The organism is Mesorhizobium sp. M0317 (genome assembly GCF_040321555.1).
Taxonomy (GTDB): domain Bacteria; phylum Pseudomonadota; class Alphaproteobacteria; order Rhizobiales; family Rhizobiaceae; genus Mesorhizobium.
In genome coordinates this window covers 1-82719 of sequence record NZ_JAMYRV010000031.1, presented here as the reverse complement: position 1 = coordinate 82719, position 82719 = coordinate 1, and the positions used below count along the sequence as shown (strand labels likewise).

Below are 82719 nucleotides of genomic sequence, written 5' to 3'. Positions count from 1 at the left end.
ATTTCGGGCTCGGCGATCGAGGCCGCATTCATTGGCGCATCGTTGCCAACTGCCGGTTCCGTGGGCTCCGCCTGCCTGACGGTCCGGGCCGGCGCGTCCTGCACGGCCACCTGCGCGTCTGCCTTGGGTTGGCTGGCAGCGTTGACCGAAGCAGTCTCGACCGGCTGCGAGGCGACGATCGGCGCTGTATCGTTGCTTGCGACCTCGACCGGGTCGGCGAAGAAGGCCTTGCCGAGTTGCAGGCCGGCAAGCGCCAGCATGATCGCGACCGCTCCCATCAGTATCGGCTTGCGCCGCGCCTTGAGCAGGTCGCCGATACGAAGCGCCTTGACCGGGCCCTTCATGGTGGACTGGCGTTTCAGCGCGTCGGCCTCGGCGGCCGCAGCCTGCGCCGCGCGCCTGGCAGCGGCAATGAAGTCGGATTTCGATGCATCGCCGGAGTTTTGGCGCACCGGTGGGCCACGGTCGTCGCGTACGCGCTTCATGATGGCGTTGAGGTCGGGCGCGCCGGAGCCCGGCTCCAACGGTCGGTTGGCGAGCTTCGGATCGAGCGGCTCGTCGAGATCGACGCTCGGCATGTCGACATTGGGCCCCGAGCCGGCAAGCGGCGGCATGTCAGCCGGCTTCTTGCCCCTGAAGGCGCGCGCCAATCCACCGAACAGCGACGTCTTGGCCGTGGCTTCGCCTTTCTCGGCAATCCTGTCGGAACCGAGCGCTGCCTGGGCAGCGGCCGCGGCAGCCTCGGCTGGCGAGCGCCGCACGGGTTCGCTGCCCATGACCGGGTCGCTACGCGTACCCGGGTCGGCGCGCATATCCGGCTCGCTGCGCATGATGGCGGCGGCGCGGCCGTCGAGATCGGCCATGTCTCCGGTCAGCGGCAGCGGCTGGTCGATATCCATCGACGGCGCGTCCTGCACCGAAATCTTGGAGGCGCGTGCATCGCGGGCCCGCCGCGCCGGCTCGGCCTGGGCATCCAGAAGCTCGCTCACCGCCTCGGCCGGTTCGCTGGTCTCCAGCGAGCCCAGACGATCGACGATCTTGAGCAACGTGTCGTGGATAGCCTCGAATGTCCGTGAATTGCGCTCGTCCGAACGGCGCGTCAGCGCTTCCAGCGTCTTCAGATCCTGGGCAAGGCCGGTAACGGCCGCGGTGTTGGCGTTGGAATCTGCCAGCGAGCGCACGGCGCTCTCGGCCGCTTCGCGTGCCGCGCCCATGATGGATTCGCGGGTTCCAGCCAGCGACTTCTCGATTTCGTTGAGACGCGGGCTGATGTCCTCGAATTCCGGCAGCGGCGTGCCGGGCTTCGACAGGTGAGCCGACAGGCCGGAGACCTGCGCCTCGAGGCTGCGGATCAGTGCCGGATCGATGCCGGCGACCTGCGCGGCCGACGATTCCAGCCGGCTTGAAATGTCTTCGAGCCGGCTTTCCAGGCCGCGGATCGCCGCCTCGTTGGCAGGATCGGGAATGCGCGTCTCCATGCGTTGGGCGAGTGCGGTGAAGCGTGCGTCGATGGCGTCCATGATGCCGGCGCTGTCAGCCTGCGGCTGACGCTGGTCCAGCCGGTCGGCAACCTCGTCCAGCCGCCGCTCGAGATCGCGAAACAGCATGTTGCCCTGTTCGATGGCGTCGCCCTGCCGGCGTTCCATCATGCCCGACAGCACGTCGAAGCGCTGTTCCAGACCCTGGAAGATATAGTCGGCGTCGGGCATGGCCGGGGCGCGGTCGATCTTGTCGGCGATCATCGCGATCTGCTTGCCGAGGCGCTCCATCGCCTGTTCCGGCAGATTGGCGCGGCCGGCAAGCTCGTCGACCCTGTTCGACAGCGTGCTGAGACGGTCGAGAACCTCGCCGCTCGGACGAACCTGCACGACTTCCTCGATCTGCTGCGCCAGCGAGGCGATCCGCTTCTCGATGCGCTCGAACGGTTCGGGGTCGAAGGAATTGGCCTGTGCGGCGACGGTCGAGGCGACGATGGCGCGCGAAATCTCATGGAGCCGTTCGTCGATCAAGCCAAGCGTGTCGCCGCCGCGGTTGCTCTGCTGGCTGACGAAATGATCGACGGCGCCGGCAAGCGTGCGGACCTTTTCTTCCATCGAGCGCAGCGACAGCGATTCCGGCAGATTGTGGACCGCATTGCTGATCTGTTCGAGCCGGTCGGTCAGGGCCGAAAATCCGGGGCCGTCGGCGCGGTTGCGCTGGTCGGCGTCGACACGGTCCTCGAACGCGCTCCAGCGGCGGTCGAAATCGTCCCAGCGGCGGTCGACCTTCAGCACGCTTTCCTCGCGCGCCAATGTGTCGAGCGCCGTCTTTACCTGCTCGAGCTCGAGCCGCAGCATGTTGACGCTTCGGTCGTCGCTCTTCTCGGCCAGCGTCTGGATGGCGCCGGACAGCCGCTCGAATTCGACGCCGAGTTCGGCGCTGCCCTTGCCGGGCAAGCCGCCTGCCTGACCACCCGATTGGTTGCTCGCCTGGAAGGCCCGTTCGATGTCCTTGCGCAACGCGGCGAATTCGCGCTGCAGGCCGGCCGTCATCTGATGGCGCAGTTCCTCGCGCAGGCCACGCAATTCGCCGGCGATCTTGCCGACCACGGCGACGCTGTCTTCCTGGCCGCGCACGCGGTCGATGTCGCGGGCGATCGCCTGATAGTTCTGGTCGAAGCCGGCCGGCGCCGCGCCTTTCGGCCGCGGCGTGGGCTGCGGGTCCTCGTACCAGCGCGGCGGGGCGTAGGGCTGGGCGCTTGCGTAGCGCGGCTCCGGGGCGGGCCGGCGCGGATCGAAGCGCTCGGCGGCGTCCTCGCGCTTGCGCTCCAGCCGCTGCTCCAGCGTTTCCAGCGAGCGGTTCAATTCATCGAGCGTGGTGTTCGGCCTGCGCGGCCTGCCGGCGTTGAGTGTATCGAGATAGGACCGCTTGCTGTTCATCGATGCGTCCGTTTTTCAGAATGGCCGGCTTGCTGCCAGTTTCCCAAGTCCTTGTCGGGAACGAAGGCGGCCGCGCGGCACTGCTGCGGCGGAAGACGAGCTTCCCGGGCCAGGCCCGCTCTCCGAAAAACCGTGAAAAATTCGCTACAGGATAAACACGGGTGACCGACATCCGCACATTTCACCCATCGTGGTAAACAAGGTGTTAACCAAGCTTAAGAAGTTACGGCATTGCTGAAATACAGACGGTGCCTGTTCGGACCCGGCGCCGGGGGTGCGGCATAAGGTTTCGCAATCCCAGAACGCCCTTGCGTCATGCGGCGGCTAACGATATAGAATTGACGTAAACGTAAGAGGGGCGCCGTTCGTGCCTTTTGCGATGAATTAGTTGAAACCACGACTGGAAGCATGCCCCCGCTTCCACTCAGGCGTTGCAAGGTCCGAGACCGCGATGCCACGACAGGGGAAAGCCAGTGACTATGAAACTTGTTTCGCCCGGCGAAGCCGCGGCCAACACCAACAATATGTCTGCCGAAGCCAGTGAGGAGCTCGTGCGCATCGGCGAGATGGCCAAGAAATACGGCGTGACGCTGCGCACGCTGCGTTTCTATGAAGACAAGGGCCTGCTCAATCCAAAGCGCGATGGGGCGACGCGGCTATACACGCGTCGCGACAAGGCGCGGCTGAAGCTGATCCTGCTCGGCCGCAAGGTCGGGTTCTCGCTACGCGACGTCAAGCAGATGATGGATCTCTACGATCCGACGGGATCCAACACCAAGCAGCTGCGGCTGGCTCTCGACAAGTCGGAGAAGCAGCTTGCCCGCCTGCAGAAGCAGCGCGCGCTGATCGACGACGCCATCAACGAGTTGAGCGGCTCGATGTCGGCCGTGCGCCAGATGCTGTCCGAGCGTTCGACCCCGGCCAGCGCCGTCAGCTGATTTTGCTCCGCAGCTCCCGGCGAAAGCTTTGAACTTAAGAGCCGCGCGGCCGCCCGCGCGGCTCTTTTTGTTTGACCCCCCTCGCTTTGCACAAAGCCATGCACCGCTCGTGCCGATAGGCTGGCATAGGTAAATTTTGTCCCGGCGACAAAATTGACGTTTACGCAAACGTCAATTTTTGCTATCCCGCTTTCAACATTGGCCCGCATGCCGCCCCAACCTCATGTTTCGGGGCCCGATCTCGCGGCCAAGACCCGCATGGTGGAGGAAACACATGCCGATCTACAGGGCGCCGGTCCAGGACACGCTGTTCGTGCTCAACGAGGTGCTGGGTTATCAGCGCTACTCTAACCTTCCCGGATTTGCCGACGCGACGCCCGACGTTGTCGAGGCGATCCTCGCCGAAGGCGCCAAGCTTGCCGAAAACGTTATGCATCCTCTGAACCGCGTCGGTGACATCGAAGGCTGCGTGCGCCATGAGGACGGCTCGGTGATTACGCCGAAGGGCTTCAAGGAAGCCTACGACCAGTATCGCGAAGGCGGCTGGATGGGACTGGCGGCGCCCGTCGAGTTCGGCGGCCAGGGGCTGCCCTATGCCGTGCACACCGCGGTTGCCGAATACATGGTTTCGGCCAACATGGCGCTGATGATGTATCCCGGCCTGACTCAAGGCGCTATTGCTGCGATCATCACACACGGCACCGACGAGCAGAAGGCGACATGGCTGCCGAAGCTGGTCGAGGGGTCCTGGACCGGTACCATGAACCTGACCGAGCCGCATTGCGGCACCGATCTCGGCCTGCTGCGCACCAAGGCGGTGCCGAACGGCAACGGCACCTACAAGATCTCAGGCCAGAAGATCTTCATCTCGGCCGGCGAGCACGACATGTCGGAAAACATCGTCCATCTCGTGTTGGCCCGCATCGAAGGCGCGCCGGCAGGCGTGAAGGGCATCTCGCTGTTCATCGTGCCAAAGCTGAAGCTCGATGCCTCGGGCAATCCGGGCGAGAAGAACACGCTCTCCTGCGGGTCGATCGAGGAGAAGATGGGCATACACGGCAATTCGACTTGCGTCATGAATTATGACGAGGCCGAAGGCACGCTGCTCGGTGAGGCCAATGGCGGCCTGAAGGCGATGTTCACGATGATGAACGAAGCCCGGCTCGGCGTCGGCCTGCAGGGCCTGTCGCTGTCCGAGGTCGCCTACCAGAACGCGGTCTCCTACGCCAAGGACCGGCTGCAGGGCCGCTCGCTGTCTGGCGCCAAGGCGCCGGACAGACAAGCCGATCCGATCATCGTCCATCCCGACATCCGCCGCTCGCTGATGACCATGAAGGCCTTCAATGAGGCCGGCCGCGCGCTGGCGCTGTGGACGGCGATCAAGTCCGACATCGCCCACCGCTCCGCCGACGACAAGGATCGCCAGGCGGCCGACGACTATACCGGCCTGCTGACGCCGGTGATCAAGGGCGTGCTCACCGACAAGGGTTTTGACCATGCCGTCATGGCGCAGCAGGTGTTCGGGGGCCACGGCTACATCGAAGAGCACGGCATGAGCCAGTTCGTGCGCGATGCCCGCATCGCCATGATCTATGAAGGCGCCAACGGCATCCAGGCGCTCGACCTCGTCGGCCGCAAGCTTGGGCTGAATGGCGGCCGCGCCGTGCAGGCCTTCTTCAAGGACGTCGGCGAGTTCTGCGAGGAGAACCGCGCCGACGAGAAGCTGGCGCCTTTCACCAAGGCGCTGAAGAAGGGCCTCAACGATCTGCAGGCGGCGACCATGTGGCTGGTGCAGAACGGCATGGCCAAGCCCGACAATGCCGGCGCCGCGTCGACCGATTACATGCATCTCTTCGGCCTGGTCGCGCTGGGCTATATGTGGGCGCAGATGGCCAAGGCCGCGCTCGGCAAGACCGGGGCCAATGGCTCCCAATCTGTCCACGAAAATGGGGCTTTTTACGATAACAAGGTGGTGACGGCGCGCTTCTTCATGGAGCGGATCATGCCCGAGACATCGGCACATCTCGCCCGCATTTCCAGTGGTGCGGACACGCTAATGGCGCTGCCTGCGGAAGCGTTCTAGAAATGGCTGGCGTCCCCCTCCCCCTTGAGGGGAGGGTGGCCCGAAGGGCCGGGAGGGGTCCTTGCGTGCAGTGCGCCGGCTGGTGGGCGCTTTGGTAGGAGATGATCGCAATGCCCCAAACCCGCGTCAATTCCGAAGATAAGGTCGAGCACGTCATCGGCGACCCCACCCGACCGCTTCGCGGCCACCCTCCCCTCGAGGGGGAGGGGGACGTTGGCGCGGGAGAAACGGCATGACAAATCCAGCCGAAGTGCTCTCCTTGCCGAAGCCCGCCTGGGCGGCGGACGAGGTCGGCATGCTCTACGACATGGCGCACCGCTTCATGTCGGAAGAGATCGCGCCGCGCTACGACGAGTTCGAGAAGAACGAGATGGTCGACCGCGAGAGCTGGCGCAAGGCGGGTGCCGCCGGCCTGCTCTGCGCCTCTATGCCGGAGGAATATGGCGGCTCCGGCGGCACCTTCGCGCATGAGAGCGCCATCATCGAGGCGATCGGCCATGTCGGCGTCGACGGTTTCGGCATCGGCCTGCACAATGCGATCGTTGCCCCTTACATACTTCATTACGGCTCCGAGGAGCAGAAGAAGAAATGGCTGCCGAAGCTGGCAACCGGCGAACTGATCGGCGCCATCGCCATGACCGAGCCGGGCGCCGGCTCCGACCTGCAAGGCGTCAAGACGCGGGCCGAGAAGGACGGCAACCAGTACAAGATCAACGGTTCCAAGACCTTCATAACCAACGGCCAGCTGGCCAATTTCATCATCGTCGTCACCAAGACCGATCCGGCCAAAGGCGCCAAGGGCACCTCGCTGATCGTCGTCGAGACCGACCAGGCCGAAGGCTTCGAACGCGGCCGCAACCTCGACAAGATCGGCCTGAAGGCCAACGACACGTCGGAGCTGTTCTTCAATGATATGCGCGTGCCGACCTCGAACCTGCTTGGCCACGAAGAGGGACAGGGCTTCATCCAGCTGATGCAGCAATTGCCGCAGGAGCGCCTGCAGATCGGCACCGGCGCCATCGCCATGATCGAGCGCGCGCTTGCTCTGACCATCGACTACGTCAAGGACCGCAAGGCCTTCGGCAAAGCGATCATCGAGTTCCAGAACACCCAGTTCAAGCTCGCCGAACTGAAGACCGAGGCGACCATCGGCCGGGTCTTCTACAATGATTGCGTCACCCGCCACATCAATGGCGGCCTCGATCCGGTGACGGCGTCGATGGCGAAATACTGGCTCTCGGACCTGCAGGGAAAAGTCGTCGACGAATGCCTTCAATTGCATGGCGGCTATGGCTACATGAATGAGTATCCGATCGCCCGCATGTTCCGCGACGCCCGCGTCCAGCGCATCTACGGCGGCACCAACGAGATCATGAAATTGCTGATCGGCCGCTCTCTCTGAGAGCCACGACCGGCAAAGCAAGGAGCAAGAAAAATGACCGAAGCTTATGTCTATGACGCCGTGCGCACACCGCGCGGCAAGGGCAAGAAGGATGGCTCGCTGCACGAGGTGCCGGCGGTGCGGCTTGCGGCCAGGACGCTTGAAGCGCTGCGCGACCGCAACGGGCTCGACACCGCAAACATCGACGACATCATCTTCGGCTGCGTGGACCCAGTGGGCGAGGCCGGCTCGGTCATTCCGCGTGCCGCCGCCTTCGAGGCCGGCTACGACAACAAGGCGCCGGGCATGCAGATCTCGCGCTTCTGCGCCTCAGGCCTCGACGCCATCAATTTCGGCGCCGCCAAGATCGCTCAAGGCGCCGACGAGATCGTCATTGCAGGCGGCGTGGAATCGATGTCGCGCGTCGGCATGGGCGCCTCGGGCGGCGCCTGGTTCATGGACCCGTCCGTCGGCCTGCCCGGCTGGTTCGTGCCGCAAGGCATATCGGCCGATTTGATCGCCACCAAATATGGTTTTTCGCGCGACGACGTCGATGCCTATGCGGTCGAGAGCCAGAAGCGCGCCGGCAAGGCCTGGGCCGATGGCCGTTTCAAGAACTCCGTCATACCGATCAAGGACCAGAACGGCCTCACCATCCTCGATCATGACGAGCATATGCGGCCGTCGACCGACATGCAGTCGCTGGCCTCGCTCAACCCGTCCTTCGTCATGCCTGGCGAAATGGGCGGCTTCGACGCGGTCGCCGTGCAGAAGCACCCTGAGGTGGAAGAGGTCAACCACGTCCACCATGCCGGCAACTCGTCCGGCATCGTCGATGGTGCGGCCGCCGTACTGCTCGGCTCGAAGAAGGCCGGCAAGACGATGGGCCTGAAGCCACGCGCCCGCATCCGCGCCTTTGCCAACATCGGCTCCGAGCCGGTGCTGATGCTTACCGGTCCGGTCGACGTCACCGAGAAGCTTCTGAAGCGCGCCAAGATGAAGCTGTCGGATATCGACCTGTTCGAGCTCAACGAGGCCTTCGCCTCAGTGGTGCTGCGCTACATGCAGGCATTCGAAATCCCGCACGACAAGATCAACGTCAATGGCGGCGCTATCGCCATGGGCCATCCGCTCGGCGCCACCGGCGCGATGATCCTGGGCACGGTGCTGGACGAGCTCGAGCGCCGCGATTTGAACACCGCTCTGGTGACGCTCTGCATCGGCGCCGGCATGGGCACCGCAACGATTATCGAACGCGTCTGATTTTCGGCCGGAAGGAGAGAGACATGACTTATACAAACTTCACGGTCGACACCGACGCAGACGGCATCGCGCTGGTCACCTGGAACATGCCGGACCGCTCGATGAACGTCTTCACCGAAGAGGTGATGAACGAGCTCGAGAAGATCATCGACCAGGTGGTGGCCGACGCCGCCATCAAGGGCGCGGTGATCACCTCGGGAAAGGACAGCTTCTCCGGCGGCGCCGACCTGACCATGCTGCAGAAGATGCTGGCCGTATTTGCCAAGGAGAAGACCAAGGACCCGGAGAAGGCGGCACAGCTTTTGTTCGACAATGCCGGCCGCATGGGTGGCTTGTGGCGCAAGCTCGAAACGTCGGGCAAGCCTTGGGTCTCGGCGATCAACGGCACCTGCATGGGTGGCGCGTTCGAGCTGTCGCTGGCCTGTCATGGCCGCGTTGCCGCTGACTCCGAAAAGGTCAAGATGGCCTTGCCGGAAGTCAAGGTCGGCATCTTCCCCGGCGCCGGTGGCACTCAACGCGTGCCGCGCCTGACCGACCAGCAGCAGGCGTTGCAGATGCTGACCACCGGCCAGACGCTGTCGCCGCAGAAAGCCAAGGCGATGGGGCTGATCCACGAGATCGCCGAACCCGGCAAGCTGATCGAGACCGCCAAGGCGATGATCAGGAACGGCCTGAAAGCCGTCCAGCCCTGGGACGAGAAGGGCTTCAAGCTGCCTGGCGGCCAAATCTATACGCCGGCCGGCTTCAATCTGTGGCCGCCGGCCATCGCCATCCTGCGCCGCGAGACCTACGGCAATTATCCGGCCGCCGCGGCGATCCTGAAATGCGTCTATGAAGGCCTGCTGGTGCCGTTCGACACCGGTCTGCGGATCGAACAGCGCTATTTCACCGAAATCATGCAGTCCAAGGAAGCAGCAGCGATGATCCGCTCGCTGTTCGTCTCGCTGCAGGAGCTCAACAAGGGCGCCCGCCGTCCGGCCGGCGTGCCGGAGACCAAGTTCAAGAAGATCGGTATTCTCGGCGCCGGCTTCATGGGTGCCGGCATCGCCTTTGTCACCGCCAAGGCCGGCATCCCGGTCGTCCTGCTCGACCGCGACATGGCGTCGGCCGAAAAGGGCAAGGCGCATTCCGACAGCCTGATCTCCGATCAGGTCAAGAAGGGCCGCGCCAAGCCCGAGGAGAAGGACAGACTTCTGTCGCTGATCACGCCGACGGCCGACTATGCCGATCTCGCCGGCTGCGATCTGGTGGTCGAGGCGGTGTTCGAGGATTCGGCCGTCAAGAAGACTGCCACCGAGCAGGCCGAAGCCGTGCTGAAATCGTCAGCGGTCTTCGCCTCCAACACCTCGACCATCCCGATCACTGCACTGGCCAAGAATTCGGCGCGGCCGAAGAATTTCGTCGGCATCCACTTCTTCTCGCCGGTCGACAAGATGATGCTGGTCGAGATCATCCTGGGCAAGAAGACCGGCGACAAGGCGCTGGCCACCGCGATCGATTTCGTGCGCGCCATCAAGAAGACGCCGATCGTCGTCAACGACACGCGCGGCTTCTACGTCAACCGCTGCGTGCTGCGCTACATGTCGGAAGCCTACAAGATGCTGATCGAAGGCGTTCCGGCGCCGATGATCGAGAACGCCGCCAAGGCCGCCGGCATGCCGGTCGGCCCGCTGGCGCTGACCGACGAGACGGCGATCGACCTTGCCCAGAAGATCATGAAGCAGACCATCAGGGACCTCGGAGACAAGTCTGTCGACCCCAGGCAGATGGCGCTGATCAACACGCTGGTCGACACCCATGGCCGCTTCGGCCGCAAGAACGGCAAGGGTTTTTACGACTATCCGGCCAAGCCTGCCAAGAAGAAGCTGTGGCCGGGCCTGAAGGATCTCTATCCGCAGCTGGAGGCCGAGGAGGTCGACTATGAGGAACTGCAGCAGCGCCTGCTGGTAACCATTGCGCTGGAAGCGGCCCGGGTGATGGAAGAGGGCATCGTCACCGATCCGCGCGAGGCCGATGTCGGCTCGATCCTCGCCTTCGGTTTCGCGCCATTCACCGGCGGCGCGCTGTCCTATATCGACGGCATCGGCGCCGGGGAGTTCGTCAGAATAGCCAAGGGCCTGCAGAAGAAATACGGCGCCGAGTTCAAGGCGCCCAAGCTGCTACTCGACCTGGCGGAGAAGGGCGAGACCTTCTACCAGCGCTTCGATCCCTATGCGAAAGGCGAAGTGCAGAAGGCCGCTTGAGCTAGCGCCCCATGTACGTCTGAGGGCGCCTTGCGCGCATGGCCACGGCAAGGCGCGCCGTGACCCTTACGCGGTCGGCAGCGAAAGTCGGCTGGCTTTTCGCTGCCTGCCGACATCGACTTCAACCTCCATCTCAACAACGCCCGCTACATGATGCTCGCCGACCTCGCGCATGACCCCGAAAATCGGAATCGATTTTCGGAAAGGATCATGCGCCAAATCAAAATGCTACAGCGTCCTTGGCGCGTCCAACAGTACGCTTGCCCGCTCCGTTCAACCGCGACCGCCGACCGAGGCCGAGCGGGTTTGCATGACCTCCCACCAGGGATTGCGCAGCCTGCCCAAGGCAGTTTGAGGCATCCATGACGACTTCGCCGCACGCAGCTTTTTGAGAGATCGGGCCGCGCGCCGGTGGACAATCGGATAACCGCGCGTTAGAAGGAAAAGGTATTTTTTCCTGTTTTGAGGAGAGCGAATTGCTCTCGCATGACCGAGTTTGGGCAGCCATCGACGCTCTCGCCGAGCGCTATTCGTTGTCGGCCTCCGGCCTGGCCCGGCGAGCCGGTCTGGACTCCACCGCTTTCAACAAGTCAAAGCGGCTGTCCTCGGATGGGCGGCCGCGCTGGCCCTCGACCGAATCGCTGGCCAAGATCATCGAGGCGACCGGCGCTTCGCTCGACGAATTCACCGGACTGGTCGAAGGCCGTGCCAAGACAGCTTCGGGCTCGTTGGCCCCGCAGCGTTCGGCGGTGCCGCTGCTCGGCTTTGCCCAGGCCGGCGCCGGCGGCTTCTTTGATGATTCCGGCTATCCCTCAGGCCAGGGCTGGGACCTTGTCGAGCTTCCGGCACGGGCGACCGAAACCTCCTATGCGTTGAAGGTGCAGGGCGATTCCATGCTGCCGCTCTACCGCAATGGCGATGTGCTGATCGTCGAGCCGGGGGCCGCTACCCGCAAGGGCGACCGCGTCGTCGTCAAGACCAATGCCGGCGAAGTCATGGCCAAGGTTCTGGACCGCCAGACGACGAAATCGATCGTGCTGATCTCGCTCAACCCCGACCACCCGGACCGCGACATCGCGATGCGCGATGTCGAATGGGTGGCGCGGATCGTCTGGGCAAGCCAGTAGGTCTCGCGGTGCGTCTGCTTCAAATCCTCATGGCCCTCCTGGCGATCCCGGTGATGGTCGCCATTGTCGTCGCCGGCGGTCGAGCGCTGCATCGCGACGGCCCCGCCATCACTGTCGACCAGATCGACCCGGAGACCGAGGCCGTGCCCGAGGAGCCGGCGACGTCGGAGATCCCCGAGGTCCAGCCCGTCAAGCCTCCGATGCACTCGCCTCAGGTGCATTCGAGGGCGATCGATCCCGAGGCCATCGCACCGCCGCCGCTGCCGGTAGAAGAACTTGAACGGGTTGAGCCACGCGAGCCGCTGAGCGACCTGGCGCTGGCCGGACCGCCCAAGCCGCGTGGGCGCAGAGCGGTCGACGACTGGGGAGGAACAAAACTGTTCCAGCCGGTCGCGGCCGCCGCCGGCCTGATCGAAGCCAATGGTTATTCCGTGACGGTCTCCGGCATCGACATCGTCAGGCAAGACGAGACCTGCACCGAGGGCGGCAAGTCCTGGGCTTGCGGTATCAGGGCGCGCACCGCGTTCCGGTCTTTCCTGCGCGGCCGGGCCGTTGCCTGCAAGGTGCCGCCGGAGGCCGACCGTGCGCTGATCGCCGCCGAATGCCGCATCGGCAAGCTGGATGTCGGCCAGTGGCTGGTCGAAAACGGCTGGGCGCGCGCCACGGCAGGCGGCCCCTATGTCGAAGCGGGCGACAAGGCGCGCGCCGCCAAGAAGGGCGTCTTCGGCGCCGCGCCCGATCTTGGCGGCCTGCCACCGGCGCCAACGCCGGTTGCGGCACCGACGGCGTCGCAACCGATCCTCGATGCCCCGGCGATGGACACGCCGCCGGCCGGGACGGAAATTACGCCGCCAGCTGACCAGCCAGCGCCCGCTCAATGAGCGCGCGGGTTTCGGCGATGCCGTAGAGGGCTGCGAACGAACCGAAGCGCGGTCCGCGTTCCTGGCCGATCAGCACCTGGTAGATCATCTGGAAGAAAGCGCCCGAGACACCAGGGCCGCCGTCCGGGCTCTTCTTCGAATGGTCCTGATAGCGTTCGATCTTGCGCGCCACGTTGAGCGAAGCGTTCTGGATCATTTCGCCGTCGGCGCCGGCCGGCAGGCCAGCAAGCGCGTTGCCAAGCGCTTCCAGCGCCACGCGTTCGACATCGTCGGCCGGCCGGAAGGTCTTCGTCGGCTTCACGAAATCGTCGAAGTAGCGGATGGCGAAACCGACCAGCTGGTCGAGTTCGGGATGCGTCGCCGGCGTCACGCCAGATGCATGGCGCGAGATGAAGCCCCACAGCACATCCTTGTTTTGCGCGTTGGAGGCGCTGACCAGGTTGAGCAGCAGCGAGAACGGCACCGGCATGTCGATGGAAGGCGGCTTGCCGTCATGCATGTGCCAGACCGGATTGCCCAGCCGCTCCTTCCAGTCCTGGCGCGGATAGGCGTTGAGGAAGGTGTAGTACTCGTCGACGGCGCGTGGGATGACGTCGAAATAGAGCTTTTTCGCCTGCCTTGGCCGCTGGTACATATAGAGGCCGAGGCTCTCGGTCGGCGCGTAGCGCAGCCATTCGTCGATGGTCAGCCCGTTGCCCTTCGACTTCGAGATCTTCTGGCCGTTCTCGTCGAGGAACAATTCGTAGACGAAATGCTCCGGCGCGCGTCCGCCGAGAATGTTGCAGATGCGGTCGTAGATCACCGCATTGGTCTGGTGGTCCTTGCCGAACATTTCGAAATCGACGCCGAGCGCTGCCCAGCGCATGCCGAAATCCGGCTTCCACTGCAGCTTGACCTTGCCGCCGGTCACCGAAAGCGTGGTCTCGGTGCCTTCATCGTCGAAGGTGATGGTGCCGGCCTTGGCGTCGACATGCTTCATCGGCACGTAGAGCACGCGCCCGCTCTTCGGCGAGATAGGCAGGAACGGGCTGTAGGTCGCCTGGCGCTCGGGTCCCAGTGTCGGCAGCATCACCGCCATGATCTGGTCGTAGCGCTCGGCTGCGCGCACAAGCATCGCATCGAAGCGGCCGGCCTTGTAGTACTGCGTCGCGCTGGCGAATTCGTAGTCGAAGCCGAACGTGTCGAGGAAGCGGCACAACATCGCGTTGTTGTGGTCGCCAAAGCTCGGATAGTCCCCGCCGAACGGATTGGGCACCGCCGACAGCGGCATATGCAGATAGGGCTCGAGGGCTGCGCGATCCGGCACATTGTCGGGGATTTTGCGCATGCCGTCCATATCGTCGGAGAAGCAGAGCAGCTTGGTCTTGACCTTGTTCCCGGTCAGCACGTGAAAGGCATGGCGCACCATCGAGGTGCGCGCGACCTCGCCGAACGTCCCGATATGCGGCAGGCCCGACGGGCCGTAGCCGGTCTCGAACAGGATGATCTCGGGAAAGTCGGCGCCTTTGTAGCGCTCGATAATCTTTTTGGCTTCCTCGAACGGCCAGGCCTTGCTTTCGGCGGCTGCCGCAAGCATTTCGGGGTTGAGATCGGCGATGTTTGATCCCGTCATGTCAAAGTTCCAGTCATGGCCGGCTTTCGCGGCTGGTAAGATTTTTCAACCGGGTCTCTAGGCGCGACAGGGCGGAGCGTCAACGATATCAGGCGTTTTCGTTGCGACGGCGCCGTAGCGTCCCTACCTTCGACCATCACTATCAAGGAGTTTTGAATGCCGTTGCCGTCCACCCATGAAGCCCTGATCTACCTGATGGTCATCACCTCGGCTTCCGATCGCGACATGACCGATATCGAACTGGCGCGCATCGGCGACGTCGTCCGCAGCTGGCCGGTGTTCGAGGATTTCAAGCAGGACAGGCTGATCGCCATTGCGCAGGACTGCCAGAAGATGCTGCATGAAAAGGATGGATTGGAAGGCGTGCTCGAGCGTGTCGCCGAGACTTTGCCCGAACGGCTGCACGACACCGCTTATGCCGTCGCCTTCGAAGTTGCCGCCGTCGATCTCGAAATGCGCATGGAGGAATTGCGGGTGCTGCAGTTGATCCGGCGTGAGCTCGATCTCGACACGCTGACCGCCGCGGCCATCGCGCGCGGGGCGAAGGCCCGCCTGCGCACGCTGACCTGATCCAGCCCGTAGAGGAAGCTGACCGGGGCCGGATCAGAAAAAGCTGGACCGAGAACCGGATCAGAAGAAACTGACCGGGAAATAGCGCAGGTAGAATTCGGCGAAGGTGCCTTTCACCGATATCTCCTGCAGCGCGTAGTCCATGGCTGCGGCCAGCGCTGGGTCGCTGGCCCGGGTGGCAATGGTCATGCCGGACCCCAGATATTCCGGCGCCAGGTAGGGTCCACCGGCGAAGCGGCAGCAACCGGCGGCGTCCGTGCCGCCCAGCCAGAAGGAAAAGCGCATGCCGTCGCCGAAGGCGGCATCGATCTTGGCGCTCTTCAAGTCGCTGTAGAGGTCTTCCGGCCGGTCGAAGCGGATGATCTGCACGGTGCCGAAATAATCGCGCAGCATCTTTTCATGCGCCGAGCCGGCCAGCACGCCGACCCGCTTCGAGCGCAATTTGTCGAGGATCGGCTCGGCGAAGGCCTTGGTCTTCGGCATGATGAAGCGCGCCGGAAACTGTAGATAGGAGCGCGAAAAGCTGTACTTCGCCCGCGTCTCCGGCGTGGCGGCGATGCCGGCGATGATCGCCTCGCCTTCGCCCTTCTGCAACGCGTCGTCGAGTTCGGCCCAGGGCAGCGCCTGGATCTGGCATTTGTCGGCGATGTCGAGTTCGGCGCAAATCGCCCGCGCCAGGTCGATGTGGAAGCCGGACAGTCGGCCCGTGCCGTCGAGAAAATTGAAGGGCGGGAAATCGGTTGTGGTGAGGAACCTGAGCCTCGGCAGCGCCGAAAGGTCCGGCTTCGGCAGCCGCTCCTTGGCATCCCAAAGCACCGGCACCTGCGGTTCCGCTGCCCGCACAGCGCCGGCAAACGGCTGCACTCCGATCAGCATCGACAGCAAGGCGATGGTTATCCAGCGTGATGTCACAAAAAACTCCGCCCGTCTTGGCCGTTGGCTTGTGATACGAAAACGGCGCAGGCACAATTGTTTTTGATTTCAAAGGGCAAATTTCGGGTTATGCTTTGGCGAGGTTGCAAATAGCCGCACAGAGTCGGCCTGGGGTTGGCGGTCGCTGGCGTTAGAAAAGCTAAGGATGTGGCTTTGCAATCCGGGGTTGATGGCTAAGTGCGGGGCAGGCACGTAGCATCGGTCTCAAGAGCGGTAGGCAACATGGGGTAGATGTTGCGATGGGTTATTTTGACCGGACACTTGAATATATTGACCGGGTGCAGCGTGCCGACACGTCGGCTGCGGTGTGCGAGCAGCTACTTAGTGTCACCTCGAATTTCGGATTGACGGCCCTGATAGCCGCAACGGTGCCGCAGCCCGGTACACCAAGCAGCCAGACGAAGGACCATGTGCTGCTCTGCGATTGGCCTAGCGAATGGCTGGAGCGTTACTTATCGCGCAACTACGTCGACCACGATCCGGTCGTCAGCCATTTGAAGCAGTTTCGGGCGCCATTCCAATGGCGCGATGCCGTTCAAAGCATGCCCGCCGACAAGAGCAGCGCCGAGGTAATGCGCGACGCCCGCCAGTTCAAGCTGCGTGACGGCCTCGCCTTCCCGCTGATCACGCTCGAAGGCCAGATCGCGCTGGTCTCGCTGGGCGGTGAGGCGGTCGAACTGTCCGAAGCCGAATTCGCAATGGTCTCGCTGGCCTCCACCTATGCCATCGGCCGCGCCATGCAGCTTCAAACGACGGCCGGCAAATCTATCGATCACATTGAATTGACGCCGCGCGAGCGCGAATGCCTGCAATGGGCGGCGGTCGGAAAATCCGAGTGGGAAATTTCGCAGATCCTCGGCATCTCGGAGCATACCTCTGAGAAACACCTTCTCAACGCCAAGAGCAAACTAGGCGCCGCCAACCGTGTGCAGGCAGTCGCCGAAGCAGTCAGGCACGGCTATATCAGCTAGGCCGGTTCTGGCGGCCCGAAATTTATGGCCGCATTGTTGGCGTCATATCTTCAGAAAAGACCGGCCCCTGTCGTCCTCTTGAGACGGCTAATGCTTTCTTAACGCCAAAAGCAGACTCGGCGTCGCCAACAGGGTGCACGCCATCGCGGAGGCGTTTAGACGCAGCTATATTAGCCATGTCGGCTGTGGCAGCCTGGAAATCCTTGCCAACACCTTCGCGCAATTTTTTCGGGAAAGCCCGGCCGTATCTTCCTCTTAAGCCCAGGAGACGGCTAATGCTATTTTCCCTTACCACTCAACAACTGATGGAACGTCCCGACCTATGGGAGGCCGTCCATCGCCTGCGTTACAAGGTCTTCGTCGATGAGATGCGGTGGACCGATCTCGATCGCCCGGACGGCCTCGAAATCGATCAATTCGACCATGATGAGGCCGAACACCACCTTGTCATACGCAATGGCGAGCTTGCAGGCTATCATCGGATGCTGCCGACCACACGGCCGCATCTCCTTAGCGATGTGATGCCGGAACTCTGCGAGGGAAAGCGCCCTTCGGGACCGAATGTCTGGGAGCTAACCCGTTACGCGGTGGCGCCAGGCTTTCGCGATGGCAAGCGCGGCGTGTCTACGGTCGGCACCGAACTGATCGCCGGCTTCGTCGAATGGGGCCTTGCTCGCAATGTCGATCAGGTCATTATCGAGGTCGAGCCGGTGTGGGTGCTGCGGACGCTGCAGTTGCACTTCCTGGCGACGCCGCTCGGTTACCAGCGCACCTATGGCAACCAGCAGGTCGTCGCCACACTGCTGACCTTCAACGAGCATACGCTGGATGTCGTGCGTTCGCGCCGCAACCATCACGCCCCGGTGTTGGCCAGGGGCACCCCCCACATGCTCGGCATGCGGCAGGCGTCGTGAGACTGTCTTCACCCGACGCGCTTTAATGCATGTCGCTCAAAGTGGCCCCGGTTTTGAGAGAACGACATGCATGAAACAAAGACCTAAAGCGCGTCGCGTGAATCCGTTCAAATGCGATGCGCTTTAGACAATGGCCACAGAGCCCACCTCCGTGTGGGGGTGGGCTCTGTAATTTCAGCCTCTGCCTATCGAGGCCAGTCTCTACTTCTCGAGAAACGACGGCCCTTCGCCGACGATCTTTTTGTCTTCCTTGCCGATGGCGTCGAGATCGCGCCCATCATAGGGCAGCGACAACAGGATGCGCCGCATGACGGCCAGCCGCGAGCGCCGCTTGTCATTGGCCCGCACGATGATCCAGGGCGCGAACTGCTTGTGCGTGCACTCGACCATCTGGTCGCGCGCCTTGGTGTAGTCGTCCCATTTGGTAATGCCGGCAATATCGATCGGCGAGAACTTCCAGTTCTTCAGCGGAGACCAGCGGCGGTCGTGAAACCGTTCGAGTTGGGTTTCGCGGCCGATGTTGAGCCAGAATTTGAAGAAATAGATGCCGTCGTTGGAGATCATCCGCTCGAAATGCGGCGTCTCGTCGAGGAATTTTGCATGCTGTTCCGGTGTGCAAAAGCCCATCACCGGCTCGACGCCGCCGCGGTTGTACCAGGACCGGTCGAAGGTGACGAATTCGCCCGATGTCGGGAAATGGGCGACGTAGCGCTGGTAGTACCATTGCCCGACTTCGGTTGGGGTCGGCTTGGTCAGCGCCACATTGCGCGCGGTTCGAGGATTGAGATACTGGCGCAGCACCGAGATGGTGCCGCCCTTGCCGGCGGCATCGCGCCCCTCGAACAGCGACATCACTCTGCTGCCGGTCGCCCGGAGCCAGGCCTGCGCCTTGACCAGTTCGATCTGCAGCCGCTCCAGCGTCTCGTCATACTCCTCGCTCTTCATTTTCTTGTCGTAGGGGTAGTCGCCTGCGGTCAGTTTGTGGTCCTCGATCCAGCTGGGAAGCTCAGGGTTTTCGATGTCGAACTCCCGCTCCTTGCCGTCCACCTTGATCTTCAGCGGCCCCTTTGCCGGCTCTGCGGCGGGACTTTCCTTGGCTTTTTTCATCGAGACGAACCTTTCCAGCTTGCGGACTCATGCTATGGGGGGCCTCAAACCCGGTCCAGCGGAAGTTTCGGCGGGACCGGCGCAGAAGCACGGAAAGCACGAATGGCTGACACCGGCGCAGAGCGGACAACCACGGGGCAGGCCGTCGCCGGCCGGCTGTGGAACAGCCGATGGCTGCTTGCCGCCGGTGCGATCGCCATCCTGGCCGTTTATGGGTTTGCCGGTATCTCCGCCTATGTCGTCCTGGCTGCGTTGACGGTGCTGCTGGCCGCCGCGCTTCTGCCAACCGGTGGCGCCAGCCGGTCCGCTGAGACCATTACCACGGTCGAGGCGAGCGGGCTGCAGCGGCTTTCCGGCGAATATCTTGCGGCTGCCGTTGCCGATCCGCTGATCATCTTCGACCGCACCGCCACCATCGTCCACGCCAATGCCGCCGCCTATGCCGCCTTTGGCGGCATCGCGCCCGGCCTGTCGCTGTCGCTGAAATTCCGCGCCCCGGAAATGCAGGCATTGCTGGACGGCGTACTGTCGGGAGCCGTCGCCTCCGATGCCGTCGACTACACCGAGAAGCTGCCGGTGGAACGCGCCTACCGGGTCAGCGTGTCCTCGGTCGGCCACGCCACCGATCTCTATGTGCTGGTATTCAAGGACCAGAGTGAGACGCGCCGCATCGACCGCATGCGCGCTGACTTCATAGCCAATGCCAGCCACGAGTTGCGCACCCCGCTTGCTTCGATCTCGGGCTTCATCGAGACGTTGCGCGGCCCGGCCCGCAACGATCCGGCGGCGCGCGAGCAGTTCCTGCAGATCATGCAGAACCAGACCGGCCGCATGGCGCGCCTCATCGACGATCTCCTGTCGCTGTCGAGGCTTGAAATGAAGCCTTACCTGAGGCCGGGAACCGAGGTCGATCTGCGCCAGACCATCGACAGCGTCATCGATTCACTAGGCCCGCTCGCCAGCGAGAACGGCGTCGTCATCGAACGCGACTACGCCGAGGGGCCGCTCGACGTGCCCGGAGACCGCGACGAGTTGTTCCAGGTGTTCGAGAATCTCTTGGAAAACGCCTGCAAATACGGCCAGCCTGGCGGACGCGTCACGGTGTCGATCGCGCGGGGCGAGGCCGGCCCGGAACCGGGCATCGATGTAACCATCAGGGACTACGGCCCGGGCATCCCGGAAGAGCACATACCGCGCATTACCGAGCGCTTCTATCGCGTCGACGTGGAGAGCAGCCGCACGCAGAAAGGCACCGGTCTTGGCCTGTCCATCGTCAAGCATATTCTGACGCGCCACAACGCCCGGCTTTCGATCAAGTCGGAGGTTGGCAAGGGCGCGGCGTTCACGGTCCATTTGCCGGCAGGCTGAGGCGGTACTATCTGCTAACTGCCTGTTTCTTCTTTCTGTCATCCGGCTAGCGTATCAGCACAGGGGTCGAGGAAACGACTCAAAAGGCCAAAGATTTAAGGAAGGCATTTCGCCCATGCAGTCCGTACACATTGTCAGCGCCTATGACGAAGAGCTGAAATACCTGGCGAAGCGCATCGCTGCGATGGGCGGCCATGCCGAGCGCATGGTCGAGCAGGCGATCCAGGCGCTGGTCAATGCCGATCCCGGCCTCGCCCAGAAGGTCATTCGTGACGACATCGTGCTTGACGATGGCCAGCGCGAAATCGACGACAAAGCCATCGTCATCATCGCCAAGCGCCAGCCCATGGCGACGGATCTGCGCGAGATCGTCGGCGCCATCCGCATTTCGGCCGACCTCGAACGGGTCGGTGACCTCGCCAAGAACGTCGCCAAGCGTGTGGTCAGCGTCATTGACGGCCGCCAGCCGACCAGCCTGTTTCGCGGCCTCGAGGCGCTTGCCGAACTCGCTTTGACCCAGCTCAAGGAAGTGCTCGACGTCTATGCCTCGCGCTCGGTCGAGAAAATAGACTTCGTTCGCGACCGCGACGACCAGATCGACGCCATGTACACCTCGCTGTTTCGCGAGCTTTTGACCTACATGATGGAAGATCCGCGCAACATCACGCCGTGCACGCATCTGCTGTTTTGCGCCAAGAACATCGAGCGCATCGGCGACCACGCCACCAACATTGCCGAGACGATCTACTACATCGTCACCGGCGAGCAGTTGCCGGCCGAGCGTCCCAAGGGCGACAAGACCGACAAGATTGCCTTTCCGGCGCTGCCGGTGAAGTGATCGCGCACCCCTCGAACGCTTAATCATATTGCGCTAAACTACCCGGATGTTAGCGTCTCGGTTCCTGGCCAAGGCCAGGCGCTCAGGAGGCTGCGATGGAATATGTCCGAGAGTTCAAGCCGGCGCCGGCATCGTCCGGCATCATCGCGTCGAGCGTCTACACCGCCGGCAAGCGCATCGCCGACATTCCGATCGAGGAAGCCGGTGAATGGGCCAAGAAGTCGGGCCATGTCGTCTGGATCGGGCTGCTCGAACCCGACCGCGAGCTTCTGCTGCGCGTCAAGGCGCAATTCCATTTGCATGAGCTGGCGATTGAAGACGCCGAACATCCGCACCAGCGGCCGAAGATCGAGCAATATGGCGATGCGCTGTTCATCGTTGCCCGCACTGCACAGCTGATCGACGGACGCGTCACCTTCGGCGAGACGCATCTGTTCGTCGGCTCAGGCTATATCGTCAGCGTCAGGCATGGTCCCTCGACCTCATACGCCGCCGTGCGCCAGCACTGGGAAAGCTGTCCGCACTCATTGGCCAAGGGCGAGGATTTCGTCCTCTACGCCATCCTCGACTTCATCGTCGACAACTACATGCCGGTGCTAGAGCAGATCGAGGACGAGGTCGAGGCGATCGAGGACAGGGTGCTGCTGAAGCCGATGACCGGTCCCGACATCGAGCGGCTCTATATGCTGCGCCGCGATCTGTTGCGCCTGCGCAATGCGGCGCTGCCGCTGGTCGAGGTCTGCCGCCGGCTGACCAGCGCCGAACTGCCGCAGATCCATACCGCAATGCATCCGCTGTTTCGCGATGTCACCGACCATATCCGCACCGTGCAGGAAAAGATCGACAGCCTGCGCGAGGTTCTGGCGTTCGCTTTCGAAGCCAGCCTGCTGGTCGGCCAGAGCCAGGAAACCGCGAACACCAAGAAGCTGGCCTCATGGGCGGCGATCCTGGCGGTGCCGACGGCGCTCGCCGGCATTTACGGCATGAATTTCGACGACATGCCGGAACTGAAGATGCAATACGGCTATCCCGTCGTATTGGTCTCGATCGCGCTGATCTGCTCGTTTTTGTATTGGCGATTTCGGAAGAGTGGGTGGCTGTGATGGTAGGCAGTAGGCAGTAGGCAGTAGGCAGTAGGCAGTAGGCAGTAGGCAGTAGGCAGTAGGCAGAATAAGGTGGCGCCTCACGAGCGCTACCCCATTCCCTACTGCCCAGTCCCCAATCCCTATTCCTAACTACCGGCTCCTGCGCCGCTCTGAAGCCGGCTGGAACGCCACCCTTGCGTGGTACTTGCAGTAAGGTCCGGTTTCAGCCGCCTCGTTGCCGCAGAAGTTGAAGTCTTCCGACAGCGGGTCGCCATTCGGCCATTTGCAGGTGCGCTCGGTGAGATCGGTGAGCTGCAGATGCCGCGAGATCGGCACGACGACGTTTTCGACCGGGCGGATGTAGTGGCGCGCCACTGGCTCGGCGTCGAACTGCGCCTGCAGCGCGTTCGCCCCGATCGACGTCGTGACATGGCGCTGCGTGGTTGCGGCGCGAGGCACCGATTTCTGGATCGAAGATCCCTGCGTTGTCTTCTTCTGACGCGCCGGCGTCGCGGTCGAGCGTCCGCGGCCCGACAGCTTCAGCCGGTGCACCTTGCCGATGACCGCGTTGCGGCTGACCCCGCCGAGTTGTGCGGCGATCTGGCTTGCGCTCAAGCCCTCCGACCACAGTTTCCTGAGAAGTTCGACCCGCTCGTCAGTCCAGTTCATGAGACCGCGCTCCTGCTAAGTGTGCGGCAGCCGGAATCCATTCCCGACCCGGCAATCTTTGCCGGGGCAGACACCACATATATTAGGTGATTAGGTCCGCCGCACGAAATCTAGTTATTTCCGGACTACAATTACCTCATGTGTTGACTCGGTGACAAGAGTCCCAGGTGCAACACGAATCGGTTTTTTAGGTTTTCCCCAACTTGCCCGGTCGCTTATGAGCCGGCGTCTCGTCGGGAGCTTGCCGCGCGCCTCTGCGCGACGTTTTCGTTGACTTCATGGCCGAAAAACACGATAAGCCGCAAAGGCCGCCGCTTTGGCGGCTTTTTTGATTTTTCCGGTACCGGAGACGCATATAATGAGCGGTTCGGCGCTTTACGAGACCTTTGCCCGCGCCCCTTTGGCCTTCGACCATGGCGAAGGCACCTGGCTGGTTACCGACAAGGGCGAGCGATATCTCGATTTCGCTGGCGGCATCGCGGTCAATTCGTTGGGCCACAGCCATCCGCATCTGGTCTCGGCGCTGACCGAACAGGCGGCCAAGCTCTGGCACGTCTCCAATCTCTACGAGATCCCGGGGCAGGCCCGGCTCGGCGAGCGGCTGGCTGACGCCACCTTCGCCGACAAGGTGTTCTTCACCAATTCCGGCGCCGAGGCGCTCGAATGCGCGATCAAGACGGCGCGGCGCTACCAGTTCGTCAAGGGCCATCCCGAGCGCTTCCGGGTCATTACCTTCGAAGGCGCCTTCCACGGCCGCACGCTGGCGACCATCGCCGCCGGCGGCCAGTACAAATATCTCGAAGGGTTCGGCCCCAAGGTCGAAGGCTTCGACCAGGTCGGCTTCGACGACATCGACGCCGCCGAGAAGGCGATCACACCAGAGACCGCCGCGATCCTGATCGAACCGGTACAGGGCGAGGGCGGCATCCGCCCGGTGCCGACGCAATCCTTGAAGCGGCTGCGGCAGCTCTGCGACCAGCATGGCCTGCTGCTGATCTTCGATGAGGTCCAGTGCGGTATCGGTCGCACCGGAAAGCTGTTCGCGCATGAATGGACCGGCGTGACGCCAGACATCATGGCGATTGCCAAGGGCATTGGCGGCGGCTTTCCGATGGGCGCGTGCCTCGCCACCGACGACGCTGTCGTCGGCATGACGGCAGGCGTGCATGGCACCACTTTCGGCGGCAATCCGCTGGCCATGGCGGTCGGCAACGCTGTGCTCGACGTCGTGCTGGAAGACGGCTTCCTCGAAGACGTCCAGCGCAAGGCATTGCTGATGAAGCAGGGCCTGGCGGCGGTCGCCGACGAATTTCCCGATGTCATCGAAGGCATCAGGGGCAGCGGCCTGATGCTTGGCCTGAAATGCGCCATGCCAAACACCAAGGTCAACATGGCGCTGCGCGACCAGCATCTGCTGGCGGTGCCGGCCGGCGACAACGTCATTCGTCTGCTGCCGCCGCTGACCGTCACCGACGCCGAGATCGGCGAAGCGCTCGATCGCATCCGCGCCGCTGCCAAGGGCCTGACCGACGCCATCGCCGCGGCCGCCGCGAAGTAATCCCGAGAACCATTCCCGATGAGCCTTCGCCATTTCACCGATCTTTCCGCCGTTTCCGAAGGCGATCTGCGCCTGATGCTGGACGATGCGGTGGTGCGCAAGGCGCGCCTCAAGGCCGGCGAACGGACCAAACCGCTCGAAGGCAAGGTGCTGGCCATGATCTTCGACAAGCCGTCGACGCGCACGCGCGTGTCCTTCGACGTCGGCATGCGACAGCTCGGCGGCGAGACCATCATGCTGACCGGGACCGAAATGCAGCTCGGCCGCTCCGAGACCATCGCCGACACCGCCAAGGTGCTGTCGCGCTATGTCGACGCCATCATGATCCGCACCACGTCGCATGAGCGGCTGCTCGAGCTGACCGAGAATGCCACGATTCCGGTCATCAACGGGCTGACCGACGACACTCATCCCTGTCAGCTGATGGCCGACATCATGACCTTCGAAGAGCATCGCGGTCCGGTTGCCGGCAAGACCATCGCCTGGACCGGCGACGGCAACAACGTGCTGCATTCGCTGCTCGAAGCTTCGGCGCGGTTCCGCTTCAACCTCAATGTCGCCGTGCCGGAAGGCAGCGAGCCGGCGCAAAAGCATATCGACTGGTCGAAGAGCAATGGCGGCAAGCTGCACTTCACCCGCTCGCCCGAGGAAGCCGTCGACCAAGCCGACTGCATCGTCACCGACTGCTGGGTGTCGATGGGCCAGGAACACCGCGCCCGCGGCCACAATGTCTTCTCGCCCTATCAGGTCAATGCGGCGCTGATGGCGAGGGCCAAGCCCGACGCCCTGTTCATGCACTGCCTGCCGGCGCATCGCGGCGAGGAAGTCACCGACGAGGTCATCGACGGTCCGCATTCGGTGGTCTTCGACGAAGCCGAGAACCGGCTCCACGCCCAGAAGGCGGTTTTGGCCTGGTGTCTGGGCGCTTGATCTCCAGGCGCTTGCTCTCAAAACGCTTGATCCGGGGCGGCGCGATGCCTATTTGCGCCCCATCACGCAAATCAAGCGCGTTTGGACGCATGCACCCCTCCGGGCCGCATGGCCGCGCCCTGGAGCTTTGTCATGTTGGAAACGCATCAAGTGACTGAACATCACCCCAAACTCGGCGAGTTCGGCTATGCCGGCGACGATCATGTCGTGCCCTTCGAGGTAGGCCCGCTCGACGTGCGCGGCCGCACCGTGCAGCTCGGGCCGATGCTCGACGCCATCCTCAACCGTCATGACTATCCCGAGCCGGTCGCCCGCCTGCTGGCGGAAGCCTGTGTGCTGACGGTGCTGCTCGGCACTTCGCTCAAATTTGAAGGCAAGTTCATCCTGCAGACCCGCACCGACGGGCCTGTCGACATGCTGGTCGCGGATTTCTCCACGCCCTCGGCATTGCGCGCCTATGCGCGCTTCGATGCCGACCGGCTGGAGGCCCTGGTGGCCGCAGGCCAGACCTCGCAGCAGACGCTGCTGGGCAGCGGCGTTTTGGCGCTGACCATCGACCAAGGCGCGCACACGCAGCGCTATCAGGGCATCGTCCAGCTCGACGGCGAGACGCTGGAAGACGCCGCGCGCACCTATTTCCGCCAGTCGGAGCAGATCCCGACCGACCTCCGGCTGTCGGTGGCCAAGCTGCTGACGCCCGGCCCCGGCGGTGCGCGCGAGCAGTGGCGCGCCGGCGGTATCCTGGCGCAGTTCCTGCCGCAGTCACCCGAGCGCATGCGCGTGCCCGACATTTCGGGCGGCGACGGCGATCCGCGTGACGTGACGCAGGAGCCGGCCGACAATTCGTGGCGCGAGCTGGTGGCGCTGCTCGGCACCATCGAGCCGACCGAGCTGATCGACCCGACCATCGGCGCCGAGCGGCTGCTCTACAGGCTGTTCCACGAACATGGCGTGCGCGTCTTCGGCGGCGTGCCGGTCGCCGACCAATGTTCCTGCTCAAGGGACAAGATACGCGGCATCCTCGAGGGGTTTTCCGCGCAGGAGATCAAGGACAGCACCGAAGATGGCGGCATCCACGTCGCCTGCGAGTTCTGCTCGAAGCAGTACGACTTCGACCCGGCGGAGTTTGCAGCTCAGTAGCATCTCTTCCTTCTCCCCGTTCACGGGGAGAAGGTGCCCGAAGGGCGGATGAGGGGCAGCGCGAACTTTGGTGAATGGCCGCGCATAGCCTACGTCATGTGCGTGGAAGATAACCTCATGAGTCCGGCGGCGCCCCTCATTGCACTGCCGGGCATTTCTCCCCGTATAGAGATGGGGAGAAAACCCTAATTCACCGTCCGCCGCGTCCCCGGCAGATCCAGCGAAAACGCGGGAATAGCGACGTCGAACGTCTCGCCCTTTTTGTTGCGCATGGTGTAGTGGCCGACCATGAAGCCGGAGGGCGTCGAGAGCGGGCAGCCTGACGTGTATTGATAGCTGTCGCCGGGATTGAGCTCAGGCTGGTCGCCGACCACGCCGGCGCCGCGCACTTCCTCGATCCGGCCGCTGCCGTCGGTGATGTGCCAGTAACGCGACATAAGCTGCACGAAATCGTCGGACTGGTTGTCGATCGTCACCTGGTAGCCCCAGACATAACGGTTCTCCGCCGGGTCCGAGCGGTCCTCCAGGTAGAACGGTCTGACCTGCACTTCGATGTTGCGCGTGACGGCGCGATACATGGGCTGCTCCGGTTGCGCGGCAAGGAACATTTTTCGCGCTATGCGGTTTGATACGCGCAGAGCGGCATGTCCTGCCAGCCTCAAAGCGGAGGTGCCGACAAACAATGTCATTTAAGTGACACATGACAGTGTTGGTGTGCGCAAACCTTGCCGGCGACTCAAGGCCCATCTGTCGACTGACAAAGCAGCCGCGAGCGGCCTTTCCGGAGTGACCAGATCTCATGGAACTAGCTCTCACAGCCGCCTTCGCTTCCTCCGCTTTGCTTCTTTCCAATCTCGCCAGCATCCTGCTTGCTTCGTCGAAACTGCAAGCGCGTCGCCTTATCCCTCCGCCGTCCGACGAGCAGCCACCGGTCTCGATCGTCGTGCCGTCGCGCGGCGTGGAGCCGTTCACACAAGAGACGCTGCAGCGAGCCTTCTCGCTCGACTGGCCGCGCTACGAACTGATCTTCTGCGTCGCTCACGCCGACGATCCCGTCGTCAAACTGATAAACAGGGCGATCGTCCTGTTTCCCAACGTGCCGGCCCGGCTGCTGATCGGCGACGACCGCGTCAGCAGCAACCCGAAGCTCAACAACTGCGTCAAGGGCTGGGAAGCGGCGCGCAATCATTGGGTTATTCTGGCGGATTCCAACGTGCTGATGCCTAGGGATTACGTCCAGCACCTGATGGCGGCCTGGCGGACCAATACCGGGCTTATCTGCTCGACGCCGATCGGCTCGCGGCCGGAAGGCTTCTGGGCCGAGGTCGAATGCGCGTTCCTCAACACGCTGCAGGCGCGCTGGCAATATGCCGGCGAGGCGCTTGGCCTCGGCTTTGCCCAGGGCAAGAGCATGCTGTGGAACAAGCCGATGCTCGATACCAATGGCGGTATCCGCGCGCTGGCCGCCGAGATCGCCGAGGATGCTGCTGCAACCAAGCTGGTCAACGGACTGGGCCTGCGCGTCAATCTCGTTGCCTCGCCTTTCGAGCAACCACTGGGGCAGCGCCGACTTGCCGACATCTGGTCGCGTCAGGCGCGCTGGGCGCGGTTGCGCCGCGTCACTTTCCCGCTGTTTTTCGCACCCGAGATCCTGACCGGCGTCGCCGTGCCGTTGGCGTTGGCGCTGGTGGCGGCAGCAAGTGCCGGCATCAGCCTGCCGGCCACGGTGTTGGCCGTGCTGACGGCGGCCTACATTCCCGAATGCGCGCTGGCCGCGGCCAAGGGCTGGCATCTGTCGCTGCGCATGATCCCGGCGATGATGGTCCGCGACATGATGCTTCCCGCCATCTGGGCGCGCGGCTGGCTGAGCGGCGCCGTCGATTGGCGCGGCAACACCATGATCATCGGCACCAAGGCAGCCGAGCTGGAAGAGGCTTCGTCGGGAGCGTGACGCCTCGCGGCCTACCCGGCTGCCTTCAGCGCCTGCGCAACGTCCTCCAGCAGATCGTCCGTATCCTCAAGACCGACCGACAGCCTGAGCGTTCCCGGCCCGATGCCAAGCTCGGCGCGAGCTTCGTCGCTGAGGTTCTTGTGCGTGGTGGTCCCCGGATGGGTGATCAGGCTCTTGGCGTCGCCGAGATTGTTGGAGATCAGCACGATGTCGAGCGCGTTCTGCAAGGCGAAGGCCGCCTGCTTGCCGCCCTTCACGTCGAGGCAGATCAGCGTCGATCCGCCCGTCATCTGCTTCTTGACGATGTCGGCCTGCGGGTGGTCGGCGCGGCCGGGATAGATGACGCGGGCGATTTCCGGCCGTCCTGCCAGGAAATCCGCGATCTTGGCCGCGCTTTCCGTCTGCTGGCGCACCCGAACCGGCAGCGTCTCCAGGCCCTTGAGCAGCGTCCAGGCGTTGAACGGCGACAGGCTCGGGCCGGTGTGGCGGAAATAGTCGTGCAAATTCTCGTCGATCCATTTCTTGTCCGACAGGATGATGCCGCCAAGACAGCGTCCCTGGCCGTCAATGTGCTTGGTCGCGGAGTAGACGACGATATGGGCGCCGAGCTGCAAGGGCTTCTGCTGCAAGGGCGTGGCAAAGACATTGTCGACGATCAGCCTGGCGCCGATCGAGGTGGCGAGCGCCGCCACCGCTGCGATGTCGACCACTTCCAGCGTCGGATTGGTCGGGCTTTCCAGGAAGAACAGTTTCGTGTTCGGCCGCACCGCCTTTTCCCAGTTGACGATGTCGGTGCCGTCGACCAGCGTTGCCTCGATGCCGTATTTCGGCGCCAGCGTCTCGACCACCCAGCGGCAGGAGCCGAACAGCGCGCGCGCCGCAACGATATGGTCGCCGGCCTTGGCGCTGCACAGCAGCGCTGCCGTCACCGCAGCCATGCCCGACGCCGTGGCGCGGGCATCTTCGGCACCCTCCAGCGCGCACATGCGCTTTTCGAACATGTCGACGGTAGGGTTGGCATAGCGCGAATAGATGAAGCCCGGCTCCTCGCCCTTGAAACGGGCTTCCGCGGCCTGCGCCGTTTCATAGACATAGCCCTGGGTGAGATACATCGCTTCCGACGTCTCGCCGAACTGGGAACGCAGTGTTCCCCCGTGCACGAGTGCGGTCTGAGGCTTCCAGTTACGCTTCTTGGTGCTCATCGCTTTTGTTCCAGACACAAAAAAACCGGCCGCGAAAGTCGCAACCGGTCCATATGGCCTTGCGGCCCGACGGTCCTTTAGCGACTTGTTTAACGTGGCTGCAAGCCGACCGGCCAAATCACCACGGGATAACGACCCTTTAGACCTCACCTGCGCTTGCGTCAATTGCCGGCTTCATTAAGAGGTTTGTACCAGGCAGGTTCCGCAATAATATCCAGCGGTTTTGCGGCAAGAACCTGCCACAAAGAGACCGACCTTGGAGCGGAGCCAGCCTTTTGCGGCAGACAGGCATTCTTCCCGATCAGGACATTTCCGCGCTGTTTCAGTCCGGCGCGCTGAAGTCGCCGCGCGCGCTCGATGTCGACCAGGTGCAGCCGGCGAGCCTCGATCTCAGGCTCGGCGAGAAGGCTTTTCGCGTGCGCGCCTCCTTCCTGCCGGGTCCCGATCATCTGGTGGCCGACAAGCTTCACCGGCTGAAATTGCACGAATTCAGTCTCGCCGGGGGCGCGGTGCTGGAAACCGGCTGCGTCTACATCGTGCCGCTGCTCGAAAGCCTGGCGCTGCCCGCAAACGTGTCGGCCTCGGCCAACCCGAAGAGCTCGACCGGCCGGCTCGACATCTTCACCCGGGTGATGACCGATCGCGGCCATGAGTTCGACAAGATCGCCCCCGGCTATCACGGGCCGCTTTATCTCGAAGTCAGTCCACGCACCTTCCCGATCGTCGTACGCGCCGGATCGAGGCTGTCGCAGATCCGCTTTCGCACCGGCAACGCGCTGTTGTCGGAGGCAGAGCTGAACGAATTGCACCGCGCCGAGATGCTGGTGGCGACCGAACCGCCCAACATCTCCGGCGGCGGCATTGCGCTGTCGATCGATCTCGACGGCGACCAGAACGGCCTGGTAGGCTACCGCGGCAAGCATCACACCGGCCTGGTCGATGTCGACAAGCGCGCCGCCCAGGATGCCGTCGATTTCTGGGAGCCGCTCTACAAGAGCGGCGCCGGCGAACTGGTGCTCGACCCGGACGAGTTCTACATCCTGGTCAGCCGGGAAGCCGTGCACGTGCCGCCGCTCTACGCCGCCGAGATGACGCCCTTCGATCCGCTGGTTGGCGAATTCCGTGTTCACTATGCCGGCTTCTTCGATCCGGGCTTCGGCCATTCGGCCTCAGGCGGCACCGGCAGCCGGGCGGTGCTCGAAGTGCGCAGCCACGAAGTGCCGTTCATCCTCGACCACGGCCAGATCGTCGGCCGGCTGGTCTACGAACACATGCTGAAGCGGCCGCAGGCGCTTTACGGCACCGATCTCGGCTCGAACTACCAGGCGCAAGGCCTCAAGCTCTCCAAGCATTTCCGCCCCGCCGGCTGAACCTTCGATCACCGTCAGGCAAAATACTTGCCTGCGCTGCCTCACCATGCTTGGCTGCCTTTCGGTGGCCGGCAAGAGAACGGCGCGCAAGGGGAACCAAAATGCAGATTTCAAGATGGATCATATCGGCAGCGAGCGCTGCCATGCTGGTGATATCGGCCGGCTCGCTGGCTGAGGCGCAGGAGAAATTGAAGATCGGCACCGAGGGCGCTTATCCGCCCTTCAACACCATCACCGCGGACGGCAAGATCGAGGGCTTCGACATCGACATTGCCAATGCGCTGTGTGCGCAGATGAAGGTCGAGTGCGAGATCGTCACCCAGGACTGGGACGGCATCATCCCGGCGCTGCAGGCGAAAAAGTTCGACGCCATCATCGCCTCGATGAGCATCACCGAGGAGCGCAAGAAACAGGTCGCCTTCACCAACAAATACTACACGACGCCGCTGGCGCTGGTGGCGCCCAAGGACAGCGACCTCACTTCCACCGAACCGGCAGCCCTTGCCGGCAAGACGGTGGGCGCGCAGGCCTCGACCACCCAGGCCGACTATGCGCAGGACGCCTATGGCAAGGCCGGCGCCGAGGCGAAACTCTACCCCACCCAGGAAGAGGCGATCACCGACTTGCAGAACGGCCGTCTCGACGCCGTCATCTCCGACAAATTCGTGCTGATGGACTGGCTGAAGAAGGCGAGCGACGGCTGCTGCAAGCTTGTCGGTGACGTCAAGGGCACCGAGACGCAAGCCGGCATCGCTGTCCGCCTGGAGGACACGGCACTTCGCGACAAGCTCAACGCGGCGATAGACGCCATCGTCGCCGACGGCACTTACAAGAAGATCCAGGCCAAGTATTTCGATTTCGATATCTATTGAGTCCCGTCCGCCGGCGTCAGCCGCGAAAGAGATACGATTTCGCGGCGCCAAGGCAGGCATGAAAATGGCCGATAAACAGCAGTTCGCCTGCGGCCAAACGTTTCCTGCCCCAAAAGCCTTCGGTCAGCTTGACCTCGTCGAGCGAAGCGTTTGAGCCGCGCTTCAACGGGAACAACTGCTTGTCGAGGCAACCGAGGACATGGGCCTTGGCGGAGTCGATGCCGCAGACCTTGCCATTGTTGTTCAGCCTGTCGCTGCGAAGCGCTGATGTCATGTGATCCGTGTTGCGCATCAGAAAGCTCACCTGGGCTTTCGAATAGCCGGTTGCTAGAAGACGGCTCGTCATCGCCAAACGGGCTTCACGATAGGACTTCGGGCTGCACTGGCCGGCGCTAAAGGCCACCGACGGTTGGGTCAGGAACAGCCACGCCCGTGAACACAATGACAAGCCGCATTCCGTTCATTTCCGGCTCCCAAATTGTGATGCTGCCTTAAAGCGCCTTCACCGCCACCTTAACCGGCTGCTCAATCTCCAGCGGGTTGCGCAGCGGCAGGCCGAAATCCGCGGCCTCGATCTCGAAAACGTCGCCGGCCTGAGTCTTGATGCCGTCGGCAAAGGACAGCGTCGCCGTGCCGAACATGTGCACATGCACGTCGCCCGGCTGGCGGAAGGCCGAATATTTGAAGTGATGATGTTCGAGATTGGCGATTGTGTGCGACATGTTCGCTTCGCCCGACAGGAACGGCTTTTCCCACAGCAAATTGCTGTCGCGATAGATTCGCGATGAGCCCCTGACGTCGGCCGGCAGGTCGCCGATCAGGATTTCCGGCCCGAACGAGGCGTTGCGCAGTTTGGAATGTGCCAGGAACAGATAGTTCACCCGCTCGGTAACATGATCGGAAAACTCGTTCGACAGCGTGAAGCCGACGCGGAACGGCGCGCCGTCGTCGCCGATGACATAGATGCCGGCGATTTCCGGCTCCTCGCCGGCGTCCTGCGCAAAGGCCGGCGACATCAGTGCGGCGCCCGGCGCCACCGCCATGGTGCCGTTGCCCTTGTAGAACCATTCCGGCTGCACGCCGGTCTGGCCCTTGGCCGGCTTGCCGCCTTCGAGCCCCATGCGGAACATCTTCATGGAATCGGTAAGCTGCTCCTCGCCGCCATCGCTGAGCTTCTTGTGCATGGAATCGCGCGTCGCCGCCGAGCCGAGATGGGTCAGGCCGGTGCCGGTCAGATGCAGATGCGCAGGATCGGGATGGTTGATCGGCGACTCCAGCCGGCCCTTCTTGTAGATGGCGTCGAGGTCTATCGCTTCACCGAACCCCTTGCGTTCGATCAGCGCGGCGAGGCCCGTTCCGGTGCGCGCGGCTTCCATGGCCAGCGAATAGACGCTGCGGGCGCCGTTGATGATCCTGGTCTTGCCGCCGCCATTGCGGGCGACGACGCGGATGGTCTCGGCGTCGTCGAGGATCTGGGAGATCAGCATGATTAAATCCTCTCTCATGTGCTTGGCCTTGGATGCCTCTTGGCAAACCTTGACCTGCGCGGCTCGGACCACGCCGCGCCACGGGTTGAACTCTTCGTCCGGATTGCGCTCGCGAGCTCCATCCTTCAGGGGGACTTCTTATGCCGACAACTTGCCGGCTGCGCCGCGATCGTATGCCTCCTGCTTGCCTCGCCTGAAGCTTGTCAGGCCTTGTTCTTGTTGTAGACGTCGAAGATCACGGCGCCGAGCAGCACCAGGCCTTTGACCACCTGCTGCCAGTCGACATTGACGCCCATGATCGACATGCCGTTGTTCATCACGCCCATGATGAAGCCGCCGACGACCGCCCCGATAACCTGGCCGACGCCGCCCATCGCCGAGGCGCCGCCGATGAACACTGCGGCGATGACATCGAGCTCCGAGCCGAGACCCGCCGCCGGCACCGCCTGGCCGAGACGAGCCGCGATGATCAGGCCGCCAAGCGCCGACAGCACGCCCATATTGATGAACACCATCAGCGTCAGCCGCTCGGTGTTGATGCCCGACAGCTGCGCCGCCTTGGGATTGCCGCCCATGGCGTAGATGCGCCTCCCGATGGTCATGCGCTTGGTGACGAAGACGAATAGCGTGATCAGCACGCCCATGACCAGCAGCACCACGGGCAGGCCGCGGTAGCTGGCAAACTCATAGACCAGGAACAGCGCCAGCGCGCTGGCGACCAGCGTCTTGACGACGAACAGGGTGAAGGGCTCGGCCTCATAACCATGGCGTTCTCGTTTGCGCCGGGTGCGGACCCCGAAATAGGCATAGGCGAGCACGGCGATCAGCCCCAGCACGACCGTCGTCATGTGCAGGGTCACGCCGCTGCCCATGATGGTCTTGCCGGCCGCGTTCACGACCGGCGGGACGAGCGTCAGTGGGCCGATCACATCCGGGATGAAGCCGGAGCTGAGCATCTTGAAGTCGTCGGGAAGCGGACCCACCGACGAGCCGCCGCCAAGCAAGGCCTGGCAAATGCCGCGGAAGATCAGCATGCCGGCCAGCGTGACGATGAAGCTCGGTATCCGGTGATAGGCGATCCAATACCCTTGCGCGGCGCCGATCAGGCCACCCGCGACCAGGCAGACGATCGAAACCACCAGCGGATTGCTCAGCGGTCCGAGTTGCCAGATGACCATCATGTTTGCCGCCAGCGCGCCGATGAAACCGGCGACCGATCCGACGCTGAGGTCGATATAGCCCGATACGATCACCAGCAGCATTCCCAGCGCCATCACGATGATGAAGGAGTTCTGCTGCACCAGATTGCTGAGGTTGACCGGCTTGAACAACGTCCCCGACGTGGTGAACTGGAAGAACAGCATGATGACGATCAGCGCTATGATCAGCCCGTATTCGCGCAAATTCGTCGCCAGCGCCGAGACGGCGATGCGCGGGCGCTGTTCGTCGGCGACGTTGCCCTGCGGGGCGGGGGCGCTTTCGGTGCTCATGCTGCTTTTCCTTCTCCCCGGACGATAGCGCGCATTATCTTTTCCTGGCTTGCTTCCGCCGCCGGCATTTCGCCCACCATGCGCCCTTCGTTCATGACGTAGATGCGGTCGGTAATCCCTAGCAATTCCGGCATTTCCGACGAGATGACCACGATCGCCTTACCCTCCGAGGCAAGGCGCGCGATGATCGTGTAGATTTCATACTTGGCGCCGACATCGATGCCGCGTGTCGGCTCGTCGAGGATCAGCACGTCAGGATCGGCAAACAGCCATTTCGACAGCACCACCTTCTGCTGGTTGCCGCCGGAAAGATTGCCGGTCATCTGATAGACGCTTGACGCACGGATATTGGTCTTCTTGCGATAGTCGTTGGCGACCGCAAGTTCGCGCATGTCGTCGATCACGCTGTGGCGCGACACGCCGTCGAGATTGGCCAGCGTAATGTTATGCTTGATATGATCGATGAGGTTCAGGCCGTAGGTCTTGCGGTCCTCGGTGACATAGGCGATGCCGTGTTGGACCGCCTTGCTTACCGAGGAGACATCGACCGGCTTGCCCTTGAGCAGCACTTCGCCGGTGATGCGGCGGCCATAGGAGCGGCCGAACAGGCTCATGGCGAATTCGGTGCGGCCGGCGCCCATCAGCCCGGCGATGCCGACCACCTCGCCCTTGCGCACATTGATGTCGATGCCCTTGATCACCTGCCGCTCGGCATGGAGCGGGTGATAGACCGACCAGTTTTTCACCTCGAACACGACTTCGCCGATCTTGGGCTCGCGCGGCGGATAGCGGTCGTCGAGCGAACGGCCGACCATCGAGGTGATGATGCGGTCTTCGGAGATATCCTTCTTGGCCAGTGTCTCGATGGTGCGCCCGTCACGGATGACGGTTACCTTGTCGGCGACCCGGTTGATCTCGTTGAGCTTGTGCGAGATCAGGATCGAGGTCATGCCTTGTCGCTTGAATTCGAGCAGAAGATCGAGCAGCGCCTGGCTGTCTTTCTCGCTGAGCGACGCGGTCGGCTCGTCGAGGATCAAAAGCTTGACGTCCTTGCTCAGCGCCTTGGCGATCTCGACCAGCTGCTGCTTGCCGACGCCGATATTGGTGATCAGTGTCTTGGGGTCCTCCTTGAGGCCCACCTTCTTCAACAGGGCAGCGGTGCGCGCCTCGTTGGCATCCCAGTCGATGACGCCGTATCGGGCGTTTTCGTTGCCGAGGAAGATATTCTCGGTGATCGACAGCATCGGCACCAGCGCTAGCTCCTGGTGGATGATGACGATGCCCTTGTGTTCGCTGTCATGGATACCTTTGAACTGGCATTCCTGACCCTGAAAAATGATCTGGCCGTCATATGTGCCGGCGGGATAGACGCCCGACAGAACCTTCATTAGCGTCGACTTGCCGGCGCCGTTCTCGCCAACCACGGCGTGGATCTCGCCTTCCTCGACGCTGAGGTTGACGTTCGACAGCGCCTTCACGCCGGGGAACGTCTTGGTGATGTCGCGCATCTCCAAAATCGTGGTCATCAGGGCAAGCTCCTCCTGTTGCATGTCGCTCAAAAGTGCTTGCGGTTTGAGACAACGACATGCACGGAAATAAAGTCCGGTAGAAACAATACCGGGGTCGCTTGTGAACGGAAAGGGGTCCTGCGTCGCGCAGGACCCCTGTCTTTATAAACGGATTACTTCAGTTCGTCGGCCTTGATGTAGCCGGAGTCGACGACCAGTGCCTGGTAGTTCGACTTGTCGACCTCATGCGGCGTCAAAAGGATCGAGGGAACGACCTTGACGTCGTTATTGTAGGTCTTCTCGTCGAGGCCGTCCGGCTTGCCGCCCGAGAGCACCTTGTCGACGAGTTCGACGGTGGCCTTGGCCAGTTCGCGGGTGTCCTTGAACACGGTCGAGTATTGCTCGCCCGTGATGATCAGCTTGACCGAAGCGGTCTCGGCGTCCTGGCCGGTCACGATCGGCCACGGCTGGGCGTCGGTACCGTAACCGACGGCGCGCAGCGAAGCGGTGATGCCGCGCGACAGGCCGTCATAGGGCGAAAGAACGCCATCGACGCGGCTGCCGTCCGAGTAGTTGGCCGACAGAAGGTTGTCCATGCGCGCCTGGGCGGTCGCGGCGAGCCAGCGCAGCGTGCCGACCTTGTCCATGCCGGTCTGACCGGACTTGATCTTGATCGAGCCGTCATCGATCAGCGGCTGCAGCACCGAGATTGCGCCGTTGTAGAAGAAGAAGGCGTTGTTGTCGTCCGGCGAGCCGCCGAACAGTTCGACGTTCCACGGCTTGGTGTTCGGGAAGCGCTCCTTGAGACCCTTGACCAGCGAGTTCGCCTGGATCACGCCGACGCCGAAATTGTCGAAGGTGGTGTAGTAATCGACATTGGCGGTCTTCTTGATCAGGCGGTCATAGGCGACGACGACGACGCCGGCGTCGGCGGCCTTCTGCAGCGCGTCCGAAAGGGTGGTGCCGTCGATCGAAGCGATGATCAGCGCCTTCGGGCCCTTGGTGATTTCGTTTTCCAGCTGGCTGAGCTGGTTGGGGATGTCGTCCTGCGCGTACTGCAGGTCGACCGTGTAGCCGAGAGCTTCGAGCTGGGACTTGACGGCATCGCCGTCATTGATCCAGCGCTGCGAGGTCTTGGTCGGCATCAGCACGCCGACAAGACCCTTGTCGGCTGCGTGCGCCGAGTAGGTCATGGCAGCGATGCCAAGGGCCGCGACGGCGGCCAGTGTCTTGATGATTTTCACGTAAAACTCTCCCTGGTTGATGGACGCGACACCTCGGGGCTTCGCGGGCCGCGCAGTCGGGCGGATGCGCCAAAGCGCCGCCGCCGTCATAATCGATCTCCGGTATCCTCCCAATCGGCCCTCAGTCTTGATTTAAATCGATACGATTTTGCTCGTCATCGACCGTCAAGTCTGAGGACGCGCGAAAGTGTGACCCTTTGCCATAACTGTCAAATGCGATCTTCGGTGGTTGCTATACCAAAACCGGTATATGACTAGACCGGGCTGGAACAGTGGCGGAAGCGGGAAAAGGCATGGCGGCTTTACGAGGTCCTCAGGGAATTTCAAGCGGTTACGATGAATTGCCGGGCGATGGCGAGACACTTCTGCGTAGCGGCTTGAGCCTGCGTCACATGCGCATGATCGCAGCACTCGACGATCACGGTCGGGTGAGTGCTGCCGCCCAGGTGATGAACATCTCGCAGCCGGCGGCCTCGCGCATGATTTCCGAGATGGAAGCGGTGCTCGAGGTGAAGCTCTGCGAAAGGCTGCCGCGCGGCATCACGCTCACCCCTTACGGCAAGGCGCTGGCCCGGCGCGCGCGCTCGATCCTGCTCGAAATGCGCGAGGCCGACCGCGAAATATCGGAGCTCAAGGCCGGCAAGGGCGGCTCGGTGTTCCTTGGCGCGGTGACGGCGCCGGCGATCGAACTGGCGGTCCCGGCGATCCGCGAGATACGCCGCCTCTATCCGCGCATCGAGATTACCATGCAGGTCGAGACGTCGAATGTGCTGGCGCGCGAACTGATCGCCACGCGCCATGATTTCATCATCGCCCGTGTTCCCGAAGACCTCAATCCGCGGCTGTTCGAATCCCGTGTCATCGGCGTCGAGAAGGCCTGCCTGATCGTGCGTCGCGGCCACCCGCTGAGCAATGGCCATCCTCTTAACAATGGGAGGGCGGTGCGGCTGGAGGACACCGCCGCCTTCGACTGGGTGTTCCAGTCGGGCGGGTCGCCGCTGCGCCAGGCGATGGAGAGCAATTTCCTGAACCGCAACATCGCCCTGCCGGACCGCATCCTCAACACCTCGTCGCTGCTGCTCACACTGGTCATGGTGGCGCAGTCCGACGCCATCGCCCCGGTGTCGATCCAGGTGGCAAAATTCATCCAGAACCCCGACGGTCTCGCCGGCGCCATCGATGTCGTCCAGACCGAGTTTGACATCGAGGTCCGCCCCTACAGCCTGATCACTGTGAAGAACCGCGTCCTGTCGCCGGCAGCCAAGATGCTGCACGATTTTATCTTGCGGGAAGTGGGATAGGAACTGGAGCGGGTAGAGGGAATCGAACCCTCGCGTTCAGCTTGGGAAGCTGACAAGCTACCATTACATCATACCCGCATTTGCCTCTCGATATCATGACGGGCGTGCTTCGGGCAATCGCCCTTGGACAGCTCTTCGGAAACGGCTGTTGGAAACCCCGACCGATTGCACCAGTCCGCCTGCCTTGATGCGGGCGCAGCAAGTGCGTATTCGTGGGTTTGTACCCCGAATCCGGGCACACCAATCTGGAGGCAGGCCCCTTGTCCACAGTGACGCGCTTTCTCGGTGACTCGCCCGTCAGGGTGATCGTCAAGCTGCTGGTCGTGTCGTTCCTGGTCGGCCTGGTCATGAATGCGTTCGGCTGGACGCCGATGGACGTCTTCTACCGCATCCAGGGTTTCTTCATCGATCTTTGGAACCTCGGCTTCAACGCGGTCTATCGCTTCTTGGGCTATATCCTGCTCGGCGCCGCGATCGTCGTGCCGGTGTTCATCCTGCTCAGGCTCGCGAACTACCGGAAGTGAAGCGGACCACGATCCCGAAAAGTGGAAACCGGTTTTCGGAAAAGATTGTGCTCAAACCAAAGGCCACTCAGGCAAAGTCCGACGCCACCTCGAACAGGATGGCGTGGCGCGCCGCGAGCGCTGCGACATCGGTTGAATAGCCGCCGCCGATGACACCGCAGACCGGGATGCCCAGCGCGCGGAAATGACCGATCACCATGGCGTCGCGGGCACGCACGCCGTCATCGCTGAGCGATAGCCGGCCGAGCCGGTCCTCGGCATGCACGTCGACACCGGCATTGTAGAAGACGATGTCCCAGTGCGCCTTGGCCGAGAGCTTCGGCAGGAGGACACCCAGCCGTTCGAGATAGGCGCCATCGCCGGTGCCGTCCGGCAGGGCAACGTCGAGATCGGAGGCAATCTTGCGCACCGGATAATTGCGCTCGCCATGCATGGAAAAGGTGAACGCGCGTGGCTCGTCTTTCAGGATGTCCGCGGTGCCGTCGCCCTGATGCACATCGAGATCGACGATCAGGATGTTTTTCACCGCGTCTTCGGCTAGCAGCACCAGCGAAGCGACGGCAACATCGTTGAAGGTGCAGAAGCCCGCGCCTTGCGCGCGCCGCGCATGGTGGCTGCCGCCGGCGCTGTTGCAGGCAATGCCATTGATAAGCGCCAGTCGCGCCGCCAGCACCGTGCCGCCGGCGGCGAGTTGCGCCCTGAGCGAAACGCGCAGTCCCACGGGAAAGCCGATCTCGCGCTCGATCTTTTCAGGCACTGAACACGTGATGACCTGGTCGACATAATCAGCCGCATGGGCGAGCTTCAGCCAGGAGGCCGGCGCCGGCTCGGGCATCCACAGCGTCCCGGCATGGATCAGGCCCCTGATATGCAAGGCCTGCATCAGCAGCGGATATTTGCTCATCGGAAAGCGATGATTGACGGCGAAGCCGGCATCGTAGTCGGGATGATGGACGATCTGCAGGGGCATGGCTAAAGCAATTCCAGGAAAAGTGTGCAGCGGTTTTCCCGGGAGAAGCGCGTAGCGCTTCCCTTTGGGAATTGCTTAAAACCAGTACTGGGATCCGGCGGGCTCGCGCCAGAAGAACATTTCGGTTGGCCGTCACGGCAAGAGTGATTGCGCGGTGGCGGGAAAATGGGGCACATCGGCTGTTCGATCAAGCCGCAACCAGCAAGGCAGCAATCCCCTGGACACGGGTGCAACCCCAGCCGACGCGAGACCCTTCGCCGTCACCAACCGTTCGGTGCTCGCCATCGCCGTGCCGATGACGCTCGCCTATCTGACGACGCCGCTGCTCGGCATCGTCGACACGGCGGTGGTCGGGCAGTTCGGCGATGCCGCCCTGCTCGGCGGCCTGGCGGCCGGGGCCCTGGTCTTCGACGTCGTCTTCAGCACCTTCAATTTCCTGCGCTCCGGCACCACCGGCCTCGTCGCCCAGGCGTTTGGGCGCGGCGACGAAACCGAGGAGCAGGCGGTGTTCTGGCGCGCCGTGCTGATCGCGGTCGCCGCCGGCATCGTGCTTGTCGGCCTTGCGCCGCTGATCGCCATCGCCGGCCAGAAATTCATCGGCGGCGAAGCGCGCGTCGGCGAGGCGATGGGCGTCTATATCCACATCAGAATGCTCGCCGCCCCCTTCACGCTGATCAACTACGCCATCCTCGGCTATGTCCTTGGACGCGGCGAGGGCGGGCTTGGGCTGATGCTGCAGGCGGTGCTCAACGGCATCAACATCGTGCTTTGCATCCTGCTCGGCCTGAAGCTTGGCTGGGGCGTCGCCGGCGTGGCCTGGGCGACCGTCACCGGCGAATGTCTGGCCATGCTGCTGGGTCTCGCCATCGTTGTCTGGCGGTTCCGGGCCGCACCCCGCCTGCCGCGGCATCGCCTGCTCGACATGCCCGCTTTCCTGCGCATGCTGTCGCTCAACCGCGATATCATGATCCGCTCGTTCTCGCTGCTCGCCGCTTTCGCGCTGTTCACCCGCCAGGGCGCGCAGTTCGGCACGCTGACGCTGGCCGCCAATGCCGTGCTGATGAACTTCTTTCTCGTCGCCGGCTATTTCCTCGACGGTTTTGCCACAGCCGCCGAGCAGTTGGCGGGACGCGCGATCGGCGCACGCGCCGAGACGGCGTTCCGCCGGGCGGTGCGTCTGACCTTGTTCTGGGGGTTCGGCCTCGCCGGAACCGCGACGCTGATCTTCTGGCTCGGCGGCGCCGGCCTGATTTCTTTGATCACCACGTCGCAGGACGTTCGTGCTGCTGCCGACATCTACCTGCCGTGGGCGGCACTGACACCGTTGAGCGGCGTGCTGGCCTTCCAGATGGACGGCGTCTTCATCGGCGCCACGTGGTCGCGCGACATGCGCAACATGATGCTGGTGTCGTTCCTGGCCTTCAGCGCCGCATTGTTCAGCTTGGCGCCGTCTCTCGGCAATCACGGCCTGTGGGCGGCGCTGCACGTTTTCCTGCTGGTGCGCGGCTTCAGCCTGCTGGCCATCCTGCGGCTCCGGTTGCGCACGGCGTTTTAGAGCGGCCTGGCAGCCCACTGATCGAGCCGGCTGTCGCGCAGTTCGCGCAATGATTTCAGCCGCTCCTTGTCGGCAAATCGCACCATCCCGGCAAGGATGCGCCCCGGCAGCGCCGGCCCGGCATAGATCATGCCGGTGTAGAGCTGGACGAGATCGGCGCCGGCGCGGATTTTCTCCAGCGCGTTCTCGGCCGAATCGACGCCGCCGACGCCGATAATGGCGCGCTCCGGCCCGAGCAATTTGCGCATCTTGGCCAGCACGATGGTCGAACGCTCGAACAGCGGTTTGCCGGAGAGCCCGCCGGTCTCGCTGGTGGCGCTACGCAATCCGGTTCGCGCCAGCGTCGTGTTGGAGACGATGACGCCGTCAATCTGCTTCTCGCTGACTTCGGCGGCGATGTCTTCAAGCTCGGCCTCGACCAGATCGGGCGCGATCTTGAGGAAGAGGGGCGGCTGCGCCGAAGCTGCTGCACGCACCGACATGACCCGAGACAACAGTTCGCCGAGCTGTTCGCGCGCCTGCATGGTGCGCAGGCCGGGCGTGTTGGGCGACGAGATGTTGACGGTGAGATAGCTGGCGTATTTCGCAAAACGGGAAACGCCCAACTCATAGTCACGGACACGATCGACGCTGTCCTTGTTGGCGCCGATGTTGACGCCGACAATGCCGCCGCGTCCCTGGCGCGCGGCAAGGCGTTTTTCCGCCGCCTCGTGGCCCTCATTGTTGAAGCCCAGGCGGTTGATCACCGCATCATCCTCAGTCAGCCGGAAAATGCGCGGCTTCGGATTGCCGGCCTGCGGCAGCGGCGTCACGGTGCCGACTTCGGCAAAGCCGAAGCCGAGGCCAAGCAGCGCGTCGGGCACCTCGGCGTTCTTGTCGTAGCCTGCGGCCATGCCGAGCGGATTGGGGAAGGCGATGCCACAGAGGCTGAGCTTCAACCTGTCGTCGCGCACCGTCCGCGCGCCGACCGGCAGACCGCATCGCAGCGCCGCGATCGACATGCCATGCGCCGTTTCCGGATCGAAGGTGAACAGCAGTTTCTGGCCGATGCGATCGAACACGATCATTCGGCCTCCAGCGCCGGGAATTGATGGGCGCCGTCGGCCCCGAGCGGCAGTGGCCGCACCCACAGCACGGCGCTCATATCGAGCACGCCATAGAGATGCGGGAACAGCGCGCCGCCCCGTGAGACCTCGTATTTCAGCGCGTCACCGAGCAGCGCCCCGTCGATGGCGATCAGCAGCAAATCCATCTGGCCGGCGAAATGCTTCGCCGCCGTCTCCCTGACCTGATCAGCGGTGGAGAAATGGATGAAGCCGTCGGCGATATCGATCGGAGCGCCGGTGAAACGGCCGTTTTTCTCGGCCTCGCGCCAAAGCGCTTCGGGCGCGATCTTGTAGATAATCTGAGACATGGTTGCGCTATAATCCGAACCGATCATGCGGGGAAGGGCAACTCGTCCGCATTTACGGCGCAAAGCTGTGATAGGTTGCGCATACTGGCTCGTGGAGGATGGAACATGCGTCTGCAGCACATACTGATCCCCGCCGCACTGGTCTCGCTGGTTGCGGCATCGGCCTGGTCCGAAGAGACCGACCGCTACCGGCTGGAAAAATCGGCCAACGGCTATGTCCGCATGGACACCCGGACCGGCGCCATGTCGATCTGCGAGGAGCGCTCCGGCCAGCTCGTCTGCAAGATGGCGGCCGACGAACGCGCCGCCTTCCAGGACGAGGTCGAGCGTTTGCAGGCCTCGATGAAGGCCATGGACGAACGCGTCGCCAGGTTGGAGAATTCGCTGTCGGCCCGTCTCGAGTCGAAATTGCCGAGCGAAGAGGATTTCGACAAGACGATGAGCTATATGGAGCGCATGCTGCGTGGCTTCATGGGCATCGTCAAGGAGATGGACAAGGATGACGGCGCCAATCTCAATTCGAAAAAGACCTGAACTGCCCGGCGGGGAAATGCCCCGTCCGGCCATTGCCGCTTGAAACAAAGCGCTTCGCCGCATAATCGTCCGGTCCCGTAAAAGCCGATAATCAATAAGGGATTTGGGGAGGAACATTTGCCGTCGGGCTACACCTTCGTCATTGCCGACGACCATCCGCTGTTCCGCGGCGCCTTGAAAGAGGCGCTTGCCGGCGTCGGCGATGTCGCCGCCATTCACGAGGCCGGCGATTTCGAAAGCGCCAAGGCGCTGGTCGTGGCCCATGAGGATGTCGACCTCGTGCTGCTCGATCTGTCGATGCCGGGCGCCAGCGGCCTGTCCGGCTTGATCGCGCTGCGCGGCATCCACCCGGCGGTGCCCCTTGTGGTGGTGTCGGCGCATGACGACCCGGTGACCATCCGGCGTGCGCTCGATCTCGGCGCATCCGGCTTCATCTCCAAATCGGCCAGCATGGAGGAAATCCGCAGCGCTGTGCAATCGGTGCTGGCAGGCGATATCGCCGCGCCCGTCGGCATCGACCTCGGCGTCGAGCGCGACCCCGAAATATCCGACCTGATCAAGCGGCTGCAGGCGCTGACGCCGCAGCAGACGCGTGTCCTCGGCATGCTGGCCGAAGGCCTGCTCAACAAGCAGATCGCCTACGAGCTCAGCGTCTCCGAAGCGACTGTAAAGGCGCATGTCTCGGCCATCCTGCAGAAACTCGGCGTCGACAGCCGCACCCAGGCGGTGATCCAGCTGTCCAAGATCGGCAGCGATCCGCTGCAGCCGGCGGGCTAAAGCTATTCCAGGGAAAGTGCGTAGCGCTTTCCCTTGGGAATTGCGTAAAACAAAAAGATAGAAACTCTACTCGGCCGCGGACGCCAGCGGCCTGACCCTTGCCATCATCGAACGCAGCACCGCCGGCTTCAGCGGCTTGTTGATCACCGGCACGTCGAGCGCGGCGGCAGCGGCACGGACCTCAGTGGAGCGGTCGGCGGTGACCAGCACGGCCGGCAGGTCGGAACCATGGATGTCACGCAGGCGGGCGATGATGTCGAGGCCGCTTCTGCCATCGAGATGATAGTCGGCAAGCACGATGTCGGGACGATCGGCCTTGGCGAAATCCTCCGAACCCGAAAACGTGCCGATGCTGCAGCCCCAGCCCTCGAGCAGAAGCCGCATGCCGTCGAGGATGCGGGCGTCGTTGTCGATGCACATGACGCGCAGGCCGGCCAGCGAATTCGCGGTGCGGGCAGGCGCCTTCGGCTCGACCTCGCGCCGCGGCGCCTCAACCGCCGCAACCGGCAGGATAACGGAAAAGCGCGTACCCTTGCCCGCGTTGGAAAAGATCTGGATCTCGAGCCGCAGCACCCGCGCGATGCGGTCGACGATGGACAGGCCAAGGCCGAGACCTTCGGCCTCGCGCACGCCTTCGTCCAGCCGGGTGAACTCGTTGAAGACCGTGTTCAGCTTGTCGCCGGCAATGCCGATACCAGTGTCGATCACCTGGATCTCGGCGAGTTCGCCGCGCCGTCGCACGCCGACCAGGATGCGGCCATGGGGGGTGTATTTGATGGCGTTGGAGACCAGGTTCTGGATCAACCGGCGCAGCAAGTTGCGGTCCGTCATCACGCCGAGCGACGAGGCCATGATCTTCAGATCGAGTTTCTTTTCGGCGGCGAGCGGCTGGAAGTCGTTGCCGATCTGGCGCAGCAGCCCGTCCAGGCGGAAGGCGCTGTCGTCTGGTTTCATCGCGCCGGCGTCGAGGCGGGAAATGTCGAGCACGGCGCCCAGGATCGTCTCGACCGACTCGAGCGAGGATTCGATGTTGATAGCAGCCTCCCCGGCCGGGCCCTTGCCGGCCTTTTCGATCAGCGACGAGCAGTAGAGACGGGCGGCGTTCAGCGGCTGCAGGATGTCGTGGCCGGCGGCGGCGAGGAAGCGCGTCTTGCCCAGATTGGCCTCCTCGGCCAGCATCTGCGCCTGCGCCAACTCCTCATTGACCCGGGTCAACTCCTCGTTGACCCTAGTCAGTTCGATGGTCCGCGTCTTGACCCGCTGCTCCAGCGATTCATTGGCCCGCTTCAGCGCCAAATCCTGTTCGACGCGTCCTGATATGTCGGCATAGGTGGCAACGATGCCACCGTCCGGCATCGGGTTGGAACGCAGTTCGAGGATTCGGCCACTGGTCGTCAACTCCATCTGCCATGGGCTGACGAAGCTGGTCAGCCGGTTGAGCATCGCCACGCGCTGGTCGGCCGGGATATCGCCGCGCTCGGCGAGGTGGCGCAGGATGCGGTCGAGCGAGACGCCGACCTGGCCCATCTCGTCGGGCAGGTCGAACAGCGCGCGATATTGTCTGTTCCAGCAGATCAGGCGGAAATCGCGGTCGAATACGGTGATGCCCTGCTCCATCTGGTCGAGCGCGATCTGCAGCAGGTCGCGATTGTGCTGCAGCGCTTCGGTGGCGTCGTCGAGCAGGCGAAAGGCGTCCTTGGACTCGCGGTCGTTGCGGCGAAACAGCAGCGACAGGATCAGCCGCGCCGAAGACGAGCCGACCGCGCTCGCCAGCAGCTGCTCGGAAAAGCGGATGACATCCATGCTGGCCTGCTCATTGCCGTGCAGCGAGACGCCAGTGCTCTTTTCGAAGGACTGGAAGGAGCGCTCGGTGCGCTCGACGCCGAGATAGCGCGAGATGGTGTCTTTCAGCACATTGACGGTGATGGCGGTGCGGAAGCGGCGCAGGCTGGGCATCGGGCCGGATTCGCGCGGCACGAAGATCGACGCCTGGATCCGCTCCAGCGGTACTGACGCGCGCGACAGCGAGCCGAGCACGAAGAACAGCGTGTTGACCGACAGGCTCCAGAGCACGCCGTGGTTCAACGGTTCGGCGACGGTGCCGAACAGAGCCTGCGGCCGCAGCGCCTCGAAACCGAACAACCCCTGCACGACGATGTCCGCGTCGGCTGCCGAGAGCGACGGCAAAAGCAGCGTATAGCCCCAGACGAGGATGCCGGCGACCATGCCAAGGGCCGCGCCGCGGCCATTGGCGCCGCGCCAGATCAGCCCGCCGATCAGCGCCGGCGCGAATTGGGCGATTGCCGCGAACGACATCAGGCCGATCGACGACAGCCGCGCCGAGTTGGTGCTTTCGCGGTAGTAGAGGAAGGCGATGAACAACAGGATGAAGATGGCGCCGCGCCGCACGTTGAGGATCAGCGTCGACCAATCCTCATTCTCAGAGGTCGTGGTCTTGAGCAGGCGGCGCACGAACAGCGGGATGACGAGGTCGTTGGAGATCATGATCGACAGCGCCACGCTTTCGACGATCACCATGGCGGTCGCCGCCGACAGCCCACCGATGAAGGCGGCCATGGCGAGGAAGTCATGGCCGCCGAACAAGGGCAGCGCCAGCACATAGAGGTCACTGGTGGTTTTGGCGCCGACCAGCGCCAGGCCGGCGAAGGCGATCGGCAGCACGAACAGGTTTATCGCCACGAGATAGAGCGGAAACACCCAGGTCGCGGTGCGCAGTTCGGCCTCGCCGCGGTTCTCGACGATGGTGACGTAGAACTGGCGCGGCAGCATGATGATGGCAAAGCCGCTCAGGCAAGTCAGCACCAGCCAGGTGGCGAGCGAGGTGTTGTAGCCCATGGCTTGCCGCACCTGGCTGTTTTCGGCCAGCTTGTCGATCATGTCGCCCGGGCCACCGAAGATCAGGAAGGTGACCATCAGGCCGATCGCCAGGAAGGCGGCGAGCTTGACCACGGTTTCGACCGCCACCGCCAGCACCAGCCCGTCCTGGTGCTCGGTGGCGTCGGCATGGCGGGTGCCGAACAGCACCGCAAACAGCGCCAAGAGCATGGCCACCACCAGCGAGATGTCGCTGACGAAGGGATCGAAGGAGGGCGGCGATCCCGTATAATGCTCGACCATCAGGCCGACCGAACCGGAGATCGCCTTCAATTGCAGTGCGATATAGGGCACCGCGCCGATGGTGGCGATCAGCGTGGCGATCGCCGAGACGGCAAAGCTCTTGCCGTAGCGCGCGCCGAGGAAGTCGGCGATCGAGGTGATCTTCTCGCTCTTGGCCAGCCGCACGATGCGATTGAGCAGCGGAAAGCCGAACACGAACACCAGCACCGGCCCGGTGTAGATGCCCAAAAATTCGAGGCCGCGCTCGGAGGACAGGCCGACCGAGCCGAAAAAGGTCCAGGAGGTGCAGTAGATGGCGAGGCTGAGTGCATAGATGAAGGGCCGGGCGTGGCCGGGTCCCGACGCCGTCGACCGCCGGTCGCCAAGGCTAGCGATGGCGAACAGCAGCGTCACATAGGCGACGGCAATGATGACGATGAACCAGCCCTGCACGGCCCGAAAATCCTCCTCGGCCAGCTTTCACCCCGGCCTGCCCAGAGGCAATCACAGCTCTAAGGTCAAGTCCATCGCGGCTTTCGGCGCATGGCCGCGACGCCGCCCTGTCGAACCGTGACCTAAGGTAAGGAGAAAGCGGTGTTTTCCAGCTTTTGCTTCTGTTGCAACCGCAGGTTTTTGTTATGGTGCGCACGGGCCGACGCCGGAGGGACGGCGGCAGCGCGGTCCGTCATGACAAGGAGGGTCGAATGCTGAAAGAATTCCAGGAATTCATTTCCAAAGGAAATGTGATGGACCTTGCGGTCGGCGTCATCATCGGCGCGGCCTTCAGCAAGATCGTCGATTCTCTTGTCAATGACATCATCATGCCTTTCATCGGCGCACTTGGTGGCGTCGACTTTTCCAACTACTTCATAGGCCTCTCATCAACAGTGCATTCGACCAATCTTGCCGACGCGCGTAAGGAAGGCGCGGTGTTCGCCTACGGCAATTTTATCACCGTGGCGCTGAATTTCGTCATCCTGGCTTTCATCATCTTCCTTATGGTCAAGGCCGTGAACAACATGCGCAAGCGGCTCGAGCGCGAGAAGCCGGCCGCACCTGCGGCTCCGCCGCCGGCTGACGTCGCACTGCTCACCGAAATTCGCGATCTCCTCGCCAGGAAATAGACAAGGCCAGATTTCTGGACCAAAACCCCGGTCGTTCGCGGCCGGGGTTTTCTGTTGCCGCATCTGCTAAGAGCATCCGCCAATGCATGTCGCCCATAAGTGCGCAGCGGTTCTGGATAATGACATGCATCAAAGCAGACATCAAAACGGACCTGTTCATGACCCTGATCGATAGCTTGCGCGCCGAAGCGGTGGCCGCCCCCGAAAGCGGCATTGTCGCCGTCGTCAATTACGGCCGTACGCGCGAGGGCATGATCCCGCTCTGGGCCGGTGAAGGCGATTTGCCGACGCCTGCCTTCATTTCGGAAGCCGCCGCCAAGGGGCTCGCCAATGGCGAGACATTCTATACCTGGCAGAAAGGCATTCCGGAGCTGAGGCAAGCGCTTTCTCGCTACTATGCCAGGCATTTCGGCAAGAGCTTCGCCGAAGAGGAATTCATCGCCACCGGTTCCGGCATGCATGCCATTCAGTTGGCATTAGCCGCGGTCGCCGGCAGCGGCGACGAGGTGGTCTATCTCTCCCCGGCCTGGCCGAATTTCGCCGCCGCCGCCGGTATTTCCGGCGCTACCCCGGTTGCGGTCACGCTCGACCAGTCGGGCAATGGCTGGTCCTGCGATGTCGACAAGATTGCGGCTGCGGTGACGCCGCGCACCAAGGCGCTGTTCGTCAACACGCCATCGAACCCCACCGGCTGGACGGCCGATAAGGAAACGCTGCAGGCGATCCTGAATCTCGCCCGCCAAAAGGGCCTGTGGATCATCGCCGACGAGATCTATTCGCTGTTCCACTACGGCCACGGCCGTGCGCCGTCCTTCCTCGACATTTCGACCGCGGAAGACCGCATCCTGTTCGTCAACTCCTTTTCCAAGAACTGGGCGATGACCGGCTGGCGCGTCGGCTGGATCAAGACCCATCCCGAGCTGCAGCAGGTGTTCGAGAACCTGATCCAGTATTCGACCTCAGGCGTCGCCCAGTTCATGCAGCGCGGCGCCGTCGCGGCGCTGGACCACGGTGATGCGTTCATCGTCGAACAGGTTGAGCGGGCGCGAAAGGCGCGCGACCTGGTCTGCGATATTCTAGGCGCAACCGGCAAAGCGCGCTTCACCGTGCCGCAAGGCGCGTTCTATTTGTTTTTCACGGTCGACGGCATCACCGATCCGCGCCGGGCTGCTTTCGACATCGTCGACAAGGCCAATGTCGGCCTGGCGCCGGGCACCGCCTTCGGCCCTGGCGGAGAGGCGTTTTTGCGCCTGTGCTTCCACCGCCGCCTCGACCAGCTCGAGGAAGCGGCACACCGGCTGGCGGGATGGATGAGGACGGTTTGAGGTTAAATGGGCGGCGGCTTCAGCCGCCCGACTTCGGCACCAGCAGCGGCACAATCCGGTCGCTCTTGGTGACAGTGGGCCGCCCTGCGGAGCCATAGGGAATGCCCAGCGCATCCCATGTCTCGACCAGCGCGTCCTGAAGTCCCGCAATCAGCGCATCGGTATGGAACGGCGTCGGCGTGATGCGCAGCCGCTCGGTGCCGCGCGGCACGGTCGGATAGTTGATCGGCTGGATGTAGATGCCGTGCACGCCGAGCAGACGGTCGCTGGCCATCTTGCAGAGTTCGGGGTCACCGACCAGCACCGGCACGATATGCGTCGGCGATTCCATCACCGGCAGGCCGGCTGCAGAAAGAACCTCCTTGGTCCGCGATGCCTGCTGTTGCTGCGCATCGCGCTCGGCTTGCGAGCGCTTGAGGTGACGGATGGACGTGGTGGCGGCGGCGGCGATCGCCGGCGGCAGCGCCGTGGTGAAGATGAAGCCCGGAGCATAGGAGCGCACCGCGTCGATGACGGCGCTGTTGCCGGCGATATAGCCGCCCAGCGTGCCGAACGCCTTGGCCAGCGTGCCTTCGATGATGTCGATACGGTCGGCCAGCCCCTCGCGCTCGGTGATGCCGCCGCCGCGCGGTCCGTACATGCCGACGGCATGGACCTCGTCAATATAGGTCATCGCGTTGTAGCGTTCGGCCAGTTCGACGATCTGCTTGATCGGCGCGATGTCGCCATCCATCGAATAGACGCTCTCGAACACGATCAGCTTGGCGCGTTCGCGGCCCGCCACCTGCAGCAGGCTTTCGAGATGCGCGACGTCGTTGTGGCGGAAAATCTTCTTTTCGGCGCCCGAGCGCCGTACGCCTTCGATCATCGAGGCATGGTTCAACTCGTCCGAAATGATCAGGCAATTGGGCAAAAGCCGCGCAATGGTCGAGATCGAGGCCTCGTTGGAGACGAAGCCGGAGGTGAAGACCAGCGCCGCTTCCTTGTCGTGCAGGTCGGCCAGTTCCAGCTCGAGCTCGACGAGCGGGTTCGAGGTGCCGGAAATGTTGCGGGTGCCGCCGGCGCCCGAACCCATCTTGCCGGCTGCATTCTGGAACGCGGCAATGACATCGGGGTTCTGGCCCATGCCGAGATAGTCGTTGGAGCACCAGACGGTGATTTCCTCGGCGCGGCCGTTTGAACGCCAGATGGCGCGCGGAAACTTGCCGACAATGCGCTCGAGATCGGCGAAAACCCGGTAGCGCCGCTCGGCGTGGAGCTGGTCGATCGCTTCCTCGAAGAACCGCTGATAGTTCATGTCGCCTTCCCAGTTTTGCGCGGGATCATAATCGTTGGGCCATTCGTCGTCCACCGGGCCGTTTTGGTCAAAATGCCACGCCCCAAGCCTGTTCCTAACGATGCCAGATCGTGGCCTATTCCCTTGATGTGGATCAATTTTGTTTCCGTACGATGCCACAGGCCGGTGAGACTGTTACGGATTTAACATTCAGGCGTTTCTAATGGCCTTGCCGCAGGCTTTCCAGTAAGGCGGTGATTGAGACAGTTTCCGATAAATCATGAGTAAAAGAGGACGCGGATGACGGTTTTGGTAACGGGCGGCGCCGGCTATATCGGCAGCCACATGGTCTGGGAACTGCTGGATGCCGGCGAGAGCGTCGTCGTTCTCGACCGCCTTTCCACGGGCTTCGAATGGGCGGTAGCGCCGGAAGCCAAGCTTGTCGTCGGCGATGTCGCCGATAGGGAATTGGTCGGCCAGATCATCCGGGATAACAAGGTCGACGCGATCATCCACTTCGCCGGTTCCATCGTGGTGCCGGAATCGGTTGCCGATCCGCTCGCCTATTACGAGAACAACACCTCCAAGACCCGCACGCTGATCGAAACCGCCGTGCGCGAGGGCGTGCCGCATTTCATCTTCTCCTCGACCGCCGCCGTCTATGGCGGCGCCGGCCTGGAGCCGGTGCGCGAGGATGCCCGCCTGGCGCCGGAATCGCCCTACGGCCTGTCCAAGCTGATGAGCGAATGGATGCTGCGCGATGCAGCGCTTGCGCATCCCTTGCGGTACACGGCGCTGCGCTACTTCAACGTCGCCGGCGCCGATCCCAGGGGCCGGACGGGGCAGTCGACGCCTGGCGCCACGCATCTGATCAAGGTCGCCTGCGAGACCGCGCTCGGCAAACGCCCCTTCATGCAGGTGTTCGGCACCGATTATCCGACGCCGGACGGCACCTGCATGCGCGATTATATCCATGTCAGCGACCTGGCTGCGGCGCACCGGCTGGCGCTGCAGCGGCTGCGCGCCGGCGGCGGCAGCCTCGTCGCCAATTGCGGCTACAGCCACGGCTATTCGGTGCTCGAGGTCATCGACAGCGTGCGGCGCGCCTTCGGCCGGGATTTCGAGGTCAAGATGGGCGACCGGCGCCCCGGCGACGCCGCCGCCGTGGTTGCCAATTCGGACCTTGCACGCGCCGAACTCGGCTGGACCCCGCAACGCGACGACCTCGACCAGATCGTCGCCGATGCACTCGCCTGGGAGCGTATCCTCACCGGCAAGAACTCCGCGCGGGGCTGAGCCGGGCACTTCCGAGGGCTCGCAAGGCGCGCGGCGAAGCGCTATTGAAGCAATGGCGGTGCGGCGTGGAGGCGCTGTGCCGCGAAGAGGGGGTGGCATGAAGATAACGGTGCTTGGAGCCGGCGTTGTCGGTACCGCGGCCGCCTATTATCTGGCCGCCGACGGCCATGAGGTCACCGTGATCGAGCGCCATCCGGCGCCGGCGCGCGGCACCAGCCAGTCCAATGCCGGTCTGGTGTCGCCGGGCGACGCCACCGCCTGGGCCTCGCCGGCGGCGCTGAAGACCTTCCTGCGCGCTCTCTGGAACCATGATCTCGGCATCAAGGTCAGGCTGCGCTTCGATCCTTATTTCCTCGCCTGGAGCCTGCGTTTCCTGCGCCAGTGCACCGTGGCCCGGCTGCGCGCCAACAGCCAGGTCAAACTGCGCCTGGCGCTCTATTCGCGCGACTGCATCAACGCGCTCTCCGACGCCACCGGCATCCACTATGACGAGCGCAAGAAGGGCATTCTTTATTTCTTCCGCTCGCAGCACAGTCTCGACACCGGCACCGACAACTACCAGTTTCTGGCAAAGCATGGCCTGCCGATCGAGATCGTCGGCCGCGACCGGCTGGTCGAACTTGAGCCCGGGCTCGCCGGAGTGAAGGAAAAGATCGCCGGCGGCGTTTATTCGCCAATCGACCAGACCGGCGATTCCAGGATATTCGTCGATGGGCTGGCCGCCTATGCCGCCGAAAAGCTCGGCGTCAGATTCCTGTTCGACACCACGGTCGAGGGGCTCGACATAGAGGGCGACTGGGTGCGTGCGGTCATGACGTCGGCCGGCCCGGTGACGGGCGACGCCGTCGTCATCGCCATGGGCCCCGAGAGCGGCCTGATCGGCCGCCGCTACGGTATCGACCTGCCCGTCTATCCGGTTAAAGGCTATAGCGCGACCATCCCGCTGGAGGACGAGAGCAAGGGACCGACCATGGGCGGCGCCGACGAGGACCGGCTGGTTGGTTACTCCAGGCTCGGAAACCGCCTGCGCATGTCCTCGACAGCCGAGTTCACCGGCTTCGACCGCAGCTTCAAGCCCAGCGACTTCAAGTCTATGCTGAGCACCGGCAAAGACCTTTTCCCTGGCGCTTTCGACGAGAAGAAGGCGCTGTTGTGGGCAGGTCTGCGGCCGATGATGCCCAACTCGGTGCCGGTCATCGGCAAGGCGAAATACAAGAACCTTTACCTCGACACCGGCCACGGCCATGTCGGCTGGACCATGGCCTGCGGCTCGGGCAAGTTCCTGGCCGACCTCGTCGCCGGCCGCAAGCCGGAGATCGACCCGCAAGGGCTGGTCTACGGGAACTGAGGGAGCTCTAGTCGTCGTGTTGGCATCGAGTCCATTCGCCGTGCACCCATTCGGCAAGCCATCCGCGCTCAAGCTGGCCAATCTGTGCCAAGTTTTCCTGCCTGGAGGTCAAATGGCCGAGACCGATAACTTCGAAATCTCCACAGTCCGCGGGATGATCATGTTCGCCGCAGGTCAGTTGCCACTCACCATCGAAATGATGAACGACCAGCGTCACCGGCCTCTCCGATCGAAAGACGTGCCCACATACAATTGCTCTGGTTTCCAACATTGAGGCCGTCACTGCGCAAAGTTTGACAAATATCGTACGACGATCTGGAAGATGCATCTGGCTGACAGATTCTACAAACCCTGAGTGACGAAATGTCGGGACCGCAAGTCGCTATCGACCTTGGCCGCATCGAGCGCAACGCCCGCACCATCGTCGAGCGCTGCGCGCTGTCCGGCATCAAGGTGTTCGGAGTTACGAAGGGCACATGCGGCATGCCGCAAGTGGCGCGGGCCATGCTGCGCGGCGGTGTTGCCGGCATCGCGGAATCGCGCTTCGAAAACATCCGCCGGCTGCGCGACAGCGGCATCAATGCGCCGGTCATGCTGCTGCGCAGCCCGCCCATGGCGCGCGTAGAGGAGGTCGTGCGCACCGTCGACATCAGCCTGCAGTCGGAACTGACCACCATCCGCGAGATATCGCGCATTGCCGAGCGCATGGGCCGCGTCCACGATATCATGCTGATGATCGATCTCGGCGATCTCCGCGAAGGCATCTGGCCAAGCGACCTGATCCCCACCGTCGAGCAGATCCTACAATTCAAGGGCGTGCGCATCGCCGGCATCGGCACCAATCTCGGCTGCTTCGGCGCCATAATGCCGACGCCGGAGAACCTTGGCCAACTCGTCGCCCATGCCTACAAAACCGAGCGCCTGTCCGGCAAAAGCCTCGACTTCATTTCCGGCGGCGCCTCGTCATCGCTGACGCTGCTGCTCGAAGGCAAGCTGCCGCCCGGCATCAACAATCTGCGCGTGGGCGAGGCGATCCTGCAAGGCGGTGTCGAAACCTTTCGCGACGTGCCGTGGCCCGAACTCGAACCCGATGCCTGCCGGCTGACCAGCGACATCATCGAGGTCAAACTCAAGCCTTCGCGGCCGATCGGCACATCCGGCTACGACGCCTTCGGCAACCAGCCGGTCTTCGCCGACGAGGGCGACCGGCTGCGCGCCATCGCCAATATAGGCCGCGAGGACGTGCTGGTCGAAGGGCTGACGCCGATCGCCAAGGGGGTGAGGGTGCTCGGCGCTTCCAGCGACCATCTGCTGCTCGATGTGCAGGATGCCGATCCGCGACCTACCGTCGGCGACCGTGTCGCCTTCCGCATGAATTATGGCGCCATGCTTCTGGCGATGACCTCGGAATATGTCGAGAAGGCGCCGATGCACGACGTCGCGGATTTCTCCGGCCGCAAGATGGTGTCGATCTCGGCCGAACCGGAAGCCGGCGGGATTATCGCCCGCGAGGGAACCGGCGCGCGTCTGGAGGCGATGAATTTCGACGTGGTCGAACTCGCCGACGTCGAGCGGCCGCCCTCGGGCTTGATCCGGCTCGCTGCCGGCGCCGATCGCCGTATCGCCCACAAGGCGCTGACCGCAACGGCGCGCGCCACGCATTCCTTCGGCCTGATCTGGATCGATTCCCTCGCCGCCCTGATGCCCGAGGACGAGGAGGCCGAAGACATGCCTGAAGTCTCGGTGCTGGCCCGCGCGCTCGGTCTCGATCACAAGCCCGGCGCGCTGCAGCCGCAGCTGTCGCCGGAAAATATCGTCATCGTGGGCCTGCGCCATGCCGATCCGGCGGAGGCAAGGGTGCTCAAGGATTCGCGTGTCTCGGCCTTCACCATGACCGACATCGACGCCATGGGCATGCGCGACCTCATGCATGAGGCGATCCGCATCGCGACGTCGGGCACGCAGGGCTTTCACGTCAGCTATTCGCCGACGGCGACCGAATTTACCGGCTGGGCTGCGGGCTCGGGCGGGCTGACGGTGCGCGAGACGCATCAGGCAATGGAGGCGATCTCGCTGTCCGGCGGTCTGCTGTCGATGGATGTTTCCGGGCTGACCGCCGGTCTGGAGCCGCGGATCGGCGCCGACGCCGTCAACTTCGTCATGTCGGCCTTTGGGAAGCGGATTTTGTGATCAGCCTTGCGCGTCGACTGCCGCGCGCCACGCGGTGACATAGGCCGCCCAGACCGGGTCGGTCTGCGGCTCAATTCTTTCGCCCTTGCCGTGCGTCACTGGCTGATCGGATGCGAGCAGTGCCGCGCCGATGCTGGTGCCGGTGGCCGCCTCGGAGGCGATGACGATGCGCGCGGTCGCTGCCGCCAGCATGCCGACAAAGAGCCGGTTGCGAGCAAACGGTCCTTCCACGGTGGTCGGGCCGTCGGCGCCGATCAGCTCGAGGCAGGTCGCCGTCATCAGTGCCAGATAGAAGGAAATGGCGGCGAACCGCTCGCCTTTGCTGATGCCCTCGGCACCAAGCCATGCCGCGGCATGGTGCGGGAACGGACCTGATCCCTGCTGGGTAGAAGGCAAAAGCAGCATCTTTTTTGTCAGAACGGCCAGCACCTCGCTGCCGCTGCAGTCCTGCGGCTTGTCCTTGGTCAGCTGGGAAAACTCGCGGCCACCCATGAACCGCGCCGAGGGGACGGGAGCGCCAAGCGCGCTGACATTGACCAGCGTGTCGCGCGCAGCATCGAGCGCAATCTCTCTGCCGCCGACCGCCATCGATACCACCCAGGTGCCGGTCGAGACGACCGAGAAGGGCGGCTCGTCGGACAGAAGATGCGGCAATAGGGAGGCGTTGGAATCGTGCAGGCCACAGAATACCGGGGTCTGCGGATCGAGCCCGGTGCGCGCGGCAAGCGCCGGCAGGATCGGGCCGAGCTGGTCCCTGGCCGGCCGCACCGGCGCCATCAGCCTGCGCCAATCCAGCCTGTCGACCATCGAGGAAAAGTCCGCCTCCCAAGGGCTCCACAGATCGGTGTGGCAGCCGAGCGAGGTCACCTCGTTGGCGGCAACGCCGGTCAGGCGCAGCGCCCAGTATTGCGGATACATCAGCATCGCGGCGGCCCTGGCGAATTCGGTGGGAAAACGCTTCTCAAGCCAGAAGAATTGCGCACCGAGATTGAGGCCGAGCGGCAGGCGCGGCGTCCCAGTCTCAATGAAGGGCGGACGGATCGCACTATACTCTGTAGCCAGCCTGTCGGGGCCGTCGAACTCATAGTCGAGGACAGGCAGCACCAGATCGCCCGCCGCGTCGACCAGCACGCCGGTCGCACCATGCGTGGTGATCGAAATCGCTTCGATACGCTGTTCGCGGTTGAGGCTGGCAAGGCTGTTGAGGATGAACCTCCACAGCGACTCGACATCGTGATGCGGGTAGGGCGCTTGCCGCAGCGGCGCGTTCGCCATGCGGCGCAACCCCACTTCGCTCAACGTGACGAGATCGACCAGCGCGACCTTGGCGTTGGTCTTGCCGACGTCGATGACGGCGATATGGCGCAGCCCACTCATGCCAAATGGAACATTGTTTCCAGGGGGATGGCCACCGGTTGGTTGTCCGGCCTGGTCTCCATGATGTCGGCCATGTGCGCCCACCAGCGCTGCATCACCGGGTGCTTCGGCAGGTCGGCCATGCCATGGTCGTCGCGCCGCCACAGCACGCCGAACAGGATGTTGGTGTCTTCATCGAGATGGATCGAATAATCGGCGACGCCGGCCTCTCTCAGCAGCGCCACCAGCGACGGCCAGATCTCATCGTGGCGCTTTTTGTACTCGGCTTTCATGCCGGGTTTGAGCTGCATCTTGAAGGCGTATTTCTCAGGCATCAGCTGTTACCACGCAGCTGTCGCCAGACGATCGGCAGCGCGATGACGAAGATCAAGAGCAGGCCGATGAAGATCGACATGACGATGCCGGGCACGTTGAGCAGGCCGAGGCCGAAGGTCACCAGCCCCATGATAAAGGCGGCGAGCACGACGCCAACAATGCTGCCGGAGCCACCCAGAATGCTGACGCCGCCCAGCACCACCATGGTGATGACCTCAAGCTCGTAACCCTGCGCGATGGACGGTCGCGTCGAGCCGAGCCGCGAGGTGATCAGCACCGAGGCGATGCCGGCCATCAGCCCGGTCAGGCAAAACAGGATGAATTTGATGCGGCCGACGCGAACGCCGGAAAACTGTGCCGCGACCGGATTGTTGCCGATGGCAAAGACACGGCGGCCGAAGCTGGTGCGATGCAGCAGGAACCAGTAGGCGACGGCCGCGAGGAGGAAGAGCACCAGTTCGAACGACACCACCCACCAGACGTAACCCTGGCCGAAGAAGGCGAAGCTCTCGGGATAGCCCTTGTAGGCCTGGTCACCGAGGATGATGAAGGCAATGCCGCGAAACAGGCTCATCGTGCCGATGGTAACGACGATGGACGGCAGGCCGAGCCTCGTCACCAACAGCCCGTTGAAGGCGCCGCAACCGAGCCCGACGACGATGCCGATAGCCACCAGCACCGGCGTGTCGGCGCCGGCCTGTACCGCCATGCCCATCATGGTCGAGGCGAGCGCGATGATGGCGGCGACCGACAGGTCGATCTCGCCCGAAATGATCAGCAGCGCCATCGCGAAGGCGATCAGGCCTTTCTCGGTGAAATTGAAAGTCAGATCCGACAGGGAGTAGGCGTCGAGGAAATAGGGCGAGGCGAAACTGTTGATGGCGAAGATGGCGACCGCCACGACGACCAGCAGCGCCTCCCAGGAAAAGATCGCCGAGGAGAGCGGCTTGTCGAGCCGGTCGGGAATGTGGCGCGGGGCGGGGGTGTCGGTCATGCCGCTTCCGCTTTCCTCAGGATAATCCGCCCCTGCTGACGTTCGCCACGCGCGTTGAGCACGACGGCCAGGATGATGGCGCTGCCTGAAATCGCCATCTGCCAGAAGGGCGAGATGTTGATGACGGGCAGCGCGTTGGAAATGATGCCGAGGAACAGCGCCCCTAACACCGCGCCCCCGACCGAGCCGATGCCGCCGGCAATCGAAATGCCGCCGATGACGCAGGCGGCGATGATATTGAGTTCATAGCCATTGGCGACCTCGACCGAGGCGATGACATAACGCGAAATCCAGAGATAACCGGCGAGCCCGCCGATCATGCCGGAAATGCAGAAGACGATGAATTTGGTTCGGCCGATATCGATGCCGGCATAGACCGACGCCGTCGGGTTGACGCCGATGGCATAGATCGAACGGCCAAGCGCGGTTCGCGTCATCACCACGAAGAACAGCGCGATGACCAGTATGGCGATCCAGGACAGAACCGGAATGCCCAGGAAAGCTGCGCGCTGGAAGCCGATGAACTCAGGGCTCATCTTGTCGGCATTGACCCATGCGCCGCCGGACAGGACGAAGGTGGCGCCGCGATAGATGGTGAGCGTGCCCAATGTCACCACGATCGAAGGGATGTTCAGCCGCCACACCAGCAGGCCGTTGATGGCGCCGAGCACCAGTCCGACGGCCAGCGCAATGACGATCAGCAGCGGGATCGGGATCGCCGGATGCGCGGCGTTCAGCATCGCCACCACCATGCCGGTGAAGCACAGGTTGGAGGCCATCGACAGGTCGATCGAGCGGGTCAGGATGACGACCATCTGTCCCAGCGCCAGGATCATCAGGATCGAGGTGTCGTTGAACACCTGGGCGAGATTGCCGGGGTCGGCAAAGGCCGGGAAACGCGTCGAGATCAGAGCAATCAAAACGACGATCGCCGCTGCCAGCCAGATCTCGCGGTATTTAAGGAGAGCCTTCATGCCGCGATCCCCGCTGCCGTCCGGACCAGCGTTTCGGCGTCCAGCCCCTTATTATCGTAGACCGCCGCAACCAGCCCTTCGCGCATGACGACGACGCGGTCGGACATGCCCAGAATCTCCGGCAGTTCCGACGACACCATGATCACCGACAGGCCCTGCGCGACGAGCTCGGCCATGAAGCCGTGCACGGCGGCCTTGGAGCCGATGTCGATGCCCTTGGTCGGCTCGTCCAGGATGATCACCTTGGGCGCCGTCGCCAGCCATTTGGCGATGACGATCTTCTGCTGGTTGCCGCCCGACAGCGTGCCGACATCCTGGCTCAGCGACGAGGCGCGCAGGTCTAGCCGCTCGGTGTAGGAGCGGGCGAGCGCGAATTCGTCCGACAATCGCAGCAGGCCGGATTTGGAGGTGCGCTTGAGCGAGGGAAGCGAGACGTTTTGGAAGATCGGCAGGCCGATCACCACGCCCTGCTTGCCGCGTTCCTCCGGCACGTAGACGATGCCGGCTTCGATGGAATCCGCCGCCGATTTCGGCGTGATCGTCTTGCCTTCCAGCGTGATCGTTCCACCCGATATGCGGGTGATGCCCGATATCGCCTGCATCACCTCTGACCGCCCGGCGCCGACAAGGCCGTAGAAACCGAGGATCTCGCCCTTGTGCAGTTCGAAGCCGATGTCGTTGAATTCGGTCGGGTGCGAAAGGCCAGCGACCGACAGCACCGGCGCGCCGATCTCGGCCTTGCGTTGCGGAAAGATGTGATCGACCGAGCGGCCGACCATCATGCGCACGATCTGGCTCTGGCCGGTATCCTTGATAAGGCCCTCGCCAACCATCTCGCCGTCGCGGAACACGGTGTAGCGATCGGCGATCCGATAGATCTCGTCGAACTTGTGGCTGATGAACAGGATCGCCTTGCCTTCCTCCTTGAGGAATTCGATCAGCAGGAAAAGCTCCTCGATCTCCTTCATCGAAAGGGCTGCGGTCGGCTCATCCATGATGACGATCTGCGCATCGATCGACATCGCGCGAGCAACCGCTACCAGATGCTTGTTGGCGATGCCGAGGTCTTTCAGCCGCGCATCGGCGTCGATATGGCCGGCATGCATGGTGTCGAGCACTTCGCGCGCGTGTTTTCGCATGGTGCGCCAGTCGATGGTGCCTAGCCGCGTGCGCGGCGCATGGCCGAGAAAAATGTTTTCGGCGACGCTCAGATCGTCGAACAGCACGGTTTCCTGATGAATGGCGGTGACGCCGTGGCCGAAGGCGGCATGCGCGCTGGGCAGGGTGACGGCCTGGCCGTCAATGCTGATCGTGCCGGCGTCGGGCTGGTAGATGCCGGTCATGATCTTGACCAGCGTCGACTTGCCGGCACCGTTTTCACCGATCAGCGCCGTAACCTGGCCGGGGTAAAGCGACAGGCTGACATTGTGCAGCGCGCGCACGCCGGGAAAGCTTTTGGAGACGCCGGACAGCGTCAGGCGCGGGGCAGGACCCGTGGGCTCCTCCTTCGCAATGCCGTGCTGGGCTGTCGTGTCCATATCCGTATCAAGCCCTGAAACAAGGTCCGTTTAAAGTCGCGGCGGGATTTTGGTCCCGCCGCGCTTGGTCCGAGACGTCCGAGATCAATAGATCTTGGAGAACTTTTCGATGTTGGACTTGTCGAACTGGAAGGGCGGAGCCATCGCAGCCGAGTTGCTGTCATCGAGCGTGACCTTGCCGACGCGGCCGATCGACAGCGTTGCGCCCGGCTTTGCCTCTTCCTTCTTCACCGCCAGATCATGAGCGAGGTAGACGGCGGAGTAGCCGAGGTCGATCGGATTCCAGAGGGCAACCGCCTGGCTGGAACCGTTGTCGATGAACTTCTTGAACTCCGACGGCAGCGCCAGACCCGTGACATTGACCTTGCCGATCAGGTTCGCGTCGGTGACGACCTGGGCAGCGGCAACGACGCCGACGGTGGTCGGCGCGATGATCGCCTTGAGGTTCGGATAGGATTTCAGCAGGCCCTTGGCTTCGTCGGTGCTCTTGGCCGAATCGTCATCGCCGTAGACGGTGGCGACGAGTTTGATCTTGGGGAATTTCTCCGGCAGGATCTTCTTGGCCGCGTCGATCCAGGCGTTCTGGTTGGTCGCGGTCGACGAAGCCGACAGAATGGCGACTTCGCCGCCTTCCGGCAGATAGTCGGCGGCCAGCTTGATGATGGTCTCGCCGATCAGGCCGGTGTCGGACGGGTTGAGATGCAGCTGGCGGCCTTCCTTGGCGACGCCCGAATCCCACGAGATGACGGTGATGCCACGCTCCATGGCCTTCTTCAGCACCGGCACCAGCGCGTCGGCGTCATTGGCCGAAATCGCAATGGCGTTGACCTTCTGCGCGATCAGCGAATTGACCACTTCGATCTGCGCTTCGGCGGTCGCCTTGGTCGGGCCGGTGTAGATGATGTCGACATCGCCGAGTTCCTTGGCCGCCTCTTCGGCGCCCTTATTGGCGGCGTCGAAGAAGCCGTTGCCGAGCGACTTCACCACCAGCGCGATCTTGACGTTCTCGGCATAGGCGGCATTCACGAACATGGCGGCCGAGAACGCGGCCGTCACCATCAATTTCTTCAGAAAGCTCATCGTATTTCCTCCCTTGAGCGTTGCATTCCATCGTCGCTGCGGTTGGCCTCAGGCCTGCAGCGAGGATTCTTCCTTTGCCGACTTGCGGGCGACGATCAGCGTCACACCCGCGGCCTCCAGCATGTTGGCTTCGCGATCCTCGATGCCGTCATCGGTGATGACGGTGGCGATGCGCTTGAGCCCGCACAGGATCAGGCTCGAGCGCTGGCGGAATTTCGATGAGTCGACCAGCACCACCAGTTCGTCGGCCTGGTCGATCAGTTTCTGCTCCGCCTGGATCAGCAGCGGGTCGCCTTCCATCAGGCCAAGAGGCCCGAGCCCTTGAGCGCCCATGAACATGCGGCGCGCGTAGAAATTACGCGTCACGTCATTGTCGAAGGGCGAGAGGATGATGTTCTGCTCGCGGTAGATGGTGCCGCCCGACAGCATGACGGTGTTCTTCGAATGCTTGAGCAGGTGCTCGGCGATGGGGAACGAATTGGTGAAGATCGGCATGCGGCGTCCGGTCAGGAAATGCACCATCTGGAAGGTGGTGGTGCCGCCATTGATGATGATCGGTTCGCCGTCCTTGCACAGCTCCACCGCTTCGCGCGCAATCGCGCGCTTCTGCGAAGCGTTAAGCGTTTCGTTGACGGAAAAGGGCCGGCCGGCGAGGCCGATGAACTGCGGTGGCGAGATCGCCTCGGCGCCGCCACGCACGCGACGCAGGCGCTTTTGCACATGAAGAGCCGCGATATCGCGCCGGATCGTCGCCTCGGAGGAGTCCGTCAGGTCGACCATCTCCTGCACCGTCACCACAGGCTTTTCCTGGACGGCGGACAGAATGATCCTGTGGCGCTCTTTTTCGTGCATGGTTCCTCCCTGCATGGTCATGAGGCACTAGAAAACCACCAGTGTCAATCATTTCCGCTCATATAATTTCATTGTGCAGTGCAATATGATCGATCTTGATCGTTTATGATTGACAACCGAGATGCTTGCGTAGACATTTCCGGCAAAATGGACCGCGCCTTTTGCGTCCAGGGAGGATAATCATGCTCGACAAGCGCTCCGGCTCGCGCCTTGCCAACCTTTGGGACGATGCTAAAGCCAAGGGGCTGAGCGAGCCTGAGCTTCTGGTCTATCGCTCCAACACGCTCGGCTCCGACAAGCGTGTCACCAATTATGGCGGCGGCAACACCTCGTCCAAGATCCGGCAGAAGGACCCGCTCTCCGGCGCCGAAGTCGAAGTGCTATGGGTCAAGGGCTCGGGCGGCGACAGCGCCTCGATCAAGCTGGACGGTTTCGCCACGCTTTACATGGACAAACTGCAGGCGCTGAAAGGCCTTTATCGCGGCGTCGCGCATGAGGACGAGATGGTGGGCTATCTTCCCCACTGCACCTTCAATCTCAACCCGCGCGCGGCCTCGATCGACACGCCGCTGCACGCCTATGTGCCGAAGCCGTTCGTCGATCACATGCATCCCGATGCCATTATCGCGATTGCCGCGGCCAAGGATTCCAAGGCGTTGACCAAGGAGGTATTCGGTGACGCCATCGGCTGGCTGCCGTGGAAGCGGCCGGGCTTCGAACTTGGCCTCTGGCTGGAGAAATTCTGCGTCGAACACCCCGAGGCCAAGGGCGTCATCCTCGAAAGCCACGGCTTGTTCACCTGGGGCGACACACCCAAGGAGTGCTATGAGACGACGATCTCGGTCATCAACCAGGCGATCGAATGGTTCGAGCGCCGCTCCGAGGGTCTCGCCATCTTCGGCGGCGAAGTCGTCAAATCGCTAGACGCCGCTGAGCGCCGCGCCATCGCGGCGAGACTGATGCCGAGGATCCGCGGCCTGATTTCGGAGAAGAGCCACAAGCTCGGCCATTTCGACGATTCCGCCGCTGTGCTCGAATTCGTCAACTCCAGGGATTTGCGCCCGCTGGCGGCACTCGGTACCTCATGCCCGGATCATTTCCTGCGCACAAAAATCCGCCCGCTGGTTATCGAGTTCGACCCAGCGAAGCCCGACGTCGAAGCCGTGATTGCGCGCCTCGCCGACGATATTGCTGAGTACCGTGTCGGCTACCAGGCCTATTACGACAGCTGCAAGCATCCGGACTCGCCCCCGATCCGCGACCCCAATGCCGTGGTCTACCTGATGCCCGGCGTCGGCATGTTCACCTTCGCCGGCGACAAGGCCACCGCCCGCATCTCTGGCGAATTCTACGTCAACGCCATCAACGTCATGCGCGGAGCCTCGACCGTCTCGTCCTATGTCGGCCTGCCGGCGCAGGAGGCCTTCGACATCGAATACTGGCTGCTCGAGGATTTGAAGCTGCAGCGCATGCCGAAGCCGAAGTCGCTCGCCGGCCAAATCGCGCTGGTCACCGGCGGCGCCGGCGGCATCGGCCGCGCCACCGCCAGCCGGCTGCTGCGCGAAGGCGCCTGCGTGGTGCTGGCCGATATCGACGAGGCCGCACTTGCCAGCGCCAATGACGAACTGGCGAAAGCCTATGGCAAGGACTTCGTCCGGCCGGTGCTGATCAACGTCACCGCGGAGGAGCAGGTGATTTCCGGCTTCGCCCAGACAGCCGTCGAGTTCGGCGGCATTGATATTCTCGTCTCCAACGCAGGCCTCGCCTCCTCGGCGCCGATCGAGGAGACGACGCTGGCGCTGTGGAACAAGAACATGGACATATTGTCGACCGGCTATTTCCTGGTCTCGCGCGAAGCCTTCCGGCTGTTTCGCGCCCAGAAGATCGGCGGCAATGTCGTCTTCGTCGCCTCCAAGAACGGCCTTGCCGCGTCACCCAACGCCGCCGCCTATTGCACCGCCAAGGCGGCCGAAATCCATCTCGCCCGCTGCCTGGCGCTGGAAGGCGCGGAAGCCCAGATCCGCGTCAACGTCGTCAATCCGGACGCCGTGCTGCGCGGTTCGAAGATCTGGACCGGCGAGTGGAAGGAACAGCGCGCCGCCGCCTACAAGATGTCGACCGACGACCTCGAAGAGCACTACCGCTCGCGCTCGATGCTGAAGCGCTCGGTGTTTCCGGAAGACATTGCCGAAGCGATTTATTTCCTGGCGTCCGACATGTCGGCCAAATCCACCGGCAACATCATCAACGTCGACGCCGGCAACGCGCAGAGCTTTACGCGCTGAGTTAAGAGCGGAGCGCTTCTCTTCTCCCCGTCACTATACGGGGAGAAGGTGGCCCGAAGGGCCGGATGAAGGGCAGCGCTGACTGAACGCATTGGGAGGAATAGCACTTGTCCGAAACCATCATCGCCGCCGATCTCGTCTCCAGCCACAACGCCCAGCGCAAACCCGACCTCGAGCGCGACTACGCGTCGCTCGGCGAACGCCTCGACCGCCGCGGCATCGCCATCGATGCCATCCGCGACAAGATCGAGAAATTCGCCGTCGCCATTCCGTCCTGGGGCGTCGGCACAGGCGGCACGCGGTTTGCCCGCTTTCCCGGCGCCGGCGAGCCGCGCGACATTTTCGACAAGATCGAGGACTGCGCCGTCATCAGCCAACTGACACAGGCGACGCCGACCGTCTCGCTGCACATCCCGTGGGACAAGGCCGATCCGAACCGGCTGAAGCAGGCGGCCTCGCGCTTCGGCCTCGGCTTCGACGCCATGAATTCCAACACCTTCTCGGATGCCAGGGACCAAAAACTGTCCTACAAGTTCGGGTCGCTGTCGCATGCCGATGCCGGCACGCGCCGCCAGGCGGTCGAGCACAATCTGGAATGCATCGAGATCGGCAAGACGCTGGGGTCCAGGGCGCTAACAGTGTGGATCGGCGACGGCTCGAATTTCCCCGGCCAGGTCAATTTCGCCAAAGCCTTCGAGCGCTATCTCGACGCGATGAAGGAGATCTATGCCGGACTGCCCGCCGACTGGAAACTGTTCACCGAACACAAAATGTACGAGCCGGCTTTCTACTCCACGGTCGTGCAGGACTGGGGCACCAATTACATGATCGCCAAGGAGCTGGGCGACAAGGCGTTCTGCCTGGTCGACCTGGGCCACCATGCGCCCAATGTCAACATCGAGATGATCGTGTCGCGGCTGATCCAGTTCAAGAAACTCGGCGGCTTCCACTTCAACGATTCCAAATATGGCGACGACGATCTCGATGCCGGCTCGATCGATCCCTATCGGCTGTTCCTGGTCTTCAACGAACTGGTCGATGCCGAGCTGTCCGGCGCCGAGGGTTTCGATCCCGCCCACATGCTCGACCAGAGCCACAACGTCACCGATCCGATCGAAAGCCTGATGCTGTCGGCGGTCGAGGTGCAGCGCGCCTATGCGCAGGCGCTGCTGGTCGACCGCAAGGCGCTCGAGGGTTTCCAAGACGGCAATGATGCGCTGATGGCGACGCAGACGCTGAAAGCTGCCTACCGCACCGATGTCGAGCCGATCCTTGCCATGGCGCGGCTGAACACAGGCGGCGCCATCGATCCAGTCGCCGCATATCGCGCGGCGGGCTACCGGGCGAAGGTCGCGGCGGAACGGCCGGCGGTTGTGGGCGGTTCAGGCGGGATTGTTTGAGATTGGCTAATCTCCACCACAGGGGGGAGATCAGCTTGCCTCTGCCGGCAGGCGAACATCAATATGTGTTCGCTCATATTGATGATGGACTCGGCCGCTCCATGTAGCTCTTCTAGGCACCGCACTTGGAGCACCGCCATGCCCTTGACCCGCCGGACGCTGATTGGCGTCACCCTTTCGCTCGCAATTGCGCTCGCGCCATCCGGCGCGCTCCATGCCGCCTCGCCACAACCGGCGAAGGGCGAGCACGGCATGGTCGTCACCGCCCAGCATCTGGCGTCGGAAGCCGGCGTCGAGGTGCTGAAGAAGGGCGGCAATGCCGTCGATGCGGCGGTCGCCGTCGGCTATGCGCTCGCCGTCGTCTACCCTAATGCCGGCAATATCGGCGGTGGCGGGTTCATGACCATCCGCTTCAAGGACGGCAAATCGACCTTCCTCGATTTCCGCGAGCGCGCGCCGCTGGCGGCAACCAAGACCATGTATCTCGACAAGGACGGCAATCCGGTGAAGGGCGCCAGCCTTGATGGCTACCTTGCGGTCGGCGTACCGGGTTCCGTGGCAGGGTTCGAGATGGCTCGTGAAAAATATGGCACGCTGCCACGCCAGGATTTGATGGCGCCGGCAATTGCCTATGCCAAGGATGGCTTCATCCTCGACCAGGGCGACGCTGCTTCATTCGCGAGCAATGCCGCACGGCTGGCGAAGGACCCTGCCGCCGCCGCCATCTTCCTGAAGCCGGACGGCAAACCCTATGGCGCCGGCGAGCGTCTCCTCCAGCCCGATCTTGCAGCCTCGCTCGCCGCCATCTCCGAAAAAGGCGCCGACGCCTTCTACAAAGGCGCCATCGCCGACGCCATCGTCAAGGCGAGCGGCGCCAAGGGCGGCATTCTGGCCAACTCAGACTTCGAGCAATATAAGGTACGCGAGCTGCAACCGGTGAGCTGCACCTATCGGGGCTATGAGATCACGTCCTCGCCGCCGCCAAGCTCCGGCGGCGTCATCATCTGCGAAATCCTCAACGTGCTGGAGGGCTACCCGCTGTCTTATCTCGGCGCCCGCTCGGCCGAGACCGTGCATGTCATGGTCGAGGCGATGCGCTACGCCTATGTGGACCGCAACTCGGCGCTCGGCGATCCCGATTTCGTCGACAATCCGGTCTCGAAACTGCTCGACAAGGGTTACGCCAAGGAGATCCGCGACAAGATCGACCCGTTCCGCGCCGGCGTCTCGCAGGATTTGATGCCGAAGGGCTTCGGCGAGTCGAAGGAAACGACGCACTATTCAATCATCGACGATGACGGCAATGCGGTCGCGGTCACCTATACGCTGAACGGTTCGTTCGGCGCCGGCGTGGTCGCCGACGGCACCGGCATCCTGCTCAACAACGAGATGGATGATTTCACCCAGAAGCCTGGCGTGCCCAACCTCTACGGTCTCGTGCAGGGAGAGGCCAATGCCATCCAGCCGAAGAAGACGCCGCTGTCATCGATGAGCCCGACCATCGTCGCCAAGGACGGCAAGCCGTTCATGGTTATCGGCAGCCCCGGCGGCTCGCGCATCATCACCATCACGCTGGAAGCCATCGTCAACGTCATCGACCACGGCATGAACATCCAGGAGGCGATCGACGCATCGCGCATCCACCATCAATGGCTGCCCGACACGATCTATGTCGAACCGTTCGGCCTGTCGCCCGACACTGAAAAACTGCTGGCCGGCATGGGCTACCACCTCGATCTCGCGGATTCTACCTGGGGTCAGGCGGCCGGCATTCTTGTCGGCGGCAAGAGCCTGGCGGAAATCGAGAAGGGCGGCGGCGCCCGCTACAACGGCGCCATCGACAGCCGCGCCGCATCCGGCGAGGCGATTGGCTACTGATCAAAACAAGAGATTGATCAGAGGACGAGCGTAAGCGTCGACCCGACGAGCATCAGCGCCGCGATCACGACGAACGCCGCGTAGATGCGGGGACGGTCGAGGAGCAGCGCATTGCCCGATATCCAGGCCGCGGTTGCGCCGCCAAGCGCAAACAGGAAGCCGTTCCGGTGACCAAAGGTCATGGAAGCGGCCATCAGCCCGCCAATGATCAGCGCGCCGAAGACGATGATCACGGCAACGGCGTATTTCTCGAAGTCGTTGCCGCCGCCCATGGCCGGGCCGATCGCGTTCAAATTCGTCAGATCGTCCGGATCGAACGGGTTGGTCGATCCATATTCATCTTGACCGACAGGTTCTCGCATCATTCATTCTCCGCTGACCGGCAACAAATCATCAACATCTGCCGAGCGCAACCGGATCGCGCCGTGCCGAAGGCCGCCGATGCGGTCTTCAACACTTTCTGATGCCGACTTGCCACGGTTTTTTTGCGCCGGTTCACAAAATCTACCCTGCTTTCGGGTCCACACGCCTGAATACCTGGAAAATGAATTACCTGGAAAAATCGCTGCGCACGATGCGGTGCCGCTGCAGCTTGTCGTAGAAGGTCTTGCGCGGAATGCCGAGCGCTTCAATCGTGCGCCGGACATCGCCGTCATTGCGGCCAAGCGCCTCGCGGATGACATTGGCTTCATAGCGTTCCAGCCGTTCCGGCAGTGAGCTGGCGTCATCCGGCTCCGCCGGGGCGGAAGGTGGCGCTTGCGCCGCTTCCTCGAGTCCCAGCACGAAACGCTCGGCGAAATGCGCGAGTTCACGCACATTGCCCGGCCAGTCGTGCTGGCTCAGATGGCGGTGCACTGAGGCAGGCACGGCTGGCATTTGCCGGCGGAAGCGGCCGGCTGCACGCTCGGCGAAGTAGAAGAACAGCAGGGCGACGTCGTCGCGGCGTTCGCGCAGCGGCGGGATCGAGATCGTCACCACATTGAGCCGGTAGTAGAGATCCTCGCGGAAGGCGCCGCGCCGGCTGGCGTCGCCGAGATCGACCTTGGCGGCGGCGACGACGCGCAGGTCGACCGGCCGGATTTCATTGGTGCCGAGCGGCGTCACCTCGCGCATTTCCAGCACCCGCAGCATCTGCACCTGGGTCGAGGCCGGCATGCTTTCGATCTCGTCGAGGAACAGCGTGCCGCCGCTCGAATGCTCGATCCGGCCGATGCGCTTCTTCTGTGCGCCGGTGAAGGCGCCGGCCTCATGGCCGAACAGCTCGCTTTCGATGACCGTGTCCGGCAGCGCGCCGCAATTCAGCGCCACGAAATTGCCCCTGGCGCGGCGGCTCCAGCGATGCAGCAGGCTCGCCACCACCTCCTTGCCGGAGCCGGTCTCGCCGGTCACCAGAACGTCGACATCGGTATCGGCGATTTGCCGCAGCGTCCGGCGCAATCGCTCCATCGCCAGCGTCTGCCCGATCAGCGGCAGGCCGTCCTGCGCCTGTTCGGCGCTTTCGCGCAAGGCGCGGTTCTCCATCACCAGCCGGCGCTTTTCCGCCGCCCGTGCCACACTTTGCGCCAGCCGGTCGGCGGCGAAAGGCTTGGTGATGAAGTCGTAGGCGCCATCCTTGATCGCCTTGACCGCAACCGCGATGTCGCCATGCCCGGTGACCAGGATTACCGGAATGTCGGCATCAAGCTGCAAGACGCGGTCGAAGAGCTGCAGGCCGTCAATGCCGGGCATGCGGATGTCGGACACCACCACGCCGGGAAAATTGGCGTCGAGCCCGGCCAGCGCCTCGTTCGCCACCGCAAAGGCCGAGACGGAAAAACCAGCGAGTTCCAGCGTCTGCCGCGTGGCCCTCCGCAATTCGCTATCGTCGTCGATCAATACGACCGGTGCGGTGTCCATCATGCTGCCCTGGCGAGGTGAATGGTAAAGCGCGTGCCGGCCTGGTCGCTCGCCACCTCGATGCGTCCGCCATAGTCGGCGACGATGTCCTGCGAGATGACGAGGCCGAGCCCGAGGCCTTTTTCCTTCGAGGTGTTGAACGGCGTGAACAATGACTTGAGGATGGCAGGCGAAATGCCCGGCCCATTGTCGGCGACGGCAAGCGCCACGCCGTCGGCCGTCTCCTGGGCCGACACCTGCACCCTGGCGCCGTCGCGCCCGTCCAGCGCTTCCAGCGCATTCTGGAACAGGTTGATCAGCACCTGTTCGAGCCGCAGCCGGTTGCCCATCACCTTGAGCGTTACCGGCGGAAGCGTGATATCGAGTGCGTCCAGCCGACCGGCAAAGCGGCTTCTGAGCAGCACCACGGCGCCCTCGATGACGCCGCGCAATTCGACCGGTTCGGCTGCCGTGCGCCCCTTGCGGGCAAAGACCTTCAACTCTTCGGTGATGCCTCCGATGCGCTCGGTCAGCGCGGCAATCGCGCCAAGGTTCTCCTCGGCCGAGGCGGTCTGCTTGCGCTCCAGGAACACACGCGCATTGTCGGCATAGGCGCGGATCGTCGCCACCGGCTGGTTGATCTCATGCGCGACCCCGGCGGCAACCTGGCCGAGGGTAGCAAGACGGTTGGCCTGCACCAATTCCTGCTGCATGACCTGCAGCTTGGCTTCGGTGCTGCGGTGATCGGTGATCTCGGCCTGCAGCCGGTCGCGCGCCAGGCTGAGGTCATGCGTACGCTCGACGACGCGGCGCTCAAGCTCGATGCGCGCTGCCTGTTCGGCAGCGATGCGCATCTGCGCCGACTGACGGCGCCACAGGAGATAGCCGGCCAGCGCCAGCAACGGCACCACGACGCCCAGCGCCAGCAGCCGCATCTCACGCACCGCAGCCGCGATCGGCGCTTCGACCGGCACGAGATAATCGAGCCGCCATGGCGTCGATTGGACCAGTGTCGAAAGCCTGAGATATTCGGCATCGCTGCCGCCCGGTGTTATCGCATGCACCATCGACACGTCAGGGCTCAATGCCTCGGGGCGTGTGATCGGCAAGGGGATCAGCGGCGCGTTGCCGAATTGCTGGCTGCTCCGGATGGCGGCAGCCACCGGGCCGGTCAGCGGCGCGGTGGTCATGAAGCGCCAGGACGGCACGCTGGTGATCAGCACGACGCCGTGGTCGTCGCTGACATAGGCCGGCCGGTTGGCCTCATGCCAGTCGGCTTCAAGCTGGTCGAATTCCATCTTAACGACGACGACGCCGAGCGGTGCCGCCGCATTGCCGACGCGACGCGAAATATAGAGGCCCGGGCGCTTGCTGATGTTGCCCAGCGCAAAATATTCGGCCGTTCTCGATTGCATGGCGCCGGAGAAATAGGCGCGGAAACCATAGTCGTTGCCGACGAAGCTGGTTGTTTCGCGCCAGTTGCTGGAGGCGATCGCAAACCCGTCGACGCCGGTGACGTAAAGCACCGAAGCCTTGGTGCCGGAGACCAGCCCTTCGAGCTTGCGGTTGAGCACGTCGATCGTGACAGCGCCCTTGTTCTGCAGGGCGTCATGCACCTGCTGGTCCTCGGACAAGAGCAGCGGCAGCGCCCGCGGGCTTTCCAGCACGGCGCGCAGCAACGCAACCTTCAGATTGGCATCGGTGCGGCCTTGCGCCGCCAGTGCCGCGACCTCGGCGCGGCGCGCGTAGAGGCCGGCGCCGGTGAGCGCCGTGGCAACGATCACCAGCGCGATCGCCGCAAACAGCAGCCAGGCGCGACGCGCGCGTTTGCCGAGTTGCTCGGGCGTCGGCGACAGGACCGCGGCAGGGCGTTGCAGCATTCCCTATTTGTGCATGATTTCGCACAAAGCACAATTCAGTCATGCGGATGTCCGCACTTGCGTTGAGCGGCAGCAGCCTCGATCGGACGAATACCCAACAAAATCAATGGCTGCGGTATGCCGCACAGTCTGGCACGGCAGTTGCAGTGACCAATACAGCAGTCGCAAGGCTGCGGAAAACAACTGCCCCGGGAGGTCGAGCTTTCGATCGGGGCGCCATGGAGGACGTCATGCAGCCAGCATTCGCTGCCGCCGAACCGCGCGGCAAGCTACCCTTTTACCGTCATCTCTACGTGCAGGTCCTGACGGCGATCGCCGCCGGCGTGCTGCTCGGTCATTTCTATCCCGAACTCGGTGCTTCGCTGAAGCCGCTCGGCGATGCCTTCATCAAGCTGGTCAAGATGGTGATCGCGCCGGTCATCTTCCTGACGGTGACCACCGGCATTGCCGGCGTCTCCGACCTGAAAAAGGTTGGCCGCGTCGCCGGCAAGGCGATGATCTATTTCCTGGTCTTTTCGACCCTGGCGCTGGTCGTCGGCATGGTCGTCTCCAACGTCGTCCAACCGGGCGCCGGCATGCACATCAATGCGGCGACGCTCGACCCCTCGAAGGTCGCCACCTTCACCGAGAAGGCGCATGACACGACCATCGTCGGCTTCCTGCTCAACATCATCCCCGACACCATCACCGGCGCCTTCGCGCAAGGCGACATTCTGCAAGTGCTGTTCTTCTCGGTGCTGTTCGGCATCTCTCTCGCTCTGGTCGGCGAGCGCGGCCGCCCGGTCGTCGATTTCCTGCAGGCGCTGACCTCGCCTATCTTCCGCCTGGTCGCCATCATGATGAAGGCCGCCCCTATCGGCGCCTTCGGCGCCATGGCCTTCACCGTCGGCAAATACGGCATCGGCGCGATTGCCAACCTCGCCTTTCTGATCGGCACCTTCTACCTGACGTCGCTGCTCTTCGTGCTGGTCGTGCTCGGCGCTGTCGCTTGGTACAACGGCTTCTCGATCCTCGCCTTGATCCGCTACATCAAGGAAGAGCTGCTGCTGGTGCTCGGCACCTCGTCCTCGGAAGCCGCTCTTCCCGGCCTGATGGCCAAGATGGAGCGCGCCGGCTGCAACCGCTCGGTGGTCGGCCTGGTCATCCCGACCGGCTACTCCTTCAACCTCGACGGCACCAACATCTACATGACGCTGGCGGCGCTGTTCATCGCCCAGGCGACCGACACGCCGCTCACCTATGGCGACCAGATCCTGCTGCTGCTGGTTGCCATGCTGAGCTCCAAGGGTGCCGCCGGCATCACCGGCGCCGGCTTTATCACGCTGGCCGCCACGCTCTCTGTCGTGCCTACGGTACCCGTTGCCGGCATGGCACTGATCCTCGGCGTCGACCGCTTCATGTCGGAATGCCGAGCGCTGACCAATTTCGTCGGCAATGCAGTGGCGACGATCGTTGTGGCGCGCTGGGAAGGCGAACTCGACCAGACCAAGTTCGCCGCCGCCATGGCCGGCACATTGTCCGAGGAAGCCGACCTGGCGCTGTCGGGCGATCTGCAGCCCGCCTGATTACTGAACGCAGACATTCGCCACAAGGCCGCAGCCGGTTCGCCCGTTGCGGCCTTTTGTTTTGGCGCGCATGGCGGCTGGTGTTGGCCAAAGCTTCCCGGCTAGGATGTCGGCGGTTTTCAACCGAAAGGCCGGCGAATGAGCAGTGCATACCCCGAGATCTATCTGGTCCGTCACGGCGAGACGGAGTGGAGCGCTTCGGGAAAACACACCGGCCGCACCGACATACCGTTGACGCCAAAGGGCGAGGCGGCGGCTCGCGGCGTGGCGGACCGGCTCAAGGATCTGTCCTTCCAGGCGGTGTGGTCGAGCCCGTCGCAGCGCGCCTTCAGCACCTGCACGCTTGCCGGCTTCGGCGCTGCTGCCGTCAAGAAGGACGACCTGCAGGAATGGGACTATGGCGCCTATGAGGGCGTTAAGACCAAGGAGATTCTTGTGCAGCGCCCCGGCTGGCAATTGTTCCGTGACGGCTGTCCCGACGGCGAGTCGGTAGCGGATGTTGGCGCCAGGGCCGACAGGATCATCGCCGGGCTGCGGGCAATCGAGGGCAATGTGCTGGTGTTTTCAAGCTCGCATTTCCTGCGCGTGCTGGCCGCGCGCTGGCTCGGTCTGCCACCCGAAGGCGGTGCGCACTTCGTACTTGATACCGCGAGCCTCAGCATCCTCGGCTATGAGCACGATCTGAGCGAGCCGGTGATACGCAGGTGGAACCAGAAGTAGGGTTTCGCGGCAAGCCTGCCTCTTAACGCGCGAGCACCGCCAATTCCTCCGATGTCAGATGCCGCGCCTTGCCCTTGGCGAGTTCGCCGAGCTGCAAACCGCCGATCGCCACCCGAACCAGCCTCAGCACCTCGATGTCGAATGCCCCGAGCAGGCGGCGGATCTGGCGGTTGCGGCCCTCGTCGAGCACGATTTCCAGCCAGGCAGTGCGGCCGCCGCTGCGCAGCAGTTCGATCGAACTTGCGGTCAGCAGTTCGCCGTCGACGATCGCTCCGTCGCGAAAGCGCGCCAGCATCGCTTCGTCGGGCGCGGTGCCGATCTGGACATGATAGGTCTTGGCGACATGCGAGGCCGGATCGAGCAGGCGGTTGGCCCAGCGCGTGTCGTTGGTCATCAGCAACAGGCCTTCGCTGGCCTTGTCGAGGCGGCCGACCGGCGACACGAAAGGCAACTCCAGTTCCACCAGGCAGTTATAGACGGTGCCACGATCCTGCGGGTCATCGCGCGTGGTGACCTGTCCGCGCGGCTTATTGATCATCAGGTAGACTTTTGCCTCGCCGACGATCTGCTCGCCGTCGACAGCGATGCGGTCGCGGCCGAGATCGACACGCAGCGACGGATCGCGCACCACCTTGCCGCCAACCCGCACGCGCCCTTCGGCTATCAGCAGCTCGGCCTGCTTGCGCGAACACAGGCCGAGTTTGGAAAGCGCCCGGTTCAGGCTAACGCCTGCCTTGGCGGCCTGGTGTCGGGCGATGTCTGGTGGCCGTGCCATGTCCTGCTTGCCATCCCAATGATCGGCATCGACAAATGCCACGCCCCGCATTGGCTTCGCAACCTGCCGCGGCATCAACATCACGGGTCGCGGGAGCGGGGCTGTTCTCAAATACGATGTGTCAGGGGGTCGGGCTCAACAGCCCGCCATGGAACGCTGCCCCGCGACGGACGTTGTTGCCGACGAGCGATTTGTCGCGAAAGGCACCGCCATGAAGAAAATCTACCAAAAGCCGACGCTCGTGAAGCGAGGCAGGCTCACCAGCCTGACGGCTCAGATCGTCGCTTCTGGGGTCATTCTGGGGGAATGATCCCCCAGATAAGGGAAGGGATAAATCGATGAGCGAGCGCGGCGTTGATTTCCTGCAGGGCTGGATCCACGAGCACCTGCCGGGCGAACTGCCTGCCGACAAGGCAACGGCTCGAACCCTAACCACGCGAGCTGCCCTGGATGCTCGGCATTTAGGCCTTGAGGTCAGCGAGATCGAAGAGGATCTCGGTCCGCTGGAACGGGTGATTTTCGAGGCGCTGGATCAGCCCGATATCTGAGCCCCCGATATGAGCCCATTGCAGGCGATATTGGCCCATCGCCATCCTGGCGGGGGCTTTTCCGTGATGGCATCCGTGGGTGCGCAGCCCTAGGCAGCCCGCGCAGCTGACGCTCCCCGTGCCGGCGGCAATTCGAACACAGTGGCGCCGTTCTCTCGGCCGCGTTCGACATAACCGATGACACGGAACCATTTGCCGACGTCGGCCCGCTGCAGCCAGCTGCGCGAGTGGATGGGAAGGTTGCCGGCCAGCGCCTGAATGTGGCGGATGTGGCGCCTGCAGAAGCGGACCGTCGCGGCGCTGAAGAAACCCTCCTGCGCGGCAAACAGCGTGTCGGCGGCGTCGCTGTTCTCGTGCCAGGCGACGATCGCCACCGTCTTGTCGCCCTCGACCAGCGCGTGCGCTCGGCCTTCCTTCAAATTCATCATCAGATTGTCGTAGGCGACCTTGCTGTCCTTGCCGGCGGCCACATACTCGTCCGACATCCGCGTGGACAGATCACGGAAGACACTTTCGAGATCGCCGATCGTAGCTGCGCGTGCTCGCATTTCTCCTCCTGCAGCCCCGGCAGGCAGTTTGCCCTAGGTGGAGGGGATCACCAAGCAAAGCGAATCCGCCATTTGGCCGATGGGCGCAAAGTGATTTCATTGGGCGGCAAATGTTGGACGCCGCCATCTCCTATCGCGGCAAGCCTGTCATTCGCGTTGCGCCGGTTTTCGTATTTGCTTGACATTGGGCTGATGGAGGCGCGGGTTGCGCCGGGCGTTTGGGCCTTGGGGCATATTTCAATGAAAGAAGTATACGAAAAGCCGGTCCTGCACCGGAAGGGCAAACTTGCGGCGCATGTTGCTTCGCCTACGTCAGGTGGCGGCGGAACCATTGACGTTCCGCCATCCACTGACGAGACTTGATATAGACCTCCACTGAGCGCGAGACTTGCTGATCAACAGAAAGCCCGCTGGCTCAGGCTGGCGGGCTTCTTTCGTTTCTGGAACCATTTCAGTGCATGCCGAATTGACTCGCGATCGCGTTCGGGAGGGGAAGCATGCAAGACCAGCATGTCGATGAGCCGGTTCGCGTGGCGCTCGGCAGGTCCGGAAACACCATCTACAAGGTGGAGCGCGTGGCGCAGGCCGCCGACATCCTGATGAACCGCTGGCCCGCGAAGACGGGCCGCTATCACGTCGCCGCCCGCAAGGCCTGCCTCGGCGTTCTCGAAGGCCTGAAAGAGGCGCACTATGCCCGCGCTGCCTTCGTCAATGCGGCGATCGAGGCTGTATTCTGGTTGAACTCGACCGACAGGGTTGAGCGGCCACCGCTTTCCATCGCCATTTTGCTTGCCTTGACGTAGACTGGCAGCCGGTCGGGAGCCTCCCATGTGCAACGATTATGAGCAGCATATTCTCTGGGCTGAATATTGCCGGATGCTGGAGTCGCTGGCACTCGAGATCCCGACCCATCAGACCGAGCTTGACCTGCCGCGGGTTGATAACATCCACATCAACGATCCAGCCCCGATCATGCGCGCCACCAGCGACACCGGCGTTGAACTGACGTCGATGACGTTCGGATTTCCGCCGGCCGGACCGAAAGGCGGACCAGTGTTCAACTTCCGCTCCGAAGGCCGGCAATTCGCCGGCAGCAAACGCTGCCTCGTGCCGGCATCCGCCTTCTTCGAGTTCACGGGTACGAAGTATCCGAAGGCCAAGCATCGCTTCACGCTCAACGGCTCGCCGTTCATGGCCATCGCGGGGCTTTGGCGTGAAGCTGCCGGCAACAAGCCGCCAACCTTCACCATGCTGACAACCGAGCCTGGACCGGATATTGCGCCATATCACAAACGGCAGGTCGTGGTGCTTCGGCCCGGCGATTGGGCAGCCTGGCTCAGTCTGACGAAGCCGGAAGCCAAACTGCTGCAGCCGCTTCCAGCCGGCTCGCTGCGCGTGGAGACCGTGCGCCCCGAAAGTTCATAATTCAGCTGCGCAGGCTTGCCGGCGCAGTCGGCGGGCCGAGATCAAGCATTTGATGTCTTCAGAGAAAACTGGTGCCCAGAGGCGGAATTCAAGTGAAGAAAATCCCGTTTTGCTTTCAGATACTTAGGGGAATGTTAGCCGCATCTGCTACCAACATAAATACCAACAAAATATTCCTGTGGATTGGTTCGGTTCCTGCTATTTCTCTCAATGCCTTGCACCTGCACCTTGTCTCTTCCGGTTTAGTCTACATCCTTCTTGGTCATACCTCATCATGCGGGGTCGAGTGAAGACCACGGCTGGCCAAGACGACTTAATCAGAACGGATGGCCATTGCGCCCAATATCGGGATCGCTTTAGGCGGTTTCTGAAAGCCGACATCGTGCGAAGAACAGGTGGCTATTTACGGGTCCTGAGACCTTGGCCCATACCACCGCTTTATAGGGTGGACGCGGCGCAGCGAAAAGCGCCGCCAGCCGTTCCTCATGTTGCTCCAGGCTGATGATGTGATCCGCGAACACAGACTTTTTTGGATTTGCCGCAGGCACAAGCTCTTTCGCAACCGGTGCGATTTGGCTGCTCAAACCTGACAATGAAGCGGTTTTTTCGCTACTCCGCATTTCTGACTCGATATATCTCTATATCTCTTGCGCCTCGTGCAAGCTCTGCCGGGCCTGTTGCAGTGATTGATGCAAGTTCGCCAGCAATTCGTCGGCGTCGGCCGTCGGACTGCCTTCGTGATCCAGTAAGCCAACGATAATATCCTGCTTGGAAACGATGCTCTCGTTGTGAACGAATTGGCCCATAAAATACATGAGCCGGCTCTGTGCCGGTGTGGGCATGGGCCTTCTCCCTGGTCGGGCGAAAGCCTGATGATCGCTCCCAAGCGCCTCGTGCCTGTTTGTTTTTGATTTTTCGAGGCGACGCAGCAGTGTGCGCTCGTTAGCAGGCAATGGCAACCAGCCAGGCAATTGCAGCATCCACGCTGCGCACGCCGCCCTGACCGCGCGTGCCGGTCCCCTGGCGTCGCTCGGCCGCTACTTCAGTGTTTCTGGTTGACAATCGTGGCCGGCGCACCGCATTTTCGCGTTGAGGGACAAACCTGGGGATCCTGCATGAAGAAGACTTATCAGAAGCCTGAATTAAAGAAGCGTGAGAAGCTCTCGGCCGTAACGGCTGTGTGCACGCCATCAACCTGCACCGATGAGTGAGAACCTTTAGGCCCCAAGGCGCTTTGCCGAAATTCGCTAGAGAGGGACTGCAGTGAAGAAAGAATACAGCAAGCCAGTACTGACCAAACGTGGGCGTCTCAGCGCAGTGACGGCGCAATTGGCACCCAGTGTTGAACCCAGAGGAGCCTAGGCAAACCACGGCCCTGCAACAAAGCCAGTTGGCTTCGGCAGCGGGCTTCTCCGCTTCCAGGCGCCGAAACCTATCTTCGTATGCCTGTCACAACGAGCCAGGCGGTTTCCGTGCTCGGTCTCCGCACTTCAGGGTCGCTGAACCCTGCCTCTCGCAAGGCAGCAATGACCTCATCCGGCTCGCGAGGTGTAAAAAACATCGGCCGGCATGTTCATCCGGTCCATATGTGCCTTCGGGAGGAAGCCCAGCACGATCGCGACCGCCTGGTTTGAGGACGCGATGGAGCTCTGCGGATCCAGCTCTAAGGCTTTGCCAGAAGTACACTGTGTGGACGCTGAGAGCCTTGTCGAATGTGCTATCCGGCAAGGGCAAGTCCTCGACTAGCCCGGTTCGGAACTCGGCTCGTCCGGCGCGCACTGCATCGGCGAACCGGTGGGAGGCAGCGTTCACGACATCTGCGAGCGATCAACACCGCAAACGAATGCTGCCTCACGGTTAAGTTGCGGCAGTAAAACTGCGCCGCCGAAACCGACCTCCACGGCACGATCTGCCGTTACCAGTTGCAAATGATCGAGAGCGTAGCCGTTGAGCCGGGCATTGCCCCGGTTCATTCCGGCCCGGACCAGCCAGCCGCCGGTTCGGTCGGCCAGGACAGTGGTTTCGCTATAAATCGTGGCGCCATCCGATCCCACATGGCGCTCGTTGGGGGGAACTCGCCCCCGTCGGATCAGCCGCCTCTGTTGGACCTGATTATCCAATGATAATCCCAAGAGTATCAAGTCATGCGTGGAGTGGTGCCAAGTTTTTGCCCATCGTCTTCGCCCTCCGGAAGATGGAAGACAGCAACAGTCGGGCCCGTGCTTTCCTTCCTGGGGTGGCGCGGGCCGCCGTCGCCTAGCCTTTGCACGAGCCGGTGATGATGGACGCGAATTTGTTGCTGCTGCGAGCCACACCTACCATTTGGCGGAGCTCTTCGCATATCTCTCTCGCGTCTTGGCGCGAAATCTCGGAGAGATAGCGCAGGATTATGGCCTCTTCAGTCAAGGCCTCCTGAATGTGATTCAATTCCGACAGCTTCCGATCGATAGAGCTCATCCATGCACCATGCGCCTAGAAGCGGTGGCGCGCAAACGCTGGTTCGATACTGAAAAATGAAGGCTGCCCAGTTTTTCCTGCCTCACTGATCCAGTTCGAGCGGCTCATGGTCCGGTTGCTCGTGCCCCATGACCTGGCGGAAGTCACGCCGGTCGACCCGCTGGCCGCAGATGGGGCGCGCATAGAATTCCCAGTCAGGGTCATGTGGCTTGCCGGGCATGGGCGGTCCGAGGTCGGCTATTCTGGTTATGCCCGGCCTAACCCGTCGCAGCGGCAAAAGTTCCGGAAAGGCGTGCCCGTTGTCCGATCGCCCGCTCGCATTTTTGTACAACATATTCCCGACTTCCATTAGCATCCCCTCATGGCAACTCTGCGGTACGGCGTAAGGCGGGAACCGGATGGGACGTGGCGGTGTTCGACGTGTTCACCGGGCTGCCGGCTATTGTAGCGGGCCACCCATCTGTCGACCTTCCCGACATGGAGTATGCCGAAGAGCTGGCCGCCATCCTGAATGCCAACGACCTGAAGCAGAGGCTATCTCAAGGGAGGTTCCCCGGAGGGTTCGCCTGACTGAAGTCGGAACAAAGTCAGTGAACAACCGCCCTTGTCAGCGGCCGCTTTAGAGATCGGGTTGCAGAGGAGGGTACACAGGCTTTTCCCCTTATCCTTTTTTCTCCCGGCGGCGCCACTGTCTATTATCGGCGGCGAGGCCGCTATCGCCTTCTGAGCGGGCTAGCGATGGAGTGCCTTCGACGGTGAAGACGATTCCGGCATCCTCAAACGCTTTGCGGATGGCGGCGAGGTTGTGGGGACGCGGTTTCCTGAATTCGTTCTCAAGATCGCTGATCACCATTTCGCTAAGATTGGCCTTTGCGGCAAGTCGCACACGCGACCAGTTCAGTAGGGCTCGTGCTGCTCTGGATTGATCTGCGGAGGGTACGGTTCGGCTGTCCATAGACAGTCGAACATTCAGTATCGCTAAAATGTTCCTCCTGACCTTCTGCGATTTCTCTAACGGCGTGAGGCCGGCTTCTCGGATAACGCGGCGGGGTTTTCCAATAACTTTGCGGAACGCTGATCTGCACGCCGCAATGTCTTCTTTTTCGGCTTGGTCTTCTCAACCAGATCTGGCCTTTTCGCTATCAGGTAGTCAGCCTTGTTCGTTCGATAGTCTTCTTTGTGGATGGACATTGCTACGATCTCCATTGTAGAAATCAACGCGGCTGGAAGCCGACACGTTCCCATAAATCGCTTGTTCAAGGCCGAGCCGAACGGCACACGGATGCCAAAAACACGAAAAGGGCGCGGTTTGTGACCGCGCCCTTATTTGACTAGGTTCAACTGTCCTGCCTACGAGTCTTGTCGACCATACCAGTCGTCGACGTCTCGCCGCACGCGATCCTTCTCAATGCCGTAGCGCTCCTGGATCGTACCTTCGAGCTGATCGCGGTTGCCGGCTATGCGGTCGAGATCATCATCAGTGAGCTTGCCCCACTGCTCCTTGACCTTGCCTTTGAATTGCTTCCAATTTCCTTCGACGCGGTTCCAGTCCATGATGGCGATCTCCTTTCGTTGTCCTTTCGAACAACGGTCGTAGTGGCCATCAGGTTCCGCTGCAGGTAAGCGCGCTTGCTGGTGATCTAGCAATGGAAACTTCGCCTCTGTCCGGGAGCAGTTAGAGCAGAACAATGCAGCAGGGGCGTCTGCGCAGGTCATCGCCCTTAACGCCTTCTGACTGACTGCTTGAGAAGCGCGAGCAATCAAGGCGCTACCACCGTGCCACCGACCGTCTGTATTTTCTTTAGATCTCGGATAGGTTTTGCCGGTAT

Annotated in this window: 77 protein-coding genes, 1 tRNA gene and 1 riboswitch; of the genes, 39 read left to right on the top strand and 39 right to left on the bottom strand. The window is 62.9% G+C overall.

The window, feature by feature from the left end:
* Positions 1-2918: peptidoglycan-binding protein (locus tag NKI88_RS20965; protein ID WP_352656979.1), on the bottom strand; the 2918-nt coding region annotated here is incomplete at its 3' end.
* 479 nt (positions 2919-3397) lie between these two features.
* On the opposite strand from NKI88_RS20965, the gene NKI88_RS20960 reads away from it, so the two are divergent.
* The 7 genes from NKI88_RS20960 (at position 3398) to NKI88_RS20930 (ending at position 12834) form a co-directional block, all read left to right on the top strand.
* Positions 3398-3856 carry a MerR family transcriptional regulator gene (locus NKI88_RS20960; protein WP_352656977.1) on the top strand — a complete coding sequence of 153 codons (459 nt, stop codon included), beginning with the start codon at positions 3398-3400 and terminating at the stop codon, positions 3854-3856.
* 274 nt (positions 3857-4130) lie between these two features.
* On the top strand, positions 4131-5939 hold the full coding sequence (locus NKI88_RS20955) for an acyl-CoA dehydrogenase (protein WP_352656975.1): 1809 nt from the start codon (positions 4131-4133) through the stop codon (positions 5937-5939).
* 232 nt (positions 5940-6171) lie between these two features.
* Complete coding sequence (locus NKI88_RS20950; RefSeq protein WP_352656973.1) at positions 6172-7341, top strand: acyl-CoA dehydrogenase family protein; 1170 nt, start codon at positions 6172-6174, stop codon at positions 7339-7341.
* A gap of 33 nt (positions 7342-7374) precedes the next feature.
* Complete coding sequence (locus NKI88_RS20945; RefSeq protein WP_352656970.1) at positions 7375-8583, top strand: acetyl-CoA C-acetyltransferase; 1209 nt, start codon at positions 7375-7377, stop codon at positions 8581-8583.
* A 23-nt stretch (positions 8584-8606) separates the two neighbouring features.
* Positions 8607-10826, top strand: coding sequence for a 3-hydroxyacyl-CoA dehydrogenase NAD-binding domain-containing protein (locus NKI88_RS20940; RefSeq protein WP_023711413.1), 2220 nt, complete (start codon positions 8607-8609; stop codon positions 10824-10826).
* A gap of 476 nt (positions 10827-11302) precedes the next feature.
* Complete coding sequence (locus NKI88_RS20935) at positions 11303-11953, top strand: S24 family peptidase (RefSeq protein WP_352537309.1); 651 nt, start codon at positions 11303-11305, stop codon at positions 11951-11953.
* Positions 11954-11961: 8 nt separating this feature from the next.
* Positions 11962-12834: a thermonuclease family protein gene (locus tag NKI88_RS20930; RefSeq protein WP_352656966.1), complete on the top strand. Its 873-nt coding sequence runs from the start codon at positions 11962-11964 to the stop codon at positions 12832-12834.
* Here NKI88_RS20930 and NKI88_RS20925 read toward each other — a convergent pair.
* A complete protein-coding gene (locus tag NKI88_RS20925; RefSeq protein ID WP_352537311.1) occupies positions 12797-14446 on the bottom strand; it encodes a lysine--tRNA ligase in 1650 nt (549 codons plus the stop codon). The genes NKI88_RS20930 and NKI88_RS20925 overlap by 38 nt on opposite strands.
* Before the next feature lie 156 nt (positions 14447-14602).
* Here NKI88_RS20925 and NKI88_RS20920 point away from each other — a divergent pair, with 156 nt between their 5' ends.
* Positions 14603-15016, top strand: coding sequence for a tellurite resistance TerB family protein (locus tag NKI88_RS20920; protein WP_023818790.1), 414 nt, complete (start codon positions 14603-14605; stop codon positions 15014-15016).
* A 60-nt stretch (positions 15017-15076) separates the two neighbouring features.
* Here the strand turns inward: NKI88_RS20920 and NKI88_RS20915 are convergent, their stop codons facing one another.
* Positions 15077-15892: an ABC transporter substrate-binding protein gene (locus NKI88_RS20915; RefSeq protein WP_050588532.1), complete on the bottom strand. Its 816-nt coding sequence runs from the start codon at positions 15890-15892 to the stop codon at positions 15077-15079.
* 296 nt (positions 15893-16188) lie between these two features.
* Between NKI88_RS20915 and NKI88_RS20910 the strand changes: the two genes are divergently transcribed.
* Both NKI88_RS20910 and NKI88_RS20905 read left to right on the top strand, forming a co-directional pair.
* On the top strand, positions 16189-16920 hold the full coding sequence (locus NKI88_RS20910) for a helix-turn-helix transcriptional regulator (protein ID WP_023669621.1): 732 nt from the start codon (positions 16189-16191) through the stop codon (positions 16918-16920).
* A 275-nt stretch (positions 16921-17195) separates the two neighbouring features.
* Entirely contained in the window at positions 17196-17834 is a 639-nt protein-coding gene (locus tag NKI88_RS20905) for an acyl-homoserine-lactone synthase (protein ID WP_023681954.1), read from the top strand.
* Between the two features lie 201 nt (positions 17835-18035).
* Here the strand turns inward: NKI88_RS20905 and ppk2 are convergent, their stop codons facing one another.
* The gene (gene ppk2, locus NKI88_RS20900; protein ID WP_023688696.1) at positions 18036-18941 is read right to left on the bottom strand and encodes a polyphosphate kinase 2; all 906 of its coding nucleotides are present in this window, start codon (positions 18939-18941) and stop codon (positions 18036-18038) included.
* A 102-nt stretch (positions 18942-19043) separates the two neighbouring features.
* On the opposite strand from ppk2, the gene NKI88_RS20895 reads away from it, so the two are divergent.
* The 3 genes from NKI88_RS20895 (at position 19044) to NKI88_RS20885 (ending at position 22250) form a co-directional block, all read left to right on the top strand.
* Positions 19044-20309 (top strand): ATP-binding protein, encoded by a 1266-nt coding sequence (locus NKI88_RS20895; RefSeq protein ID WP_352656961.1) that lies wholly within the window; start codon positions 19044-19046, stop codon positions 20307-20309.
* A 115-nt stretch (positions 20310-20424) separates the two neighbouring features.
* Positions 20425-21147 carry a phosphate signaling complex protein PhoU gene (gene phoU / locus NKI88_RS20890; protein ID WP_352656958.1) on the top strand — a complete coding sequence of 241 codons (723 nt, stop codon included), beginning with the start codon at positions 20425-20427 and terminating at the stop codon, positions 21145-21147.
* 95 nt (positions 21148-21242) lie between these two features.
* On the top strand, positions 21243-22250 hold the full coding sequence (locus tag NKI88_RS20885; protein WP_023692534.1) for a magnesium and cobalt transport protein CorA: 1008 nt from the start codon (positions 21243-21245) through the stop codon (positions 22248-22250).
* Between the two features lie 132 nt (positions 22251-22382).
* On the opposite strand, the gene NKI88_RS20880 is transcribed toward NKI88_RS20885, so the two are convergent.
* Positions 22383-22901 carry a GcrA family cell cycle regulator gene (locus NKI88_RS20880; RefSeq protein WP_023669627.1) on the bottom strand — a complete coding sequence of 173 codons (519 nt, stop codon included), beginning with the start codon at positions 22899-22901 and terminating at the stop codon, positions 22383-22385.
* A 358-nt stretch (positions 22902-23259) separates the two neighbouring features.
* On the opposite strand from NKI88_RS20880, the gene NKI88_RS20875 reads away from it, so the two are divergent.
* The 3 genes from NKI88_RS20875 (at position 23260) to NKI88_RS20865 (ending at position 26529) form a co-directional block, all read left to right on the top strand.
* Positions 23260-24459, top strand: coding sequence for an aspartate aminotransferase family protein (locus tag NKI88_RS20875; protein ID WP_023823724.1), 1200 nt, complete (start codon positions 23260-23262; stop codon positions 24457-24459).
* Between the two features lie 18 nt (positions 24460-24477).
* Entirely contained in the window at positions 24478-25389 is a 912-nt protein-coding gene (gene argF, locus NKI88_RS20870; RefSeq protein WP_023669629.1) for an ornithine carbamoyltransferase, read from the top strand.
* A 108-nt stretch (positions 25390-25497) separates the two neighbouring features.
* Entirely contained in the window at positions 25498-26529 is a 1032-nt protein-coding gene (locus tag NKI88_RS20865) for an Hsp33 family molecular chaperone (protein ID WP_027049368.1), read from the top strand.
* 185 nt (positions 26530-26714) lie between these two features.
* Here the strand turns inward: NKI88_RS20865 and apaG are convergent, their stop codons facing one another.
* Entirely contained in the window at positions 26715-27107 is a 393-nt protein-coding gene (apaG, locus tag NKI88_RS20860) for a Co2+/Mg2+ efflux facilitator ApaG/CorD (protein ID WP_023681948.1), read from the bottom strand.
* Positions 27108-27328: 221 nt separating this feature from the next.
* Here apaG and NKI88_RS20855 point away from each other — a divergent pair, with 221 nt between their 5' ends.
* Positions 27329-28480: a ceramide glucosyltransferase gene (locus tag NKI88_RS20855; RefSeq protein ID WP_352656955.1), complete on the top strand. Its 1152-nt coding sequence runs from the start codon at positions 27329-27331 to the stop codon at positions 28478-28480.
* Between the two features lie 11 nt (positions 28481-28491).
* Here NKI88_RS20855 and NKI88_RS20850 read toward each other — a convergent pair whose 3' ends face one another.
* Positions 28492-29682 carry an O-succinylhomoserine sulfhydrylase gene (locus NKI88_RS20850; RefSeq protein ID WP_352656952.1) on the bottom strand — a complete coding sequence of 397 codons (1191 nt, stop codon included), beginning with the start codon at positions 29680-29682 and terminating at the stop codon, positions 28492-28494.
* Positions 29683-29739: 57 nt separating this feature from the next.
* A riboswitch (SAM riboswitch) is annotated at positions 29740-29817 on the bottom strand.
* A 140-nt stretch (positions 29818-29957) separates the two neighbouring features.
* Between NKI88_RS20850 and NKI88_RS20845 the strand changes: the two genes are divergently transcribed.
* Positions 29958-31052 (top strand): 2'-deoxycytidine 5'-triphosphate deaminase, encoded by a 1095-nt coding sequence (locus tag NKI88_RS20845; protein WP_023736127.1) that lies wholly within the window; start codon positions 29958-29960, stop codon positions 31050-31052.
* Positions 31053-31153: 101 nt separating this feature from the next.
* Positions 31154-31924, top strand: a complete 771-nt coding sequence (locus NKI88_RS20840; RefSeq protein ID WP_023699518.1) for an ABC transporter substrate-binding protein — start codon at positions 31154-31156, stop codon at positions 31922-31924.
* A gap of 16 nt (positions 31925-31940) precedes the next feature.
* Here NKI88_RS20840 and NKI88_RS20835 read toward each other — a convergent pair whose 3' ends face one another.
* The 5 genes from NKI88_RS20835 to chvE all read right to left on the bottom strand — a co-directional run bounded on the left by NKI88_RS20835 (position 31941) and on the right by chvE (position 37653).
* Complete coding sequence (locus NKI88_RS20835; RefSeq protein ID WP_352656948.1) at positions 31941-32216, bottom strand: hypothetical protein; 276 nt, start codon at positions 32214-32216, stop codon at positions 31941-31943.
* Between the two features lie 199 nt (positions 32217-32415).
* Positions 32416-33411 carry an AraD1 family protein gene (gene araD1, locus NKI88_RS20830; protein ID WP_023818779.1) on the bottom strand — a complete coding sequence of 332 codons (996 nt, stop codon included), beginning with the start codon at positions 33409-33411 and terminating at the stop codon, positions 32416-32418.
* 203 nt (positions 33412-33614) lie between these two features.
* The gene (gene mmsB / locus NKI88_RS20825; RefSeq protein WP_023669637.1) at positions 33615-34901 is read right to left on the bottom strand and encodes a multiple monosaccharide ABC transporter permease; all 1287 of its coding nucleotides are present in this window, start codon (positions 34899-34901) and stop codon (positions 33615-33617) included.
* Positions 34898-36430 carry a multiple monosaccharide ABC transporter ATP-binding protein gene (gene mmsA / locus NKI88_RS20820; protein WP_027049369.1) on the bottom strand — a complete coding sequence of 511 codons (1533 nt, stop codon included), beginning with the start codon at positions 36428-36430 and terminating at the stop codon, positions 34898-34900. Before mmsA ends, mmsB begins: the two co-directional genes overlap by 4 nt.
* A 152-nt stretch (positions 36431-36582) precedes the next feature.
* Positions 36583-37653: a multiple monosaccharide ABC transporter substrate-binding protein gene (gene chvE / locus NKI88_RS20815; protein WP_023681943.1), complete on the bottom strand. Its 1071-nt coding sequence runs from the start codon at positions 37651-37653 to the stop codon at positions 36583-36585.
* Between the two features lie 293 nt (positions 37654-37946).
* On the opposite strand from chvE, the gene NKI88_RS20810 reads away from it, so the two are divergent.
* Complete coding sequence (locus tag NKI88_RS20810) at positions 37947-38954, top strand: LysR family transcriptional regulator (protein WP_023669640.1); 1008 nt, start codon at positions 37947-37949, stop codon at positions 38952-38954.
* Between the two features lie 4 nt (positions 38955-38958).
* Here the strand turns inward: NKI88_RS20810 and NKI88_RS20805 are convergent.
* Positions 38959-39032 (bottom strand) — tRNA-Gly (locus NKI88_RS20805).
* Between the two features lie 182 nt (positions 39033-39214).
* On the opposite strand from NKI88_RS20805, the gene NKI88_RS20800 reads away from it, so the two are divergent.
* Positions 39215-39478, top strand: coding sequence for a DUF6460 domain-containing protein (locus tag NKI88_RS20800; RefSeq protein WP_023696688.1), 264 nt, complete (start codon positions 39215-39217; stop codon positions 39476-39478).
* A 67-nt stretch (positions 39479-39545) separates the two neighbouring features.
* Here the strand turns inward: NKI88_RS20800 and NKI88_RS20795 are convergent, their stop codons facing one another.
* On the bottom strand, positions 39546-40448 hold the full coding sequence (locus NKI88_RS20795; RefSeq protein WP_352656944.1) for a histone deacetylase family protein: 903 nt from the start codon (positions 40446-40448) through the stop codon (positions 39546-39548).
* Between the two features lie 217 nt (positions 40449-40665).
* On the opposite strand from NKI88_RS20795, the gene NKI88_RS20790 reads away from it, so the two are divergent.
* Positions 40666-42003 (top strand): MATE family efflux transporter, encoded by a 1338-nt coding sequence (locus NKI88_RS20790; protein WP_352656982.1) that lies wholly within the window; start codon positions 40666-40668, stop codon positions 42001-42003.
* Here the strand turns inward: NKI88_RS20790 and NKI88_RS20785 are convergent.
* Together NKI88_RS20785 and NKI88_RS20780 are read right to left on the bottom strand one after the other, a co-directional pair.
* Positions 42000-43070: a quinone-dependent dihydroorotate dehydrogenase gene (locus NKI88_RS20785; protein ID WP_352656941.1), complete on the bottom strand. Its 1071-nt coding sequence runs from the start codon at positions 43068-43070 to the stop codon at positions 42000-42002. The two genes, NKI88_RS20790 and NKI88_RS20785, sit on opposite strands and share 4 nt — an antisense overlap.
* Positions 43067-43417 carry a DUF952 domain-containing protein gene (locus NKI88_RS20780; RefSeq protein WP_023669645.1) on the bottom strand — a complete coding sequence of 117 codons (351 nt, stop codon included), beginning with the start codon at positions 43415-43417 and terminating at the stop codon, positions 43067-43069. Before NKI88_RS20780 ends, NKI88_RS20785 begins: the two co-directional genes overlap by 4 nt.
* A gap of 105 nt (positions 43418-43522) precedes the next feature.
* Here NKI88_RS20780 and NKI88_RS20775 point away from each other — a divergent pair, with 105 nt between their 5' ends.
* Together NKI88_RS20775 and NKI88_RS20770 are read left to right on the top strand one after the other, a co-directional pair.
* Complete coding sequence (locus NKI88_RS20775) at positions 43523-43951, top strand: hypothetical protein (protein ID WP_023726826.1); 429 nt, start codon at positions 43523-43525, stop codon at positions 43949-43951.
* 117 nt (positions 43952-44068) lie between these two features.
* On the top strand, positions 44069-44728 hold the full coding sequence (locus NKI88_RS20770) for a response regulator transcription factor (RefSeq protein WP_023688678.1): 660 nt from the start codon (positions 44069-44071) through the stop codon (positions 44726-44728).
* A 66-nt stretch (positions 44729-44794) separates the two neighbouring features.
* Here the strand turns inward: NKI88_RS20770 and NKI88_RS20765 are convergent, their stop codons facing one another.
* On the bottom strand, positions 44795-48298 hold the full coding sequence (locus NKI88_RS20765) for a PAS domain-containing hybrid sensor histidine kinase/response regulator (protein WP_352656937.1): 3504 nt from the start codon (positions 48296-48298) through the stop codon (positions 44795-44797).
* 251 nt (positions 48299-48549) lie between these two features.
* Here NKI88_RS20765 and mscL point away from each other — a divergent pair, with 251 nt between their 5' ends.
* Together mscL and NKI88_RS20755 are read left to right on the top strand one after the other, a co-directional pair.
* Positions 48550-48969: a large conductance mechanosensitive channel protein MscL gene (gene mscL / locus NKI88_RS20760; RefSeq protein ID WP_023681933.1), complete on the top strand. Its 420-nt coding sequence runs from the start codon at positions 48550-48552 to the stop codon at positions 48967-48969.
* Between the two features lie 158 nt (positions 48970-49127).
* A complete protein-coding gene (locus NKI88_RS20755; protein ID WP_023669650.1) occupies positions 49128-50294 on the top strand; it encodes a pyridoxal phosphate-dependent aminotransferase in 1167 nt (388 codons plus the stop codon).
* 19 nt (positions 50295-50313) lie between these two features.
* Here NKI88_RS20755 and hemA read toward each other — a convergent pair whose 3' ends face one another.
* Positions 50314-51591: a 5-aminolevulinate synthase gene (gene hemA / locus NKI88_RS20750; RefSeq protein WP_352656934.1), complete on the bottom strand. Its 1278-nt coding sequence runs from the start codon at positions 51589-51591 to the stop codon at positions 50314-50316.
* Positions 51592-51870: 279 nt separating this feature from the next.
* Between hemA and galE the strand changes: the two genes are divergently transcribed.
* Complete coding sequence (gene galE, locus NKI88_RS20745) at positions 51871-52866, top strand: UDP-glucose 4-epimerase GalE (protein WP_023669652.1); 996 nt, start codon at positions 51871-51873, stop codon at positions 52864-52866.
* Positions 52867-52963: 97 nt separating this feature from the next.
* Positions 52964-54214 (top strand): D-amino acid dehydrogenase, encoded by a 1251-nt coding sequence (locus NKI88_RS20740; RefSeq protein ID WP_023669653.1) that lies wholly within the window; start codon positions 52964-52966, stop codon positions 54212-54214.
* A gap of 7 nt (positions 54215-54221) precedes the next feature.
* On the opposite strand, the gene NKI88_RS20735 is transcribed toward NKI88_RS20740, so the two are convergent.
* Positions 54222-54431: a hypothetical protein gene (locus NKI88_RS20735; protein WP_031203497.1), complete on the bottom strand. Its 210-nt coding sequence runs from the start codon at positions 54429-54431 to the stop codon at positions 54222-54224.
* Between the two features lie 146 nt (positions 54432-54577).
* Here NKI88_RS20735 and NKI88_RS20730 point away from each other — a divergent pair, with 146 nt between their 5' ends.
* Positions 54578-56404 (top strand): alanine racemase, encoded by a 1827-nt coding sequence (locus NKI88_RS20730; RefSeq protein ID WP_023806882.1) that lies wholly within the window; start codon positions 54578-54580, stop codon positions 56402-56404.
* Here NKI88_RS20730 and NKI88_RS20725 read toward each other — a convergent pair whose 3' ends face one another.
* From NKI88_RS20725 to NKI88_RS20695, 7 genes are all read right to left on the bottom strand, one after another.
* Entirely contained in the window at positions 56405-57781 is a 1377-nt protein-coding gene (locus NKI88_RS20725) for an FGGY-family carbohydrate kinase (RefSeq protein ID WP_352656930.1), read from the bottom strand. It abuts the gene before it with no gap.
* The gene (rhaM, locus tag NKI88_RS20720) at positions 57778-58095 is read right to left on the bottom strand and encodes an L-rhamnose mutarotase (protein WP_023715347.1); all 318 of its coding nucleotides are present in this window, start codon (positions 58093-58095) and stop codon (positions 57778-57780) included. The genes NKI88_RS20725 and rhaM overlap by 4 nt, the downstream gene beginning before the upstream one ends.
* Positions 58095-59090: an ABC transporter permease gene (locus NKI88_RS20715; RefSeq protein ID WP_352656927.1), complete on the bottom strand. Its 996-nt coding sequence runs from the start codon at positions 59088-59090 to the stop codon at positions 58095-58097. The genes rhaM and NKI88_RS20715 overlap by 1 nt, the downstream gene beginning before the upstream one ends.
* Entirely contained in the window at positions 59087-60064 is a 978-nt protein-coding gene (locus NKI88_RS20710; RefSeq protein WP_023818767.1) for an ABC transporter permease, read from the bottom strand. The genes NKI88_RS20715 and NKI88_RS20710 overlap by 4 nt, the downstream gene beginning before the upstream one ends.
* Complete coding sequence (locus tag NKI88_RS20705) at positions 60061-61602, bottom strand: sugar ABC transporter ATP-binding protein (RefSeq protein ID WP_023736115.1); 1542 nt, start codon at positions 61600-61602, stop codon at positions 60061-60063. The genes NKI88_RS20710 and NKI88_RS20705 overlap by 4 nt, the downstream gene beginning before the upstream one ends.
* 84 nt (positions 61603-61686) lie before the next feature.
* Positions 61687-62682 carry a rhamnose ABC transporter substrate-binding protein gene (gene rhaS / locus NKI88_RS20700; RefSeq protein WP_023669661.1) on the bottom strand — a complete coding sequence of 332 codons (996 nt, stop codon included), beginning with the start codon at positions 62680-62682 and terminating at the stop codon, positions 61687-61689.
* 48 nt (positions 62683-62730) lie between these two features.
* Complete coding sequence (locus NKI88_RS20695) at positions 62731-63534, bottom strand: DeoR/GlpR family DNA-binding transcription regulator (protein WP_023669662.1); 804 nt, start codon at positions 63532-63534, stop codon at positions 62731-62733.
* Positions 63535-63716: 182 nt separating this feature from the next.
* On the opposite strand from NKI88_RS20695, the gene NKI88_RS20690 reads away from it, so the two are divergent.
* The 3 genes from NKI88_RS20690 (at position 63717) to ggt (ending at position 69097) form a co-directional block, all read left to right on the top strand.
* Positions 63717-65819, top strand: coding sequence for a bifunctional rhamnulose-1-phosphate aldolase/short-chain dehydrogenase (locus NKI88_RS20690; RefSeq protein WP_352656924.1), 2103 nt, complete (start codon positions 63717-63719; stop codon positions 65817-65819).
* 107 nt (positions 65820-65926) lie between these two features.
* A complete protein-coding gene (gene rhaI, locus NKI88_RS20685) occupies positions 65927-67219 on the top strand; it encodes an L-rhamnose catabolism isomerase (protein WP_352656922.1) in 1293 nt (430 codons plus the stop codon).
* 138 nt (positions 67220-67357) lie between these two features.
* On the top strand, positions 67358-69097 hold the full coding sequence (ggt, locus tag NKI88_RS20680; RefSeq protein WP_023669665.1) for a gamma-glutamyltransferase: 1740 nt from the start codon (positions 67358-67360) through the stop codon (positions 69095-69097).
* A 17-nt stretch (positions 69098-69114) separates the two neighbouring features.
* Here ggt and NKI88_RS20675 read toward each other — a convergent pair whose 3' ends face one another.
* The 3 genes from NKI88_RS20675 to NKI88_RS20665 all read right to left on the bottom strand — a co-directional run bounded on the left by NKI88_RS20675 (position 69115) and on the right by NKI88_RS20665 (position 72852).
* Positions 69115-69462 carry a hypothetical protein gene (locus NKI88_RS20675; RefSeq protein WP_032885862.1) on the bottom strand — a complete coding sequence of 116 codons (348 nt, stop codon included), beginning with the start codon at positions 69460-69462 and terminating at the stop codon, positions 69115-69117.
* A gap of 184 nt (positions 69463-69646) precedes the next feature.
* The gene (locus NKI88_RS20670) at positions 69647-70996 is read right to left on the bottom strand and encodes a sigma-54-dependent transcriptional regulator (protein WP_023669667.1); all 1350 of its coding nucleotides are present in this window, start codon (positions 70994-70996) and stop codon (positions 69647-69649) included.
* Complete coding sequence (locus NKI88_RS20665) at positions 70993-72852, bottom strand: sensor histidine kinase (protein WP_023692505.1); 1860 nt, start codon at positions 72850-72852, stop codon at positions 70993-70995. The genes NKI88_RS20670 and NKI88_RS20665 overlap by 4 nt, the downstream gene beginning before the upstream one ends.
* A gap of 230 nt (positions 72853-73082) precedes the next feature.
* Between NKI88_RS20665 and NKI88_RS20660 the strand changes: the two genes are divergently transcribed.
* Together NKI88_RS20660 and NKI88_RS20655 are read left to right on the top strand one after the other, a co-directional pair.
* Positions 73083-74417, top strand: coding sequence for a dicarboxylate/amino acid:cation symporter (locus NKI88_RS20660; RefSeq protein ID WP_023821571.1), 1335 nt, complete (start codon positions 73083-73085; stop codon positions 74415-74417).
* Positions 74418-74555: 138 nt separating this feature from the next.
* A complete protein-coding gene (locus tag NKI88_RS20655) occupies positions 74556-75137 on the top strand; it encodes a histidine phosphatase family protein (RefSeq protein WP_023703410.1) in 582 nt (193 codons plus the stop codon).
* 22 nt (positions 75138-75159) lie between these two features.
* Here the strand turns inward: NKI88_RS20655 and NKI88_RS20650 are convergent, their stop codons facing one another.
* Positions 75160-75912, bottom strand: coding sequence for a pseudouridine synthase (locus tag NKI88_RS20650; protein ID WP_023816204.1), 753 nt, complete (start codon positions 75910-75912; stop codon positions 75160-75162).
* A gap of 148 nt (positions 75913-76060) precedes the next feature.
* Between NKI88_RS20650 and NKI88_RS20645 the strand changes: the two genes are divergently transcribed.
* Positions 76061-76222 carry a hypothetical protein gene (locus NKI88_RS20645; protein ID WP_023669672.1) on the top strand — a complete coding sequence of 54 codons (162 nt, stop codon included), beginning with the start codon at positions 76061-76063 and terminating at the stop codon, positions 76220-76222.
* A 28-nt stretch (positions 76223-76250) separates the two neighbouring features.
* A complete protein-coding gene (locus NKI88_RS20640; RefSeq protein WP_023669673.1) occupies positions 76251-76460 on the top strand; it encodes a DUF768 domain-containing protein in 210 nt (69 codons plus the stop codon).
* Between the two features lie 89 nt (positions 76461-76549).
* Here the strand turns inward: NKI88_RS20640 and NKI88_RS20635 are convergent, their stop codons facing one another.
* Positions 76550-77008: a hypothetical protein gene (locus NKI88_RS20635; RefSeq protein ID WP_023669674.1), complete on the bottom strand. Its 459-nt coding sequence runs from the start codon at positions 77006-77008 to the stop codon at positions 76550-76552.
* Positions 77009-77505: 497 nt separating this feature from the next.
* Between NKI88_RS20635 and NKI88_RS20630 the strand changes: the two genes are divergently transcribed.
* The gene (locus tag NKI88_RS20630; RefSeq protein ID WP_352656918.1) at positions 77506-77811 is read left to right on the top strand and encodes a DUF982 domain-containing protein; all 306 of its coding nucleotides are present in this window, start codon (positions 77506-77508) and stop codon (positions 77809-77811) included.
* Positions 77812-77836: 25 nt separating this feature from the next.
* Entirely contained in the window at positions 77837-78433 is a 597-nt protein-coding gene (locus NKI88_RS20625; RefSeq protein WP_352656915.1) for an SOS response-associated peptidase, read from the top strand.
* Positions 78434-78789: 356 nt separating this feature from the next.
* Here the strand turns inward: NKI88_RS20625 and NKI88_RS20620 are convergent, their stop codons facing one another.
* The 5 genes from NKI88_RS20620 to NKI88_RS20600 all read right to left on the bottom strand — a co-directional run bounded on the left by NKI88_RS20620 (position 78790) and on the right by NKI88_RS20600 (position 81110).
* A complete protein-coding gene (locus NKI88_RS20620; protein ID WP_155921730.1) occupies positions 78790-79053 on the bottom strand; it encodes a Ros/MucR family transcriptional regulator in 264 nt (87 codons plus the stop codon).
* 18 nt (positions 79054-79071) lie between these two features.
* Positions 79072-79275 carry a hypothetical protein gene (locus NKI88_RS20615; RefSeq protein WP_352500210.1) on the bottom strand — a complete coding sequence of 68 codons (204 nt, stop codon included), beginning with the start codon at positions 79273-79275 and terminating at the stop codon, positions 79072-79074.
* A 607-nt stretch (positions 79276-79882) separates the two neighbouring features.
* A complete protein-coding gene (locus NKI88_RS20610; protein WP_352656912.1) occupies positions 79883-80245 on the bottom strand; it encodes a class I SAM-dependent methyltransferase in 363 nt (120 codons plus the stop codon).
* Positions 80242-80553: a hypothetical protein gene (locus NKI88_RS20605; protein ID WP_156941094.1), complete on the bottom strand. Its 312-nt coding sequence runs from the start codon at positions 80551-80553 to the stop codon at positions 80242-80244. Before NKI88_RS20605 ends, NKI88_RS20610 begins: the two co-directional genes overlap by 4 nt.
* A 419-nt stretch (positions 80554-80972) precedes the next feature.
* Positions 80973-81110 (bottom strand): hypothetical protein, encoded by a 138-nt coding sequence (locus NKI88_RS20600; RefSeq protein ID WP_196814950.1) that lies wholly within the window; start codon positions 81108-81110, stop codon positions 80973-80975.
* 185 nt (positions 81111-81295) lie between these two features.
* Between NKI88_RS20600 and NKI88_RS20595 the strand changes: the two genes are divergently transcribed.
* On the top strand, positions 81296-81460 hold the full coding sequence (locus NKI88_RS20595; RefSeq protein ID WP_023807146.1) for a hypothetical protein: 165 nt from the start codon (positions 81296-81298) through the stop codon (positions 81458-81460).
* A 91-nt stretch (positions 81461-81551) separates the two neighbouring features.
* Here NKI88_RS20595 and NKI88_RS20590 read toward each other — a convergent pair whose 3' ends face one another.
* The 3 genes from NKI88_RS20590 to NKI88_RS20580 all read right to left on the bottom strand — a co-directional run bounded on the left by NKI88_RS20590 (position 81552) and on the right by NKI88_RS20580 (position 82444).
* The gene (locus tag NKI88_RS20590) at positions 81552-81845 is read right to left on the bottom strand and encodes a helix-turn-helix domain-containing protein (RefSeq protein WP_031198824.1); all 294 of its coding nucleotides are present in this window, start codon (positions 81843-81845) and stop codon (positions 81552-81554) included.
* A 56-nt stretch (positions 81846-81901) separates the two neighbouring features.
* Entirely contained in the window at positions 81902-82081 is a 180-nt protein-coding gene (locus tag NKI88_RS20585) for a hypothetical protein (RefSeq protein WP_023806874.1), read from the bottom strand.
* Between the two features lie 159 nt (positions 82082-82240).
* Positions 82241-82444 (bottom strand): CsbD family protein, encoded by a 204-nt coding sequence (locus tag NKI88_RS20580; protein ID WP_023673385.1) that lies wholly within the window; start codon positions 82442-82444, stop codon positions 82241-82243.
* Between the last annotated feature and the right edge of the window lie 275 nt (positions 82445-82719).

Bases quoted from the DNA above. Each gene is read 5' to 3' on its own strand.
- NKI88_RS20960 (WP_352656977.1), top strand. From the start codon at position 3,398: ATGAAACTTGTTTCGCCCGGCGAAGCCGCGGCCAACACCAACAATATG.
- NKI88_RS20955 (WP_352656975.1), top strand. From the start codon at position 4,131: ATGCCGATCTACAGGGCGCCGGTCCAGGACACGCTGTTCGTGCTCAAC.
- NKI88_RS20950 (WP_352656973.1), top strand. From the start codon at position 6,172: ATGACAAATCCAGCCGAAGTGCTCTCCTTGCCGAAGCCCGCCTGGGCG.
- NKI88_RS20945 (WP_352656970.1), top strand. From the start codon at position 7,375: ATGACCGAAGCTTATGTCTATGACGCCGTGCGCACACCGCGCGGCAAG.
- NKI88_RS20940 (WP_023711413.1), top strand. From the start codon at position 8,607: ATGACTTATACAAACTTCACGGTCGACACCGACGCAGACGGCATCGCG.
- NKI88_RS20925 (WP_352537311.1), bottom strand. From the start codon at position 14,446: ATGACGGGATCAAACATCGCCGATCTCAACCCCGAAATGCTTGCGGCA.
- NKI88_RS20920 (WP_023818790.1), top strand. From the start codon at position 14,603: ATGCCGTTGCCGTCCACCCATGAAGCCCTGATCTACCTGATGGTCATC.
- NKI88_RS20915 (WP_050588532.1), bottom strand. From the start codon at position 15,892: ATGCTGATCGGAGTGCAGCCGTTTGCCGGCGCTGTGCGGGCAGCGGAA.
- NKI88_RS20910 (WP_023669621.1), top strand. From the start codon at position 16,189: ATGGGTTATTTTGACCGGACACTTGAATATATTGACCGGGTGCAGCGT.
- NKI88_RS20905 (WP_023681954.1), top strand. From the start codon at position 17,196: ATGCTATTTTCCCTTACCACTCAACAACTGATGGAACGTCCCGACCTA.
- ppk2 (WP_023688696.1), bottom strand. From the start codon at position 18,941: ATGAAAAAAGCCAAGGAAAGTCCCGCCGCAGAGCCGGCAAAGGGGCCG.
- NKI88_RS20895 (WP_352656961.1), top strand. From the start codon at position 19,044: ATGGCTGACACCGGCGCAGAGCGGACAACCACGGGGCAGGCCGTCGCC.
- phoU (WP_352656958.1), top strand. From the start codon at position 20,425: ATGCAGTCCGTACACATTGTCAGCGCCTATGACGAAGAGCTGAAATAC.
- NKI88_RS20885 (WP_023692534.1), top strand. From the start codon at position 21,243: ATGGAATATGTCCGAGAGTTCAAGCCGGCGCCGGCATCGTCCGGCATC.
- NKI88_RS20880 (WP_023669627.1), bottom strand. From the start codon at position 22,901: ATGAACTGGACTGACGAGCGGGTCGAACTTCTCAGGAAACTGTGGTCG.
- NKI88_RS20875 (WP_023823724.1), top strand. From the start codon at position 23,260: ATGAGCGGTTCGGCGCTTTACGAGACCTTTGCCCGCGCCCCTTTGGCC.
- argF (WP_023669629.1), top strand. From the start codon at position 24,478: ATGAGCCTTCGCCATTTCACCGATCTTTCCGCCGTTTCCGAAGGCGAT.
- NKI88_RS20865 (WP_027049368.1), top strand. From the start codon at position 25,498: ATGGCCGCGCCCTGGAGCTTTGTCATGTTGGAAACGCATCAAGTGACT.
- apaG (WP_023681948.1), bottom strand. From the start codon at position 27,107: ATGTATCGCGCCGTCACGCGCAACATCGAAGTGCAGGTCAGACCGTTC.
- NKI88_RS20855 (WP_352656955.1), top strand. From the start codon at position 27,329: ATGGAACTAGCTCTCACAGCCGCCTTCGCTTCCTCCGCTTTGCTTCTT.
- NKI88_RS20850 (WP_352656952.1), bottom strand. From the start codon at position 29,682: ATGAGCACCAAGAAGCGTAACTGGAAGCCTCAGACCGCACTCGTGCAC.
- NKI88_RS20840 (WP_023699518.1), top strand. From the start codon at position 31,154: ATGCAGATTTCAAGATGGATCATATCGGCAGCGAGCGCTGCCATGCTG.
- NKI88_RS20835 (WP_352656948.1), bottom strand. From the start codon at position 32,216: ATGCGCAACACGGATCACATGACATCAGCGCTTCGCAGCGACAGGCTG.
- araD1 (WP_023818779.1), bottom strand. From the start codon at position 33,411: ATGCTGATCTCCCAGATCCTCGACGACGCCGAGACCATCCGCGTCGTC.
- mmsB (WP_023669637.1), bottom strand. From the start codon at position 34,901: ATGAGCACCGAAAGCGCCCCCGCCCCGCAGGGCAACGTCGCCGACGAA.
- NKI88_RS20810 (WP_023669640.1), top strand. From the start codon at position 37,947: ATGGCGGCTTTACGAGGTCCTCAGGGAATTTCAAGCGGTTACGATGAA.
- NKI88_RS20795 (WP_352656944.1), bottom strand. From the start codon at position 40,448: ATGCCCCTGCAGATCGTCCATCATCCCGACTACGATGCCGGCTTCGCC.
- NKI88_RS20785 (WP_352656941.1), bottom strand. From the start codon at position 43,070: ATGATCGTGTTCGATCGCATCGGCCAGAAACTGCTGTTCACCTTCGAT.
- NKI88_RS20780 (WP_023669645.1), bottom strand. From the start codon at position 43,417: ATGTCTCAGATTATCTACAAGATCGCGCCCGAAGCGCTTTGGCGCGAG.
- NKI88_RS20775 (WP_023726826.1), top strand. From the start codon at position 43,523: ATGCGTCTGCAGCACATACTGATCCCCGCCGCACTGGTCTCGCTGGTT.
- mscL (WP_023681933.1), top strand. From the start codon at position 48,550: ATGCTGAAAGAATTCCAGGAATTCATTTCCAAAGGAAATGTGATGGAC.
- NKI88_RS20755 (WP_023669650.1), top strand. From the start codon at position 49,128: ATGACCCTGATCGATAGCTTGCGCGCCGAAGCGGTGGCCGCCCCCGAA.
- hemA (WP_352656934.1), bottom strand. From the start codon at position 51,591: ATGAACTATCAGCGGTTCTTCGAGGAAGCGATCGACCAGCTCCACGCC.
- galE (WP_023669652.1), top strand. From the start codon at position 51,871: ATGACGGTTTTGGTAACGGGCGGCGCCGGCTATATCGGCAGCCACATG.
- NKI88_RS20740 (WP_023669653.1), top strand. From the start codon at position 52,964: ATGAAGATAACGGTGCTTGGAGCCGGCGTTGTCGGTACCGCGGCCGCC.
- NKI88_RS20730 (WP_023806882.1), top strand. From the start codon at position 54,578: ATGTCGGGACCGCAAGTCGCTATCGACCTTGGCCGCATCGAGCGCAAC.
- NKI88_RS20725 (WP_352656930.1), bottom strand. From the start codon at position 57,781: ATGAGTGGGCTGCGCCATATCGCCGTCATCGACGTCGGCAAGACCAAC.
- rhaM (WP_023715347.1), bottom strand. From the start codon at position 58,095: ATGCCTGAGAAATACGCCTTCAAGATGCAGCTCAAACCCGGCATGAAA.
- NKI88_RS20715 (WP_352656927.1), bottom strand. From the start codon at position 59,090: ATGACCGACACCCCCGCCCCGCGCCACATTCCCGACCGGCTCGACAAG.
- NKI88_RS20710 (WP_023818767.1), bottom strand. From the start codon at position 60,064: ATGAAGGCTCTCCTTAAATACCGCGAGATCTGGCTGGCAGCGGCGATC.
- NKI88_RS20705 (WP_023736115.1), bottom strand. From the start codon at position 61,602: ATGGACACGACAGCCCAGCACGGCATTGCGAAGGAGGAGCCCACGGGT.
- rhaS (WP_023669661.1), bottom strand. From the start codon at position 62,682: ATGAGCTTTCTGAAGAAATTGATGGTGACGGCCGCGTTCTCGGCCGCC.
- NKI88_RS20695 (WP_023669662.1), bottom strand. From the start codon at position 63,534: ATGCACGAAAAAGAGCGCCACAGGATCATTCTGTCCGCCGTCCAGGAA.
- NKI88_RS20690 (WP_352656924.1), top strand. From the start codon at position 63,717: ATGCTCGACAAGCGCTCCGGCTCGCGCCTTGCCAACCTTTGGGACGAT.
- ggt (WP_023669665.1), top strand. From the start codon at position 67,358: ATGCCCTTGACCCGCCGGACGCTGATTGGCGTCACCCTTTCGCTCGCA.
- NKI88_RS20675 (WP_032885862.1), bottom strand. From the start codon at position 69,462: ATGATGCGAGAACCTGTCGGTCAAGATGAATATGGATCGACCAACCCG.
- NKI88_RS20670 (WP_023669667.1), bottom strand. From the start codon at position 70,996: ATGATGGACACCGCACCGGTCGTATTGATCGACGACGATAGCGAATTG.
- NKI88_RS20665 (WP_023692505.1), bottom strand. From the start codon at position 72,852: ATGCTGCAACGCCCTGCCGCGGTCCTGTCGCCGACGCCCGAGCAACTC.
- NKI88_RS20660 (WP_023821571.1), top strand. From the start codon at position 73,083: ATGCAGCCAGCATTCGCTGCCGCCGAACCGCGCGGCAAGCTACCCTTT.
- NKI88_RS20655 (WP_023703410.1), top strand. From the start codon at position 74,556: ATGAGCAGTGCATACCCCGAGATCTATCTGGTCCGTCACGGCGAGACG.
- NKI88_RS20650 (WP_023816204.1), bottom strand. From the start codon at position 75,912: ATGGCACGGCCACCAGACATCGCCCGACACCAGGCCGCCAAGGCAGGC.
- NKI88_RS20645 (WP_023669672.1), top strand. From the start codon at position 76,061: ATGGAACGCTGCCCCGCGACGGACGTTGTTGCCGACGAGCGATTTGTC.
- NKI88_RS20640 (WP_023669673.1), top strand. From the start codon at position 76,251: ATGAGCGAGCGCGGCGTTGATTTCCTGCAGGGCTGGATCCACGAGCAC.
- NKI88_RS20635 (WP_023669674.1), bottom strand. From the start codon at position 77,008: ATGCGAGCACGCGCAGCTACGATCGGCGATCTCGAAAGTGTCTTCCGT.
- NKI88_RS20630 (WP_352656918.1), top strand. From the start codon at position 77,506: ATGCAAGACCAGCATGTCGATGAGCCGGTTCGCGTGGCGCTCGGCAGG.
- NKI88_RS20625 (WP_352656915.1), top strand. From the start codon at position 77,837: ATGTGCAACGATTATGAGCAGCATATTCTCTGGGCTGAATATTGCCGG.
- NKI88_RS20620 (WP_155921730.1), bottom strand. From the start codon at position 79,053: ATGCGGAGTAGCGAAAAAACCGCTTCATTGTCAGGTTTGAGCAGCCAA.
- NKI88_RS20615 (WP_352500210.1), bottom strand. From the start codon at position 79,275: ATGCCCACACCGGCACAGAGCCGGCTCATGTATTTTATGGGCCAATTC.
- NKI88_RS20600 (WP_196814950.1), bottom strand. From the start codon at position 81,110: ATGCCCGGCAAGCCACATGACCCTGACTGGGAATTCTATGCGCGCCCC.
- NKI88_RS20590 (WP_031198824.1), bottom strand. From the start codon at position 81,845: ATGGACAGCCGAACCGTACCCTCCGCAGATCAATCCAGAGCAGCACGA.
- NKI88_RS20585 (WP_023806874.1), bottom strand. From the start codon at position 82,081: ATGTCCATCCACAAAGAAGACTATCGAACGAACAAGGCTGACTACCTG.
- NKI88_RS20580 (WP_023673385.1), bottom strand. From the start codon at position 82,444: ATGGACTGGAACCGCGTCGAAGGAAATTGGAAGCAATTCAAAGGCAAG.